We start from the raw sequence: 115343 nt of genomic DNA, 5'->3' as shown, positions 1-115343 counted from the left end.
GCGTGAAGGAGATCGGTGCCCGCCTGCCGCAGCTGCCGATCATCATCCTGTCGGCGCAGAATACGCTCACCACCGCAGTGCGTGCGAACGAGGTCGGCGCCTACGACTATCTGCCCAAACCGTTCGACCTCGATGCGCTGACGGGCGCCGTCGCCGGCGCGCTGGCGCGGGGCGTCCCCTCGCCACAGGCCGATGCCGCCGAGGACCCGGCCTTGCCACTGATCGGTCGATCCGCGGCGATGCAGGACGTCTATCGGATCATCGCCCGCGTCGTCTCGAACGATCTCACCGTCCTCATCTCGGGAGAATCCGGTACCGGCAAGGAGCTCGTCGCGCGTGCCATCCACGATCTGGGTCATCGGCGCGACGCACCTTTCGTGGCCATCAACATGGCCGCGATCCCCCGCGAACTGATCGAGGCGGAGCTTTTCGGGCACGAACGTGGCGCCTTCACCGGTGCGGGCCAGCGCAACGCCGGCCGGTTCGAACAGGCCGCGGGTGGAACCCTGTTCCTCGACGAGATCGGCGACATGCCGATCGAGGCGCAGACGCGACTGCTGCGGGTGCTCCAGTCGGGCGAGTTCACGACCGTGGGGGGCGCGCGCGCCATGCGCGCGGATGTGCGCGTCGTCGCGGCCACCAATCGAGACCTTGCGGGCCAGGTGACGTCCGGTCATTTCCGCGAGGACCTGTATTACCGGCTCAACGTCGTGCCCGTAGCATTGCCGCCGCTGCGCGAACGACGGCAGGACGTTCCGTTGCTCGCCCGCCACTTCCTCGAAACGGCAGCCGCGCAGGGCCTGCCGCGTCGACGCCTGACCGACGACGCACAGGCCGCGCTGGCCGCTTATGACTGGCCAGGCAACGTGCGCGAACTGGAGAACCTGATGCGGCGGCTTGCCGCGCTGGCGCGCGACGAGGTGATCGACGTCTTCGCGATCCGCACGATGCTCGGCGCGCCGATCGAGGCTGGCGAGCGCGCGGTTCCGGAGATCGCGGCGGCTGTGCACCATCTGATCGAACGGATCGCGCGCGAACGGCCCGACGCGCTCGATGACGGCACGCTGTACGACCGTGTCATCGGGGAGGTCGAACGCCCGTTGATCGAGTCGATGCTCGCCCGCCACCACGGCAATCAGTTGCGCGCGGCGCGCGCCCTGGGACTGAATCGCAACACATTACGCAAGCGTCTCGATACGCTGGGCATTCAGGCCAAGAACGAGGATTGACGCGATATTTTTGCGGCCGACGGCTTGGCGGCGCGTGACGAACCGAAATCCGGTCAGAAAAGATTGTGGTTTCCGTGCAACAATGTGCGTTGTACTGTGGGCAGGATGACAGCGCCTGCCCCGGCCGCCCCTACGCACGACGAACCCCGCCGTTGGTTTCGGATCACGCCGGCTCTGGAGGCCGTCGTGCTGTTCGTCGGGCTCGCGGTGGTCGGCGCGACCTATTTCGTCATCGCGGGGACGAGTGCGCCTCAGGTGCCGCTGTCTCCGCCCGTGATGGCGTTGCTGCTCGTCGCGAACCTCGTGCCCGGTATCCTCCTGCTTATGCTGGCTGGCCGCCGCATCGCCCGCCGGCGGGCGGCTCAGTCCTTGATCGGCGGCGAAGGACGGCTCCATGTCCGGCTGGTCGCAATCTTTTCCGCGGTCGCCGCGGTGCCGGCCCTTCTCGTCACGATCTTCGCCTCGCTGCTGTTTCAGTACGGCGTCGAATTCTGGTCGTCCGATCGCGCGCGTGGCATGCTCGAAAATGCGACGTCGCTGCTGCGCATCAACTACAACCAAGAACTCGATCGCGTCACGGGCCAGACTGAGGCGATGACGACCGACCTTGGTTATTATCTGACCGATCATGCCGTCGACAGCGAATATTTCGCGCAGGGCATCGCATACCAGGCGCTCAACAGAAACCTTTCGGAAGCGGCGTTCTACATTAAGGGCGAAGCGGTCCCACAGGCCTTCATCAATCCGTACCATCGCCGTCTCGACCGCGTGCTCACGCCTCAGATCGTCGCGAAACTGCGATCCGGCGCCAAGAAGGTGGTCATCGAGGCGAAGGACCGGGTCGCGGTCATCATTCCTATGAAATATGGCGAGGGGGCCTATCTGTACGCCGCCCGGGTATTCGATCCGGAGACCGCGGCACAGTGGCGGCGCGGGGAGCAGATCACCGCCGACTTCCGCGCGATGCAGGCACGATCGAGAACCCTGCAGTTGCGCTTCAATGCCGCATTGCTTGTCGTGTCGCTTCTCATCGTGGCATTCGCCGTCTGGTTCGCACTGAATGTCGCCGATCGCCTCGTGCGGCCCGTGGGCGAGCTGGTGGGAGCGGCGCGCAGGGTCACCGGTGGCGACCTGAGCGCTCGCGTACCCGATCCGCGTGGGCGGGATGAGATCGGCACGCTCGCTCATGCGTTCAATCAGATGACGGGGCGTCTGCAGGAGCAGAATACTGAATTGCTGACCGCGAACGATCAGCTGGACGCACGTCGCGCGTTGATCGAGGCGGTGATGGCCGGTGTATCCGCGGGTGTCGTTGCCACGGCTCCCGGTGGCGAAATCCGTATCGTCAATCATTCCGCCACGGAGCTTCTCGGGGCCGAAGGTCATGGGCTCGTCGGTAGGAAGCTGAGCGACGCCGCGCCGGAACTCGCCGATTTCGTCGCATCGGGCGAGCGGGAGGCAATCGTGCAGATCGCGCGTCCCGGAGAGCCGCGGACACTTGCGGTACGCATCGCGCGTACCGACTCCGGCCCCATCCTGACCTTCGATGACATCACCCAGCAACTTCTCGATCAGCGTCGTGCCGCCTGGTCCGACGTCGCGCGTCGTATCGCACACGAGATCAAGAACCCACTGACGCCGATCCAGCTTGCCGCGGAGCGATTGCAACGTCGCTACGGCAGCAAGATCGATGCCGAGGATACGACCTTCGCCAGGTTGACCGACACGATCGTCCGGCAGGTCGGCGACCTGCGCCGGATGGTCGACGAATTCTCGTCGTTCGCGCGCATGCCGAAGCCCGTCTTCCGCGAGGAATCGGCAGTCGACATCGGTCGCCAGGCGCTGTTCCTGCACGAGGTTGCGCATCCTGGCATCCGGTTCGCCTTCGATCATCCGGCGACGATGCCGACGTTGGTGTGCGACCGGCGCCAGTTGAGCCAGGCGCTGGTGAATATCGTCAAGAACGCGGTCGAGGCGATCGAAAGCAAGGGTGCACCGGGCGGGACCGTGACCATGCGGATGCGCGAGGACGGCGAGGTCCTGACGATCGAGGTGGAGGACACGGGTATCGGCCTGCCACCGGAGCGTGACCGTATCGTCGAGCCCTATGTGACGACGCGCGCGCGCGGGACCGGGCTGGGGCTGGCGATCGTCAAGAAGATCGTCGAGGAGCATCACGGCACCATGGTTTTCGCCGACCGGGAGGGCGGCGGCACCATCGTACGGATGGCCTTCGACACGGGGGCGCTGCGGCGCCTCGATCAGGGCGCCGATGCGCCCGTGCCGGCAGCGGGGGGCCGGCTTTCCGTTTTAACTCAATCCGATCGGATCTAATCCATGGCCCTCGACATCCTCGTCGTCGACGACGAATTCGACATCCGCGAGCTGGTCGCCGGCGTCCTGGAGGACGAAGGCTATGAAACGCGGGTCGCCGCCAACAGCGACGCGGCGCTGGAGGCCATCGCCATGCGCCGTCCTTCGCTGGTCCTGCTGGACGTATGGTTGCAGGGATCGCGGCTAGACGGGCTGGATTTGCTCGACGAGATCAAGCGGCGCGATCCGTCGATCCCAGTTCTGGTCATATCCGGCCACGGCAATCTCGACACGGCCGTCGCCGCGATCCGGCGCGGCGCGTCGGACTTCATCGAGAAGCCGTTCGAGGCGGAGCGATTGCTGCTGCTCGTCGCACGCGCGACCGAGACGGAGCGGCTGCGGCGCGAGGTCGCGTCGCTGCGTGCGACCGTCGGGCGCGAAACCGATCTGACCGGCAGCTCGGGCGCGATCAATGGCGTGCGCGCGACGTTGAAGCGCGTCGCCGCCACCGGCAGTCGGGTGCTGATCATGGGGCCGGCGGGGGTGGGCAAGGAGATCGCGGCGCGCCTTCTCCATGGGTGGAGCAATCGCGCCGACGCGCCCTTCGTCATCGTCAGCGCCGCCCGCATGACGCCCGAGCGGGTCGAGGAGGAATTGTTCGGCGTGGAGGAGGGGGGTGATCTCGTCCGCCCCGGGCTTCTCGAACAGGCGCACGGCGGCACTTTGTTCCTCGACGAGATCGCCGATATGCCTGTCGCGACGCAGGCACGTATTCTGCGCGTATTGACCGATCAGAGCTTCAGCCGGATCGGCGGCACCCGCATCGTCAAGGTCGATGTCCGCGTCGTCTCCGCCACGTCGCGCGACCTTACGCAGGAGATTGCCGGCGGCCGGTTTCGCGAGGATTTGTACTACCGCCTCAATGTCGTGCCGGTGAGCATCCCCGCGCTGTCGGAACGCCGCGAGGACATACCCGCGCTCGTCGAGCATTTCATCGCCCATTACGCCTCCGAGCGGCGCGTGCCGACGCCCGAGATCGCACCCGATGCCATGGTCGCGCTGCAATCCTATGATTGGCCAGGCAATGTCCGCCAGCTTCGCAACGTCGTCGAGCGCACGATCATCCTCGCGCCTGGCGACCGTATCGGCCGGATCGATCTCGACCTGCTGCCGGCGGAGGTGCTTGGCGACCAGGGCGATCTGGGCGGTGGTGGCGGCGCCATCATGGGAGCGCCGCTACGCGAGGCCCGCGAGACGTTCGAACGCGAATATCTGCGCGTCCAGATCCGTCGCTTCTCCGGCAACATCAGTCGCACGGCAAGCTTCATCGGCATGGAGCGCTCGGCATTGCACCGCAAGTTGAAGCTGTTGGGCATCACCGACCTGCGCGAGGATTGATCGCGGGTGGACGCGGGCGGTCGGCGTTCATAGATAGGGGCGTCGCCCGCGCAGGGCGGCATCCGACGCCGGGAAACGGCGCGACAGCGGGCGAACGTCCCGCCAAGAACACGAAGGGCTGACTTCATGGCCGACAAGCAAGGGTCTTTGCAGGACCTGTTTCTCAACGCACTTCGCCGCTCGAAGACCCCGGTGACCATGTTCCTGGTCAAAGGCGTCAAGCTGCAGGGTATCGTCACCTGGTTCGATAATTTTTCGGTGCTGCTGCGCCGCGACGGTCAGTCGCAGCTGATCTACAAGCACGCGATTTCGACGATCATGCCGTCGGGTCCGATGGATGTCGCCGCTATCGTCGAGTCGGTCGGCGAAGCGCAGCGCAAGCAACCGCTGCTGCAGGAAATCTTCCTCAATGCCGTACGCAAGGCGGAAGACCCCGTCACCATGTTCCTGATCAATGGCGTGATGTTGCAGGGTCAGATCGCTGGTTTCGACCTGTTTTGCATGCTGCTCCAGCGCGAAGGCATGGCACAGCTCGTGTACAAGCATGCCGTATCGACCATCCAGCCGTCGCGTCCGCTCAATCTCGCGGATGAGGGTGAAGACGGCGAGTGAGCACCGGCTTCAACCGCGACCGTGACGAATTCGCCCGCGGCGGTCGGGCACTGGTGGTCCTGCCGGATCAGGGCGACGCGCATCGTGACGCCGACGCGCGGCTGGAGGAAACCGCCGGCCTCGCCGCCGCGATCGGGCTTGTCGTGGCCGACCGGATCGCACTGCGCGTCCGTCAGCCGAAGCCGGCGACGCTGATCGGCAGCGGTCAGGTCGAGCAGCTTGCGGTGCAGGTTCAGCAGGATCAGGCGGATCTCGTCGTATTCGATGCCAGCCTGACGCCCGTCCAGCAGCGTAACCTGGAAACCGGCCTCGGAGCGAAGGTCATCGACCGGACGGGGCTGATCCTTGAGATCTTCGGCGAGCGCGCCGCTACGGCGGAAGGGCGGTTGCAGGTCGAACTCGCGCATCTCGATTACCAGGCGGGCCGACTGGTGCGGAGCTGGACCCACCTGGAACGGCAACGCGGTGGCTTCGGCTTCCTGGGCGGGCCGGGTGAAACGCAGATCGAGGCGGATCGCCGCCTGATCCGCGACCGTATGGCGCGGCTTCGTCGCGAACTCGAACAGGTAAGCCGCACGCGCGGCCTCCATCGCGAACGCCGTCAGCGCGCGCCCTGGCCGGTCATCGCCTTGGTGGGATATACGAACGCGGGCAAGTCGACGCTGTTCAATCGGCTGACCGGCGCGCACGTGATGGCCGAGAACCTGCTGTTCGCGACGCTCGATCCCACGTTGCGCCAGATCTCGCTGCCTGGAATCGACAAGGCCATCCTCTCGGACACCGTCGGTTTCGTGTCCGACCTGCCGACACAACTCGTCGCGGCGTTCAAGGCGACCCTGGAGGAAGTGGTGTCGGCCGACCTGTTGATCCACGTCCGCGACATCGCGCATCCCGACAGCGAGGCGCAACGCGCCGATGTAGAGGCGGTGCTGGCGGAGATCGGTGTCAGCGACGCGACGCCGCGGTTCGAGGCGTGGAACAAGCTCGACCTGCTCGACGAAGACGCGCGCACGGCCATGATGGGCGAGGTGGTTCGACGTGACGACGTCGTGGCGATTTCGGCGCTGACCGGGGAGGGGGTGGACACCCTCGTCACTGAAGTGGCGGCCAAGTTGACGGCGGGACATCGGCGCTACTGGATAACGCTCGATGCCGCCGACGGCGCAGGGGCGGCCTGGTTGCACGCCCATGGCGAAGTGCTTGGTCAGCATGGCGAGGGCCTCCAGACGCAATATGAGGTGCGGCTGGCCGAACGGGATTACGAGCGCTTCCTACAGCGCGGGTAGCGTCTCGGTCTTCGCCGCCTGCCACAGCGCCTCCTTCGCTTCGAGGCTCAGCGACGAGAAGCCTTCGCCGCCGGCGATCTCGATCGCCCGAAACCGTCGTTCGAACTTGGCGTTGCCGCGACGCAGCGCCGCTTCGGGATCGACTCCAAGGTGGCGCGCCCAATTGACGACCGCAAAGAGCAGGTCGCCGATCTCGTCCTCCTGCGCATCCGTGCTGTCCGCGGCCATGACCTCCTCGATCTCCTCGACGACCTTTGCACGCGAACCGTCGGCGTTCGGCCAGTCGAACCCCACTCGCGCCGCACGCTTCTGCAGCTTTTCCGCCCGAAGGAGCGCGGGGAGTCCCGCCGCGACGCCATCCATCGCGCTCGTGGCGCCCTTGGCGGCGCGCTCGGCTGCCTTGACGTCCTCCCAACGGTGGTGGCCGCCGTCGGCGGCATAGGCGAAGATATGGGGGTGGCGTCGTTCCATCTTGTCGCTGATCGCCGCGACGACATCGTTCAGATCGAACGCACCGCGCTCTTCGGCGATGCGACTGTGAAAGACGACCTGTAGCAGCAGATCGCCGAGTTCATCCCTGAGATCGCCCACATCCTCGCGCGCGATGGCGTCCGCCACCTCATAGGCTTCCTCGATCGTATAGGGCGCGATCGTCGACCACGTCTGAGCGACATCCCATTCGCAGCCGTGCTCCGGATGCCGAAGACGCGCCATGATCGCAACGAGCCTGCCGATATTCGCCTTGTCCGGTGTCACCGTGCCTCCAGCTTCCCGTTGTCGGACACGTCCTGTAGCGAGCCGGTCCGATCATTCAAAGGTCAGGAGGGGGCGCATCACCGGTACCGGACGAATGATGACCCAAGATCGATAATATGTATTATGTTAAATCCTGTGGATGGTGGGGCTCGAGGATCAGCGTCCGCCCTTCCACGCGCCAGGACTTCAGCTTCGACAGGAAGTTCATGCCGAGCACGTCGGTGTCGCCGAAAGCCGGCGACACGACGACGCCCAGGTCGCGCGCGGTGATGTCGCCCAGGCGGATTGATCGGACGGTGGCGGTCTTTGCGCTGATCTGGCCATTGGCGGTGTTGATCACCATCGGGAACATCCCGGCCTCGACCTTCAGGCCGGCAGCGTTGGCGGTCCCGACGGACAGCGCGGTCACCGTCGCGCCGCTATCGACCAGCATGCGCCGCTCGACGCCGTCGACGCGCACGCGAGCCCAGAAATGACCGTCCCCGCTCATCCGAATGCGCGTTTCCTTGCCGACCACCGTCTGGTCGTCGAGCTTGAGGACTGCCGCGATGCGCTGCAGATACGGATCGAACTTCTCACGCTCGTTCACGACCACCAGGGCCACCACGGCGATGAACGCCCAGCTCGCAAGGGAGATGACGACCCGCAGGATCGGCACACGCCGTGCGATCAGGGCGGAAATCGGCAGGATCAGAAGTAGCAGATACAGAGCGGCATGCCCGCCCAGATCCGGTGTCATAGATGGAATTCCAGCCCGTCGTAGCCCGGCTCCACGCCGGCGGGCAGCGTCGCGCGGAGCGTGGCATAGTCCATGCTCTGATCCATATGTACGAAGGCTGACCGCCCCGGGCGCAGCGCCGTGATCCAGTCGAGAACGGTCGGCACGTCGGGATGCGTGGGATGCGGCGCGTAGCGCAGAGCGTCGACCACCCAGACATCCAGGCCGGCGTAAAGCTCCTGCATTTGCGGCGTTAACTCATGAAAATCAGTAGCATAGCCGAGTGTCCTACCGCCGGCTGAAAAGAGCAGCCCTGCAGACTGGATGTTGCCGTGCGGCTGGTCGACGACGGAAATCGTCAAGCCGCCCAGCGTCATCTGGTCGGGCAGCAGAGTCCCGTCGATCGTGGGCGGATAGCCCGCGCGTCCCGCAAATGCATAGGTGAACCGATCGCGCAGCGCTTCCAGCGTCTGCTGCCGCGCAAAGCCCGGAACCGGTCGGCCGGTCGCGTGGAAGATCTGGCGGACATCGTCGATACCGTGACAATGGTCGGCGTGATCATGCGTCCAGATGATCGCATCGACCGTGGCGACTTCGGCGGCGAGAAGCTGTTCGCGAAGGTCGGGGCTGGTGTCGACGAGCACCCGCACACCCTCATGCTCGACGAGGAGAGACGCACGCGTGCGACGGTTGCGCGGTTCTGCCGGGTCGCAGGCCCCCCAGTCGTTGCCGATCCGCGGCACGCCCGACGACGTGCCGGAGCCGAGGATGCGGACTTTCACCGCACCGCCTTCGAGAACAATGCGTAGAAGTTGTCCGCGGTTCGTGCAGCAAGGTCTTCGATCCGCTCACCGCGCAGCTTCGCGAGAAAGGCCGCCGTGTCCGCGACGAAGGCCGGTTCGCCCGGCTTGCCGCGATGCGGTACCGGCGCAAGGAAGGGAGCATCGGTCTCGATGAGCAGCCGGTCGATCGGCAGCCTTGCCGCGGTGTCCTGAAGATCGCGCGCGTTCTTGAACGTCACGATACCCGAAATGGAGATGTAGAGACCAAGCGCCATCGCGGCATCGGCAAAGGCGCCGCTAGCGGTGAAGCAATGGATGACACCGGTATAGGCCCCCTGCTCCATCTCATCGCGTAGGATCGATAGCGTATCGTCTTCCGCATCGCGCGTGTGAACGATCAGCGGCAACCCCGTTTCCCGCGCGGCCGCGATATGCGCGCGAAAGCTCGCTTGCTGGCGATCGCGATCGGAATGGTCATAGAAATAATCGAGACCGCTCTCGCCGATGCCGACGATACGGGGATGCCGTGCACGCTCGACGATCTTGGCGGTGTCGACATGGGGATGCTGATCGGCTTCGTGAGGATGGATGCCGACGGAGGCCCAGACGTCGGGTTCCCGCTCGGCCGTCGCGACGATATCGTCCCACTCGCGTTCGCGCGTCGCGATGTTCAGCATCACGCCGACCCCGCGACCGCGCGCGCGCGCCAGCACCGCCTCCTGATCTTCGATCAGGCCCTTGTAGTTGAGGTGGCAGTGGCTGTCGGCGAACATCATGCCTCCGCTGCGACCGGCAATTCGAGGCGCGGGAAGACAGGCGTCGGTGGCGCGATGACGAAGCCTGCAGCAGCCTGGCGCGCATACCAGCCATCATCGTCGATCGCGGCATGATCGCGGGCCTCGGCGCCGATCTGATCGAGGACCTTGCCGGCCGAGTTCGGCACGACGGGTAGGATCGCGATGGCGAGCATCCGTATGGCACGGACCAGCGTGCGCAGCACGGCGTGCATCCGCTCCGGATCCGTCTTGCGCAACGCCCAGGGCGCCTGCGCATCGATATATTGGTTGCAGGCGAAGACGCCGCGCATCCACGCCTCGATTCCCTGGCTCATCATCAGATCGTCGAACGCGGTGCGAAGCCCGGCACAGGCGACGACGATCTCCTCGATCAGCATCGCATCCGCAGGATCGCCTCTGCCTTCCGCCGGCATCGTTCCGCCCAGATTCTTTGCAATGAACGAAAGCGTGCGTTGTGCGAGGTTTCCGAAGCTGTTGGCGAGCTCCGCGTTGACGCGCGTCACGATCGCATCGGCCGAATAGCTGCCATCCTGGCCGAAGCTGACTTCGCGCAACAGGAAATACCGCACCGCATCTACCCCGAACGCGTCTATCAGCTCGTCGGGTCCGACCACGTTGCCCAAGGACTTGGACATCTTTTCGCCACGGTGCAGCAGGAACCCGTGGGCGAAGACCTGGCGCGGAAGCGGCAGGTTGGCCGACATCAGGAACGCCGGCCAATATACCGTGTGGAACCGCGTGATGTCCTTGCCGATCAGGTGCAGGTCCGCGGGCCAGTAGCGCGCCATCATCGCCGCGTCATCGGGATAGCCCGCGCCGGTCAGATAGTTGGTCAGCGCGTCGACCCAGACGTACATGACATGGCCCGGGCTGTCCGGCACCGGCACGCCCCAGTCGAAGCTGGTACGGGACACGGACAGGTCCGAAAGTCCCCCCTCGACGAAGCGGAGTACCTCGTTTCGACGCGATTCCGGTCGGATGAAATCCGGGTTCGACGCATAGAGATCGAGCAGCGGCTGCTGATATTTCGACAGGCGGAAGAACCAGGTCTCCTCTGCCGTCCACTCCACCGGCGTACCCTGGGGGGAGAGCTTCTGCCCCCCCTCCCCGTCGACCAGTTCCTTCTCGTCGTAGAACGCCTCGTCGCGGACGGAATACCAGCCTTCGTAGCGATCGAGGTACAGGTCACCGCTTGCCTGCATCGCCCGCCAGATCGTCTGGCTCGCGGTATAATGATCCGCCTCGACCGTGCGAATGAAGCGATCGTAGCTGATGTTAAGAGCGGACGCCATGTCGCTGAAATATGACGACATCTTATCCGCGAATGCCCGCGTTTCCATGCCTTGTGCGCGTGCGGTCTGGGCCATCTTGAGACCGTGCTCGTCCGTGCCGGTCTGGAAACGCACGTCGCGCCCCGCCTGTCGCTGGAAGCGGGCGATGGCATCGGCGGCGATCATCTCATAGGCGTGGCCGATATGCGGTCGCCCGTTGGGATAGTGGATCGCGGTGGTGATGTAATAGGGATCGGCCATGTCGGCGTCCCTAGTCGATCGTCCCGGCGAGGTGAAGCCCGCCCCCGGCCGACGCCCGTCAGCGCAGCGTCGCGAGGATCCCCGCCATCTCATAGACGGTTGCCTGCGGATCGAGCGACAGGCCGATCGCGGCGCCCGCCAGCTCGCGCGCTGCGGTCTGTGCGTCGAGCGCCGTCTTGAGGCGGGCGCCGGATCGGCGGTAGGCCTCGCGCGCGATCAGCGTCGGCACGCGCTCCAAGAACAGTTCGTAACGGCGCGCATTCGCCTTGCCCGCCAAGGCCTTAGCTAGAGCGGCCCGACGAGCGTTGCCCGGATCACCGTCCCCGGCGATCGCCACGATCGCCTGATCGAGCGCCGCGACATCAAGCCCGGCATGGCGGAGCGCACGGCCAGGCGCACCCTCCCCCGTCGCGACCAGGGTCGCGATCTCGTCGCGATCCGCCTCCGGCAGAAGCCGGTCGAGCGCGCGCGCCATCGCGTCGTCGTCGAGTGGCCCGAAGCGCAGAATGCGACAGCGTGACCGGATCGTCGGCAGCAGGCGCCCGGGCGCGTGGCTGACCAGCAGGAAGATCGTGCCGACGGGAGGCTCCTCGAGGTTCTTGAGGAGCGCATTGGCGCCGCCGCGCTCCAGATCGTCGGCGGCGTCGATGATGACGACGCGGCGCGCGCCCATCGAGGGCGTAGTCGCGAACATCGGCTGCAGCGTACGCACCTGCGCGATGGTAATGCTCCGCGCGAGGTCCTGGTCCGGCTTCTCGGGATCCTTGAGCAGGCGCCGCAGGATGCGCAGGTCAGGATGCGAGCCCGCGTCCACCAGCGCCCGCGTGGGGTGGTCCTCCGGCACCCCAAGCCCCGGCGGCAGGGCGCGCGCGCCGCTCGCCTCCGCCAGCATGCGCAGCGCAGCCGCCTCGGCGAAGCTCGCCTTGCCCACACCCTCGGGCCCGACCAGAAGCCAGGCGTGATGCAGCGTCCCGCCTTGCAGCGCCGCGAGGAAGGCGGCCTGCGCATCGGCGTTGCCGATCGGCAGCGCGCCCCCGCTCAAGACGCGATCAGCCGAACAGAGAGGTGAAGCCGGCCCAGGCGCGTCCGAAGAAGCCGGCCTCGCCGACATCCGAAGCGGCGACCAGCGGCAGCCGCTGTTCGGGCATGTCGGGCGACTGGACGACGAGGTCGGCGATATGCTGCCCCTGCTTGATCGGAGCGCGGACCGGGCCTTCGTAGACGACCTTGGCGCTCAGTTTCGGGGCCGCGCCGGAGGGCAGCGTCACCGTCAGCTGCTTTGGCGCGACGAGCCCGACCGTGCTGCGGCTGCCCATCTGCACCTCGGCGGTGCTGACCTCGCGTCCCGCGGCGACAACGGGCTTGGCCTGCCAGGCGCGGAAACCCCAATCCATGAAGCGGACCGACTCTTCGGCACGCCCGGTGTAGGTCGGCAGTCCGGCCACGACCATCACCAGCCGGCGGCCGTTCTGTTCGGCAGAGCCGGTGAAGCCGTAACCCGCCTCTTCGGTATGCCCGGTCTTCAGGCCGTCCGCGCCGGCGACGCGCCCGAGCAGCGGATCGCGGTTCGCCTGGGTGATGTCCGCGCCCGCGCCCAGCGTCTTGCCCCAGGTGAAGTTCGGCAGCGAGTAGAAGCGCTTGTAGAGATCAGGGAAATCCTTGATCGTAGCGGCCGCCAGATGCGCGAGGTCGCGGGCGGTGACGTAGGTCGCGCCCCCGTCCGGCCAGCCGTTCGACGTGCCAAAATGACTGTTGGTGAGGCCCAGGCGCTTGGCCGCGTCGTTCATCCGGTCGGTGAACGTCTGCTCCGTGCCGCTGATGCCTTCCGCAAGGACGACGCATGCGTCGTTGCCGGACAGCGTGACGATGCCCTTCAGCAAATTCTCGACGCTGACATTCTCGCCCGACGACAGGAACATCGTCGATCCCGCCTGCGGACCGTGCCACTTCTGCCAGGTCTCCGGGCGCACCTGCAACGTTTGGTCGAGCTTGAGTTCCCCCTTCTTGATCAGGTCGAACGCTACATACACCGTCATCATCTTGGCCATGGACGCGGGCGGCATCCGGCGGTCGGCATCGCGCTGGTACAGCACGGCGCCCGACGACAGGTCTTCCATATAGGCGATCGGCGCGGTTCCCTGGAACTGCGGCGCGGCGGCGATCGTCGGATTGGCGAGCAGGGCGACGAGAAGCGGAGCGGCAAGCAGCTTGTTCATGGGGTGATCAGACGCTTTCGAAACGGATGGCGATACGGGCAGAAGACACTTCCATAAGCGGAGTATGCGGTGACGTCATCCCTCGACGGCATCGGCGAGCAGGCCGACCGACAGCGCGTAGAAGTTGGAACAATTGTAATCCAGGATGACGCGATAATTCCCGGTCAGCAGATAGGCGGTGCTGCCCGCCCCGTCCGGTTCGATGAGCGTCGCCAATACGCCGTCGGCGGGCCAGGCGCCGCGCTGCGGGACGATGCCGAGCGCGCGCCATTCGGCCATCGTCTTCCACCCGCTGTGACGCTCGAACACACGCGGGCATCGCGGCGAGACGAGACGATTGGTCAGCTGGGCGCGGTCCAGGCTCTGCGGAACATTGACGGCCAATCCCCACGGCTGCCCGGGACGCCAGCCGGCATTGGCGAAATAATTGCCGATCGACGCGAGCGTGTCGGCGGGACTGTTCCAGATATCGACCCGCCCGTCGCCATCGCCGTCGCGCCCCAGCCGTAGATAGACGGAGGGGAGGAATTGCGGATTACCGGTCGCGCCGGCCCAACTGCCCTTCAATTGCTCGCGCGACACGCCGCGATCGAGCATCTTCAGTCCGGCGATGAACTCGCCCGCGAAAAGATCGCGGCGGCGGCCCTCGTACGCGAGCGACGCTAGGCTGCGTAACAGATCGAAATTGCCCGTATAGGCACCGTAATTCGTCTCATGCCCCCAGATGGCGACCATGATCGATTCGGGGACTCCCGTCTGCCGCTCGACCGACGCCAATCGGTAGCGTTGCGCAAGATAGGTCGCACGACCGCGCGCTATCCGGGCTGCGTCGACGTGGCTGCGCCGATAGGGCGCGAACGGCGGCGTGGCGGTACTTCCGGAATTGCCGGGCTGCGCGCGATCCAGTTCGATCGTCCGCTCGCTCAGGCTGAGCGTCGGAAACACCGCATCGATCGTCGCCGCGGTGACACCCGCCGCGGCCGCCTGCGCCTTCAATTGCGGCAGATAGGCCTGAAACCCGGCTTCATCCTGGGCGCTCGCCGGCGAATCGCACATCAGGAGCGTCAAGCCCAGCAGGCACGACTGGAAACGGCGATGTGTTCGGAACCCCCACATGGTGATGCCGGTGCCACACCCTACCCCGCGGGTGAACCCCGAACCGTCGCGCCTCTTGCACGCAGCACCGCGTAGCTGAGCACTTGCCGTATGTTCCCAACGGACGGCGGACCGGCGAGATGACGCCAAGATGACATCTGCGTCATGTACTGTGACATTATTGCCACGCAGCGCAAGTTTGTTTCTAGGCCGAAACGGATTATGTCCGTTCTCGACCGGAATCGTGCTTTGCTGGCGTCTCCTTTCAAGGGGGACATGTCGATGCGCTTACGACTTTTGACAAGAGCAAGTACGATCGCCGCTGTGGCTTTTGCCGCGCAAAATGCGATTGCTCAAGATGCCAGTGACTTGGCCAACAAATCGGGTGCGGACGTTAGCCAGAACACCACCTCCGATACTGAGAGCAAGCCCGAACGGTCAAACGACATCATTGTCACGGGGTCACGGATCGCGCGCCCCAATCTGCAATCGACCGTTCCGATAACGAGCCTGACGGGGGAGCAGCTTTTCCAGACGGGCCAAATATCGGTGGGCGATCAGCTCAATCAGCTCCCGCAGCTCGCGCCAACGTTCAGTCAATCGAACTCGACGCGATTTCTCGGGACCGCTGGCCTCAATCTGCTCGATTTGAGAAGCCTCGGAACGCAGCGCACACTGGTCCTGGTGAACGGCCGTCGCCACGTTGCGGGTGACATCTTGAATTCGGGCGTATCCGTCGACGTCAATACGATCCCGACGGATCTGATCGAGAGAACGGATATCGTCACCGGCGGCAACTCTGCCGTATATGGCTCCGACGCGCTCGCCGGCGTGGTCAATTTCAATTTGAAGCAGAACTTCGACGGCCTGCAACTCCGTGGCCAGGCTGGCGTAAGCGACTATAAAGACGCCGGTTCCAGTTTCGTGAGCGCACTCGCCGGCAAGAACTTCGCGGATGGCCGCGGCAACATCGCCGTAAATATCGAGTTTGCCCATCAGACTCAGTATTTCGCTAGTTCCAGGCCCTATTTGTCCAGTCAGACAGCCTTTATCGCAGTGCGTCCCGCAGGCTCAGGATCGCCCGGCTCGCCTGAGAATATTCTGTTCCATGATGTCCGGAGTGCATCCTACAGCAATACCGGATTGGTACGGTTCGGCGGTACGGCCAGATTGAATTGCGGCACAGCCCTCAACGGCGGCTTCTACAATTGCCCGTACACGTTCACGTCGGATGGGAAGCTCATCCCCTTGACGGGGCAGCGCATCGGGCTGGCGCCAACGGGTAACTTTATCGGCGGTAACGGCGATAATTTCCGTGAGGGCAACGAATTCCAGCTGCAGCCGCAACTCGATCGCATCAACGTAAACCTGATCGGGCATTATACGTTCAGCGACGCGTTCGAACCCTATGTCGAAGCGACTTGGTCGCATACCACGGTCTTCGGCTCGGGATCCAGCGGCCCCGCCTTCATCAACGGCACCATCACGGGCGACCCTCGTGAGACGATCCGTATAGACAACCCATATCTGACCGACCAAGCGCGAAGCATAATCCTGGCGAACCGGCCTGGCGCAACGGCCTTCGCGGTGCGTGAGAGACTGATCGGCTTGGGCGTCCGGGCCGAGCGCTCGTTCAGAGATACCTACAGGGCCGTTGCCGGCGTGAGGGGCTCGATCTTCGGCAACTGGAACTATGATCTATCGGCCAATTATGGGGAACTGCAAGAAAAGACGACAATCCTCGGCAATCTCAACAAGCAGCGCTTCCTGCTGGCGAATGACGCCGTTCGCAATACGGCTGGGCAGATCGTGTGCCGGAGCCAGGTCAATTCGGCTGCAGCCGGATCCGATTTGGCAGGAAACCCCTCGGTGCTCGCGGCGGACGTCGCTGCATGCACGCCCATCAATGTCATGGGCGGTCAATTCACGGACGCGCAGCGTGCGTACCTGCTGCAGAATACCACTGCGATGGGCAAGATCACGCAATTCGACGTCACGGGTAGCCTGACCGGCGATCTTGGCAAGCTGTTCACCCTGCCCGGGGGCCCGATCGCGTTTTCGATCGGCGGAGAATATCGCAGGGAAACCAACTATTACAATCAGGACCCGCTGGTCGAACAGGGTTACACCTTTTACAACAGCATTCCCACCTTTACCGCGCCGGCGCTGGCGGTGAAGGAGGCATTTGGCGAGCTGCGCGTTCCGTTGCTCAAGGACTTGCCATTAGCCCAAGAAGTAAGCTTGAGCGCGGCCGCGCGCGTTTCCGATTACAACACGCGTGCCGGGACAGTTTGGTCTTATAATGTCGGTGGTGATTGGATACCCTTTTCGGACATTCATTTCCGCGCAAACTACTCCAGGGCGGTCCGTGCGCCGAATCTGGGTGAACTCTATGCACCGGCTAGTCAAAACTATACTGGGCTAGCCGATCCCTGCTCGGCGTCGAATATCAATGGCGGCATCAATCCGACCAAACGCGCCGCAAACTGCGCCGCCGCTGGCCGACCCGCAAGTTACGATTTCCAGTATTCAAATACGCTCGGATATCTGAGCGGCGGCAATCCGAATCTAAACGCGGAAAAATCCGACTCCTATACCTACGGGGTCGTTTTGCAGCCGCATTGGATTAGAGGATTTTCGTTCTCTGCCGACTATTACAACATCAAGGTAAGGAGTGTCATAGCGGCTCTGGACCCGCAGACGATCGTCGATCAATGCTACGACAGTTCCAGTCTCAATAACCCTTATTGCGGTCTTTTTCAGCGGAATATTACCTCGGGCCCCGGGCCGCACGGCGAGGAACCCTTCCAGATAATCGAAAATTCCCTGTTGGCCGCAGGCGTCAACTTCGCGCTTCTCCGCGCTCGGGGAATAGATAGTGAGCTGAATTACACGAACGAAGTAGCCGGCCTCGGACGCGTGACCATCAATCTCAACTACTCCCACGTCATCCAGCAGGATAACTATCTTGATCCGACCGATCCATCGAATAGGAGCCGCGGTCGCGGCAATCTTGGCCAGCCGATCGATCGTTTCGTGCTCGACACGGGTCTGCGTACGGGCGCTGTCGAGCTCGGCTACAAGCTGCGCTGGATCGGCCGCCAGTATGTCGGCGCCTTCGAATACTATAATCCGCTTAACGGCAACCCGCCCACCGATCCATATTACGCGGATTATCGATACTATCCGGTGGTCGCCTATCACGATGTCCGTGTGGCGGTGAACGCCACGGACAAGTTCAACTGGTATTTGGGAGTTGAGAACATCGGCGACCGCCATCCACCGCTCAATGCAACCGGCATCGGCGGCGGCAGCGCCATCTTCGACGTACACGGCCGATACATCTATACAGGTATCGCAGCGAAATTCTGACGCATGCAATTCGCCGGCGGCAAAATCTGATTTTGCCGCCGGTGTTCACATCTTCGATAGTTGGCCCTGCGCATGCGCGCGGGTCGTGGAGTTGGAGATGCGTAACCCCAACTGGCGCTGGCGCCAAAATCGGTTTGGCGGGTGGAGTGGGATTCGAACCCACGGAACGGTTCCCCGTTCGCCAGTTTTCAAGACTGGAGCCTTAAACCACTCGGCCATCCACCCAGGTGCCGGCGCGTGTCGCATCGTCGCGGATGAGACCGCGCCTGCCGGCCCGAGCCCGATGCCGGAGAACCGTCGGCCGTTCAAGAGCCGTCGCGCCTTGCCGCGCCAGCCTGGAACCCCGATGTTGGGATCGTCGCGGCCGCCGCGCGCTTTGAGTGTGGGTTTATGAAGAAGATCGGTTTCCTGTCCTTCGGCCATTGGTCGCCGTCGCAACAATCGGCGACGCGGTCGGCGCAAGACGTGCTGCTGCAGTCGATCGATCTGGCGATTGCGGCGGAGGAACTCGGCGCGGACGGCGCCTACTTCCGCGTGCACCATTTCGCGCGGCAACTCGCCTCGCCCTTTCCGCTTCTCGCGGCCGTCGGTGCACGGACGCGGCGGATCGAGATCGGCACGGGCGTCATCGACATGCGCTACGAAAATCCGTTCTACATGGCCGAGGACGCAGGTGCCGCTGATCTGATCGCCGGTTCCCGCCTGCAGCTCGGCATCAGCCGTGGGTCGCCCGAGCAGGTGATCGATGGCTGGCGCTATTTCGGCTATGCGCCCGCGCCGGGAGAGACCGATGCGGATATGGGACGCCGACATGCCGAGGTTTTTCTTCAGATCCTCGGCGGCAAGGGTTTCGCGCAACCGAATCCGCGACCGATGTTCGCCAATCCACCGGGGCTGTTGCGTATCGAGCCCCATTCGGAGGGATTGCGCGACCGCATCTGGTGGGGGTCGGCGTCGGACGCGACCGCCGTATGGGCGGCCCGCCAGGGGATGAATTTGCAAAGCTCGACGCTCAAGGCCGACGAAACGGGCGAGCCGTTCCATGTCCAGCAGGCACGGCAGATCCGCGCCTATCGGGAAGCCTGGCAGGCGGCAGGGCATAAGCGCGCGCCGCGCGTGTCGGTCTCCCGATCCATCTTCCCGCTCGTGACGGATCAGGATCGCCAGTATTTCGGTGCCGACGGAACGCGCGATCAGATCGGCGTCATCGACGACATGCGCGCTATCTTCGGCCGCTCCTACGCGGACGAGCCCGACCGCCTCGTCGACCAGCTCCGTGGTGACGAGGCCATCGCCGAAGCCGACACGCTGTTGCTGACCGTGCCGAACCAGCTGGGCGTCACATACAACGCCCATGTGATCGAGGCCATCCTGACCCACGTCGCGCCATCGCTCGGCTGGCGCTAGGACGGGAATCGGACGGTGAGAATGCCGCATAAACAACAAAGGGGGCGCGAAGCCCCCTTTGCGTAACCGTCAGGTCGCCGACGCGCGTCTTGGGAACCCCGCCGCGCGACCTTCGACGATCTCAGTTGCTGTCGCTGCTGTCGGCAACGATGATGATGCCCGCAACCACGGCCGCCGCGGCGATGACCGCCACGATGATGCCGCCGCCGGCGAGATCGTTCTTCTTGGCCGAGGTCGAGCCGGTGCGGACCGACTTGGCAACCGAGAGGCTGGCAGCCGGGTTGGCGGGCGCCGCAGCGGCCGGGGCAACCGCGAGCGTAGCCGCCGCAAGCGCCATCAGAGTCTTGGAAACCATAATACTCCCCTTCGATGGTGAGATCGCTCCATCGCAGATTCGAAACCAATTTCAAGGCCCGATGGCGAACAGAACCTATATAATCCGACAAGACGTGCCAGTCTTGAGAGCAAAGCGGTGCAAAAGTAAAACTCGAACGGTTGCAGATAAAGACGAGATCACGTCCTACGGTGCGTTTCGTCAACCGGCGACAGCGACAATTTCGTCGAGCGTCACGGACGTTACACCAAGCCGCGCAAGGTGGCTCAACATATCGTCCCACCATCGCCAGAACCGGCGCAAGTCCGCCGTATCCCGCACATAAGGGGTATGGCCAGGGACGAGCGAGGGCGAGTGAAAGGAGAAGGCCAGCAGCGGGATACCGGAATCGAGCGCGATCGAGACAGCATCACGCGCCGCGCGAATCGGCATGTCTTCAGGGGTCAGGGCGATTCGTTCGAGCAGCCGCACGCGCGCAAGCATGGCCGGAAGCAATGGCAGCCCGCCCGCGGCGACGTGCAGCCACGGCCCCCAGCGCCGCAATCCCCCGGTGAAGACGGTTGTCAGCGGCAGCTCGATCATGCCGTCGCGACGAAAGGCGTCGTTCCCCAGCGCGCTGAAATTCGGGCCGCCCAAGGAAGAATAGTCGTAGCGGGCGCGCACCGACGTATCGATGCGATATCCCCGTTCCGCGAGCAAGGAGAGCGTGTTGGGTCCGATCCCATAGCGTCCGGCGCGATAGGCGATCGGCCGTCGCGCCAGCCCGTCGTACAAAAGGGTGGTGATGGCGTCGATCTTCGCGGCCTCCACGTGCCGGGGAAGCGTTCCGGCGAAACTGTCGCCAACCGTCGGCGCCACAAAGGGTGGCGTGACCCAGGGATGGAGCTGCGCGCCGAGCGAACAGGCGGGATCCGCAAGGATCCGACGCAGCAGTTCGACCGCCTCGGGATCGGCGGCGACCGGGTGATCGACCATGCATGCCAGACCGGCGCCAGCCTCCGCGAAACGACGATGCGCTGCCGGCAGCGCCTTCATCGCGCTAACCGAGCGCGCGGTGCGATCCAGCGGACGCGACCAGTCGAACTCCTCTTCGACATCGACGAACAGGACGAACCGTCGACCAAAGTCATCCGGCCACCGCACCAGAGCATCAGCGACAGGCGGAGGAACCCGGTACGACGAGCGCGGCGTCGTGGTCACGATCAGGGGGTCGCCTGCTCCATGCGCGCATGAACGACGGCCGGCAGCCGCAAAGTCAAGAGGTGTTCCCCGAAAGTCAGCGAACCGCCCATTTCCCGCGCGAGGTTTCGTGCGAGCCGGAGGCCGAACCCGACGCCCAGCAGCGCACCGGCGGCGTCGCCGCCATCACCTTCCTCGTCGAGGGTCAGCAGCGCATCTTCCACCTTGCCCGTTCCGAGCGCGATCGGACGGGCGAAGCACAGAGCCACCTCCCCGTCCGGCGCAGGCGCTTCCGCGATGTCGATCCGCTCGCCCGGGCTCGCCGACGCGGCGAGTGAAGCCAGCAGTCGGGACAGCAGCCGTTCCGCCGCCCGCTCGTCGATCGCGGCGATCTGATCCGCCGCCACGGGATGGATGTCGAACCCCGTCCGTCGCGACGAGGCAAGCGCCGCCAGATCATCGACGACGCGATCGATCAACGCCCCCAGGTCGACGGGTTCCGACCGCAGATCCAGCGATCGCCCCTCGATGCGCGCGGCGGTATCGAGGTCCTCGATCGCTGCGATCAGGCGCATCGCCTCTTCCTGGATCGTCGAGGCATGCCCCCGATAGACCTCGCTGACCGGACCCAGCAATTGTGCCTCGATAAGCTCCGCGAAGCCCGCGATCGCATTGGCGGGGGTGCGCAGCTCATGGACGAGCTGTCGGAGGGACTCGGAAACCGCCCGGCGGGCTTGCGGCGTCGCATCCTCGTGGCTGCGCGGCCGACGGCCAATGCCGACATACCCCGTGAAGCGTCCCGTCGCCGCATCGAATTGCGGCGCGGCCGCGACCCGCCAGGCCCCCGCCGCGTCGGACAGGCCAAATATATCAAGCCGGGCGGCGTTGAAGCGCTGGCGTTGACGGAACGCGCCGGCGATCACTGCGTCGACGGCAACCAGTCCCTGCGGCACCGCCCGCGCGAGGGACACGCCGAGCAGCGGTCCGCGCGCGACACCATCCACTGCCCTGATCACGCCGCTGGCGTCCGTTTCGAAGCGAAAGCTCGATGCGATGACGGGCGTAGGGGCGGCGGGTTCCGCCTCGTCCCGCTGCCGCTGGAAGGCGTCGATCCGCGCCACCACATCGGCGATATGGAATCCGCCATCGGGTGCGGGGGTGAGATCGATGGCGGGCTGTTCCTCGTCTTGCGCTGACGGTGGTTCGGCGACCGGCGGCGCCGATGCCGGCCGGAAGGCCGCGATCGGGACGACCGAGGCGACCTTCTCGATCTCGCGCGCGGGCGGCGCCCCGTCCGCATCCGATGCGATCGCAACTGATGCGGTGGCATCGGACGCGGTGGCATCCGGCAGGACGAAATCGACCGGCGCGTATGCTTCCAGTCCACGGACCACGTCGCCTGGCAGGTCGCGTCGATGGCGCAGGATCGCCCGCGCTTCGGGCCGGAGCATGGACAGTATCGGCAGCCACGCCTCCGCCGGCAGCTGCGCCGTCCGCAGGACGGGCGCAGACACCGAAAGATCGTCGAGCGCGAACAGGCGGACCAGCGCCGCGGGGGGCTGGGCGAACGCCAGGGCACGACCGCTGGCCGCCCGCACTTCGATGGGCACGGCGGTGCGCAATGCCGTCAACCGTGCGATCGCCGCGGGATCGGGGGCGACGCGCCCGCGACCGATCAGGTCGACGAGCTGCCGCCACGCCGACTGCGCGCCGAAGCCGCTTTCCATATCGCCGGAAAGCACGGTCTTGAGGCTGTCATCGAAACGCAAGCGGCGGCTACTCCTGCGTACCACGGCCGATGGTGACGCGCCCTCGTCCTACCCCCATGGATTCGCTGTGGGAACTGCCAATTACGCGCCGTCGCATAGTGGGACAATTGCGTTGCGCCGTAATATTATTATGTTTACAGGCGGCGCCAGCCGATCCTCGGCGCGAAATGGGAGAGTTCAACGCAATGTCCTTCGATCGGATCGATCGGCAGATCCTGGCGCATCTCCAGGCCGACGGCAGGATGACCAATGTCGAACTCGCCGAGCGCGTCGGGCTCACGGCGCCGCCCTGCCTCCGCCGCGTGCGCGCGCTCGAGGAAGCGGGGGTCATCCGCGGCTATCACGCGGACCTGGACCCCGCCAGCCTGGGATTTCCGATCACCGTCTTCGCGATGGTCTCGCTGCGCAGCCAGGCCGAGCATGATCTCGCCGCGTTCGAGGCGCATGTCGCGGGCATCCCCGAAGTCCGCGAATGCCACATGCTGAACGGCGAGATCGATTTCATCCTCAAGATCGTCGCCGCCGACCTCAAGAGCTTCCAGGAAATCCTGACCACGCACCTGACGCCCGCACCGAATGTCGCGAGCGTCAAGACGTCGTTGACCATCCGTACGGCGAAGGCGGTGTCGGGTATTCCGGTCTCCGCCGACTGAGCCGTCCCGCCTTGGGTCGCGGCATCAGGGCGCGCGATCGGCCGGTGGCGTGACATGGCCCCCGCATGCCGCAGGGGCCCATGCCGCGACAAAGGCGCCCGAAGGGCCCCCTCGCCCTACTTTCTGTACGTGACCTTCTTCACCGCGGCGACGACCTTGTCGGCGTTGATCAGCGCCTTCTTCTCCAGGTTCGCGGCATAGGGCAGCGGCACGTCCTCGTCGGTCACGCGCAGCACCGGCGCGTCGAGGTCGTCGAAGCCCTCCTCCATGACGAACGCGGCGATCTCGGACGCGATCGAACAGGTGGGCCAGCCTTCCTCGACCACCACGATGCGGTTGGTCTTGGCGAGGCTCTTGAGCACCGTCTGCTTGTCGAGCGGGCGGAGCGTGCGCAGGTCGATGACCTCCGCGTCGATCCCCTCGCCGGCCAGCGTCTCGGCCGCCTCGAGCGCGATGCCCACGCCGATCGAGTAGCTGACGAGCGTGACGTCCTTGCCCGGCTTCATGATGCGCGCCTTGCCGATCGGGAGGACGTAATCGTCCATCTTCGGCACCTCGAACGAACGGCCGTACATCAGCTCGTTCTCGAGGAAGACGACCGGGTCTTCGGAGCGGATCGCCGCCTTGAGCAACCCCTTGGCGTCCGCCGCGTCATAGGGCGCGATGACGATCAGGCCGGGCACGCTGGCGTACCAGGGGCCATAATTCTGCGAATGCTGCGCACCGACGCGGCTCGCCGCGCCGTTGGGGCCGCGGAACACGATCGGGCAGCGCATCTGGCCACCGGACATGTAGTTGGTCTTGGCGGCCGAGTTGATGATGTGGTCGATCGCCTGCATCGCGAAGTTGAACGTCATGAACTCGACGATCGGGCGCAGACCGCCCATCGCCGCGCCCGTGCCGACGCCCGCGAAGCCATATTCGGTGATCGGCGTATCGATGACGCGGCGATCGCCGAACTCGTCCAGCAGCCCCTGCGTGACCTTGTACGCGCCCTGATATTGCGCGACTTCCTCACCCATCACGAAGACGCGATCGTCGGCGCGCATCTCCTCGGCCATGGCGTCGCGCAGCGCCTCGCGAACGGTGAGCTTCACCATCTCCGTCCCTTCCGGGATCGCCGGATCGGTGCGGCCCTCGTGCGCGGCGGCCTCGAACAGCTGGCGCGCGCCAGTGTCGACCTTCTCCTGCGCGGGATGCGCCGAATCTTCGACCGTATCGACCGTCTTGCCGCTTTCGTCCGCCGTCGCGTCGCCCTTCGGGCGGTCGTCCTTGGTCGCGGCGTGCGCGGCGGCCGCATCGGCGGCGCTCTCGCCGTCCTCGAGCAGGGTCGCGATCACCGTGCCGACCTTCACATTGTCGGTACCTTCCGCGACGACGAGCTTGCCGATCGTGCCTTCGTCGACCGCCTCGAATTCCATCGTCGCCTTGTCGGTCTCGATCTCGGCCATGATGTCGCCCGACTTGACGACGTCACCTTCCTTGACGAGCCACTTGGCCAGCGTGCCTTCCTCCATGGTCGGCGACAGCGCGGGCATCTTGATCTCGATCGCCATCTCAGTAGCTCTCCACCAGCACGTCGGTATACAATTCACCCGCTTCGGGCTCGGGCGTGCTTTCGGCGAAATCGGCGGCTTCGTTCACGACCTTGCGGATCTCCTGTTCGATGGACTTGAGGTCGGCCTCGCCGACGCCATGGCCCTCGAGCAGCTTCTTGACGTGCTCGATGGGGTCGGACTTGTCGCGCACCGCCTGCACTTCCTCGCGGCTGCGATATTTGGCGGGGTCGGACATGGAATGGCCGCGATAGCGATAGGTCTTCATCTCGAGGATGACCGGCCCCTTGCCCGCGCGCACCCAGGCGAGCGCCTCCTCGGCGGCACCGCGGCAGGCGAGCACGTCCATGCCATCGACCTGGATGCCCGGGATGCGGAAACTCTCGCCGCGGCGATACAGCTGGTCCTCGCTGCTGGCGCGGTTGACCGACGTGCCCATGGCATATTGGTTGTTCTCGATCACGAAGATGATCGGGAGCTTCCAAAGCTCCGCCATGTTGAAGCTCTCGTACACCTGGCCCTGATTGGCCGCGCCGTCGCCGAAATAGGCGAGGCAGACGCCGCCGTCGGCGCTGTACTTGTGCTTGAACGCAAGGCCGGTGCCGAGGCTGACCTGCGCGCCGACGATGCCGTGGCCGCCGTAGAACTTATGCTCGGTCGAGAACATGTGCATCGACCCGCCCTTGCCCTTCGAGATGCCCGCGGCGCGACCGGTGAGCTCGGCCATGATGATCTTCGGATCGATGCCATAGGCCAGCATGTGACCGTGGTCGCGATAGCCGGTGATCACCGAATCCGTATCGCCGTTCAGCGCGGACTGCAGCCCGACCGCGACGGCCTCCTGGCCGATGTACAGGTGGCAGAAGCCGCCGATGAAGCCGAGTCCGTAGAGCTGTCCCGCCTTTTCCTCGAAACGGCGGATCAGCAGCATCTGCTTGTAGAAGTCGAGCAGCTGGTCCTTGTTCGCCTCGAACGGCTTGGGTTCGGCGGGCCGCTCGCGATTGCTCAGCGGCGGTTCGGCGGGACGAGCGGCAGGCGATTTGGCCACGTAATACCTCGACGGTCCTGGGGAAGAATGTGCGAGCGCCTATAGGCCGGGTTTCGTCGGAACATCAATTCCCTGCCGCAACATGGCCGCGACGTAGCGTCGGGCGCACGTCGCAACCACGGCTCCCGCCACAATTTACCCGCTTTTGCGCAATCTTGTTACGCGAAACGCGCACAGTTTACGTCCGGCCCGCCTCACCGATCATGGCGCCCCCGTCTTGCACGAGCTGATCGAGAGACCCCTCGCACCGCTGGGGGCGCAGGAACGCCACAACGACATCCACCAGGGACCGGCCCGCTGTCGCGGTCGATAGCGCAAGTTTGTTGCCCTTTGCCCCCGCGCGCGCCAAACCGCAGCAAAGATGAGCACATCCGTCCACCCGTTCCGCATCGGCAACTTCCGCGCCTATTGGCTTTCCCGCCTGTCGGGCACGATCGCGCAGACCGCGCTGGCCATCGTGATCGGCTGGCAGGTCTATGGTCTCGCCCGCGAGACGATGGACATCCGGCAGGCCGCGTTCCTGCTGGGCATGATCGGCGCCGCGCAGTTCGTGCCCCTGTTCCTGCTGACCCCCGTCACCGGGCTGGTCGCCGACAGCGTCGATCGGCGCTGGATTGTGCGCGCGACGACCGCGCTGATCGCCGCGACCGCGGGCGCGCTCGGCGTGCTGACCTGGGCGGGCGCGCTGACGCTTCCGGCGCTGTTCGTCGCCGCGGTCCTGATCGGAATCGTGCGCGCCTTCACCGGCCCCGCCTATTCGGCGCTCGCCCCGAACCTCGTCCCGCGCGACAGCCTGCCGACCGCGATCGCCATCTCGTCGATCGCCTGGCAGGTCGGCTCGATCGCTGGACCAAGCGTCGGCGGCCTGCTCTATGCCATCCATCCCGATGTCGCCTATGCGACGATCACCGGGCTGTTCGTGCTCGCGCTGGTGACGATGCTGCTGATCGGCAAGGTGCCGCAGCCCCCCGCGCAGAAGGACCGTCGCCCGATCCATCGCATTCTGGACGGCTTCCAATATGTGCGTAACAACCGGCTGGTGCTGGCGACGATCACGCTCGATCTGTTCGTGGTGCTGCTTGCGGGCGCGACCGCGTTGCTGCCGATCTATGCGCGCGACATCCTGCACGTTGGATCGCAGGGGCTGGGACTGCTCGCCGCGGGAATGGGCATCGGCGCGGCGGCGACCGCCGTCTGGTTCTCCGTCCGACCGATGTCGTCCAACGTCGGCGTCAAGATGCTGGCGGCGGTGATCGTCTTCGCGCTGGCGGTGCTGACCTTCGGGCTGTCGACTTGGTTCCCGCTCAGCCTCGGCGCGCTGATCGTCGCGGGCGGCGCGGACATGGTATCGGTCTATGTCCGCCAGTCGCTGATCCAGCTGCACACGCCGGACGCAATGCGGGGACGGGTGAGCGCGGTGTCGCAATTGACCATCTCCGCCTCGAACGAATTGGGTGAGGCGGAGAGCGGGCTGATGGCGTCGCTGCTCGGCCCGGTCGGCGCGGTCGTGTTCGGCGGATGCGCCGCGATCGTCGTCACGCTCGCCTGGTCGCGCCTTTTTCCCGAACTGAAGCAGGCGCGGACCTTCGATCCGCCGGATATGTTACAGGTCGAACCCCAACACGGAGAAGCCAAGCCATGAAGGCCAACACGATCCTGGAGACGATCGGCAACACGCCGCACATCCGCATCCAGCGGCTGTTTCCCAGTTCCGAAGTGTGGATCAAATCGGAGAGGTCGAACCCGGGCGGGTCGATCAAGGACCGTATCGCTCTCGCGATGGTCGAGGCCGCGGAGCGGGACGGCCGGCTGAAACCCGGCGGCACGATTGTCGAGCCGACCAGCGGCAATACCGGGGTCGGCCTGGCGATGGTCGCGGCGGTGAAGGGGTACAAGCTCGTCCTCGTCATGCCCGAGTCGATGTCGCTGGAGCGTCGACGGCTGATGCTCGCCTATGGCGCGACGTTCGACCTCACCCCCCGCGAGAAGGGCATGAAGGGCGCGATCGAACGTGCGCTCGAGATCGTCGATCAGACGCCGGGCGCCTGGATGCCGCAGCAGTTCGAGAACCCCGCCAACATCGACGTCCATGTCCGCACGACGGCGCAGGAGATCCTCAACGATTTCCGCGATTCGCCGATCGACGTGATCATCACCGGCGTCGGCACCGGCGGCCATATCACCGGCGTCGCCGAGACCCTGAAGAAGGAATGGCCCGACCTGAAGGTGTTCGCAGTCGAGCCTGCCGCGTCACCGGTCATCGCCGGGGGCCAGCCCGGCCCGCATCCGATCCAGGGGATCGGCGCAGGCTTCATTCCGGCGAATCTGCACACGCAGGCGATCGACGGGGTGATCGAGGTCGATGCGGCGGTCGCCAAGGACATGGCGCGCCGCGCCGCGCGTGAAGAGGGTCTGCTGGTCGGTATCTCCTCGGGGGCGACGCTGGCGGCGATCCTGCAGAAGCTTCCCGACCTGCCGGACGGCACGCGGGTCCTCGGCTTCAACTACGATACGGGCGAACGCTATCTGTCGGTGCCGGACTTCCTGCCCGAACAGTGACCATGCCCACGAACGATGACGGCGTCCTCGCCGCGGCGGGGACGTCGAAAGGTGCGTCGTCGTCCGGCGATGGCGCCCGCGCCCGCCGGGTCGCCCTTCCCGCTATTCTCGCGGCGACCTCGGCGCTCGCGCTGGCGATCCCCGCCTGGGTGGTGACGCATCCGCCGGCGATCCGCGTCGCGCCGCGGCTTCATGTGAAGCTGCCGCCGCGGCGGATCGTGCCGCCGGCCGAGTTGCCGCCGGTCGAGCCGGTGCGACTGATCGATCTGTCGCCCGACGATGCCCGAGCGTTCAACGCGGACGTTCCCTTCTCGACGGCGCCCAATCCGCCGGCCCGACCGTTCCATTTCGCCGGTGGACCGGACGATCTGGCGCGCGCGACCGACTGTCTGGCGGCCGGGGTATTGTACGAAGCGGGGGACGACGCGCAGGGGGAGCGCGCGGTTGCGCAGGTGGTGCTGAACCGGCTGCGTCATCCAGCCTTTCCGAAGACCGTATGCGGCGTCGTCTTCGAGGGGCAGGACCGCAGCACGGGGTGTCAGTTTACCTTCAGCTGCGACGGTGCCCTGACGCGCTGGAAGCCGGGCGAGGCAGCGTGGAAACGTGCCCGCGGGGTGGCGGCGATGGCGCTGTCCGGATCGGTGTACAAGCCGGTGGGCTATGCGACACATTACCATACCGATTGGGTGGTACCCTATTGGCAGGCGAGCCTCGACAAGATCGCGGCGGTGCACAGCCACCTGTTCTTCCGCTGGAGCGGCTGGTGGGGCACGCCGCCCGCGTTCAATCGCCGCTGGACGGGCGGCGAACCGGTGATCGCGCAGCTGGCGCCCGTTTCGGATGCGCACAAGACCGGGGCGGCACTCGCCGAGGCCAAGGCGGCGCTTGCCGAGGCCGCGGTCGCTTCACCATCGGGCGGCGCCCTCGTTCCGGTGACGGGCACGGGGGACAGTTTCCTCGTCGCCCTTCCCCGCACGATGCTGGCGGAGGATTTCCCGCAGGTCGCCGCGAAAGCGTGCGGCGATCGACCGGTCTGCAAGTTCTCGGGATGGGCCGACGCGGCAAACGTGCCCGCCGCACTGCCGCTCGGCACGGCGCAGGTGGCCAGCATGTCCTTCAGCTATCTGCGCGATCGCGCGGCCGGTATCGAGAAGAGCCTGTGGAACTGCCAGCAGTTCGCGCGGGCCGAAAAATCCCAGTGCATGAAGCAGCAGGTGCTGATGACCGCCGTACCCGCGTCGGTCGCCAGCCCTCCCGCACCGGCCGATGATCATGCTGTCGCCGAGTTGAGCGGCGTGCGACGAAAGGGCGATCCCGCTCCTGCCGCATCCCCCACGGCCCGGCCCCCGGCCAAACCATGAGGTGGCCGGCGCGGGTGCCGCCGTCGCTGACGGCACCCGCGCCTGCGTTTTGGACCGCCGCTCCGCCGATGGGGCGGCGGCGATGGATCACGCCGCCCGGAACATCTCCGGCGGCAGCGCCATCACCGTGTCCGCACCGCCCTCGATCTTGCGGCGGAGCGCGCCGGCGTCGGGCATGATGCGTTCCGCGAAGAAGCGCGCGGTGACGAGCTTCGCGTCGAGGAAGGCGCTGTCGCCCTCGCCGCTCGCCTTGAGCGCGGTCGCGGCCTTCGCCATGCGCAGCCACATCAGGCCGACCGCGACCAGGCCGGTCAGGTGCATGTAAGGCACCGCGCCAGCACCCACGTTTTCCGGGTTCTTCATGCCGTTGGCCATGAACCACATGGTCGCGGCCTGCATCTGGCCGAGCGCCTTCTCCAGCGCTTCCGCGATCGCTAACGTCGCCGGATCGGCCTTTCCTGCCGCCGCTTCCTCGCCGACGATCTTGAAGAAGGCCTGGACGGCGCGGCCGCCCTTCTGCGCGAGCTTGCGGCCGACGAGGTCCATCGCCTGGACGCCGTTGGTCCCTTCGTAGATCATCGCGATCCGCGCATCGCGGACATATTGCTCCATCCCCCATTCCTGGATGTAGCCGTGGCCGCCATAGACCTGCTGCGCGTTGGTCGCGACCTCATAGGCCTTGTCGGTGCCGACGCCCTTGATGACCGGGGTAAGCAGGCCGACGAGATCGCCTGCCATCTCGCGGTCCTCGTCCGTCGAGGCATGGTGCTCGAGGTCGACCTGGAGCGCACCCCACAGGCAGAGCGCGCGAAGGCCCTCCGTCCACGCCTTGGCCTCCATCAGCATCCGCCGGACGTCCGGATGGACGAACAGGGTGTCCGCCTTCTCGTTCGGCTCCTGCGGGCCGGTCAACGCGCGGCCCTGGCGCCGGTCGCCGGCATATTGGACGGCGTTCTGATAGGCGACCTCGGCGATGCCGAGGCCCTGCAGGCCGACGCCGAGGCGGGCGGCGTTCATCATGATGAACATCGCGGCGAGGCCCTTCATCTCCTCGCCGACGAGCCAGCCCTTGGCGCCGTCATAGTTCATGACGCACGTCGAATTGGCATGGATGCCCATCTTGTGCTCGATCGAGCCGCAGGTCACCGCGTTGCGCTCGCCGAGCGATCCGTCGTCATTGACCAGCACCTTCGGCACCACGAACAGGCTGATGCCCTTCGAGCTGTCCGGCGCGCCCGGCGTCTTGGCGAGGACGAGGTGGATGATGTTGCCGGTCAGGTCGTGCTCGCCCGCCGAGATGAAGATCTTCGTGCCGGTGATCGCATAGCTGCCGTCGGCCTGCGGCTCCGCCTTGGTGCGGATCAGCCCGAGGTCCGTGCCGCACTGCGGCTCGGTCAGGTTCATCGTGCCGCCCCATTCGCCCGACACCATCTTGGGGACGTACATCTGCTTCTGCGCCTCGGACCCCTGCGCCAGCAGCGCGGCGATCGCGCCATGGGTCAGGCCCGGATACATGGCGAAGGCCATGTTGGACGAAATCATATATTCCTGGAACGCGGTCGACACGACGTGAGGCATCCCCTGCCCGCCATATTCGGGCAAATTGCCCAACGTTGCCCACCCGCTTTCGACATAGCGCTTGTACGCCTCCTTGAACCCAGCCGGCGTCGTGACGCTGCCATCCTCGTGCCGAGTGCAGCCTTCCTGGTCCCCGGACTGGTTTAGCGGGAACAACACCTCGGCGACGAAGCGGCCGCCCTCTTCGAGCACCGCGTCGACGACATCCGGCGTCGCTGCATCGAAGCCAGGCAGGTTGGAAAAGTTCTGGAGGCCGACGACATGCTCCAGAACGAAGCGGGTATCGCGGACGGGGGGCGTGTACTGGGGCATCGAAAAGGCTTCCTCTCAGGCGTCCCGGGCGTGAACGGCTTCGACGACGTTCACGAATTCGGTCAGTTCGGCGATGGCGGCATCGATGTCGTGCTTCTGCCGTTCGAGCAGCGCGATCCTGCCGCGACAGCGGTCGATCGTCGCCTGGCGCTGTGCGCGTCGGTTGTCCCCGACGTCGTACAGGTCGATCATCTCGCGAATCTCGCCCAGCGAGAAGCCGACACGCTTGCCGCGCAGGATCCACGCCAGGCGGGCCCGGTCGCGATGCGAATAGATACGCTGTGTACCCCGCCGCTCCGGCGCGATCAGCCCTTCGTCCTCGTAGAAGCGGAGCGCACGGGCAGTCACGCCGAACTCGTCCGACAGGTCGGAGATCGTATAGCTGTCGCGGTCATCCCGCGGCGCGATAGGCGCATAGGCAGGCGTCAGATCCATGCCCGTCAATTAGCTTACCTTTACGTCAACGTCAACTGCCGCAAAGAGGCCGGCCCGCCGGCGAACGCAGTTGCGCCGCTTCCGAAGCAGAAGCGCTGACGCGATCGACGGCAAGCGCTGATAGCGAAGCACGCCCGGTACAAAGCGATTCGCAGGCCGACGGAAGCGCCGCCGGAAAGACGATGCGATCGCCATCGATCGCGGCATTGAACCGACACGACCCGAAGGCGAGGCGGGCTGAGTCGCCACGCTGGCGAAGCGTGCCGGCCGCCGCGCATCCCTGCCCTTCTCCATAGTCGATGAGGACACCGACGCGCAGCGTACCGGCATGCCCCGGCACGACACACAGGCGATCGGTTTCCCGCGACCAGGCGCCGATGAGCGTCACGCGCCGAGGATCGACCACCATGCCCGCTGCCACCGCAGCGTTCTCCAACCGGGCACCGGCAGATGGTGCTTGCGAATGCGGCTGCCGCCGGCACGCGGGCAGCAGTGCGAACGTCGCGAGCAGCGCCGTCGTACACAGCCTCATACGATGCGAACGAGCCGATCGCCCTCGATCCGGCGATAGAAGCACGTATCTGCCCCCGTGTGGCATGCCGGACCGGCGGGATCCGCGATGATCCAAATCGCATCCTGATCACAGTCGACGCGCATCTCGACCACCGACAGGATATTTCCTGAGGTTTCGCCTTTCTTCCAAAGCCGATTGCGACTGCGCGACCAGAACGTCGCGTGACCGCTGTTCCGGGTTTCGGCGAGCGCGTCCGCATTCATGTGGGCGACCATGAGCAACGCGCCTTCGCGGTTCGTCACGACGGCGGTGATCAGGCCGGCGCCGTCGTATTTGGGGTCTAGGACGAGCTCGGTTTCGCGCGGTTCGGACATGTCGGTCGTTTAGACGCGCGGGGAGATGGCGTCACGCCGGTTGTGCGTCGTCTCTCACCCTATCGGTTGGAGCGAATCGCCTTCGCGAGCTCGGCCTTGTCCATCTTCGACCGGCCGGCGATGCCGATTTCGCGCGCTTCCTTCAGCAGGTCCGCCTTGCTGCGATCCTCCAGGCGCGTCGACTTGTGGTCCAGCGTGCCGGCCGCCTTCGCATTGGCGATCCGGGCGGCCTTCTCCTTCGAATTGCCCTGTTTGCGCAACTCTTCGTAGAGCGCATCGTCCTTGATCTGGGCGCCGTGGTCCTTCGCCATCGCGGATCTCCTTCCGCCGTCGAACGAGCGGAAAGCACCAACGCTCCCGCATCCGCATGACAAACAGGCGACAAACCTGTTTCGCGTGCCTATATGCGCGCTCGCACGACATCAGGCCGGGCCATGCTGACCACACATCCCTTCGACGACGACACGCTGCACGAAGAGTGCGGCATCTTCGGTGTTTCCGGCAGCGACAGCGCGGCCGCGCTCGTTGCGCTCGGCCTGCACGCGCTGCAGCATCGTGGGCAGGAGGCCGCCGGGATCACGAGTTTCGACGGCCACCTGTTCCACAGCCATCGCGCGATGGGCCATGTCGCCGGCAATTTCGACCGCGACGACGTGATCCGCGCGCTGCCGGGCAACGTTGCAACCGGCCATGTCCGCTACTCGACAACCGGCGAGACCGCGCTGCGCAACGTCCAGCCGCTCTACGCCGACCTCTCGACCGGCGGCTTCGCGATCGCCCACAACGGCAATATCTCGAACGCGATGAAGCTGCGCCGCGAGCTCGTCCGGCGCGGGTCGATCTTCCAGTCGACCAGCGACACCGAGACGATCATTCACCTCGTCGCGACGTCCAGCTATCGCACGCTGCTCGACCGCTTCATCGATGCGCTCAAGCAGATCGAGGGCGCCTATTCGCTCATCGTCACCACGCCGGAGGGCATGATCGCGTGCCGCGACCCGCTCGGCATCCGGCCGCTCGTGATGGGTCGCCTGGACGATGCGATCATCTTCGCCTCCGAGACCGTGGCGCTCGACGTGTGCGGCGCGACGTTCGAGCGACAGGTCGAACCCGGCGAGCTGGTTATCGTCCAGGGCAGCGAGGTCCGTTCGATCAAGCCGTTCGCGCCGATGGCGCCGCGCCCCTGCATCTTCGAATGGGTTTATTTCAGCCGCCCCGATTCGATCGCGGGTGATCAGTCTGTCTATTCGGTCCGCAAGGAGATCGGTGCGCAGCTGGCGATCGAGGCGCCGGTCGAGGCGGACCTCGTGATCCCGGTGCCCGATTCGGGCGTGCCGGCGGCGATCGGCTACGCGCAGCAGTCCGGGATCCCGTTCGAGCTCGGCATCATCCGTTCCCACTATGTGGGCCGCACCTTCATCCAGCCCGGCGACAAGGTCCGTCACCTGGGCGTCAAGCTGAAGCACAACGCCAATCGCGCGCTGATCCAGGGCAAGCGTATCGTCCTGATCGACGATTCGATCGTGCGTGGGACGACCAGTCTAAAGATCGTGCAGATGATGCGCGATGCGGGCGCGGCGGAAATTCACATGCGGATCGCCAGCCCGCCCACGCGACACAGCTGCTTCTACGGCGTCGACACGCCCGAGCGCGCCAAGCTGCTCGCCGCCAAGCTCGACGTCGGTGGCATGACCGATTTCATCCACGCCGACAGCCTCGCCTTCGTCTCGATCGACGGCCTGTACAAGGCGCTGGGAGAGGCCAAGCGTGCGGACATCCGGCCCAAATACTGCGATGCTTGCTTTACCGGCGATTATCCGACGACGCTGACCGACCATGACGATGCGGCCCCTGTCGACCAATTCGCGATGCTTGCGGAACGGGTAAATTGAGCGAGATGAGCAAGGCTCTGGACGGGAAACTGGCGCTAGTCACCGGCGCCAGCCGGGGCATCGGCGCCGCGACCGCGATCGCGCTTGCCAAGGCCGGTGCGCACGTCGTGCTGACCGCCCGCACCGCCAAGGATCTGGAAAGCGTAGAGGATACGATCTTCCAGGCAGGCGGATCGGCGACGATCGCGCCGCTCGATCTTGCGCAAAGCGACTCGATCGCACGGCTGGCGACGGCGGTGGGCGAGCGCTGGCAGGCGCTGGACATCCTGGTGCTCAACGCAGGCACACTTGGCAGCCTGGCGGCGGTGCCGGCGATCCAGCCAAAGGAGTTCGCAGAGGTGCTGACGCTCAACGTCAGTTCGCAGGCGGCGATGCTCGCCGCATTCGACGCCATGCTGCGCCGGTCGAGGGGCGCGCGCGTGATCGGCGTCACCTCGAGCGTCGCGCGCAAGCCGCGCGCCTATTGGGGTGCCTATGGTGCGTCCAAGGCGGCCTTCGAAACGCTGATCGGCGCCTATGGCGACGAGACCGCCGAGATCAGTGCGATCCGTACCGCGATCCTCGATCCCGGCGCGACGCGGACCAAGATGCGCGCCCGCGCCTATCCGGGCGAGGATCCGCAGTCGGTGAAGGCGCCGGAGGTGGTGGCGGAACGGATCGTGGCGCTGGCGACCGACGGGTTCGCCCCGGGGCATTTCGAACGGGTCGGCTGATCCGGCCTAGGCCTTGATCAGCGTCACCTGCGCGACGTCGATGCCGCCACCCCGGAAGCCGCCCTCGCAATACATCAGATAATAGCGCCACAGGTCGCGGAACCGCGCGTCCAGCCGGGACGGCAGGCGGGCCGCCCGGTCGGCATTCTCGAATCGCTCGCGCCAGTGCCGCAGGGTCTGCGCATAATCGAGGCCGAAGCCCTGCCGGTCGGTCCAGGCGAGGCCCCGCGCCTCGCAGAGCGCGCGGAAGCGGCTCTCGGACAGCAGCATGCCGCCGGGGAAGATGTAGCGCTGGATAAAATCGACATTGCCTGCATAGGCGGGAAAGATGTCGTCGGCGATGCTGATATACTGGATCGCGGCGCGGCCGCCCGGCTTCAGCACGCGGACGAGCGTGTCGACATAGGCCGGCCAGTAATCCTGGCCGACCGCTTCGACCATCTCGATGCTCGCCACTGCGTCATAGGTACCGGCGACGTCGCGATAATCGGTCAGCGCCACGGTGACACCGGGAAGGCCGCGGGAGTCCACGGCCGCCTTCTGCTCGGTCGACAGCGTCAGGGCGTGGACGCAGCGCCCCGCCGCCGCGGCAGTCGCCGCGAACGACCCCCAGCCGCAGCCGATCTCGAGAATCGTGTCGCCCGGGCGGGTCGCGGTGCGCTCGAGGATCGCGGCGAGCTTGCGCGCCTGCGCCCGGGCCAGATCGTCGCCCGGCCCGTAGATGGCGCTCGAATAGGTGAGGCTTTCGTCGAGCCATTCGCGGTAGAAATCGTTGCCCAGGTCGTAATGCTCGGCGATGTTCCGGCGCGCGCCCTTGCGGTCGTTGCGGCGGACCCGATGCCAGGCGCGTAGCGCCGCCTTCGGCAGCCCCCCGGCCCGCGCCGTGCCGCCGAGCGTGGAACGATTGCGCATGAACAGGTCGAACAGCGGCACAGGATCGGGACTGGACCATTCGCCGGCCTCCCACGCCCGATACCAGCCGACCGACCCCTCGGTCGCGAGCCGAATCAGCGCGCGCCACGACATGATCGTGACGATCGGCACGGGCCCCGGTTTACGGCCCCCGAGCAGCCGGCGTGTCCCGTCGGGAAGGCGCGCCTCGATCCCGCCGCTTGTCAGCCCTGCATCAATGCGGTCGAGCAGGCGGTGGAACGGGATCGCGATCAGGCGGGAGAAACGTGCGGCCATGCGCGCGCCCATGCCCGAGGATCCGGACGAACGAAAGACGCTCAGGCCGACGCGGGGGAGAATGCCTCGCCCAAGGTAAGGATCGCCGCGACGTGACGGCGAGCAATTTCAAGCGCATCGTCGCCATAGCCGCCCCCGACCGTACTCGCGAGCGGCGCGTCGATGGAGCGGGCGAGCCCGGCGATCACATGCTCGCGACGGGCAAGCCCGGCGAGGCTGAGCGACAGGCGGCCGAGCCGGTCCCCTTCGAACGGGTCGACGCCCGCCTGGTACAGGATCAGCTGTGGCCGATGCTCCGCGAGGAAGGGTGCCAGCGTCTCCTTCAGCTTGGCCAGATAGCCCTCGTCGCCCAGGCCGTCCGCCAGCGAAACATCCAGCGTCGATCGCGCCTTGCGGGCAGGAAAGTTCTTTTCCGCATGGATCGAATAGGTGACGATACCGGGCCGGCCGGCCAGCAGCGCGGCTGTTCCATCGCCCTGATGCACGTCACAATCGACGACGGCGAGGCGGTCGACCGTCCCCTCCTCGATCAGCCGGACCGCGGCGACCGCGAGGTCGTTGAACACGCAATAGCCGGCTCCCGTATCGGCAAGCGCATGATGGCTGCCACCGGCGCTGTTCGCGGCAAAGCCGTGGCGAAGCGCGAGATGCGCCGCGAGCCACGTCCCCCCCGGTACCGCCTGCGCACGTGCGGCGACGGCAGGCGTGACGGGAAAGCCGATCCGCCGCGTCTTGGCGGGCGGAACGCGTGCCTCCAGCACCTCGGCGACATAATCCGGATCATGCACGGCCTCCAGCCACCGCACGTCCATCAGCTCGGGCTGGTGCCAGGTCAGCCGCTCGCCTTCGGCTAGCAGCAGGTCACGGATCAAGCCGTTCTTGTTCCAGCGATAGGTCGAACGGGCGGGCGCAGGCGCGACATAGGCGGGGTGATGGACGATCGGGATCACGCGTCCTAGGTAGGGCGCCAGCCGCCGCCGCCCAAGAGAGACGCATGACAGATACGTCCGACACCCCGCCCTTCGTCCGCCCGGACGTCCGCATGTTCCTCAATTATCTCAATGCGGTTCCCGGTCCGCGGACGCACCAGATGACGCCCGCCGACGCGCGGCAGGTGTATATCGCGATGAAGGACGTCGCGGACCTGCCGGTGGGCCAGCTCGCGACGAGCCGCGACCTGTCGATACCCGGCCCCGCCGGCACGATTGCCGCGCGACTGTTCGACGCCCGTGAAACGCGCGCGCCGGGACCAGCCGTGGTCTTCTTCCACGGGGGTGGCTTCGTCATCGGCACGATCGACACGCATGCGAGCTTCTGCGCCGAGATGGCGCGCGTGCTCGACCTGCCCGTCGTATCCGTCGAGTATCGCCTGGCGCCGGAGCACCGCTGGCCCGCGGCGCCCGACGATTGCGAGGCGGCGGCGCGCTGGGTCGCGGAGAGCCCCGCCGACCTCGGGCGAAGCGTCACCTCGCTGGTTCTCGCCGGCGACAGCGCGGGTGGGACGCTGACGATCGTCACGGCCATGGACCTGCGCGACGCCCCCGCCGCCGTTCCGGTGATCGTCCAGGCACCGATCTATCCGGCGGCCGATTCGTCGCGCATGTACCCCTCCTTCGACGCATTCGCCGACGGTTACCTGCTGACGCGCGATACGATGCTGTGGTTCGTCGACGCCTATCAGGCGGATGTCGCGCATCCGCGGGGATCTCCCCTGCTCGGCAATGTCGCGGGCCTGCCGCCGGCGGTAATCGTCACCGCCAGCCTCGACCCGATTCGCGACCAGGGGCGCGCCTATGCCGCCGCGCTGGTCCAGGCGGGCGTGCCCGTCGTATTCCGGGAGGCGATGGGCACAGTCCACGGCTTCGTGACCCTGCGAAAGGCGATTCCGTCCGCCCAGGGAGACGTGGCGGGCTATCTCTCGGCGCTGAAGGACGTCATCCTCGAGGCCGAGGCAGCCCGAGTCCAGACGCAGGCTGCGGGAGCCGGCGCATGAGCAAGGCCGATCTTCCCTATCGCCCCTGCGCCGGCGTGATGCTGGTCAATCGCGATGGCCGCGTCTTCGTCGGGCAGCGAGTCGACTCGACGCTGGAAGCCTGGCAGATGCCGCAGGGCGGGATCGATCCCGGCGAGGACGCCCTGACGGCCGCGATCCGCGAGCTTGGCGAGGAGACAGGCGTCGCGCCCGACAAGGTCACGCTGGTCGCCGAGGCGCCTGACGAATTCTACTACGACCTGCCGGACGATCTGGTCGGCAAGGTCTGGCAGGGCAAGTGGCGCGGCCAGCGCCAGCGCTGGTTCCTGTTCCGGTTCCTGGGCGAGGACAGCGACGTCGACATCGACACGGCGCACAAGGAATTCCGCGCCTGGCGCTGGGCGGATCCGTCAGACCTGCCGACGATGATCGTGCCGTTCAAGAAGGCGCTGTACGAAGCGGTGCTCACCGCATTCCAGCCCCATCTCGCCGCAAGCGAAACAAGGTAGGTTTGCCTGTCGCACCCCAGTCCCTAGGCCCACTCTCCATGCGCCGCTTGCCGATCCTGCTGCTCGCCACCCTGCTGCTCGCGAACGCGGAGGGCAATCCGGCACCCGATCAGAATGCGGTGCCGATCCCGGGACCGATCAAGGCGATGCTGGACGCCGCGATCGAGAGCGGCAACGACGGGGATGTCTCGGTCGTCGTCAAATACGCGCGCCTCGCCGACCCGGCGAGTGCGGACCAGGTGCTCGCGATCGCCCAGAAGTGGCGCAGCGAGCGCGCGGCGGCGCGGAGCGAGACGATACGCCAGGCGAACATCTTCGATCTATGGTCGGGTCGGGCGGAGCTCGGCGGCTACATCACCACGGGCAACACCAATTCCAAAGGCGGCACGGCGGTTCTCGACCTGACGCGCGAGGGGCTCCAGTGGCGCCACAAGTTCCATGCGCAGGCCGACTATCAGGAAAACGCGGGGATCACCACGCGCGAACATTATCTGGCCAGCTACGAGCCCAACTACAAATTCGATGATCGCGCCTACATCTATGGCGCCGCGCAATTCGAAAGCGATCGCTTCCTCGGCTATTTCGATCGCTATTCGGCATCGGCGGGGATCGGCTACAGCGCGGTCAAGACGCCCCGCGTCCGGCTGGACGTCGAACTGGGGCCCGCCTTTCGGCGGACCAGCTTCACCAACGACCTGATCGAGGGAAGCCTCGCGGCGCGCGGCACGATGGCGTTCAGCTGGCGGCTGCTGCCGGGCCTGTCGGTGACGCAGAACGCCGCCGCCTATGTCGAACGGTTCAATTCGACGGTGAGCGGCACGACGGCGCTGAACGCGAAGCTGCTCGGCCCGCTGTCGGCAGCTCTGTCATACAATGTCCAGTACGAAAGCCAGCCGCCGGTCGGCTCCGTATCGACGGACACGACCAGTCGCGCGTCGCTGGTCTACAGCTTTTGACGCGACGGCGGCGCTGCCGCCTGTGCCGCTGCGACACGGGAAAGGCCGGCGCCGGATTTCCCTTCCGACGCCGCCTCGGCTAGCAGGCGGCGATGGAGAGAATGACGGACGAGGCGCGGGCTGTGATCGCGGCCCTCGACGGCCCGGCTATGTTGGCCAGGACGTGCGAATGGGCGGCCATCAATAGCGGGACGCGCAACCTTGCCGGGCTGGCCCGGATGGCCGCCGTGCTGGCGGATGCCTTCGCGGTGCTCCCGGGCGAGACGAGGCTGATGGAGCCGGCGCCGGTCGACACGGTGGGCACGGATGGCAAGGTCGCGGCGCTTTCGCACGGCCGCCACCTGTATCTCGCCGTGCGCCCCGACGCGCCCGTGCAGATGCTGTTCACGGGCCACATGGATACCGTCTATCCGGCCGATCACCCGTTCCAGGCGGTGACCCATCGTAGCGACGGCACCGTCAACGGGCCTGGCGTTGCGGATATGAAGGGCGGGCTCTGCGTCCTGCTCGCGGCGCTCGCGGCCATCGAGCGCGATCCCGACGCGGCAAGGCTCGGCTATGCCGTGGTGATCAATTCCGACGAGGAAACCGGATCGCTTTCGTCATCGGCGCTGCTCGCCGAGGCGGCGCGCGGAAAGGTCGCGGCGCTGACGTACGAGCCGGCGCTGCCGGACGGGACGCTGGCAGGCGCGCGGGGCGGGACCGGCAATTTCTCGATCGTCGTGCGTGGCCGCGCGGCGCATGCCGGCCGCAATCCCGAGGAGGGGCGAAACGCGATCGTCGCCGCGGCGGCGATCGCCGTGCGGCTGGCGGAGGCGCGCGGCGATGGCCTGAGCGTCAATCCCGCCCGGATCGACGGCGGCGGTCCCAACAACGTGGTACCGGATCTGGCGGTGCTGCGCGTCAACTTCCGCCCGCGTGACCCGTCCGCCATCGCGCGCGCGGAGGAGACCGTCCGCGATACCATCGTGTCGATAGGATCGGAGCATGACGTGCACATCGCCCTCCACGGCAGCTTCAATCGTCCGCCAAAGCCGATGGACGCCGGCAGCGAGCGTCTCTTCGCCACCGTCGCGGAAGCGGGCGGCACGCTCGGCCTGCCGATCGCCTGGCGGGCCACCGGCGGCGTGTGCGACGGCAACAATATCGCCGCGGCGGGCGTGCCCGTCGTCGACACGATGGGCGTACGCGGCGGCGCGATCCATTCCGCCGAGGAATTCCTGATCGCGGACAGTCTCGTCGAGCGCGCCGCGCTGTCGATCCTGACGATCCGCCGAATCATCGCAAGGGGCCACGCATGACCTTCCGTATCCGCGCCGCGAACGGTCGCGACCTGCCGCACCTCTATGAGATGGCCAAGCTCACTGGCGGCGGATTCACCAACCTGCCCCCGGATCGCAAGGCCTTGCGCGCCAAGCTCGAGCGGAGCGAAGCGGCGATTTCCAACGACGGCGGACCCGTCGCCGACGAACTTTTCGTGCTGATCCTCGAAAATGCCGCGACGGGCGAGGTGCGCGGGACCAGCCAGATCTTCACCCAGGTCGGCCAGCAGCATCCATTCTACAGCTATCGCATCGGCACGCTGACGCAGCACAGCCGCGAACTCGGCCGGACCTTCCGCGCCGAGATGCTAACGCTCACCACGGATCTCGAGGGCTCGTGCGAGGTGGGCGGTCTGTTCCTGCACCCCGGCGAGCGCGCCGGCGGACTCGGCCTTCTGCTCGCGCGGAGCCGCTATCTCTTCATCCGCGCGCACCGCGATCGATTCGCGGACCGTATCCTAGCGGAGCTGCGCGGCGTGATCGACGAAGCGGGCGGATCCCCCTTCTGGGACGGTCTCGCCGGCCGCTTCTTCGGCATGACCTTCCAGGATGCCGACCAGTTCAACGCGATAAACGGCCATCAATTCATCGCCGACCTGATGCCCAAGCACCCCATCTATACCGCCATGCTGTCGGAGGCAGCGCGCGGCGCCATCGGCCTGCCGCATCCGAGCGGACGTGCGGCGATGCGGATGCTGGAGAACGAGGGCTTCCACTTCGAGAATTACGTCGACATCTTCGACGGTGGACCGACGATGACCGCACGCACCGACCGCGTCCGGTCGATCGCAGGGGCGATGGCCAGCCGCGTCGTCGCGGTCGACGGCGACCAGGGCGGCGTGGAATCGCTGGTCGCGATCGGCCGGCTGCGGGATTTCCGCTGCGCGTTCGGCTGCGTGCGCGAGGTGGGCGAGGATATCGTCCTGTCCGCCGATTGCGCCGCGCTGCTCGGCGTGCGGGAGGATGACGTCGTGCTGCACGTGCCGCGGTGGTGAGAGACATGCAGACCGAGATCAATTTCGACGGGATCGTCGGACCGAGCCACAATTATGCCGGCCTGTCGGCGGGCAACCTGGCAGCGACGCACAATGCCGGTCGCATTTCCCATCCACGCGCCGCCGCGCTGGAGGGGCTGGCCAAGATGCGCGCGAACCTGGCGCTCGGGCTGACGCAGGGCATCTTGCTGCCGCATCGGCGACCCGACCACCGGTGGCTGGCAAGCCTCGCCACGGATCATGCACGGGCGACGCCGCTGCTGCGGGCGCAGGCCATGTCCGCCTCCGCGATGTGGGCCGCCAACGCGGCGACCGTGTCCCCCGCGCCGGACGCCGCCGACGGCCGTTGTCACCTGACGGTCGCCAATCTGCTGACGATGCCGCATCGCAGCCACGAGTGGCCGGAGACGCTGGCGCAGCTGCGACTCGCCTTCGCCGACCCGGCCTTCGCCGTCCACGCGCCGGTGCCTCCCCCCTTCGGCGACGAGGGCGCGGCCAATCATATGCGCCTATGCGCGTCACATGACGCCCCTGGCGTCGAGGTGTTCGTCTACACGATCGCCGGCGGCCCCTTCCCCGCCCGCCAGCATCCGGAGGCCAGCGCCGCCGTCGCGCGACGCCACGCGCTCGATCCGGCAAAGACGCTCTTCGTCGAACAGTCGCCAGCGGCGATCGCGGCGGGCGCCTTCCACAACGACGTCGTCGCGGTGGCGAACGAGCGGGTGCTGTTCGCGCATGAGCAGGCCTTCGCGGAGCGCGAAACCTTCTACGCCGATCTGCGTCGGCTGATGCCGGCGGTGGAGATCGTCGAGGTCCCGGCGGCGGAGGTCAGCCTGGCCGATGCGATCGCCTCCTATCTCTTCAACGCCCAGCTCGTGACGACGCGCGACGGGCCGACGTTGATCGTGCCGGCAGAGGCGCGCGCCAATGCGGCCGTGTGGCGCTGGCTGGAGCGGCATCGCGCCGGCAACGGGCCGATCCGACAGGTCGAGGTGGTCGACGTCAAGCAATCCATGGCGAATGGCGGCGGCCCAGCCTGCCTGCGCCTGCGCGTCGTCGCGGACCCCGCGCGCGTCGATCCGCGCTTCCTCGTGGACGTCGAGAAGATCGCTCTGATCGAAGACGTCGTTCGGCGCTGCTGGCCGGAAACCATCGACCCCGCCGAGCTTGCAGATCCGGCGCTCGTCGCGGCGATCGAGGCCGCGCACAGGGCGCTGCTGGACGCGCTGGACCTGTCGGATTGCTTTACGATTAACCACGTCGCTTAAGGCGGAAACGGCGGAATTGCGGCATTGGCATCGCGCTTGCTTAACGATTTGCCATGTGGCTCCGATTGAAGCGTCTGTTCACGATCACGACGAAGTTCGAGGCGTTCCTCGTCATCTATGCGCTCGCCACCGGCGCGGTCGCGCGCGGAGTGCACTATCTGGACCTCTACCCCGGTTTCGGCGGCTGGCTGCTCTTTGCGGTTTGTCCGCTGTCGGTGTTCATGGTCGGCGGCATTTTGATCGACACGGTCGAGCAGCGCCGCCACGAATGACGTGGCATCACCTTTTGCGGGCAACAGGATAACTTGGTCGCGCCCGCCCGCGCGGGCACTATCTCGGCACGCATGAGCGGGCTCACGCATCTCGATCGGCTCGAGGCCGAAAGCATCTACATCCTGCGCGAAGTCGTCGCCGAGGCCCAATCCCCGGTGATGCTCTATTCGGTCGGCAAGGATTCGGCGGTGATGCTGCATCTCGCCAGGAAAGCCTTCTACCCCGCGACACCGCCATTTCCCCTGCTTCACGTCGACACGACGTGGAAATTCCGCGCGATGTACGATCTGCGCGACAAGGCGGCGGCGGCGGCCGGCATGGAGCTGATCGTCCACCGCAATCCCGAGGCGCTGGCCGCCGGCATCAATCCGTTCGACCACGGCAGCCGCCATACCGACCTATGGAAGACCGAGGGCCTCAAGCAGGCGCTGAAGGCCGGCGGATTCGACGCCGCCTTCGGCGGGGCGCGGCGCGACGAGGAGAAGGCCCGCGCGAAGGAGCGCATCTTCTCGTTCCGCTCCGCGAGCCAGGGCTGGGACCCCAAGGCGCAGCGCCCGGAATTGTGGAACCTCTACAATGCGCGGATCAGGCGGGGCGAGAGCATCCGCGTGTTTCCCCTGTCCAATTGGACCGAGCTCGACATCTGGCAATATATCCTGCGTGAAGGGATCGAGATCGTCCCCCTCTATTTTGCCGCGCCGCGCCCGACCGTGGAGCGCGACGGCCTGATCCTGATGGTGGACGACGATCGCTTCCCGCTCGCGCCCGGCGAAATGCCGGTGGAGCGCTCGATCCGATTCCGGACGCTCGGCTGCTATCCGCTGACCGGCGCGGTGGAGAGCGCGGCGGACACGTTGCCGGCGGTGATCCAGGAGATGCTGCTGACGACGACGTCCGAACGCCAGGGCCGCGCGATCGACCACGACCAGACGGCGAGCATGGAGAAGAAGAAGCGCGAGGGCTATTTCTGATGACGGTCTACACCCCCGACGCGCTCATCGCCGCCGATATCCATGCCTATCTCGACACGCATCAGTCCAAGTCGATGCTGCGCTTCATCACCTGCGGCAGCGTCGACGACGGCAAGTCGACGCTGATCGGCCGGCTGCTCTACGATTCCAAGACGATCTTCGAGGACCAACTGCGTCAGCTCGAGGCCGACAGCCGCCGCGTCGGGACGCAGGGCACGAACATCGACTTCGCGCTGCTCGTCGACGGACTGGCCGCCGAGCGCGAACAGGGCATCACCATCGACGTCGCCTATCGCTTCTTCGCGACCGAGAAACGCAAGTTCATCGTCGCGGACACGCCGGGGCACGAGCAATATACCCGGAACATGATCACCGGGGCTTCCACCGTCGACGCGGCGGTAATCCTGGTCGACGCGCGCAAGGGCATCCTGACCCAGACGCGGCGCCATTCCTTCCTCGCCCATCTGATCGGCATCCGGCATCTGATCCTTGCGGTCAACAAGATGGATCTCGTCGGACATGACCAGGCGGTGTTCGACGACATCGTCGCGGACTATGCAAAGTTCGCCGCCGGCATCGGCATCGCCGGCTTCACCGCCATTCCCCTGTCGGGCCTGACCGGCGCGAACATCACCGCGCGATCCGACGCCATGCCATGGTACCGCGGCCCGGCGCTGCTGCCGCATCTGGAGGCGATACCGGTCGATACCGATCGGGCGGCGATGACGCCGTTCCGCATGCCGGTGCAATGGGTCAATCGGCCGGACCTCGACTTCCGGGGATTCGCCGGAACGATCGCCGGCGGATCGGTGCGGGTCGGCGACCGGGTTCGCATCGTGCCGTCCGGCCGCACCACGTCGATCGCGCGCATCGTCACCTTCGACGGAGATCGCGGCAGCGCCGTCGCGGGCGAGGCGGTGACGCTGGTGCTCGCGGACGAGGTCGATTGTTCCCGCGGCGACGTCATCGCGGCGGCGGATTCCCCGCCCGAAGCCGCGACCCAATTCGAAGCGACCCTCGTTTGGCTGAACGATGCGCCGCTCGTCCCCGGTCGCGGCTATTGGCTCAAGATGGGTACGCAGACGGTGGGCGCGACGGTGCAGCCGCCGGCCTATGTCGTCGACGTCAACACCCAGGCGCATCTGTCGGCGGAGACGCTCGCGCTCAACGACATCGGCGTCGCAGAGGTCTTTACCGAGGCCGCCCTCGTCTTTGCGCCCTATGCGCAGAGCCACGTTCTGGGCGGCTTCATCCTGATCGATCGCGAGACGAACGCCACGGTCGCCGCCGGCATGATCCATCACGCGCTCCGCCGTGCGCAGAACGTGCACTGGCAGTCGACGCATATCAGTCGCGAGGCGCATGCCCGTCAGAAGGGACAGTCGCCGCGCCTTCTGTGGTTCACCGGCCTGTCCGGATCCGGCAAGTCGACGATCGCGAACCTGGTGGAGAAGAAGCTGCACGCGCTCGGCCGGCACAGCTTCCTGCTGGATGGCGACAATATCCGTCATGGCCTGAACCGGGACCTGGGCTTTGCCGATGCCGACCGGATCGAGAACATCCGCCGCGTCGGCGAGGTGGCGAAGCTGATGTGCGACGCCGGCCTGATCGTGCTGACCGCCTTTATCTCGCCGTTTCGCGCGGAACGCGAGATGGTACGCGGCCTGCTGCCGGCGGGTGAGTTCGTCGAGATCTTCATCGACACGCCGCTCGCCGATGCGGAAGCGCGGGACGTCAAAGGCCTGTACGCCAAGGCGCGGGCGGGTGAGATCAAGCATTTCACCGGCATCTCCAGCCCCTATGAGGCGCCGGAGCACCCCGATATCAGGATCGACACGCGCACCGAAAGCGCCGAAGCTGCCGCCGAACGGATCGTCGAGCATGTGCTGGGCGTGTGGAGTTTAGAGCTTTGACGGATGTCGATCTCGCCGCTGCGATCGCCGAGGAAGCGGGCGAGCTGCTGCTGGCGATCCGGGCGCGCGGCGATGCGCGCGGCAAGGCGCTCGGCGATGCGGGCGATGCGCGCGCCAACGCGCTGATCATCGAACGCCTGCGCGCGGCGCGCCCGGACGACTTCATCCTTTCCGAGGAGTCGCTGGACAATAGCGAGCGGTGTGGCGCGCGGCGGGTATGGATCGTCGATCCGCTGGACGGAACGCGCGATTATGCCGAGGGGCTCGACGATTGGGCGGTGCACGTCGGACTGGCGATCGACGGACGTCCCGCGATCGGCGCGGTCGCGGTTCCCACGCAGCGACGGGTCTATACCACGGCGCAGGCGCAGCGTGCGGCGACCACATGCGGCGCGCCCCCGCGGATGGTGGTGAGCCGCACGCGCGCCTCCGACCTCGTCCACCAGGTCGGCACGGCGCTGGCCGCGACGCAGAACGGCATGGGGTCGGCCGGGGTGAAGGCGATGGCGGTCGTCGATGGCCGCGCCGATATCTATCTCCACGACGGCGGCCAGTATGAGTGGGACAATTGCGCCCCAGCTGCGGTGGCGCTCGCCGCGGGCTTGCATGCGTCGCGGATCGACGGCAGCCCGCTCGTCTACAATAGCGCCGACCCGCTGCTGCCCGACCTTCTGATCTGCCGGCCCGAACTGGCGGCGTCGGTGCTGGCGGCGATCGCGGCTATTCGCTGATCGCGGCATAGCGCCGGGCGATGACGGCGCAGGCGATCAGCTGGATCTGGTGGAACAGCATCACCGGCAACAGCACCACGCCGACCTGGGCCGGCGCGAACAATACGCCGGCCATCGGCACGCCCGACGCCAGGCTCTTCTTCGATCCGCAGAACAGCAGCACGATCGCATCCTCGCGGCTGAACCCGAGCCCGCGTCCCATGAACCAGGTGATCGCCAGGACGAGCGCGAGCAGCGCGACGCACAGTTCCCCGATCAGCGCGAGGTCCCCGGCGGATACCTTGTGCCACAGCCCCTCGACCACCGCCGCGCCGAACGCCGAGTAGACGACGAGCAGGATCGATCCCCGGTCGACGATGCCGACCAGCCCCTTCCACCGCGTGACGAGACCGCCGATCCACGGGCGTAGGAGATGTCCCGCCACGAAGGGAACGAGCAGCTGGAAGACGATCGCCTCCACCGCAGATAGCGAGACACCGGTTCCCTGTCCGCCGATCCCGCCGATGAGCAGCGCGACGAGCGCGGGCGTCACCACGATCCCGATCAGGTTCGAGAAGGACGCGCTGCATACCGCCGCCGCCACGTTGCCGCGCGCGATTGCGGTGAAGGCGATCGAGGACTGCACCGTCGAGGGCAGCAGCGTCAGGAACAACAGGCCCGTGGCGACGAGCGGCGCGATGCCGGGCACATGGCGCAGCCCGACGCCGAGCAGCGGGAACAGCGCAAAGGTCGTCAGAAACACCGCGAGATGCAGCCGCCAGTTGCGGGCGCCCTGCCAGATCGCCTCGCGCGACAGCTTGGCGCCATGCAGGAAGAAGAGGAGGACGATGCCGACCTCTGCCGCCGTCGCCACGACCCCCGCCATGGCACCGCGCGGCGGCACGATCGAGGCGAGCAGCACGGTAGCAAGCAGAAGCAGGATGAACGGCTCGAAGAGCGACAGCAGACGGCGAAGCATCGGGTCGCTTTACCCGCTTCGCCGGACGATGCGAGTGCGGCGCGCGCCACGGCGACTGCATGCGACACATTCGATGCGCCGTGTCTGCGACTGTCGACCAGCCATGAAGACCCGCGCGCTACCGGTGCGGCGGGCCGTAGACGCAAAAACCCCGCCGGGTCGATGACCTGGCGGGGTATTTTGGCGCGCCCGGAACGATTCGAACGTCCGACCCTCAGATTCGTAGTCTGATGCTCTATCCAGCTGAGCTACGGGCGCCAACCGGAGGCGCGCTGATAGCAGACGGTTCCGAACGCGCAAGTACATTGCGCACTTTTTCTTCGCCCAATAGGACGGCTCCGATGAAAGCCCCTGCCCTGCTCACCCTCGCCGCTCTGACGCTCGCCGGTTGCGCGCGGGACACGCGCGCCTACCCCTCCCTCGCCCCCCGCGCGGTCGAGGAAAAGGGATTCGCCGAACCCAAGGTGCAGGTCGCGGTCGCCAAGCCGGACCCGGCGCTGGATGCGCGGATCGGCGCGTTACGCGGGACGCTGTCTTCGCTGGCGCGCGGCTTCGCCGAGGATGCCGCAAAGGCGGATAGCGCAGCGGATCGTGCCCGCGGCGCGGCCGCCGGCAGCGATTCCTGGCTCGACGCGCAGACCGCGCTGGCGCAGCTGGACGACTGGCGGGCGCAGACCTCCTCGCTTCTCACCGATGTCGACCTGCTAGCCGCCGAGCGCTGCGCGCAACTGTCACCACCCTATCCGGCGCTCGGGTCGCTCCGCGACGCCATCGCGGCGGAGGCCGACCAGCAGGCGCAGACGATCGCCCGCATCCAGGCGCGGCTGGCGCGTGCCTAGCGGTACCATTTGAGCACCGGCAGGATGGACGAGAAATCGTCGGTCCATGCCGGTACGCCGGGGCGTGGGGCCAGTGGGCGCCAACCTGGAGCCGCATGCGTGATCACCGCCATGATCCGCGGGTCGCGCGACAGCGCAATCCACTGGCTGGGTGACGCTTCGGCATCCAGCGGGGACGGTCGATAATAGAATTCCGCGGCGTGCCAGCCGTTTGCCCGCGCGGCCGCGGCAACGACCGGTTCCAGGTCAAGGAAGCGGTTGGATATATGCACCAACAGCAATCCGTGCGGCGCCAGCACGCGGGCATAGGTCGCAAAGGCTTCCCGCGTCATCAGGTGCATCGGAATGGCGTCGGAGGCGAAGGCGTCGAGCGCCAGCACGTCCAGGCTGGCCTGGGGCGACCCGGTCAGGCTGACGCGCGCATCGCCCATGACGATCGGGACACCGGGCAGGCAGCGGGAAAGGTAGGTGAACCGGCCCGAATCGCGTGCGATCGTCACCACGGCGGGGTCGATCTCGAAAAAGCGCCAGCGCTGACCTGGCCGCGCATAGCAGGCGAGCGTTCCCGTCCCCAGCCCGACGATGCCGATCCGCGCCGCCGGGCCGTAGAGTTGCGGAGCGAGCCCCAATGCCTGACCGATACCGGAGCCGGGCACGTAATAGGTCGTCGCCATTCGTTCCCGCAGCGGGCTGCCGGTCAGCTGGATGCCATGCACCGTGGTGCCATGGTCGAGCTCGCGCCGCCCTTCGCCGTCGCGGATGGTGTAGACGCCGAAATAGCTGCGCGTGCGCGCGCCCTTCTCCAGCGTCAGCTCGACGGCGCGCCAGCCGCCGAACAGGATCAGCGACGAGACAAGCACCAGCGCATAGGCCCGCCGCGTTCCGATCGCGGCAAGACCGACCGCGGCGACGAGGACGAAGGCGATGCCCTGATGCCGCTCGGCAAACCGCCCTTCGGGATCGAGCAGCGCGGCGGCGGCGAGCAAGGCGCACGCGGTGATCACGACCGCCCAGGCGAGCAACCGCCGCGGCCCCCACCACAGATCGCGGAGCCAGCCGGTCAGATAGACCTGCGGCACCAACAGACCCGCCGCGAGGATCAGCAGCGGATATTCATAGGTCCAGTCGAACACCACCGGCGCGACGAGACCCGCGAAGACCCCGCCAAGGGCCCCGCCCAGCGCCATCGCCAGATAGAATCCCGTCAGGCGATCCGCGGCCGGGCGCAGCCGGTACATCTGCGTGTGCAGCGCGACCGATGCCATGAACAGGAGCACCAGCGCGATCCCGAGATTCGCCAGCGGCTGCGTATTGAACCCGCCGATGATGATGCCGCCGAAGAGCAGGATCGTGATCGGCGCGACCCGCGTCAGGAAATCGGCGATGTCGCGCCGCGCGGCGAACGCGATCGTGAAGCTCAGCAGGTAGAGCCCCAGCGGCAGGACCCATAGCAGCGGCATCGCGACGATATCGGTGGTGATGTAGGTCGACGTGGCGAGCATCAGCCCGGACGGCACGAGCGACAGGACGATCCAGTGCGCGACACGCGCGCGGGGCGCCGGCCGGCTGGTCGGCGGGGCGGGGGCATCACGCTCCGCACGCGGCAGGCGGCTGGCGCACAGGATGACGAGCAGGGCCAGCACCACATAGCCGCGGCTCCACCAGGCGCTCTGGTGCTGGAGCGACAGAAGCGGCTCGGCGAGCAGCGGATAGGCGAGCAGCCCGACGAAGCTGCCGAGGTTGGACGCCGCGTAGAGCGCGTAGGGATCGGCGCCGCCGGCAAGGCCGAACCAGCGCTGCACGAGCGGCGCCTGCGCCGAGACCGCGAAGAACAGTGGGCCGATCGATGCCGCGAGCAGGATCGGCACGCCGATCACCGGATCCGCGCCGCCCGGCTCGCCCGTCGTGCTCAGCCCGATCGGCAGCCACAGCGCTCCGGCGGCGAGCACCGCGAGGTGGACCGCCGCCTGCAGCCACGGGCGCACCCGGGCCAGTGCATGCGCATAGGCGTATCCGCCGAGCAGCAGCAATTGATAGACGAGCATCGCCGAATTCCACACCGCCGGCGCGCCGCCGAGACGCGGCAAGGCCATTCGCGCGACCATCGGCTGGACGAGGAAAAGCAGGAACGAGCCGAGCAGGATGGTCGCGACGAACAGCGACCGCCCCGCCCGGCCCAGTATGGCCGTGCTAACGTCCCCGCGGGACTTCACTCAGGCGCCGAGCAGGCGGGCGGCATGCGCGGCGTGATAGGTGAGCACGCCCGAGCAGCCGGCCCGCTTGAACGCCATCAGCGTCTCGATGACCAGCGCGTCGCGATCGCCCGCGCCGGCGGCCACGGACGCCTCGAGCATCGCATATTCGCCCGACACCTGATAGGCGAAGACCGGCACCTCGAACCGCTGTTTCACGCGCACGATGATGTCGAGATAGGGCAGGCCCGGCTTGACCATCACGCTGTCCGCGCCCTCCGCCAGGTCGAGCGCGACTTCGCGCAGCGCCTCCTCGGCATTGGCGTGGTCCATCTGATACGTCTTCTTGTCACCCTTGAGCAGACCGCGGCTGCCGACCGCGTCGCGGAACGGGCCGTAGAAGCCGCTGGCATATTTGGCGGCATAGCTCATGATCTGGACGTTGTGCGCGCCCTCGCCTTCCAGCGCGCCGCGGATCATGCCGATCCGGCCGTCCATCATGTCCGATGGCGCGACGATGTCCGCCCCCGCCCGTGCCTGGTTCAGTGCCTGGCCGATCAGCACGTCCGCCGTCGCATCGTTGAGCACATAGCCCGCCGCATCGACCAGTCCGTCGTGGCCGTGCGTGGTATAGGGATCGAGCGCGACATCGGTCAGCACGCCGAGGTCCGGCACCGCATGCTTGATCGCCCGGGTCGCGCGACACATCAGATTGTCGGGGTTGAGCGCCTCTCGCCCGTCCTCGGTCTTGAGATGCGCGGGCGTATAGGGGAACAGCGCGACGCAGGGGATGCCGAGCGCGCGGGCCTCGCGGGCGCGTGCGACGATACCGTCGATCGACCAGCGCGAGACGCCGGGCAGGCTCGCGATCGGCTGCTCGACGCCCTCCCCCTCGACGATGAACAGGGGCCAGATCAGGTCGGCAGGCGTCAATACGGTTTCGGCATGGAGCCGGCGGCTCCAGCTGGAGGCGCGCGTACGGCGCAGGCGAAGCGCGGGATAGGCAGCGTTCATGACCGATTGGCCATGCGGGATCGCAAGCCGCTTGCCAAGCGTTGCGCACACGAAACCTTTGGCGAAACCGTTGGAAGATCCCATGCCCGAATTCGCCTCCGCCGCCCTGATCGTCAATGCGAGGTCACGGCGCGGCCGCAAGCTGTTCAAACGCGCCTGCGCCGCCATGTCGGGGCTGCCCTTCCCCGTCGACGCGCATGCGGTGAAGAATCCGAAGGAGCTCGAGGCGACGCTCAAGCGCGCGCTCGACAAGCGTCCCGATCTCGTCGTGCTGGGCGGGGGTGACGGCACGATCAGCGGCCTGGTCGATCATCTGGTCGGCCGCGGCGTCGTGCTCGGCGTCCTGCCGCTCGGCACGGCGAACAGCTTTTCGCGCACGCTCGGCATCCCGATCGACGTCGAGGGCGCGGTCGACGTGATCCGCCACGGGCGACGCCGGCGCATCGATCTCGGCATGATCGACGGCGACTATTTCGCCAATTGCGCCGCGATGGGCATCAGCCCGCAGATTGCGGAGACCGTGCCGCACGGCCTGAAAAAGGTGCTCGGGCGCGTCGGCTATCTCGGCTGGGCTGCCTATCAGTTCGTGCACTTCGAGCCGTTCACGCTGATCATCGACGACGGCAGCGGCGAGAAGCGCATGCGCGTGACGGAGGTGCGTATCTCGAACGGCCCCTATCACGGCGGGACCTGGCTGGTCGACGACGCCAGGGTCGATTCGGGCGAGATCGTCGTCCAGGCCGTGGTCGGCAACTACAAGCTGCGCCTCGTCCGCAACTGGGCGGCGAGCGTCATCGGCTCCGATGTGCGCCACCACGATACCGTCACGTTTCGCGGCAAGTCGGTGCGGATCGCCACCGAACCGCCGTTGCCGATCTCGATCGACGGCGAGCTTCTGGCGCACACCCCCGTCACCGCGCATATCGCGGCGGGGATCATCGACGTGATGGTGCCCGCCTGACCCTTTCAGCCGGTTGGCATCGGCTTCCCGGCCGGCTGGCTGTCGGCCAACGCCTGCGCCTCGCCGCGTTGCGGCGGGATCAGCCGTCCCTTGCGCCAGCCGCCGGCGCGGTAATAGGCGATCGTCATCAGCATCGACGCCGCGGAGCCGGCGGGGAAGCTCCACCAGATCGCATCCGCACCCCAGGCTGGTCGCATCGTCCAGGCCAGCCCCAGCCGGATCGGAAACAATGCGATTGCCAGGATCACCAATGGCCCGACGACGGCGCCATTGGCCCGCACGGTGGCCGAGAGCACCATCGAGACGCCGAACAACAGGAAGCTCGCCGATCCGATGACATTGATGTGCGCGGCGAGGTCGATCGAGTCCGAATCGCTTCCCAGGAACAGGCCGAGCACCGCGCGATCGAGCACGGTGACGACCAATATCAGCGTCAGCGTCATGCCGAGGTTGATCAGCACGCCCGATCGCGTGATCCGCGCGACGCGGTCCCAGCGGTCCGCGCCGATATTCTGCGCGACCATCGCGCTGACCGCCGCGCCGACGGCCATCGCCGGCATCTGGATGTACGTCCACAATTGGTTGGCGGCGCCATAAGCGGCCGTCGCACCGGTGCCATAGCCGTTGACCAATCCGATCATCGCCAGCGCCGATGCCGTGACGACCAGCATCTGCAACCCCATCGGGACGCCCTTGGTCACGATGGGCCGGAGCAGCGCCGGATCGGGAATGAGATAGCGCAGCTCCGCGCCACGCAGCCGCAAGACCAGATCGCGGCGGTAGACGAAGGCGAGCAGCGCGACGAACGATACGGTATTGGCGATGAAAGTGGCGATCGCCGACCCGGATATGCCGAAGGCGGGCACCGGTCCCCAACCGCGAATGAACAGCGGATTGAGCGCGACATCGATCGCCGAGCCGAGCGCCATGAACTTGAGCGGCGTCATCGAATCGCCCGTGCCGCGCAGTCCCATCGTCACCAGCACCGAAAGGAAGCCGGTCGGCATCGCCACGAAGATGACGCGCAGATAGGCGAGCGCGAGCGGATAGGCATCCGCGGGCGTGCGCAGCGCGGTCAGGATCGCGGGCGCCAGCAGCCAGCCGGCGACCACGACCAGCAGGGACAGGATGGAAAACAGGCCAAGCGCGCTGCCGAACACGCGGCGCACGGCGTCGATATCGCGACGTCCCATCGCCTGGCCGATCAGGATCGTCGCGGCCATGCCGAAGCCGAACACCGCCGAGACGAGCAGGAACATGACGAGACCCGCGTTGGTGGTCGCCGCCAGGGCCCGCTCGCCCAGCAGCTGCCCGATCCAGATCGCGTTGATCGATCCGTTGATCGACTGGAGGACGCTGGAGCCGAGCGTCGGCAGCGCGAACAGGAACAGCGTGCGTCCGATCGGCCCGCTCGTCAGGTCGCGTTGCGGTTTCGCCATCTGGGTCGCCTCTGGTTGGTGGGTAGCGCAGACGTGTTCGAGGCGTGCGGAAAAGGCAAGCGCCGGGGCTTATGCCGTCGTCATCCCCGCGGACGCGGGGATCGATTTCGGCTGGCCTCTCGGTTCCCATCAATACCAGCGTGACAATCAATTCCCGCCTTCGCGGGATGACGGCGGGTTTTGGGTGAACCCAAGCCCCGACTGCTTTGGCCCGCATGAGGCTAATCAAGCAACCAAACCGCGCCCGATGTGCCCGTGGATCGATGGTCCCCGGATCAGGTCCGGGGTGACGAGCCCCGCCCTCCCGTTTACCCCAGCCGGGCCAGTGCCGCCGACAGGCGCTCCGCTTCCGCCGCCTTTTCCGCGTGGTCGGCGCGGGCCTTCTCCACCGCCTCGGGCTTGGCGCGTTCGACGAAGCTCGGGTTGCCGAGACGTCCCGCAAGCGCGTCGCGTTCCTTTTCGGCTGCAGCGATCCCCTTGGTCAGGCGCGCCCGCTCGGCATCGATGTCGATCACGCCGTCCAGTGGAATGATGTAGGTCGCCTCGTCCACGACGATCTGGATCGCCGCCCCCGCCGGCGCGGGCTCGATCGACACCTCCTCGAGGCGCGCGAGTTTGCGCAGCGTGGTATAGGCACCATTGATCCTGTTCGCCGTCTCGACGCTGGCGTCGCGGACATAGGCGCGCAGCATGGTGCCGGGCGCGATGCCCAGCTCGTTCTTGGCGGCGCGCACCTCTCCGATCAGGCGGATGCGCCATTGGATGTCGGCGATCGCCTGTTGGTCGATCGAACGGGCATCGACCTCTGGCCATGGCGAGACGATCAGGTCCGCGTCGCGCGTGCCCATCGCATGCCACAGTTCCTCGGTGATGAAGGGCATGAACGGGTGGAGCATCACCAGGATCTGGTCGAGCACCCAGCCGGCGACCCGGCGCGTCTCCTCGGCATGCTGCGGCTGGGTAGTGGCATCCTCGTTCAGCGTCGGCTTGATCAGTTCGAGGTACCAGTCGCAGAACCGGCTCCAGGCGAACTGATAGACCGCGTTCGCGGCGCCATCGAAGCGATAGTCGGCGAGCGCGAGGTCGACCGCCTGCACCGCCTGGATCGTCTCGCCGATGATCCAGGTGTTCACCGGCAGCGTCGCGGCTGGGACGGCGGGGCTTTGCGCGCCGACGATGCCGTTGGCCTGGCAGAAGCGCGCGGCGTTCCACAGCTTGGTCGCGAAGTTGCGATAGCCTTCGACCCGCTTCTCATCCATCTTGATGTCGCGGCCCTGGCTTTCCATCGCCGCCATGAAGAAGCGCAGCGCGTCGGCACCATATCGGTCGATCAGGCCGAGCGGATCGACGGTATTCCCCTTCGACTTCGACATCTTGGCGCCATCGGCGGCGCGGACCAGCCCGTGCAGGTAGAGCGTGCGGAACGGCACGTCCTTCATGAAGTGAAGGCCCTGCATCATCATCCGCGCATCCCAGAAGAACAGGATGTCGAAGCCGGAGATGAGCACGTCGTTGGGATAGCGATTACCGAGCGTCGGATCGCTCTGATCCGGCCACCCCATTGTCGCGAACGGCCACAGCGCCGAGGAGAACCAGGTATCGAGCACGTCGGGATCGCGGATCAGCGCGACGCCGTCCCCCGCCTCCGCCTGCGCGTCCTCTTCCGTCTCCGCCACGAAGACGCGACCGTCGTCGGCATACCAGGCCGGAATGCGGTGACCCCACCACAATTGCCGGCTGACGCACCACGGCTGGATGTTCTCCATCCAGTTGAAGAAGGTCTTCTCCCAGGTCTTGGGGACGATCCTGATGGTTTCGCTTCGCACCGCTTCGATCGCCGGCTTGGCGAGCGTGGCGGCGTCGACATACCATTGGTCGGTCAGCCACGGCTCGATCACCACGCCCGACCGGTCGCCGAAGGGCGTCTGGATCGTCCGGGGCTCGGCGTCATGCTCGTTGCCGTCCTTGTCGACGTGCAGGATGAGGACATTCTCGTCCTTCAGCCGCGCGACCACCGCCTTGCGCGCATCCGCCGTCGACAGGCCGAGGAAATCGCCCGGGATCAGGCCATCGGCGGTCTGGACGACCTGAGCCTTGGCATCGAGCATGTTGAGCATGTCGCGCGCGGCGATGCCGGCGCGCAGGCCGACCTCGAAATCGTTGAAGTCGTGGCCCGGCGTGATCTTGACCGCGCCCGAACCGAGTTCGGGATCGGCATGCTCGTCCGCGACGATCGGGATCAGACGGCCGGTGATCGGCAGGCGCACCTGCTTGCCGATCAGCGCGGTGTAGCGCGCGTCGTCAGGATGCACCGCCACCGCCATGTCGGCCAGCATCGTCTCCGGCCGCGTCGTCGCGACCTCGATATGGCCGCTGCCGTCGGCCAGCGGATAGCGCAACCGCCAGAACTTTCCGGCGATCTCGCGCGTCTCGACCTCCAGGTCGCTGATCGCGGTGCCGAGGCCGGGATCCCAGTTGACCAGTCGCTTGTCGCGATAGAGCAGGCCCTGGCGGTGCAGCTCGACGAAGACCTTGAGCACGGCTTTCGAAAAGCCCTCATCCATCGTGAACCGCTCGTTCGCCCAGTCCATCGAGCAGCCGAGCCGGCGCAGCTGGCGCGTGATCGCGCCGCCGCTCTCCGCCTTCCAGTCCCAAACCTTGGCGACGAAGTCCTCGCGGCTATAGTCGGTGCGCTTCTCGCCCTTCGCCGCCATCTGGCGCTCGACGACCATCTGCGTCGCAATCCCGGCGTGATCGGTGCCGACCACCCACAGCGCATCCTTGCCCTTCAGGCGGGCGTGACGCGTCAGGATGTCCTGCAACGTGTTGTCGAGCGCATGCCCGATGTGCAGCGACCCCGTGACGTTCGGCGGCGGGTTGACGATCGTCCAGGGCTCGGCGCCCGGACGATCGGGACGGAACAGCCCGTTGCGCTCCCAATGGTCGTACCAGCGGGTCTCGATCGCGGCGGGGTCGAAGGTCTTGGGAAGCTCGCTCATAGTGAGCGGGCTTTAGCCAGCGCCGCCGCCCCCGTCACCCCCGACCGATCATGCGCCGCGGTCGTGCCCGACCCACGTCACCGGGCGGGCGCGTCCTTCGTCCACCGATCCATCCAGCCGAGCACCTCGCGATACCATTGGCGGGAGTTCCTCGGCTTCAGCACCCAGTGGTTCTCGTTGGGATTGACGACGAGCCGCGACGGCACGTCGCGCAGCTGCAACGCGGTGAAAGCCGCCAGGCCCTGCGTATAGGGGATGCGGAAGTCCTTTTCGCCGGTGATGACCAGCATCGGCGTCTTCCACGCGGTGACGTAGTTGACCGGATTCCACTTCTCATAGGCGGCCGGATCCTGGAAATAGGTCTTGCCGCCATGTTCCCAGGTGTCGAACCACAGCTCCTCGGTCTCATAGGCCATGGCGCGCGCATCGAAGACGCCGTCGTGCTGGACGATGCACTTGAACCGGTCGGGCCAGCGACCCTCGAACCAGTTCATCATGTAGCCGCCGTAGGACGCGCCGAGCGCGCAGGCCTTGTCGCCGTCGAGCCAGCCGAACTTCGCGGTCGCGGCGGCGATCCCCTTCTGCAGGTCCTCCAGCGGCCATCCGCCCCAATTGTTGCGGATCGCGTCGGTGAAGGCCTGGCCGTAACCGGTGGACCCGTGAAAATCGACCGCGACGAGGCCGTAGCCCGCCCCGGCGAACACCGCCGGATTCCAGCGATAGGACCAGCTGTTGTCGCTCGATCCCTGCGGGCCGCCGTGCACCATATAGGCGACGGGGACCTTGCCGGTCGCGCCAGCGGGCTTCACCACATAGCCCCAGACGGTATCGGCGTTCGCCCCGGTGAAGCTGAACCGCGTCACCGTCGGCATGTCGATACCCGCCAGACGGTCGGCGTTGACGCTGGTCAGGCGCCGCGGCTTGCCGCGACCGGCGATCGCGTAGAAGTCATCCGGCGCGGTGAGGCTGTTGAGCGCGACGACCGCGCCCGCCGGCGTTGCCGCGACGGCGGAGACATGGCCCTGCTGCGTCAGACGCTCGACCTTGCCCGACTTCGGATCCACCGCCCAGAGCGGCATTTCCTGCGTATCCTGCGCGGTGACGTAGATGCGCTTCGAATCGGGCGACCAGGTGATCGAGCCGACAGAACGGTCCCAGCCCTCCGTCAGCGCGCGAACCTGACCACTGGCGACATCGCGCAGCATCAGCACCTGTCGGTCCGCCTCATAGCCTGGCCGCCGCATCGCGACCCAGGCGAGCGACTTGCCGTCCGGCGACACCGTCGGCAACGTGTCGGTGGCCTTGTTCGCCTCGGTCAGGTTGACGGGTGCCGATGAGCCGTCGGCCGGCACCGACCAGATGTCGAGATTGGTCGACAAGGGTTCGGTGGTGCCCGCGACGCGCAGCGCAAAATACAGCGTGCGACCGTCCGCGCTCCACGATACTTCCTCCCCGCCGCCGAAGGGTCGGGACGGCGTGTCGCCGTCGAGCCCGTGCTCGACCGCGACGCCATTGCCCGGCGCGCCGTCCGGACCGAGCGGCAGCACGAACAGCTGCGAATGCGTGCCGTCGGCCCAGCTGTCCCAGTGGCGAACGAACATCTTGTCGTAGACGCGTGCCGCGCCGGCGTCGGCGGCTTTCTTCTCGACCGCGGGCTCGAGGCTGGGCGCGTTGGGCTTGCGATCCGCCCAGACGGCGATGCGGTCGCCCGTCGGCGCGACCTTGAACCCGCCGAAGCCGCCGCGGAAATCCGTCAGCTTGCGCGGCGTCCCGCCAGCGACCGGCACGGCCCAGATCGCGTCCTCGCCACCCTTGTTGGCGGTATAATAGACGGTGTCGCCGACGACCTGCGGCGAGTTCTCGTCGACATCAGGTTCGCCGACCAGCTTTTCCGGCGCCGTGCCCTTTCGCCGCAGATCCAGCCGCCACAGATCGTACCGCCCGCGGTCCGCGGCGATATCGGTCTCGCGCTGCGCCCATACCAGCCAGCGACCGTCCTGCGATACGGTCGGCGCGCCGATGCGGCGCAGCATCGTGACATCGTCGATCGTCAGTTGGCGGGCATCCGCGGGGGACGGTGCGAGGACGGCGGGGGCGAGAGCGAGCAGGCTCGCGGAAAGCAGCATCTTCATGCCGCACGATTAAGCAGAAGGCGCGCTTCGGGGCAACGCGTCAGCCGAGCCGTTCCTGACGATCGCGCGCCTAGCGCTGCATCGCCAGGAGGCGATCGAAAACGTCCATCTCGAGTGGTTTGTGGAACTGGCAACCCGCGACGAAATCATCCGCCCACATGACGTCGGCCGCCACCGACCCGCCTTCGGGCAGCGTCAGCCAGATGGTGGAACCCTTCTTGAGGGCGGAATAGGTCTGCAGCCGGGCGCCGTGGATCGAGATATCGACAACCTTGCACAGCGTCCGCGCCGCCTTGCCGATATGCGCATCCAACGAAACCGGCGCACGCGGGGCGCGGCGCCGGCCGTTGAACTCGGCATCTTCATATTCCGCGGCAAACATGACCCGACCTTAGGTCCGGAGCGGTTAATGCCGCGTTGACGATGACGGTGACGCTCAGCCCTTGCGCAGGGTGAGACCGCCGCCGAAGCGCTTGTTGAACCGCGCGACCTGACCACCCGCGTCGAGCATGGTCCCGCGACCGCCGGTCCAGGCCGGATGCGCCAGCGGATCGATGTCGAGCTGCATCGTGTCGCCTTCCTTGCCCCAGGTGGAGCGGGTCTCGAACACGGTGCCGTCGGTCATCTGCACCTTGATCATATGGTAGTCGGGGTGGGTATCGGCCTTCATGTCATTCGTCCTCGAAGCGGCTGGTTCCGACCAGCCTGTGGGGAAGGCGGCGCCACTAAACGGCACACAGCCTTTTGTCAAAGGTCGTACAAAGTCGGGTGTCAGCCCTTTGCGGGCGGATCGGCGATCATAGCGGTGAAATTGGCTTCCGCGACGACCTGCCCGTCGATCTTCGCGACGCCGGCGAACTTGCAGACGCTCGCGCGCTTCTGGACAAACGTCACCTCGAGGCGGAGCAGCACGCCGGGCTCGACCGGCTTGCGGAACTTCGCCCCGTCGATCGCCATGAAATAGACGAGCTTGCCCGAGCCCGCGAGGCCCAGGCTCTCGACCGCGAGCACGCCCGCCGCCTGCGCCAACGCCTCGACGATCAGCACGCCCGGCATGATCGGCCGACCGGGGAAATGCCCCTGGAAGAAGCCCTCGTTGATCGTCACCGCCTTGATCGCGGCGATCGACTGGTCGGGCACCAGTTCCTCGACCCGGTCGACGAGCAGCATCGGATAACGGTGCGGCAGGGCCGCCATGACCTTCGTCACGTCGTACGAGGTCATGGCGCCCTTGGCCGCGCCGGTGGTCGTATCGCTATCGCTCACCGGTGCGACGCTCAGCGACCCGTCGGCGCCTTGCCCGCCGGAGCCGGCGCGGCGGGGGTGCCTCCGGCCGGAGCGGCCTGCGCACGACGCTGCGCATTGGCGGCGACGATCTGACGATACTGCTGGAGCAGCTGCACCGTCTCCTGCGTCGGCTGCCAGTTGGCGGGCGGCGTGACCGGCACGGTCGGGGTCGAGCGGTCGATCTCCGCGATGACATCGCGCGTCACGTCGGTCGACGCCGGGGCGTACTGGATCGCGCCGGGCGTCAGGACGATGTTGATCTTCTTCGCGGTGACGACGGCGCGCAGCGCGGCGTCATACTTCTGCGAGATCTGCTCGATCGCATAGGCCTGGGCCAGCGTCGCGGGACGCTGCAGCGATTCGATCTGCGGCTCCGCCTTTTCCTGCGCGGCGCGGACCTGGTTGCCGATGGCGCTGTTCGGCGTCTGCGCCGCCTGCAGCTCCGCCTGGCTGACCTGGCCGTCCTTGTTGGTGTCGAGCAGCGTGCGCAGCTGCGTGTTCAGCGCGGTCTGCTGCTGCGAGGCCTGATCCAGCTGCGACTTGTAGGTGGTCGAGATCTGCTGGTTCGCCGCGTCGAACGCCTTCGCGCTCAGGATCACCGCATCGGGCTGGACGGTGGCGATGCCTGCCGTCTGCGCCATGGCGCCGCCCGCGACCAGCGCGGCGGCGGCACCGGCGAGCGCCGCGAGCGAGGTCTTGGTCATGGTCTTCATTAGAACTGAGTCCCTACGTTGAAGGTGATGAGCTTGGGGTCGTCACCCGGCTGCTTGACGATCGCCTTGGCAAGATCGATGCGCAGCGGGCCGAACGGCGAATTCCAGTTGACGCCGATACCGACGGACACGCGCGGCAGGGCCGTCGAGCCGTAATAGGTTTCCTTGAATGGAGCAATCGGCGTCTGGTAGGCGAGGCTATTGGTCGAGGAACCGACGCACGGCGCGCCGACGGTAGCGGCGTAACCGATCGCGCAGGTCGTCGCGAGACCCGCGTTCGACGTGGCCGTCGACGGCACGATGTAGATCTGGTTGCCGGATCCGTCGACCAACAGTCGCTGGATCGGCAGCACCGTGACGTTGCCGTTCGCGTCGGTGACCGTCGGGAAGCTGGCGGTCGGCAGCGGCCGCGTCAGACCCCACAGGCTGCCCGCCTGGATGTAGATCGACGGGCGCAGGCCAAGCTCGCGCGCGCCGGCGCCGAGCGGCAGCTCGAGCTCCGCACGGGCGAGATAATAGGCCGTGCCGCCCAGCGCGTCGTCGACCAGCTGGTTGCGGTCGGTGACCAGCACCTGCTTGCCGTTCGCATCCGTCGTATAGGCCTGGCGCGTCACGCGCGGGCCGACGCCGCGGATGTCGAAACCGCGGAACTGCGGTTCGCCGAGGTACCAGCGATCGGTGATGCGCACCGGATCGATGCCGGGCCCGCGGCTGCCCTCGAGCGACTTGATGTATCCGCCCTCGGCCAGCGTCGAGAAGACGAAGCCCTTGCCCAGGCCCCAGAATTTCGAGCCTTCGGCGCGGGTGCGGATATACTTCACGTCGCCACCCAGGCCGGCGAAGTCCTGGCTAAAGGTGAAGCGCTGCCCCGCGGTCGGACGCAGGCGGCTGTTGAGGCTGTCGTAGATCAGCGAATAGCCGATCGACGACGTCCAGCGATTGCCGATCGCCTCGCAGAGGTAACGGCCGGCCTTGAGCGGATCGCAGACGCCGTTGGTGAAATAGGTCGCCTGGTCGAGACCGACCTGATCGTACGACAGGCCGTATCGTCCCGCAAGCTGCCAATACTCGGTGAGCGGCACGCCCGCACGGACCTGGAAGCCGGTCGACACCTGCGAATAGGTCGTCTGCCGCTGCGTACCGATGTAGTTGAACGAATTATAGTCGCGCCGGAAGACGTCGACGGCGACGGCGACGTTCTTGTCGAACAGATAGGGCTCGGTGAAGCCCAGCTCGATCGACTTGGAATAGACCGAATAGTTGACGCCGGCGCGCAGCTCCTGCCCCTTGCCGCGGAAGTTGCGCTGCGTGATGTTCGCCTGGACGATGAAGCGCTCGAGGCTGGAATAGCCGAGGGACAGCTGAAGCTCGCCGGTCGACTTTTCCTCGAGATTGGTTTCCAGCACGACGCGATCGGGCGACGAACCGGGGTTCTGCTTGATCTCCATCTTGTCCTGGAAGAAGCCCAGCGAGTTGATGCGATCCTGCGAGCGCTTCACCTGGAAGCTGTTGAACGCGTCGCCCTCCGCCAGGCGGATTTCGCGGCGGACGACCTTGTCCTGCGTCTGCGTATTGCCGTTGATCTCGATCCGCTCGACATAGGTTCGCTGCGCCTGCCCGATGTGGAAGTTCAGCCCCATCGTCAGCGTTTCGGGGTCGCGGTTGTATTCCGGATCGACCTGCGTGAAGGCATAGCCGAACAGGCCGGCGGCCTCGCTCAGCTGATCGATCGAATCCTCCACCAGCTTGGCGTTGTACCAGTCGCCCTTCTTGACCGGCAGCGAGGAGGCGAGCTTCTTGTTGTCGAAGTCGCGGATTTCGCTGTCGACGGTCACGTCGCCGAACTTGTAGCGCTTACCCTCCTCGACCACGTAGGTGATGATGAAGTCGCGCTTGTCGGGCGTCAGCTCGGCGACCGCGCTGGTCACGCGGAAATCGGCATAGCCCTGCGTCAGGTAGAACTGGCGCAGCTTCTGCTGGTCGTAGTTCAGGCGGTCCTGGTCATAGCTCGTGTTCGACGACAGCAGCCGGAACCAGCGCGACTGCTTGGTCGCCATCTCACCGCGCAGCTTGTCGTCGCTGAACACCTCGTTGCCGATGATGTTGATCTGGCGGACCTTGGACTTCGGCCCCTCGGTGATCTCGAACACGACGTCGACGCGATTCTGGTCGAGGTTGACCATCTTCGGGCTGACGACCGCGGCGAATCGGCCCTGGCGGCGGTACAGTTCGATGATGCGCGCGACGTCCTGGCGCACCGCGGTACGCGTGAAGATCTGACGCGGCGCGAGCTTGATCTCCTTGGTGATCTTGTCGCTCTTGAGCGCCTTGTTCCCCTCGAGGATCACGCGGTTGATGATCGGATTCTCGCGCACGCGGACGACGATGTCGCCGCTCTCCACGCCGGAGATCGTATAGTCGACGAACAGGTCGGAGGCCTGCAGGTCCTTCAAGGCCTGGTCGAGCGTTTCCGCGGTGTACGGGATGCCGACGCGCAGCTTGGTATAGGAAAGCACCGTTTCCGGCTCGATGCGCTGCGATCCCTCGACGCGCAGCGTCTTGATGATCCGCTGTGCCTGCGGGGCGGCCGTGGTCGCGGGCGCCTTGCCCTGCGCACCAGCCGCGGGCGTCGCCTGCGGCGTGGGCGCGGCGGCAGGAGCGGTCTGGGCCATCGCGGGTACGCCCGACAGGACGGTGCCGGCCAGCAGCAGCGCACCCGTCTGCGCGAACTTGGAACTCTTCATCGCGGTCACTCAACCCACCCCAAATACATCAGGCGACAAGGCCCGGGCGCAAGCCCTGCCCCAAGCGGTTCAGCCGATCAACCCGGCCAGCCGTTGCCAGAGGCCAACGGCAATCAAATCATTGAAGGTCACGACCAGCATCAGCGCCAGCACCATCGCCAGCCCGCCGCGAAAAGCCCATTCCTGAACGCGGGGTTCGAGGGGACGACGACGCACCGCTTCGATCGCGTAGAAGAACAGATGACCGCCATCGAGCATCGGCACTGGCAGCAGGTTGATGAACCCCAGATTGATCGACAGCATGGCGACGAGCCACACGAACGCCGGAAGGCCGAGCGCCATCTGCTCACCCGAGATCTTGGCGATCCGGATCGGGCCGCCGAGTTCGTCGATCGAGCGGCGCCCGCTGATGATCTGGCCCAGCGTCTCCAGCGTACCGCCGATGATGTCCACGGTCATGTGTGCGCCGGCAAAGGGCGCTTCGACGAGGCTGACCGGCGCGAGGACCGGCGCCCCGCTGGCGATGCCGATGCGCCCGATGCGATATTCGTTGCCGAAACGGTCCCGCTGATGAACCGTGCCGATCGTCAGCGGCGTTTCGATCTGTCGGCCGCCGCGATCGATCGTCATCGTCACCGTCTGCGCGGGCCGGATCAGCGCGAAGCGCGCGAGGTCGGAAAAGGTGTCGACGCCGCGGCCGTCCACCGCGACGATCCGGTCGCCCTCCGCCAGCCCCGCCTTGGCCGCAGGTCCTCCCGCAACGACGCTGCCGACGACGGGCGGCGTCTTGTCCACGCCATAGCCGTAGGCGAAGCCCGCCAGGATCAGCACCGCGAGGATCAGGTTCACTGCGGGCCCTGCACCGACGATGATCGCCCGCTGCCACAAGGGCTTGGCCTGGAAGGTGCGCATCCGCTCCGCCGCGGGGAGCGACAGCCAGGCCGCATCGGGCTGGCTGGCGGGGTTCATGTCCCCCGCGAAGCGGACATAGCCGCCGAGCGGCAGCCAACCGAATTTCCACCGCGTGCCGCGGCGATCGGTGAAACCCGCCACCTCGCGGCCGAAGCCGATCGAGAAGGCTTCCGCCTGCACGCCGCACCACCGGCCGGCAAGATAATGTCCCATCTCGTGGATGAACACGAGCGGCCCGATCGCACAGAGAAAGGCGACGACGGCCAACAGGATGCCGGGAGACTGGATCAAACTACGCAATCCTCAACGCGCGAACCGGACCCCTGTATCAGGTCTTCCGCCAATCGTCTCGCTTCGGCATCGACGTCGAGGACATCCTCGAGCGTACCAGGCGGCGGCGGATCGAACCGGTCGAGGGTATCGGCGACGATTGCGGCAATTTCGAGGAAGCCGATCCGGTTCGCGAGGAATGCCGCGACCGCGATCTCATTGGCCGCGTTGAGGATCGCGGGACGTGCGCCGCCCGCATCCAATGCTTCGCGCGCCAGCCGCAGCGCGGGAAAGCGAACGGGGTCCGCCTCCTCGAAGTCGAGCCTTCCGATGCGCACGAGATCGAGCGGCTCCATCGGCGTCGTCATGCGGTCCGGCCATGCCAGCGTGTGGGCGATCGGCACGCGCATGTCGCTGGGCCCGAGCTGGGCGAGCATCGACCCGTCGACATAGTCGACCATCGAATGGATCACCGACTGGCGATGCAGGACGATCTCGATGCGGTCGGCGGGGACGGGAAAGAGGCGCGCGGCCTCGATCAGCTCGAGCCCCTTGTTCATCATCGTCGCGCTGTCGACGCTGATCTTCGCCCCCATCGACCAATTGGGATGCGCGACCGCCTGCGCCGGGGTCACCGCGCGCATCGCCTCGGTCGACCAGTCACGGAACGGGCCGCCGCTGGCGGTGAGGATGATGCGCCGGACCCGCTCTGGATGCGCCTTCTCCAGGCATTGGAAGATGGCGTTATGCTCGCTGTCGGCGGGCAGCAGCGTCGCGCCCGAGCGCGCGGCCGCGGCGAGGATCACCTCGCCCGCCGAGACGAGCGGTTCCTTGTTGGCGAGGACGACGGTACCGCCGTCCTCGATCGCGGCCATGACCGGTCCCAGGCCCGCGCAGCCGACGATCGCCCCCATCGTCCAGTCGGCACCGCGCGCGGCCTCGCACACCGCCTGTCGCCCGCCCGCGGCTCGCGTGCCCGTCCCGGCGAGCGCGTCGCGCAGCGCCGGCAGACACGTCGCATCCGCGACGACGGCAAGCTCTGCGCCGGTCCGGATCGCCGCGGCGGCAAGCCGGTCGACGTCGCAATTGGCCGTGAGCGCGCGCACGCGGAACCGGTCCGGCTCGCGCTCGACCAGATCGAGCGTGGAGGTGCCGACGGAGCCGGTCGCACCCAGGATGTTGATCGTCTTCATGCGGCAAGCAGCATCGGCAGCACGACCAGCAGCGCCGCGACGGGAGCGACGGGCACGAGGCCGTCCAGACGGTCCAGCACACCGCCATGGCCAGGGATGATGCTGCCCGAATCCTTGACGCCGGCCCGTCGCTTGAGATGGCTTTCGTACAGGTCGCCCGCCTGCGCGAGCACCGCCAGAACGGGGGTCGCCAGCACGAGCCGCACGGGCAATCCATAAGCGGCGTGGATCGCCACCGCGAGCAGCGTCGCGGCGACGAGACCGCCGACGAGCCCGGCCCAGGTCTTGTTGGGGCTGATCGATGGCGCGAGCTTGGGCCCCCCGATCGCGCGGCCGGCGAAATAGGCGCCGATATCGGTGGCCCAGACCAAGGCAAGCGCCCAGAGGGTATAGACGATGCCGTCGGGCTTCTGCTCACGGATGAGAAGCACGGCGAAGATCGGCAGGCCGACATAGAGGGCGCCGGCGCCAAGCTGCGGGCGGCGGGTGACGATGGTGATGAAGAAGAACACGCCCGCGAGCAATCCGAGCGCGAAGAAGTCCGGCCCCGCGGCGAGCGGGCTCATGATCGCCAGCGCCGCGAAAAGCGCGAACTGGCCGAGCCGCTTGTCGCGCGGCGTGGCGGCATGCAGATCGCTCCACTCCGCCATCATGAACACACCGGCGACCGCCGTCAGCAGCCAGAGCGGAAAGCCGCCCAACGTCAGGCAGATCATGGCAAGCGCGATCAGTCCGAGGCCCGTCAGCGTGCGCACCATCAACTCGGACGGCCGCCGCCCCCGTGGCGGCTGGTCGGAGGCGCTCACAGGCCGCCGTAACGCCGCTGGCGCCGACCGAATGCCGCCACCGCCTCTGCAAGGCTTTCAGCGTCGAAATCCGGCCAGAGCGTGTCGACGAACAGCAATTCGGCATAGGCCGCCTGCCACAGCAGGAAATTGGACAGCCGCTGCTCCCCCGACGATCGGATGACGAGGTCGAGCGGCGGCAGGTCCGCGGTGTCCAGCTCCGCCTCGATATCCGCCGGGCCGATCGCGGCGGGATCGATCTCGCCGGCCGCCGCGCGCGCCGCCAGGCGTCGCGTCGCGGCGACGAGTTCCGCCTGCGACCCGTAGTTGAGCGCGATCGCCAGGACGGGGCCGGTGTTGGCGGCGGTACGCGCGACCGCGTCGTCGACCATGGCGACCAGGTCGGGCGCGAAGCGGCGATAGTCGCCGATGATCCGCAGCCGGACGTTTTCCGCGACCAGTTCCGCCAGATCGGAGCGGATGAACAGGCGCAGCAATCCCATCAGCGCGCCGACCTCCTCTTCCGGGCGGCGCCAGTTTTCGGACGAGAAGGCGTAGAGCGTCAGCGCCTCGATCCCCATCGCGCGCGCGGCGCGGGTGACGCGGCGCACCGCCTCCACGCCGGCCTTGTGCCCGGCGACGCGCGGCAGATGCCGCGCTTTCGCCCACCGTCCGTTGCCGTCCATGATGATCGCGACATGGCGCGGGACGGGACCGGTCTCGGGCACGGCGGACAGAAGGGGCGCGCTGCTCATGCCGACGCTCCGCAGGGAGCGAGACGCAGCGCACGCCCCCGGCATGCGCCCGACAGCAAGTGCCGTTCGCGCGTCACTTGCCCAGGATTTCCTTTTCCTTGGCCGCCGCCGCCGCGTCGACATCGGCGATGGTCGCGTCGGTCAGCTTCTGCACCTCCGCCTCGTGGCGCTTGCGCTCGTCCTCGCTGAACACGCCCTTCTTCTCGTCGGTCTTCAGGCTGTCCATGCCGTCGCGGCGGACGTTGCGCACCGCGATGCGCGCCCCTTCCGCATATTTGCCCGCCAGCTTCGCCAGCTCCTTGCGACGCTCCTCGGTCAGATCGGGAATCGGCAGGCGCAGCGTCTGGCCGTCGTTGATCGGGTTGAGGCCGAGGCCCGCGGAGCGGATCGCCTTCTCGACCGGGCCGACGTTGGACTTGTCCCACACCTGCACCGACAGCATCCGCGGCTCCGGCGCAGAGACGGTCGCGACCTGATTGAGCGGCATGTGGCTGCCGTACACCTCGACCGTCACCGGATCGAGCAGCGCGGTAGATGCGCGCCCGGTGCGAAGGCCGTTCAGGTCATGCTTGAGCGATTCGACCGCGCCGGCCATGCGGCGCTCGAGATCGGACTTGTCGTAGGCGGCCATGGGTTACTCCGTTTCCTTCTGGACGACCGTCGACACGCCCTCGCCGTGCAGCACGGCGGCGAAATTGCCATGCTCTCGGATGTTGAAGACGACGATCGGAATGTTCGAATCGCGACACAGGGCCACGGCGCTCGCGTCCATGACCTTGAGGTTGTGGGCCAGCACCGTGTCGTAGCTGACGGTGGCGTAGCGCTTGGCGTTCGGGTCCTTCTTCGGATCGGCGTCATAGACGCCGTCGACGCTCGTCCCCTTGAACAGCGCGTCGCAGTTCATCTCGGCGGCGCGCAGCGCGGCGCCCGAATCCGTGGTGAAGAAGGGGGAACCGACGCCGGCGGCGAAGATCACCACGCGCCCCTTTTCCAGATGGCGCATCGCACGGCGTCGGATGAAGGGCTCGCACACCGACGACATGGGGATCGCGGACTGGACGCGCGTCTCGACGCCGATCTGCTCGAGCGCATTCTGCACCGCGAGCGCATTCATCACGGTCGCGAGCATGCCCATGTAATCGCCCGTCGCGCGCTCCATGCCGCGCGCCGCACCGGAGATGCCGCGGAAGATGTTGCCGCCGCCGACGACGATGCAGAGTTCGAACCCCTGCGCCTTCACGTCGGCGATCTCCGCGGCGACGCGCGCGGTGACGGCGGGATCGATCGCGAGACCGCCGCCGTCGCCCATCAGCACTTCGCCGGACAATTTCAACAAGATGCGTTTGAAGCGCGGCGCGGGGCTCATGAGGTCCTTGGGGTTATGGGGAAAGCGGCGCGGACCTTAGGCGGACAGCGGCGCGGGAGCAACCTCGACGCGCCGCCGTCCTGTGAGCTTTCGGTGCAGAAGCCCCTCCCGCTGCCGGGAGGGGCGATGCGCGGTCAGAAGCCCGTGCGCAGCGTCACGAAGAACTGCCGCGGCGCGCCGGCGAGCAAGGTCTGATTGTCGCCGCTCGCCGTGTAGCCGTTCGAACCGATCGTCGAGACATACTTCTTGTCGGTGAGATTGGTCACGCTACCCTCGATCGCGAAGCCGCGCAGGACGCCGCCGCCCGCGCCGAACCGGTAGCCGATGCTCGCATCCACCAGGACCCGCCCGCCGACCGACTGGTCGTTGAGATAGGTGAAGTAGCGTTTCGACATGTAATCGGCGCCCGCGCGCGCGAAGACAGCGCCGTCGTCATAGACAATCTCGCCCTTCGCCATATGCTCCGGCGTATCCACTACGGTCTTGCCCGCAGTGGCGGTGAGCACAGTTCCCGCCGCGTTGCGCACATCGTCCTCGTAGGTCGCCTTGTTGTACGAATAGCTGGCGAACAGGCTGAGCGGCCGGACGATCCGGTAATAGGCGGACAGCTCCGCGCCATAGCTGTGCACGCTGCCGGCGTTGTTGAGCGTCGGCGGGTTGCCGATGATGCCCGCCCCGTTCGAGAAGGACAGCAGCCGGTTCGAGAAGTCGATGTAATAGCCGGCCACCGATAGCTGCAGGCCGCCGCTTCGAAGGCGCGCGCCGCCCTCGATCGTCTTGGATGTCTCGGGCTTCAGCGTATTAGAGATGGCATTGAAGCCGGCCTGCGTCGTGGCGAACGGCCCGGTCGTCGCCGATGACACGAAGGCACGCATATTCTCGGTATAGCTGGCGAAAATCTCCGCGCCGTTGCCCAGCCCGAACACTGCGCCGACCTGTGGCAGGAACCAGTCCTCGGCCTTGATTCTGCCGTTGACCAGCGTCCCCGTCAGCAGGTTCGCCTGATTCTTGACCCGCATGCCCTTCCAACCGCCGTTCAGCGTCAGCGTGCCCAGCCTGAGCGTATCGGCAACGAAATATTGCAGCGTCTCGGTGTCGTATTTTCCGTTCCATTGGGTGAAATACGGATTGGACTGGAAGTCGCGCGCGTTGCGATCGGGGGCCGTGTTGGACATGCCGTAGAAGCGGCGCGCCTGCGTGAAGCTGTTGCTCTCGTACCAGCCGCCGACCTGCAGCTGGTTGGCACCCGTATCCAGCGTCAGGCGGGTCAGGTTGCCGCCGCGATCGATACTATATTCCGTCGTACGGAAACCGAGCGGGGAGGCATAACCATATGCGGCGCTGGAGGCGAGTGGAAGCGGCTGTCCGGCACCGCCAATCGCACCCGCCGGCGTCGGCGAATAAGGCGTGATCCACGACCCCTGCCCCTTGTTATGGTGGTAATAGGTCGTCGAGACGATGGAGAGCGCATCGGTCAGCTTGCCGTCGAAGGTGACGCCGCCCAGCCAGTCGCGGCGAAGACCCGCCGCATCGTAATAGGCATCGTCGACCGTCCCGAAGCCCGTCGGCAGGGCGAAGCCCGCCCCCGTCCAGGGAGCGACGAAGCCGGCGGCAGAGCCCTTGTTCGCCGCCTGATAGGCCGCCAGCGCGACCTGATTCTGGTAGACCCGCGCGATCTGCAGCGCGAGCGCGTAATTATCCGTGATGTTGTCGTCGCGCAGGCCGCGCCGGCTGATGATGTCGTAGCTCAGATCCTGATAGTCGTTCTCGCGCCGGTCGGAATAGTTGACGAAGGCGGTAATGCTGCCGCGTTCCCCCAGGTCCTCCTCGAGCTTGGCATTGACCTGGTGCTGGCGCTGCACGCCGAAGCCCTTCCATTTGTCGGTGCTGAGATAACCGTAGCTGACGTAGCCCTTCAGGCCGCCGCCGAGGTCGCCCGTGTCCAGCCGGGCGAACCCGCGCCAGGTGTTGTCGCTGCCATATGTGCCAGAAGCAGCGAGACCGATCGCGTCGGAGGGCCGGCGGCTGGCGAACTGGATCGTGCCGCCGAGATTGCTGGTCGAAGCGGTGCCGAGCGCGCCCGCACCCTGAGCCACCGTCGTGCTCGCGAGATTCTCCGAGATGATCGCGCGGCTGATGTGCAGACCGTTCACGTTGCCATAGGACATATCGCCCAGCGGCACGCCGTCGAGCGTGAAGCCGAGCTGGTTCTGATTGAAGCCACGCAGGCTGATGCGGGTGGACCATTCATAGGCGCCAAAGGCATCGGCGGACTGGAAATTGACGCCGGGCAGCTTGGCGATGGCCTTGAGCGGGGACGTGCCGGGCGTGAGCCGCTCCATGTCGATCGCCGAAACCGTCTGCACCTGGCGGCTTTCGCCAAAGCCGAGGACGACGATATCACTATTGTCCTGTCCGCCCGTCTGGTCGACGGCAGCCTGAGCGGCCACCACCGGCCCGCCGGGCGCGGCCTCCTGAGCGGTGGCGGGCGCGGACAGGCACAAGGCCGCAACACCGGCGAGCAGCGCGAACTTCGTCAACACGTTCATTTCCCCCTCAAAAGGTCCGTCGCGGCGGTAAGGGGGCAGCGGGACAGCGCGGTGACCGTTCCGTTACGGCTGTATTGCACCCGTTGTTCGCGTCGGAGCGGCCTCGCCATTCCAAGCATCGAGCGAATGGCGACGAGGGACGGCACAGCCACGACAAGCGCGTGCACCGCTTCCGGGAGGAACGCCGAGCGTCTCCGCCTGGCGGTGCCGAAACGCATCGTCTGCATGGCGGGATCGGCCAATGCTGGCATCTCGCCGATCCGGACGCTGGCCCGCCTTTGCCTGCGGCGGGTATCGGCACGAAAAAGGGGCGCCGTCCTCGCGGACGACGCCCCTTCGAAACGGCCTTATCGGCTTACTGCTTCTGCGGCACGCCCGAGGCTGCGGCGACTTCGGCGGCGAAGTCCGACGCTTCCTTCTCGATGCCCTCGCCCAGCTGGAACCGGACGTAATCGACCAGCTTGATCTCCGCGCCGGCGTCCTTGCCGGCCTTGGCGACGACGTCGCTGATCTTGGTCTTACCGTCCATCACGAACAGCTGGCTCACGAGCGCGTGCTCCTTGCGGTACTTGGCGATCGAGCCTTCCACCATCTTGGCGATGATGTCTGCCGGCTTGCCGCTCTCGCCGGCCTTTTCGGTGGCGATCGCGCGCTCGCGCTCGATTTCGGCCTCGTCGAGGTCGTCCTCGTTCAGCGCCTTCGGGAACGCTGCGGCGATGTGCATCGCCAGCTGCTTGCCGAGTGCCTGCAGCGCCTCGTCGTTCGCTTCCGACTCGAGGGCGACCAGAACGCCGATCTTGCCGAGGCCCGGCGCCTGCTGATTGTGCACGTAGCTCACGATCGCGCCCTTCGACACTTCGAGGCGCTTCGCGCGGCGCAGCGTCTGGTGCTCGCCGATAGTCGCGACATTGTTGGTCAGCACGTCGGCGACGGTACCGCCCGACGGCATCGCCTCGCCCTTCAGCGCCTCGATGTCGCCGCCGTTCGGGCTGGCGAGCGCGATCTGCACGACGTCGCGGACGAACTGCTGGAACTGGTCGTTCTTCGCGACGAAGTCGGTCTCCGAGTTCACCTCGACGACCGCGCCCTTGGTGCCGGCAACGGCGACGCCGACCAGACCCTCGGCAGCAGTACGGCTCGACTTCTTCTGCGCGGCGGCGAGGCCCTTGGTGCGCAGCCAGTCGAGTGCGGCGTCCATGTCGCCGCCGGTCTCGTTCAGCGCCTTCTTGCAGTCCATCATGCCCGCGCCGCTCTTGTCGCGCAGGTCCTTGACCATCGCTGCGGTGATATCGGCCATTATACTATCCTCTACGTTCGAATGTGGTTGCGGGCGGGGCGGAGCGCCACCCGCCCTGCCCCGCCCGCATGAAAGTTCGATGACGCTTGCGCGGGCTCAGGCGTCGATCTGACGCTCGGCCTCCGCCTCGGCGCTGGCCGACTCGGACGCAGGCTCGACCGACACCACTTCCTCGACCGGCGCCTCTTCCATCGCGCCCAGATCAACGCCGCGACGCTGCTGCTGCTCGACGTTGCCACGCGTGGCGGCGATGGCGATCGCCTCACAATACAGGCGGATGGCACGGCTTGCGTCGTCGTTCGCCGGCACCGGGAAGGCGATGCCGTCCGGCGACACATTCGAGTCGAGGATGGCGACCACCGGGATACCCAGCGTGTTCGCTTCCTTGATCGCCAGCTCTTCCTTGTTGGCGTCGATCACGAACATGACGTCGGGAACGCCGCCCATGTCGCGGATGCCGCCCAGCGACAGCTCGAGCTTGTCGCGCTCGCGGGTCAGCTGCAGCACTTCCTTCTTGGTCAGGCCGTGCGTGTCGCCCGACAGCTGCTCTTCCAGTGCCTTCAGACGCTTGATCGAGTTGCTGATCGTCTTCCAGTTGGTGAGCATGCCGCCCAGCCAGCGGTGGTTGACGAAATGCTGGCCCGAACGGCGCGCCGCATCGGCGACGGCTTCCTGCGCCTGGCGCTTGGTGCCGACGAACAACACCTTACCGCCGGCCGCGACGGTGGACGAAACGAACTCGAGCGCGCGCGCGAAGAGCGGCACGGTCTGCGAGAGGTCGATGATGTGGACGCCGTTGCGATCGCCGAACAGATACGGCTTCATCTTCGGGTTCCAGCGGTGCGTCTGGTGGCCGAAGTGCGCGCCGGTTTCGATCAGCTGCTGCATGGTGACGACGGGTGCCGCCATAGGGATAACTCCTTCCGGTTGAGCCTCTGGGAAGCGGATGACGTGCGACCTGACGGCCGACGCACCGGGCTATGTTGCTTCCCATGCGGGGTTGAGAGGGGCGCTCTTAGACGACAGGCGCGAATAATGCAACGCTTGACAGCAGGAACGTAAATGGAACATAAAGGGTTCGTACAGTGACCAAGAACCGGAACAGAACGTGATTTTCAGCAAAATTGCTGAGAAATCATGGTTTTCCGGTCTGGTGGGCGGAACCGAAGGGTTAATGAACGGTTAAGCGGACTTATCCACAGAAAAGTTCGCGCCAGGGAGGCGGACATGGTTGCAATGGTGAGCATTCTGATTTTTGCAGGCGCGTTGGCGCTCTCCATCGGCGTGATCGTCGCGACCGTGGCACCGCAATGGCGCCGCATCGTCCGTATGATGGACGGCCATGTCGAACCCGCATTCACGCCGCTGGCGCATATCGCTTCCGTCGAGCGGCGGATCGCGGTCAGGCGCTGGGCGTCGGGCTCGACTCCGTCGCCTGCGCAGCCGTCGCGCGCAGCCGCTTGATCCGCGCATAGCTGGCGATGCTGAACGGGATGGTCGCCAGATAGCCGAGGCACAAGACGCACAATGTGTGCCACGGCATCGACACCAGTGCCGCCCCCAGCAGGACGACGCCGGCCAGAGCCTCGAAACGGACGGTGCGACGGAGGCGGAACGAGCTCCACGAGAAGGTGGCGACGCTCGACACCATCAGCAATGCGATGAACGCGACCCAGGGGCCGACGAGCTTGGGAGACGCGAAGATCGGCTCGTCGGTCCAGAACCAGAAATAGAGCGGCACCATCGCCAGCGCGGCACCGGCCGGCGCGGGGATACCGGTCAGGAAGCCAGCCGACTTGTGCGGTTGCTCGTCGAGGTCGATCCTGGCGTTGAAGCGCGCAAGACGCAGCGCGCAGAAGACGGCGAAGACCAATGCGCAGATCCAGCCGAGACGCGGGACAGCGGCCAAGGACCACAGATAGAGGATCAGCGCGGGCGCGACGCCGAAGGAGATGGCATCCGACAGGGAGTCCAGTTCGGCGCCGAAGCGGCTTTCGCCGCGCAGCAATCGGGCGATCCGGCCGTCGATCCCGTCCAGCACGCCGGCGATCATGATCATCGTCACCGCGCTCTGCCATTCGCCGCCGATCGCGAAGCGGACACCGCTGAGACCGGAGCAAAGTGCCAGGGCGGTCACGGCGTTCGGCGCGACCGCGCGGAGCGGCAGCCCGCCGGCGGGTGCGCGCAGCCGTCGTACCGGCCGGCGCCGGATCCCCTGACCGTCCCGATCGATCACTGGCTGATCCCGGTCACGGCCGTTCCGCCGACGCGGCCGATCACCGTCTCGCCGGCGATCGAACGCTGACCCAGCGTCACCTGCGGGATGATATCGTCAGGCAGGAATACGTCTACCCGACTGCCGAAGCGGATCAGGCCGATCCGCTGCCCGGTCGCGACCATGTCGCCCGGCTTGACGAACGGCACGATACGGCGCGCGACCAGACCGGCGATCTGCGTGAACCCGATGCGGCGGCCGTCCCGCCCCTCGACGACGATGTGCTGCCGCTCATTCTCATCCGACGCCTTGTCCAGGTCGGCGTTGAGGAACTTGCCGCTGATATACACGACCTGGCGGATCGTGCCGGCGATCGGCGTGCGATTGATGTGGACGTCGAAGACCGACATGAAGATCGAGACGCGGGTCATTGGCGCCTCGCCCAGCTCGGCCACGAGCTCGCGTGGCACCGGCACCTTCTGGATCATCGTCACCAGGCCGTCGGCCGGCGCGATGATCAGTCCGTCGCCCGTCGGCGTCGTGCGGACCGGATCGCGGAAGAAGGTCAACACCCAGATGACGACGCCGAGCAGCGGCCAGAACAGGACCTTGGTCACGATCGTCGCCAGCAGCGTGATGCCGAAGGCGATGGCGGCATATTTGTGCCCCTCCGGGTGGACCGAGGGGAAGCGCCATTTGACGGTCGTGGTCGGCAGCGGCGTATGGGGAGGCTTTTCGAGCGATGGCATAACCCGCGGGTGTAACCGTGTCGTTCCTGCAACACAACGGCGGTCGATGGTTCGGCGGTGGCGCGACGCCGGCGATGGTGGCGGCGCGCGCACCCACCGGTCGTCCATGGGCGCGGCGCGCGTGCCTCCGCAGGGAGGCATGCCACGGTTGATCCCCTGCCCGCTTGTGCCTAGACGGACGCCAAACTCCCCATCCATAGGATTGCACAGCATGGCGAAGATCAAGGTGAACACGCCCGTCGTGGAGATCGACGGCGACGAGATGACGCGGATCATCTGGGAATGGATCCGCGAGCGCCTGATCAAGCCGTACCTCGACATCGAACTCGACTATTACGACCTCGGCATCGAGCATCGCGACGCGACCGAGGACAAGGTCACCGTCGACGCCGCCAAGGCGACGCAGAAATATGGCGTCGCGGTCAAGTGCGCGACGATCACGCCCGACGAGGCGCGCGTCGAGGAATTCGGCCTGAAGAAGATGTGGAAGTCGCCCAACGGCACGATCCGCAACATCCTGGGCGGCGTGGTCTTCCGCGAGCCGATCGTCATCAAGAACGTGCCCCGCCTGATTCCGGGCTGGACCCATCCGATCGTCGTCGGGCGCCATGCGTTCGGCGATCAGTACAAGGCGACCGACTTCCGCGTGCCCGGTCCGGGCAAGCTGACAATGAAGTGGCAGGGCGAGGACGGCCAGGTCATCGAGGAGGAGGTCTTCCAGTTCCCCTCGTCCGGCGTCGCGATGGGCATGTACAATCTCGACGATTCGATCCGCGACTTCGCCCGCGCGTCGATGCACTATGGCCTCAACCTCAAGTGGCCGGTCTATCTGTCGACCAAGAACACGATCCTCAAGGCGTATGACGGCCGGTTCAAGGACCTGTTCGCCGAGGTGTTCGAGGCCGAGTTCAAGGACAAGTTCAAGGAAGCGGGCATCGTCTACGAGCACCGCCTGATCGACGACATGGTCGCGTCCGCGCTGAAGTGGAATGGCGAGTTCGTCTGGGCCTGCAAGAATTACGACGGCGACGTACAGTCGGACCAGGTGGCGCAGGGCTTCGGTTCGCTGGGCCTGATGACCTCGGTTCTGCTGACGCCGGATGGCAAGACCGTCGAGGCGGAGGCGGCGCACGGTACCGTCACGCGCCACTATCGCCAGCACCAGCAGGGCAAGGCGACGTCGACCAACCCGATCGCGTCGATCTTCGCTTGGACCGGGGGTCTCAAGTATCGCGGCAAGTTCGACAACACGCCGGACGTGGTGCGCTTTGCCGAGACGCTGGAGCGGGTTTGCATCGAGTGCGTGGAGAACGGCCAGATGACCAAGGATCTCGCGATCCTGATCGGCCCGGATCAGCCCTGGATGACCACCGAGCAGTTCTTCGAAGCGGTCCGTTCGAACCTGGAATCGAAGATGGCCAGCTGGGCCTGACGCTTCTCGAACGCAATTCCGAAGGGGCGCGGCAGCGATGCCACGCCCCTTTTTTATGGCGCAAGCCGATGCCCCGTCGCGCGTCGGTCTTCTCTATAGCGCGACTTCAGATCCATTCCGGACACGATCACGCTGGCGCTCCGGACCGTTTGGCATGAGGATGGTCCATCGGCATCAGGGACGATGCCGGCACGTGGAGATGCGACCATGCCCATCGACCCGGCCCGCTATTCCTGGCTCGATCACATCGGCCAGCTGCCGCGCATGATCAGCGAGGCACGCGCGCTGATCGGCACCCATGAGCTCGCCGGCCCAGGCGACAATCCCGCCATCCTTGCCTGGGCGTCTGAGGTCGGCGGCGACGTCGCCTCGCATTACTCGCACGATTCCGTCCCCTGGTGCGGCCTGTTCATGGCGGTGGTGGCAAAGCGCGCCGGCAAGACGCCACCGGCCGATCCGCTTTGGGCGCTCAATTGGTCGACGTTCGGCCAGCCGGCGGGCCAGCCGATGCTGGGCGACGTGCTGACCTTCCTGCGGCGCACCGACGACGGTACCGCCGGCCACGTCGGCCTCTATGTTGCGGAGGATGCGTCCGCCTTCCACGTGCTGGGCGGCAATCAGTCGGATCAGGTCTGCTTCACGCGCATCGGCAAGGACCGGCTCCACGCCGCGCGCCGCCCCATCTATGTGAACCGGCCCGCGACCGTCCGCCCGTTCCTGGTCGCGGCGATCGGGGAACTTGCGGGCAATCACACCCTAGCGTGACTTTCGCCTGACAAAGCGTGGCCGGACGGGCTAGGGTCCCGGGATGGCGATTGGACTGGAAAACGAAGGCTTCTCCGACACGCTGGTGATCCTGGGCGCCGCTGGCCTGGTCATTCCAGCCTTCGCGCGCTTCAAGGTCAGCCCTGTCATCGGTTTTATCCTCGTCGGCATGCTCGTCGGCCCGGCCGGCCTCGGCAGCCTCGTGCCGAAACTGCCGTGGCTCTACTATCTGACCATCTCCAACCCCCATTCGATCGAGCCGTTCGCCGAATTCGGCATCGTCATGCTGCTCTTCTCGATCGGCCTGGAACTGTCCTTTCGTCGCCTCTGGGGGCTGCGCCGTCAGGTGTTCGGCACCGGGCCGGCCGAGTTGCTGGGATCCGCGGCGCTGATCGGGATCGCGCTGCACCTGCTCGGTCAGCCCTGGGCGGGCGCCGCCGGCCTCGGGCTGGCGCTGGCCCTGTCTTCAACCGCCCTCGTCCTCCCGCTGGTGGGCACGACCAGCCCGGTCGGACGCGGCGCCTTTGCGATGCTATTGTTCGAGGATCTGGCACTCGTCCCGATCATCTTCGCGCTGGGTGCCATGGCACCGACCGCGAGCGAAGAGGGCTGGGTCGGCATCGCAGGCGTGGCCGCGCGCGGGCTCGCCACGGTGGCCGCCATCTACATCGGCGGCCGCGTCTTCCTGCCCCGTCTGTTCGCGCAGGCGGCGCGGACGAAAAGCCCCGAGCTGTTCCTTGCCGCTGCCCTACTCGTCGTCATCGTCGCCAGCGTCGCCACCACGGCGGCAGGCCTGTCACCGATCGTCGGCGCGTTGCTGGCCGGCCTGCTGATCGCCGAAACGGAATATCATACCGAGGTCGAGGTCATCACGGCGCCCTTCAAGGGACTGGCGCTGGGCGTGTTCCTGATCACGGTCGGCATGAGCCTCGATCTGCGCCTCATCCTCGCCAACTGGCCGGGGCTGCTGCTCGCCGTCGTCGGCGTCGTCCTGGTCAAGTCGGTCGTCACCTATCTGCTGTTGCGCGTGGCACAGGCACGCCGCGGCCTCGCGGTCGAGACAGGCCTGCTAATGGGTAGCCCGTCCGAGACGACGCTGATCGTGCTGGCGACCGCCACCCAGGCCCAGTTGATCACCGGCCAGACCGCCGCGTTCTGGCAGACGGTGACGGCGATCGGGTTGACGATCACGCCGCTGCTCGCGCGCGCGGGCCAGATCGTCGCGCGGCGCATCGACATCCGTGCCGAGCCCGCGGCGCCCCAGCCCGAGGCGGACGGCGCCGTCGTCATCGGCTTCGGCCGCGTCGGGCGAATGGTCGCCGACCTGCTGACGGTGCATGGCCAGACGTACGTCGCGGTCGAAGCGGACATCGACGCCGTCGCGGAGGCGCGTGCGGCAGGCTATCCGATCGTCTTCGGCGACATCGCCCGTGCCGAACTCGTCGAGCGACTGGCGATCGCGCGGGCCCGCGCGTTGATCCTGACGATGGACGATCCTGTGTTGACCGTCCGCCTGACCCGGCGAATGCGCGCGATCGCGCCGGACCTGCCGATCATCGCCCGTGCGCGCGATCCCGAACATGCCGCGGAACTCTATCGTGCCGGGGTGACGGACGCCGTGCCGGAGACCTTGGAAAGCTCGCTGCAACTGTCCGAGGCGGTGCTCGTCGATCTGGGAATCGCCATGGGCCCCGTCATCGCCTCGATCCACGAGAAGCGCGACGAACTCCGCCAGACGATCCGTGCAGCCGCCGCGATCGACCGCGAGCCACGCATCCGCCGCGTGCGGCGGATGGGTGATGCCGCGCAAGGTCAGACATAGAGGTCGACGACCGTCGCCGATCGCGCCACGGCGGCGAGCAGCAGCGTGCGGTGGCAATGGCCGGGTTCCCGTTCGTAGCACAGCAGCGCACTGGGGACCTCTGCGGCGAGATCGAGCATCGCAGCCGACGCGACTTCCGCTTCCGGCAGGCCCAGCTGCGCGTCATAGACCTCGCGCAGAGTCGCGATATCGCCCTTCTTCGCCGCATCGCGACCGCGCTTCGGCGTACCCAGCGCCTTCAGATGCACATAATCGATCCCCGCCTCTTTGAGACTGGCGGCGAGCGGCGTCTTCGAAAAGCCCGGGCGACGCGACGCCGGCAGCGCACGGACGTCGATCACGCGTTTCACCCCGGCGGCCGTCAGCGCATGGAGGAAATCGGCCATGGTCGCGCCTTCGTAGCCGATGGTGTATATCTTGGTCATGGCGGCGATATAGGCATTGCGTCGCAAGCCCGCTAAGGGCCGCGATTTACCATCAGCCTGGCAAAGCGATTTCATGAGCGACCATCACATCCACATCGTCGGCGGCGGCCTTGCCGGCTCGGAAGCCGCGTGGCAGCTCGCCGAGGCGGGTTTCCGGGTGAAGCTGTCGGAGATGCGCGGTGGCGGCGACGCCACGCCCGCGCACCACACCGACGGGCTGGCTGAACTCGTCTGCTCGAACAGCTTTCGCTCCGACGATGCGGAAAGCAACGCCGTCGGCCTGTTGCACCAGGAAATGCGACGCCTGGGTTCGCTGATCCTGCGCGAGGGCGACGCGCATCGCGTGCCGGCAGGCTCCGCCCTGGCGGTGGATCGCGACGGCTTTTCGGCGGGCGTGACCGCCGCACTGTCCGCGCACCCCAACATCACGATCGTTCGCGAGCGCGTCGATATCTTGCCCGACGGCCCGGCGATCCTCGCCACCGGTCCGCTGACCGCCCCGGCGCTTGCAGAAGCGATCGGCGGCGCCACCGGCACGGACGCCCTCGCCTTCTTCGACGCCATCGCGCCCATCGTTCATCGCGACAGTATCGACATGGACATCGCCTGGTTCCAGAGCCGCTGGAACAAGGGAGACGGGAAGGATTACATCAACTGCCCGCTCGACAAGGACGCATATCTCGCCTTCCATGCCGCGCTGCTCGCCGGGGAGAAGACCGAGTTTCGCGACTGGGAAAAGGACACCCCCTATTTCGAAGGCTGCATGCCGATCGAGGTGATGGCCGAGCGTGGCGTCGACACACTGCGTTATGGTCCCATGAAGCCCGTCGGCCTCGACGACCCGCGGACCGGGCGCTGGCCCTATGCGGTCGTTCAGCTACGCCAGGACAATGCCCAGGGCACCTTGTGGAACATCGTCGGCTTCCAGACCAAGCTGAAGCATGCCGAGCAGGTCCGGCTGTTCCGCACGATCCCCGGGTTGCAGAATGCGGAATTCGCCCGGCTCGGCGGCCTGCACCGCAATACCTTCATCCGTTCGCCCGAACTGCTCGACCCGACGCTCCGGCTCAGAAACCGGCCGAACATCCGCTTCGCCGGCCAGATCACCGGGTGCGAGGGCTATATAGAGAGTGCCGCCATCGGCCTGATCGCGGGCCGTTTCGCGGCTGCGGAGCTGTCTGGCGCCACCCTGCCGCCGCCGCCGGTCGAGACGTCGCTTGGCGCCTTGCTGGGGCACATCACCGGCGGCGCGGAGGCTGAAAGCTACCAGCCCATGAACGTCAATTTCGGTTTGATGCCGCCGATCGAGGGGCGGACCAAGAAGGCCGACCGCAAGAAGATGTACACGGCGCGCGCACGCGCGGCGCTCGACCAGTGGCTCAGCTGTCTTCCGCAGCCGGCGCCGGCTCGGACGGCGGACATTTCGCGCGAGGCCGCGACGTTCGCTTGACCGCCGTCGTGGCGAATTCGGCGCGGTCCATCGCGCCGGACCGGTCACGATCGGCAGCGGCGAATTTGCTCTCCGCCTTGACGGCCCACTCGTCGAACGAGAGCCGGCCATCGCCGTTCGCGTCGAGCTTGGCGAAAGCCTTGCGCCGGGCGGCGAGATATTCCTCGCGGCTGACCTTACCGTCTCGGTCCTTGTCGTAGCGGTCGAACCGCTTCTGCTCCCGCGTAGCCGGAAGCGCCTCCGGCACCTTCGCCGCGTCATCGCGCTCAGGAGGGTCAGCAGAGGCCACCGGCACAGGCCGCGGGCTGGGAAGGATCGGCGGTGGCGAGGCATGCCCCCGAAGCAAGGATATACCGGCGCCACCCAACGCCACGATCGCCGCGCCGCCGATCAAATACCGCCACATGCTGCCTGCTCCCCGTCGAAACGCAGGGTAGCAAGACCGACCGGGCGAGCAACGGGAAATATATCCGTTATCGACCAATCAGGCGAAACCGTGCTATTGCCATGGACTTGGCCAGCGCGTTGCCTGGCTCGCCCCCCGCAATCGCAAGTTTGGCAAGGATACCCAGCGGTCGTATGGGCGCCGGCCACCGGTGCGCGAAGGCCTGGCAGGACAGTCCCGCGACCGCCCCCCTCGCGGCCTGGACCACCCGGCCGTCCGCCGACCCGTTTGCGAGGTCCGCCAACGCCCAGGCCTGTCCAGCCGCGGCGACATAGGGCTCCGCCGTCGACCGGAGCAGGCGCGTGCCGAGGTCGAACAGCAGTCCGCCGCGGCCACGCGCATAGACGCCGAGCGGCTCCTGCTCCGTGACCTCGTCGAGCAGGACTTCCCAGCCCTCGACCAGACCGGCGAGCATGGCACCGGGGATGCCACCGGCGACGACATGCGTCGCCAAATCCCGCAACAGGGGTTCGGCCGGCGCGGGCGCCGAATCCAGTCGTCCCAGCGCCTCATGCCACCAGGTGAGCCGCATCTGCCCTATCATCGGATCGCGCGCGGCCCGGACGATATCACCCAGGCGTTGATCGAGCCCCAGCAAGGCGGCGAAAGCATGCCGCGCGCCTTGCGGTGCGCTGGCGACAGCGATCCGGCGGTCGGGGGTGAGCGAAGCCTCAGCCATGCATGCGCCTCCTTGTAGCGACCAAAGGAAAGGGGCGGCCCGCACGCGGACCGCCCCTGTCGTCAGCCGAAAAGGTCCGGCTCAGGCGGCCGGCGTCGCAGCCGCACTGGTGCCGGCCTGGAGCCAGGTCGTCCAGAGGCTGGCGATGCCCGCACGCGGCTCGGTCGTGACAGCGGCAAACGCGGTCTGCGCACCCGCCTTGTCGCCCGAGCGCGCGAGCGCGATGCCGAGATGCGTATTCACCTCGTCCTTGTCGACGCCGCCCTTGCTCAGCGCCTGACGATACAATTCGACCGCCTTGGCGTAATTGCCCTGGCCGAGATAGGCGTCAGCGGTCTGCGCCGACAGCTTGCCGTCCTTGGACGCTGCCGCCTGCTTCTCGCTGGTCGCGAGCGAACCCTCGTTCTTGATCGCGGTGTTCGCGTCGCCAAGCAGGCGCTTCGAGAAGGTGCTGGTCGCCGGAATTTTGCCCGACGCCATGCCTTCCTTCAGCACCGCCGCCGACTCATAGGGATTGCCGCGATCGTAGACCGCCTGGGCATATTCCTCATAGGCCGCCTGGTCGACCAGCGAATTGCTGGCGCGCATCAGGCGGAACAGGTCGATCTGCTGCAGCTTGTCGGCCTTGACCGGCGCATTCTGGGCGAAGGCGTATTGCAGGATGACGTCGCGCCAGACCTTCGGCGTCGGATAGGCGACGAGGTACTTCTTCATCCAGTCGACGGTCTGGGCGCGCATGCCCTTGGCGTTCGCCGTCGCGATCGCATAGCGGTAATAGGCTTCCGGGGGCGTCTGGCCGGCGGCCTTCTGTGCGTCGATGACCGAGGACAGGTCCGTGAGGCCGCCGGCCACGTCGCCCGACTGCACCTTGAGCTTGGCGAGCTGCAGATCGAGGTCCGGGCTGGTGTAACCCGCCGCCTTGGCCTGCGTGAAATACTGCACGGCGACCTGAGCCTGGCCACCGTTTGCCGCCAGCGCGCCGCGGCGGAACAGATACTTGCCGCGATCGGCGGCAGGCGTGCTCTTCGCGGCGATCAGCGCGTCGAGCGGCTTGGCGAGGACCGTCTCGTCGAGCGGCGCATTGGGGTTCGCCTGCTGCGCGACGACGAGCTTGGTATTCTCCAGGTCGTACCGGAGCGCGGCGGCGATATACTTGTCGTCGTCGGTCGTCGCGGCGGCCTCGATCTGCGCGACCAGCGGCTCGGCGGCGGCGACGTTACGCTGCTGGATCGCGGTCTGCGCCTGGCCGGCGACGGCGAGCACCGGCTTGCTGAGCTTGAACTGCGGCCCTTGCGCGGCCTGCTCCTTCTTGTCCTTGGCCGCGGCGGGCGCGGTCAGGGCGATCCCGCTCACGCCGGTGGCCAGCACGGCGGCCAGCGCGAGCTTCGAAAGGGTCTTCATGCAAACTCTCTCCATTTGGGGGCATTGCCACCGGGGAACGTGTGGGGCGGCTGTAAAGGTCCGGGCGACGGCGTTCAAGCCGAGCGGCCGCCTGTGCCAGCATCACTTTCGTCAATCGCCGCAAGCGGGTGAACCACGATTGAACGACTCTTCGGCGGCGGCTAACCGGGCGCCATGATCGCGCTCCTGTCGCCGGCGAAGACGCTGGATTACGAAAGCCCCCTGCCCGACCTCGCGGCGACTCAGCCGCGCTTCGCCGACGAGGCGGCAACCCTTGCCAGGGCGGCATCGCACCTGACGCAGAAGAAACTGCAGGAGCTGATGCACATCTCTCCCGCCCTGGCAAAGCTCAACGCCGACCGGTTCCGCGACTTTCCCGAAGCGCCGGAAAGGCCGGCGCTCTTCGCCTTCGCGGGCGACGTCTACACCGGTCTCGAAGCGAAGACGCTGCCGCCGGAGTCGCTTCCCTTTGCGCAGGATCACCTGCGACTGCTGTCCGGTCTCTATGGCCTGCTGCGCCCGCTGGACCGCATGCGTCCCTATCGGTTGGAAATGGGCACGCGCTGGGCGCCCCGCAGGACGAAACTGACGGACTGGTGGGGGGATCGCATCGCCAAGGGGCTGGTCGACGATCTCGCAGCGGGGGGCGACGACACGATCCTCAACCTGGCGAGCCAGGAATATTTCGCCGCGGTTGCGGGTCGGCTTCCGCCGACGGTCAGGGTCATCGGGGTCGATTTCCGCGAAGGCGAGCGCTTCATCAGCTTCCACGCCAAGAAGGCGCGCGGGATGATGGCCCGCTGGATGATCGAGCATCGCGTCACGGATATCGACGCCATGAAAGGCTTCGACAGCGACGGCTATGCCTTCGATGCCGACACCAGCGACGGCGCCTCATGGACGTTCCGCCGGTGAGCGCGGCGATCGTCATCGGCGCCTCCGGGGGCATCGGCGCGGCCCTGGTCGAGGCTCTGCGCGACGAAGCCACATACGACGTCGTGCGCACGCTGTCCCGCAGCGCTGTCGGTGACGACCATATCGACCTCGAGGACGAGGCAAGCATCGCCGCGGTCGCTGCGACGATCGCCGCCGGCCCCGCGCCCGATCTCGTCATCGTCGCAAGCGGCCTGCTCCACGACGGCGATGAAGGCCCCGAGAAGACCTACCGCGATCTGGACGGCGCGTGGCTCGCGCGGACGATCGCCGTCAACGCGATCGGCCCGGCGCTCGTCGCCAAGCACCTGTTGCCGCTGATGCCCAGGACGGGGCGGACCGTCTTCGCGATCCTGTCCGCGCGGGTCGGCAGCATCTCGGACAACCGCCTCGGCGGATGGTACGGCTATCGCATGGCGAAAGCGGCGGTGAACCAGCTGGTCCGGACGCTGTCGATCGAAGAGCGACGGCGCAACGACCGATCGATCGTCGTCGGCCTTCATCCGGGAACGGTCGACACCGCCCTCTCCAAGCCCTTCCAGGGCAATGTCCGGCCCGGCACGTTGTTCACGCCCGATCGCGCCGCATCGCAGCTGCTCGACGTCATCGACGGGCTGAAGACCCCCGACACGGGCAAGGTCTTCGACCATGAGGGCAAGGAGATCCTTCCGTAGTCAGAGGGTTGCGCCGGTATGATGACAAACATGTCACCATCCTGCCATGGACGCGACAGCGTATTGGGCGCATCCATGCGGCCACGACGTCCGCAACGCCGGACGATCGGTGCATGAGAAGGAGAGAATCATGACCAAGTCGCTGCCCGTACTGTTCCTGTCGGCCGCCGCGCTGCTCGGCGCCGCCACGGTTGCCGATGCGCAGGGGATGAGCCCGGCCGGTTCCGCCAAGGCGAAGACGACGGTCACGTCGAAGTCCACGACGACGACAAAGCCCGCGGGCGCCGCGTCCGCAAAGGCAACGACGAACACGACGGTGACGAAGAAGGCTGCCGCCAACGGGCGCATGGTCACCGCCAAGACCTCCACCGGCAAGACCGTCACCTATAATTGCAGCAAGGCCGGCAACGCCAACAAGAAGGCTTGCAAGTAATCGTCCGACCGGCGGCAGGCCGCATTCGCGCCTGCTGCCGATCGGACCGCAAGCACCGGTGGCGGCACCGTCGCCGCCGGTCGCGCGCGACAGGCTCCCTCGCGTGCGTGCGTGCGCGTGACATTCGTGCGACTCGTGCCTAGATAGGGGTTCGTTTCACCCCCATCTTCGAAAGCTTGATCCTTGGCCGACGAGACCGTCCTCGCCGAACCCCCCGCCCATCCCGAGGGCATTTCGACGATCTCCATCGTCGACGAGATGAAGTCGAGCTATCTCGACTATGCGATGAGCGTGATCGTCGCCCGTGCGCTGCCCGACGTGCGCGACGGGCTGAAGCCGGTGCATCGCCGCATCCTCTTCTCGGCGCAGGAGAGCGGCTTCTTTTTCAATCGGCCCTATCGCAAGTCGGCGCGCATCGTCGGTGACGTGATCGGTAAATATCACCCGCACGGCGATACCGCGATCTACGACGCGTTGGCGCGGATGACGCAGGACTGGTCGATGCGGCTGCCGCTGATCGACGGTCAGGGCAACTTCGGCTCGATGGATCCGGATCCGCCCGCCGCGATGCGCTATACCGAGGCACGCCTGGCGCGCTCGGCCAATTACCTGATGGAGGATCTCGACAAAGATACCGTCGATTTCCAGCCCAACTACGACGGCAGCGAGCGCGAACCGCAGGTCCTGCCGGCAAGGTTCCCCAACCTGCTGGTCAACGGCGCCGGCGGCATCGCGGTCGGCATGGCGACCAACATACCGCCGCACAATCTGGGCGAGGTCGTCGATGCCTGCCTCGCCTACATCGACAACGGTGCGATCACCGTCGAGGAGTTGATGGAGATCGTGCCCGGGCCGGATTTCCCGACCGGCGCCATCATCCTCGGGCGCGCGGGGGCACGGTCCGCCTACAACACGGGCCGCGGCTCGATCATCGTGCGCTCCCGTCACGTCATCGAGGAAGGACGCGGCGATCGTCGCTCGATCGTCCTCACCGAGATCCCGTTCCAGCAGGGCAAGAACGCGCTGGTCGAGAAGATCGCCGAGGCGGCGAAGGACAAGCGGATCGAAGGCGTCAGCGACATTCGCGACGAGTCGAACCGCGAAGGCGTTCGCATCGTCATCGACCTGAAGCGCGATGCGACGCCCGACGTCGTGCTCAACCAGCTGTGGCGGCATACGCCGGCGCAGGGGTCCTTCCCGGCCAACATGCTCGCGATCCGCGGTGGACGTCCCGAGACGCTGAACCTCAAGGACATCATCCAGTCCTTCGTCCAGTTTCGCGAACAGGTCATCACTCGGCGATCCAAGTTCGAGCTCGCCAAGGCGCGCGACCGCGCCCATATCCTGCTCGGACTCGTGATCGCGGTCACCAACCTGGACGAAGTGGTGCGGATCATCCGCGGCTCCGCCAGCCCCGCCGAAGCGCGCGCCGCGCTGCTCGCGCGCGAGTGGCCGGTGGCGGAGATCGCGCCCTACCTGCGCCTGGTCGAGGCGGTCGACTCGCAGGCCACCGGCGAGAGCTATCGCCTGACCGACGTGCAGGTGCGCGCGATCCTCGACCTTCGTCTGCACCGCCTCACCGCACTCGGCCGCGACGAGATCGGCGAAGAGCTCAAGACGCTCGCCGACTCGATCACCGAGCTGCTCGCCATTCTCGCGGATCGCGTCCGCCTCTATGAGGTGATGCGCGAGGAACTGGTCGACGTCCGCGCCGCCTTCGCGACGCCTCGCCGGACCGAGATCGCCGCGGCCGCGGACGGCATCGACGACGAGGACCTCATCGAGCGAGAGGACATGGTCGTCACCGTGACGGTGCAGGGCTATATCAAGCGCACGCCCCTCGACGCATTCCGGGCGCAGAAGCGTGGCGGCAAGGGCCGCGCGGGCATGGCGACCAAGGACGAGGACGCGATCACCAGCCTGTTCGTGACGAGCACGCACACGCCGGTCCTCTTCTTCTCGAACCATGGCAAGGTGTACCGCAAGAAGGTGTGGCGCCTCCCGGAAGGCGGACCGGCCACGCGCGGTCGCCCGATGATCAACCTGCTGCCGCTGGCGCCGGGCGAGACGATCTCGACCGTCCTGCCGCTGCCTGAGGACGAGGCGCGGTGGGGCGACCTGCACGTCATGTTCGCCACCGCCAACGGGACGGTTCGTCGCAATGCCATGGATGCCTTCGCCAACATCCCGTCGAACGGCAAGCTGGCCATGCGCTTCGACGAGGGCAGCGACGATCGCCTGATCGGCGTGGCGCTGCTGACGGAGGAGGACGACGTGCTGCTCGCCACCCGGCAGGGCAAGGCGATCCGCTTCGCGGCGACCGACGTTCGCGAGTTCCAGTCGCGGACCTCGACGGGCGTGCGCGGCATCAGCCTGAGTGACGGCGACGAGGTGATCAGCCTGTCGATCCTGGGCGGCTTCGCCGCGTCCACCGAGGAGCGCGACGCCTATCTGAAGGCCGCTCCGTGGAAGGAGGGCGATCGCGAGATGACGCTCTCGCCGGAACGCATGGCAGCCTTCGAGGCGGCGGAGGAGTTCATCCTCACCGTCACCGCCAACGGCTATGGCAAGCGTACCTCCGCGTTTGAATATCGGCGCACCGGTCGTGGCGGCCAGGGCATCACCAACATCGTCTCCGCCGGACGCAACGGCCCCGTGGTCGCGAGCTTCCCTGCCCACAACGGCGAGCAGCTGATGCTGGTCACCGATCAGGCGAAGCTGATCCGCATGTCGGTCGGCGACGTGCGGGTGACCGGTCGCAACACGCAGGGCGTCACGCTGTTCAACGTCGCCAAGGACGAACATGTCGTCTCGGCCGCGCGTATCGACGAGGAGGAGGATCCGGAGAACGCCGCCGAGGCATTGGTCGCGCAGGAACTGGCGGAAACACCGGCCCCGGATGACTCGGAGGCGATCCATCTCGACGACGGCACCGGGCCGCAGACGATGGGCGAACGCGTCGACGAGAGCGACGAGGGTGAAGAGGACGAAGCATGAGTGACCGGCCGCTGATCGCGTACAAGGTGCTGACCGCCGACCAGATGGCGGCGCTGGAACGCGACGGCCGGTTCACCGGCGCGCCGGTCGACCTGGCGGATGGATATATCCACCTGTCGACCGCCGCGCAGCTGACGGAGACGGTGGACAAGCACTTCGCCGGGCAGCACGACCTCCACGTCGCGGCGGTGGACCTCGCGGCGCAGGACGATCCGGTGAAATGGGAGGAATCGCGTGGCGGACAGCTTTTCCCGCATCTCTATGGCGTGTTGCTGCTCGATACCGTGGTCGCCTATTCGCCGCTGGAGCGCGATGAACAGGGCCGGGTTAAGCTTCCGGTGACCGGCTGATCGCGCCCACCGCTCCGTTAGCCGCATCCGACGAGCGGAACTCGCACGCACACCCCATCGTTTCCGTGTCACAACGACACTGCAACAATGGAGACATGTCGATGCGTACCCTAGCCCTGACGATCGGCGCCGCGATGCTGGTGCCCGCCGCGGCTCAGGCCCAGCAGGCTGCCCCCGCCGCCCCCGCGGCGCAGGCCACCGCCGCCACGCCCACGGTGGGCGCGACGATCTACGATTCCGCCGGTGTTTCGCTCGGCACGGTCGCCCAGGTGACGCCGCAGGCGATCATCCTGAACACCGGCACCGCCCAGGTTCCCGTTCCCCCTTCGTCGATCGGCAAGACCGACAAGGGCTTTGCGATGGCGATGACCAAGGCCGACCTCGACGCGGCGGTCGCTTCGTCGCAGGCGCAGGCGCAGGCCGCTTTGAAGGCGAAGCTGGTGCCAGGTACGGCCGTAGCCGGCCTGAACGGCACGCCCGTCGGCACCGTCAAGGCGGCGGACGCGCAATTCGTCACCGTCACGACCGCCAAGGGCGACGTGAAGCTGCCGATCAACGGCTTCAGCGCCAATGCGCAGGGTCAGGTGATCGTCGGCCTCACCGCGGAGCAGATCGCGGCGGCGACCGCCGGCGCGGCAGGCACGACCAGCGGCAAGTAATCCGCTTTGGGCTTATCGAGGGGCCTCGGCGCGAGCCGGGGCCCCTTTTCGTATCGGCGGAGCGACGAGTCGGTCAGCCGGTGAGCACCGTCCTGACGGCTGCCACGGCGTCCGCCGCCTTGCTACCGTCGGGGCCGCCGCCCTGCGCCATATCGGGACGGCCGCCGCCACCCTGCCCACCCAGCACGGCGACGGCCGTGCGCAACAGTTCGACCGCATTGTACCGGCCCACGAGGTCGTCGGTGACGCCGACCGCGAGCGACGCACGGCCGTCGTTGACCGCGACCATCACAGCGACGCCGGAGCCGAGGCGCTGCTTCGCCTCGTCCACCGCGCCGCGGAGCCCCTTGGCCTCGAAGCCCTCCAGCACCTGCCCGATGAAGGCGACATCGCCGATCTGCTCAGGACCAGCCGCCTGGCCACCACCCGCGCCCATCGCCAGCGCCTTCTTGGCATCGGCGAGTTCACGTTCCAGCCGGCGACGGTCCTCGACCAGCGCGGCGACGCGCGCCGGCACCTCGTCCGGCGTGGTCTTCAGCGTCGCGGCCGCCTCGCGCAGCTTGTCGTCGCGACCGTTGAGATAGGCACGCGCCGCCTCGCCCGTCAGCGCCTCGACCCGTCGGACACCCGACGATACGGCCCCCTCGCCCACCACCTTGAACAGGCCGATGTCGCCGAGCGCCGCAACGTGCGTACCGCCGCATAATTCGAGCGAATAGGTCTTGCCGCCGTCTTCCGTGCCCATCGAGACGACACGCACTTCGTCGCCGTACTTCTCCCCGAACAGCGCCATCGCGCCCTCGGCGATCGCCTCGTCCGGCGTCATCAAACGCGTCGTCACGCTGCCATTGCCACGGATCTGCGCATTCACGGCCGCCTCCGCGTCCGCCAGCTCCGCGGGGGTCATCGCCACGGGGTGGGAAACGTCGAAACGCAGCCGCTCCGGCGCGACGAGCGATCCCTTCTGCGCGACGTGGCCGCCCAGCCGCTGGCGCAGTGCCTCGTGCAACAGATGCGTTGCCGAGTGATTGGCGCGGATCTGCGCGCGGCGCGCGGTATCGATCTGCAGCTTTACAGCTTCGCCCACCTTGATCGAACCGCTCTGCACCTCGGCATGATGGACGAAGAGCCGGCCAAGCTGCTTCGACGTGTCGGTGACGATCGCCCGGAGCCCGGCATCGGTGCTGATCGTACCGGTGTCGCCGACCTGGCCGCCGCTCTCCGCATAGAAGGGCGTCTGGTTGACGATGATCGCAACCGTGTCGCCGGCGGCCGCGTGATCGACCCGCGCACCGTCCTTGACCAATGCCAGCACCGCGCCCTCGCCCGTATCGGCGCTGTAGCCGGTGAACTCCGTCGAGCCGGTTTCCTCGGCAATGTCGAACCAGAGGTCGTCCGACGCCTTGGCGCCTGAGCCCTTCCACGCAGCGCGGGCGGCGCGTTTCTGTTCGGCCATGGCCGCGTCGAAACCGGCACGGTCGACGTGCAGCCCCTGCGTCCGAAGTGCGTCCTCGGTCAGGTCGTACGGGAAGCCATAGGTGTCGTAGAGCTTGAACGCGGTCTCGCCCGCAAGGGTCGCGCCCTCCGTCATGCCGACGGTCGCCTCGTCGAGCAGCTTGAGCCCCTTGTCGAGCGTCTTGCGGAACTGCGTTTCTTCCTGCCGCAACGTCGCCTCGATCAGCGGCTGCGCGCGGACCAGCTCCGGATAGGCGGCGCCCATCTCCGCGACGAGCGCCGGCACCAGGCGGTGCATCAGCGGCTCCTTCGCGCCCAGCAGATGCGCATGGCGCATCGCACGACGCATGATCCGGCGCAGCACGTAGCCGCGGCCCTCGTTCGCGGGCAACACGCCATCCGCGACCAGGAAGCCCGACGAGCGAAGGTGATCGGCAATGACCCGGTGCGAGGCCATCTGCGCGCCCTGCGCATGCGTCGCGGTCAGCGACTCCGATGCGGCGATCAGCGCCCTGAAGGTGTCCGTGTCGTAATTGTCGTGGACGCCCTGCAGGACCGCCGCGACACGCTCGAGCCCCATGCCGGTGTCGATCGACTTCTTGGGCAGCTCGCCGACGATCTCGTTCGCCTCCTGCTCATATTGCATGAACACGAGGTTCCAGATCTCGACGAACCGATCGCCGTCTTCCTCCGGACTTCCCGGCGGCCCGCCGTAGATGTGCTCGCCGTGATCGTAGAAGATTTCCGAACAGGGACCGCAGGGTCCGCTGTCGCCCATCGCCCAGAAATTGTCCTTGGTGGGGATGCGGATGATGCGATGGTCGGGCAGCCCGGCGATCTTCTTCCACAGCGCGAACGCCTCGTCGTCGGTGTGATAGACGGTGGCGGTCAGCTTGTCGGCGGCGATGCCCCAGTCGCGCGTCAGCAGCGTCCAGGCGTTGAGGATCGCCTGTTCCTTGAAATAGTCGCCGAACGAAAAATTGCCCAGCATCTCGAAGAACGTGTGGTGCCGGGCGGTATAGCCGACATTGTCGAGGTCGTTGTGCTTGCCGCCGGCGCGCACGCACTTCTGCGACGAGGTCGCGGTGCTGTACGGACGGCTCTCCAGGCCGGTGAAGACGTTCTTGAACGGCACCATGCCCGCGTTGACGAACATCAGCGTCGGATCGTTCTGCGGCACGAGCGGGGCGGAGGGCACGATCTGGTGCCCCGCCTTGCCGAAGAAGTCGAGAAAGCCGCGGCGGATGTCGTTGGTCGAGGTCATAGGATTGGCGACTTAGGCGAGAGCGCGCCCCGCCTCAAGGCGGCTCGTCATCCCATCGGTTCGTCGATCGAGCGCGGCGGCGTCGAGAACCAGCGCGGACCCGCGGCGGTCATGTGGAAACAGTCTTCCAACCGCACGCCGAACCGCCCGGGAAGATAGAGGCCAGGCTCGTTGGAGAAACACATGCCCGCCGCCAGGGGCGTCGCCTCGCCGTGGACGAGATTGACCGGCTCGTGCCCGTCCATGCCGATGCCATGGCCGGTCCGGTGCGACAGGCCCGGCAGGCGATAGCCCGGGCCGTAGCCGGCGCGTTCGTACAAGGCGCGCACCGCATCGTCGACGCTGCCCGCCGGCGCGCCGATACGCGCGGCGGCGAGCGCGGTCTGCTGGCCCCGCGCGACGAGAGTCCAGACGTCGCGTTGCGCCCGGCTGGCATTGCCCCGCGGCACCCAGGTGCGCGAGACGTCGGACTGATAGCCCTGCACCGTGCAGCCGCAGTCCATCAGCAGGATCTCGCCGGGGGTCACGCTGTGCACCTCGCGGCTGCCATGCGGCAGCGCCGCGGCGGGTCCGATCAGCGCGAGGGCGAATTCGGGGCTGCCGCCCAATTTGCGCGTCGCGGCGTTCATCAGCGCGCCGATCTCCGCGCCGGTCATGCCGGGCTCGACACGCGGATGCAGCCAGCGATAGGCGGCGATCGTCACGTCGGTGGCGCACTGCATCAGCGCGATCTCCGCCGGTGTCTTGATCATCCGGCAACCGCGCACCACGGGATCGGCGGACACCAGCCGCGCATGGCCAAGCGCCCGCGCCAGCCCGTCCGAGGCGAAGAAGCGGACCGTCTCCTCGATGCCGACCGTGTGCCGATCAAGCTTTCGGTCGCGGAGGAACCCGGCGACCACGGCGAGCGGGTTCTCGTCCTCCTGCCAGACCCGCACCTCGGCGGGCACCGCCAGCGATTCGCGGACCGAAGGCTCTTCGAAGAACGGGGTGACGATGCAGGGCTCACCCTCGACCGGGATGATCCCGGCGGTCAGCCGCTCGCTTCGCCCCCAGCGGACACCAGTGAAATAGATCAGGCTGGAGCCCGGCTCGATCACGATCGCGCCGATGCCGGCCGCCTTCATCAGCGCCTGCGCCCGCGCCAGCCGCCCGGCCCGCTCCGCCGCGCCGATCGGCACGGCCTTGCCGGTGATGTCGGCAAGCGCCGACAGGTCCGGCTCGGCGGCACGCAGGACGGCGGCGGATGCGAGCGGAACCGCCGCGCAGGCGGCGAGGAGCGAGCGGCGGGAAGGCGTAAAGGTCATCGAGGCCAACGGATAGGGCGCTTGACCCGGACGTCGCAATCCCCTCTCTAGCCCGCGATTGGGGAGAGCGTATCGATGGCCAAGCGGCTGACCTTCTACATTCTGATCGGGCTGCTGCTCGGCATCGTGCTCGGGCTGGTGCTCAACGGCTGGCTGGATGACGGCACGCCCGCGGCGGCGGCGCGGCTGAAGGCGATCGCCGGCTATTTCTCGATCGGAACCACCGTCTTCCTGCGCCTGATCAAGATGATCATTGCGCCGCTGGTGTTCGCGACCCTCGTCTCCGGCATCGCGCAGATGGGCGACACGTCGGCGCTGGGCCGCGTCGGCGCGCGCGCGATCGGCTGGTTCCTGGGTGCGAGCCTGCTGTCGCTCGGCCTGGGCCTCGTTCTGGTCAACCTGCTGCGCCCCGGCGTCGGCATCAACCTGCCGCTGCCGCCGGTCACCGCCGATGCCGGCGTCGCCACCGCCGGCTTCAGCCTGGACAAGTTCATCACGCACATCGTGCCCGCCTCGATGGTCGACGCGATGGCGACCAACGAGATCCTGCAGATCGTCGTCTTCTCCGTCTTCGTCGGCGTCGCGATCACCGCGGTCGGCGAGAAGGCGCAGCCGCTCGTGCGTGGCATCGACGGCCTCGTCGCGGTGATGCTGCGCATCACCGACTATGTCATGCGCTTCGCACCGATAGCGGTCTTCTGCGCGGTCACCGCGACCCTTGCCGAGCGCGGCGCCGGCGTCATCGGGCAGCTGGCCTTCTTCATGGGCAGTTTCTACCTCGCGCTCGTCATCCTCTGGGCAATCCTGCTCGGCATCGGCTTCCTCTTCATCGGCGGCCGTATCCGGGCGCTCGTGCGCTACATCCGCGAGCCGCTGCTCGTCGCGTTCACCACCGCCTCGTCGGAAGCGGCCTATCCCCGGATGCTGGAGGCGCTGGACCGGTTCGGCGTGCCGCCGCGCATCGCCAGCTTCGTCCTGCCGCTCGGCTATTCGTTCAACCTCGACGGGTCGATGATCTACATGACGTTCGCGTCGCTGTTCATCGCCCAGGCCTATGGCATCGCCATCCCGCTGGGCACGCAGATCGCGATGCTGCTGTTCCTGATGATCTCGTCCAAGGGCATCGCCGGCGTGCCGCGCGCCAGCCTGGTGGTGATCGCCGCCGTGCTGCCCGTGTTCAAGATCCCCGAATCGGGCCTGCTGCTGATCCTGGCCATCGACCATTTCCTCGACATGGGCCGCACCGCCACCAACGTCGTCGGCAATGCGGTGGCGAGTGCGGTGATCGCCAAATGGGAGGGCGGCCTCGACCCCGCCGAACCCGCCGAGATCGCGGTCGCCGCCGTTCCCGCGCCGCCGCATGGCGCGCCCGACAGCTTCCGCGACATCGGCGGCTGACGGCGCCTCAGGCGTAGGCGTAGGGCCCGCCCTTCTCCAGCGCGGTCTGATAGGCAGGGCGGGCATGGACCTTGTCCAGCCAGGCCGTCGTGGCGGGACGCGACGCATCGAGGCCCGCCCGGCTGCGCGCCGCCTCGAGCGGGAAGCTCATCATCACGTCGGCGGCGGTAAAGGCATCGCCCGCGAACCAGGGCCGCTGCGCCAGCTCCGCCTCGACGTAATCGAGATGGACGTCGATCATTGGCTGGATGCGCTTCTGCCCCGCCTTGCCGAAGATCGGCACGCGGCTGAGCACCAGCTTGGCGAAGAGCGGCGGCATTAGCGACCCTTCGGCATAATGCAGCCAGAATCGGTAGCGCAGCGCCGACTCGCGATGCGCGGGCGGCCCGAGCATGCCGTCCGCCTTTTCGACCAGATATTCGACGATCGCGCCCGTCTCCGCGACGACGCGGCCACCACCGGCATCGAGGTCCTCGATGACCGGCGACTTGCCGAGCGGATGAACGCGCTTCAATTCCGGCGGCGCGAGCATCGTCTGCCGGTTCCGATCGTAGCGCTTGACCCGATACGGCAGCCCCAGTTCCTCGAGCAGCCACAGCACGCGCTGCGAGCGCGAATTCTCCAGATGGTGGACGACGATCATGACAGCTCCCCTCTTGCCCGCGCGGTCCATAGCCACGCCACGGCAGGAAAATCGATGGTGGACGCGTTTCGTTGCGCCGCCAAGCGATCCGCAAGGCGCGCGACCAGCGCGGGCCGATCCGCGGGCGGGGCATCATGCAGCAGTCGAGCCGCTGGCCCGATCCGGGTAAGGAAAGCCGTCGCGTCGGCGACCGGGTCTTCCCCCGCGCCGACGCGATAGGCAAAGGCGACGCGAGCCGGCGCGGCTGCCTCCCAGCCGGCCTGGCGAAGCATCGCGCCGACCCGATCCGGATCCCCGAACGAGAAGGGGCCGGGCACATAGGCGGCGGCAGGCGGCGCGGCGGGCGCAAGCAGGACGGCCCATGGATTTTCCGCAGCGGGCGCGAAGCAGCTGAAGACCAGCGCGCCGCCAGGCGTCATCGTGCGACGCAGCCGGCCGAAGGCGAGGACGGGATCGGCGAAGAACATGACGCCATGCCGCGAGACGACGAGGTCGAGCGGTGCCTGACCCTCGGCGATGGCGATCGCATCCCCCTGTTCAAAGCCCAGGTTCGGCACGTCGGCGAACCGGTCCCGCGCGATGGCGATCAGCGCGTCGGACAGGTCGGCACCCAGCACCCGCGCATCTGGTCGGGCACGGGCAAGCGCGGCGCTGGTTACCCCCGCGCCGCAGCCGAGGTCGAGCGCCGCGATCGCGCCTGCCGGTGCCGCAGCGAGGATCGCCGCGTCGAGATGCCTGGCGAGATCGGCGAAGGCACGGTCTGTCCGACGCCACTCCTCCGCCCATACGTCGCCGACGCGACCGGTCCAGTCGAAATGGCTCGTCATAGTGTCACCTCGTCATCGCACCGCCCGGGTGCACGCGCCGTCGAAGCACGCATGCGGCCGCCCGGATCGTAGCCGTCGCAGGCCTGTTTTCGATAGGCCTCCGCCGCCGCGTCTCGGGCCGGAGCACGCCGTCCATGCAGGGTCCGACGATGCCGGGACGCCCATAAGATGCGCGTGACGCACGAGGCACATGGCGCGGCGAAGGCTGCGTGCGACCGCGATCGACGGACGCACGCCTTTGGTACGTCGATTGTTTCCAGATTGTTTCCGGAAGGTCACAAAAGTCACGGTGTTTCGGCCATGCGCATGCGTCCTGTCAGAACGGAAAGAGGCCCGCCGTCACCGGCGAGCCTCCCCTCGTATTCGTCATGCGCGCCGCGGCGATCAAAGATCGTCGTCCGCGTCCGGGCCGGTCATCATCTCCTCCGCGACCTTTTCCGTCCGCTGGCGGATCGCCCGTTCGAGGCGATCGGCCATGTCGGGGTTCTCGCGCAGGAAGTTCTTGGCATTCTCACGACCCTGGCCGATGCGCGTGCTATCGTAGCTGAACCACGCGCCCGACTTTTCGACCAGTCCCGCCTTGACGCCGAGGTCGAGGATCTCGCCGATCTTCGAGATGCCCTCGCCGTACATGATGTCGAACTCGACCTGCTTGAACGGCGGCGCGACCTTGTTCTTCACCACCTTGACGCGGGTGGCATTGCCCGTGACCTCGTCGCGGTCCTTGATCGCACCCGTACGACGGATGTCGAGACGGACGGAGGCGTAGAACTTGAGGGCGTTGCCACCCGTCGTCGTCTCCGGATTGCCGTACATCACGCCGATCTTCATGCGCAGCTGGTTGATGAAGATGACGAGGCAGCGCGAGCGGCTGATCGAGCCGGTCAGCTTGCGCAGGCTCTGCGACATCAGGCGTGCCTGCAGGCCGACGTGGCTATCGCCCATCTCCCCCTCGATCTCGGCACGCGGCACCAGCGCCGCGACCGAGTCCACCACCAGCACGTCGATCGCGTTCGAGCGCACGAGCGTGTCGGTAATCTCCAGCGCCTGTTCGCCCGTGTCGGGCTGCGACACGATCAGTTCGTCGATATTGACGCCCAGCTTCTTGGCATAGACGGGGTCGAGCGCATGTTCGGCGTCGACGAAGGCGGCGGTGCCGCCCATCTTCTGCGCCTCGGCGATGACATGCAGCGCGAGCGTCGTCTTGCCCGAGCTTTCCGGACCATAGACCTCGACCACCCGGCCGCGCGGCAGACCGCCCACGCCGAGCGCGATGTCCAGACCGAGCGAGCCGGTCGAGATCGCCTCGACCTGCATCGCCTCCTTCTGGCCCAGCTTCATCGCCGAGCCCTTGCCGAATGCGCGGTCGATCTGCGCGAGGGCGGCGTCGAGCGCCTTCTGACGGTCTGCGTTTGCGGTTGCCATGCCGGTGTCGATCACTTTCAGATTGGCGGCCATTGGGAATCTCCCTCGCTTAAGCCATGCGTTGGCCCAGGGCAACGCGGTTGCCACGCCATGTACTACGTTTGTTCCCATGGAACAAGGGGCGAACGTTGGTAAATTACGTGCGGGACCAAAATGGCGCTTGTCGTCGCAGAAGGCGCCTGCAATGGATTGCAAAAGCGCGTTGCAGGAGGGGTAGTCGTGCACGATCAGGCACTTCGTTCGATCGTCATCGTCGGCGGCGGCACCGCCGGCTGGATGACCGCGGCCGCTCTCGCACATGCGATGCCGCGCGGCTGCGCGATCACGCTGATCGAATCCGACGAGATCGGCACGGTCGGGGTCGGGGAGGCGACGATCCCGCCGATCCGCCTTTTCAACGAGACGCTCGGCATCGCCGAGGCGGATTTCCTGAAGAACACGAAGGGCAGCTTCAAGCTGGGCATCGAGTTCGTCGGCTGGGGCGGCCCTGACCGCCGGTATTTCCACCCCTTCGGCACCCACGGCAAGCCGTTCGACCTGATCGCGGTGCACCAGCACTGGCTGGCCGCGCGCGATTCGTCGCCGGACGGCGCCTTGCCGCCGCTCGACGCGCTGTCGATGGCCTGGGGCGCCGCGAAGCACGGCCGCTTCGCCGCGCCGGTCGCTGATCCGCGCAGCGTCGCCTCGACCTTCGATTACGCCTATCATTTCGACGCGGGGCTCTATGCCGCATTCCTGCGGCGCTATGCCGAAGCGCGGGGCGTCGCCAGGATCGAGGGCAAGGTGCTCACGGCGGAGCGCGATCCTTTGGGCGGCGACATCGCCACCGTGCGGCTGGCGGACGGACGGGCGCTCGCCGGCGACTTCTTCGTCGACTGCTCGGGTTTCCGCGGCCTGCTGATCGAGGGCGCGCTGGCGACGGGCTATGAGGACTGGACGCATTGGCTGCCCTGCGACCGCGCGGTGGCGATGCCCTGTGTCACCGGCGGCGACGGCATGACGCCCTATACGCGGTCGACCGCGCGCGCCGCCGGGTGGCAATGGCGCATCCCCCTGCAGCATCGCACCGGCAACGGCTATGTCTATGCCAGCGCGCATGTTTCGGACGACGAGGCGGCGGCGACGCTGGCGGCGAACCTGGACGGCCCGGCGCTGGGCGAGCCGCGCTTCCTGCGGTTCGTCACCGGGCGGCGGCGCAAGTTCTGGAACCGCAACGTCGTCGCGATCGGGCTGGCTGGCGGGTTCATGGAGCCGCTCGAGTCGACGTCGATCCACCTGATCCAGGCGGGGATCGCCAAGCTCCTCGCCTATCTGCCCACCCGGCAGCCGGATCCGCTGGCGATCGACGAGTATAATCGCGTCGCCATTGCCGAATTCGAGCGGATCCGCGACTTCCTGATCCTGCATTACAAGCTCAATGCGGACCGGCCCGAGCCGATGTGGCGCGCGGCGGCGGCGATGTCCGTGCCCGACACGCTCGCGGCGAAGATCGAGCATTTCCGCGCCCGCGGCCGCCTGGTCCAGCGCGAGAACGACCTGTTCGGCGCCGCCAGCTGGCTGGCGGTGCACATCGGCCAGGGCAATTTGCCGCAGGACCTCGACCCGCTGCTCGCCTACCGCGCCGATCCCGCGGCCAGCGGCGCGTTCGTCACCAGGCTGGCGGCGGCGATCGAATCGATGGCGCTATCCATGCCGACGCATGCCGACTGGATCAAACGGATCGGCGCACGCGCCTGACGGCACGACGGGTGCGCCGCCCGAGCCACCCCTGATCTATGTTGCAAGTTGGCCACATGCCAAGCCTTTGATGCAATCCTTTGCAGTTTTCGTTGCAATCGATTGCTGACGCCATTACCCCAAACTCAAACGCGACCTCGACTCGGGGCGCGAAGCAGGAGAGGGATGATGCGGGGATCCATTTTCAATGCGTGCGCTTCCATGGGCGCCTTGGCCGCCGGGCTGATCGCGCTGCCGGCAATCGCACAGGTGGCGCCGCCGGCCACGGCGCAGGGCGACGCCGCCGCCACGCAGCCGCCGCAGTCGACCGACGACATCGTCGTCACCGCCACGGCCGGCGACCGCTCGCGCTTCCGCAGCTCCATCTCGGTCAGCCAGATCAGCCAGGAGGCGATCCAGAACTTCACGCCGCGCTCGGAGGCGGAGGTTCTGCGCAACATCCCCGGCATCCAGCCGGGCGACACCGCCGGCCCGGGCGGTAACGCCAACATCGGCGTTCGCGGCATCCCCGTGTCGACGGGCGGATCCGAATATGTCGCGCTACAGGAAGATGGGCTGCCGACCGTGCTGTTCGGCGACATCAACTTCGGCAACAACGACTATTGGTTGCGCTTCGACCAGAACGTGCAGCGCGTCGAGGCGGTGCGCGGCGGTTCCGCCTCCACCTTCGCGAGCCAGGCGCCGGGCGCGGTCATCAACTATATCAGCAAGACCGGCGACGTCGCGGGCGGCCAGATCGCCTATTCGAACGGCCTCGGCTATCGAGAGCACCGGCTCGACTTCGATTACGGTGCGCCGATCGACGACGCGACGCGCTTCCACATCGGCGGCTATGCGCGCGAGGGCGGCGGCCTGACCAACGAGCGGTTCAACATCCTGCGCGGCTACCAGATCAAGGCGAACCTGACGCGCGACTTCGCCGACGGCAAGGGCTTCATCCGCCTGTATTTCAAGCGTCTCGACGAACATGCGCCGACCAACACGACGACCCCGTCGCTGGCGACGCTGGACGGCAACAGGGTGACCGGCTTCGCGCCGCTGCCGACCTTCGACGGCCGCAACGGCTCGTCCTATTCGATCTACAACCGGTCCTTCCAGTATCTGGACTTCGATGGGCAGGTGCGCAGCGCCGAGATCGAGGGCATCCACCCGCGCGTCACGAGCCTTGGCGCACAGCTGCACGTCGACGCCAACGACTGGCTGACGATCGACGACACGATCCGCTACCAGTGGATCAGCGGCAATTTCACCACGCAATTCGTCAACGTGCAGCCGCTGACCGGCAGCGGTGGCCTGATCGGATCGACGGTCAACGGCCAGGTCGTCGGCGCCGTGCGCTACGCGACCGGGCCCAACCAGGGACAGGCCTACACCGGCAGCTACGTCAACAATAACCCGAACATCAACACGTTGATGAAGAACATGGACAATTTCGCCAACAACCTGACGGCGACGGGCAAGTTCGACGTCGGGTCGGGGCGGGCGCGGGTCACCGCGGGGCTGTTCGTGATGAAGCAGAACATCCGCCAGGACTGGCACGTCAACCGCCAGTACAGCACGTTGAGCGGCGAGAATGCCGTGCCCCTCGACCTGTTCTCCACGACGGGGACGCAGCTGACGGCGGCGGGCCAGGCAGGCTTCAACGACAATTGGGGCAGCTGCTGCGCGCGGCGGGTCGATCTGACCTATACCGATACCGCGCCCTTCCTCCAGGTCGGCTACGAGCTTGGCGGCCTCAACCTCGACGGCTCGGTGCGCTATGACAGCGTGCACGGCGAAGGAACCGCGCAGGGCGGCGTCGCGGGTCCGAACACCCGGGTCAGCGATGCGCTGGGAAGCGCCACCCTGCCCTCGCTGGTGCTCAGCCCGACGGCGGAAAAGATCAACTACACCGACCATTACGTCAGCTGGTCGTTCGGCGCGCTGTACGCGTTCAGCCGCGACACCAGCATCTTCGGCCGCGTCAGCCGGGGCGGCCGGTTCAACGCGGACCGGCGCGTGCTGTCGGGCAATTTCAATGCGGACGGCTCGCTCAATGCGCAGGGTCAGGCGACGTCGGTCAATTTCCTCAACCAGCAGGAAATCGGCCTGAAGCAGCGCGGCGCGATCGCAGGTGGCTCCTATTCCGTCGAGATCACCGGCTTCCACTCCACGCTGACCGAGAACAACTACGACTTCACGCGCATCAACAATCCGGCGCCAAACAACAACCCCAACATCTCGAACGGCTATCGCTCGATCGGCGTCGAGTTCACAGGCCGCTTCAACACCGGCAATTTCCACCTCGCCGCGGACGCCACCTACGCCTCCTCGAAAATCACCAAGAGTGCGACCGCCAATCTGGTCGACAAATGGCCGGGCGGCTTGCCGCGGTTCCAGTTCGTCGTCTCGCCGTCCTATGACGCGGGCCCCGTGGCCTTCGGCGTCAGCGTCAACGGTCAGTCGAGCACCAAGTCCGACGACTTCAACCTCTACACGATCAAGGGCACGACCACGGTCAACGGGTTCGTGACCGTCCGCCCGGTCGAGCGGCTGGAGTTCAGCGTCAACGCCAACAACCTGTTCAACACGCTCGGCTTCCGCAACGGCAACGCCAACCTGGGACCCATCCTGTCGTCGACCAGCGCGGTGTTCAGCAATACCGCGCTCTACGGCAGGACGGTCACCGGCTCGGTCCGTTACCGGTTCTAGGGTCTGATCGACGGGCCTGGAGCCGGTGCCTGCCGGCGTGAACAGGTCCCAAAATCGCAAGGCGGGCGGCACCCGCCCGCGCGAACGCGTCCCCACCTGGCCGGAACCGCGCCCTTCCTCGCGGTTCCGCCTTTTGTCTGAGCGATAAGCGGCCTATGTCACCTGCATGACCGTCACGGCCGAGCGGCCCATCCGCACCCTCAAGGACATCGCCCGCCTTGCCGGCGTCAACGCCGGCACCGTATCCCGCGCGCTCGCGGGCAGTTCGCTCGTCAACGAGCAGACGCGCCAGCGTATCATCGACATCGCGGCGGAACACGGCTTCCGCCCCAATTTGATGGCCCGCCGCCTGCGGACGCAGCGCACGGGCGTGATCGGCATCGCGGTGCCGCTGGGTCACGAACGCCGGCAGCACCTCTCCGACCCCTTCTTCATGGCGCTGCTGGGTCACCTCGCCGACGGAATCACCGAGCGGGGCTATGACGTCATGCTGTCACGCGTCGAACCCGACAGCGATGACTGGCTGGACGATATCGTGCTGTCGGGCATGCTCGACGGCGTGCTGCTGATCGGCCAGTCCGACCAGCTCGACGTGATCGAGGCGGTCGCACGCCGCTATCGTCCGCTCGTCGTCTGGGGGAGCGCCCTCCCCGGCCAGGTGCATTGTGCGATCGGCGTCGACAATTTCCTGGGGGGCCGGCGCGCGGGCGAGCGTCTGATCGCGCGCGGCTGCCGCCGGCTCGCCTTCATGGGCGAGGTCCGCACGCTGGAGCTCATCGAACGGCACCGCGGTCTGTGCGCGGCGGCAGAGGCCGCCGGGCTGGCGCCGCCGCTGCAGCTCGATACGCACCTGGCGTCCGACATCATGGCGGCGGAGATCGCCGCCAATCTCGATCGCGTGGCGGGTCAGGTCGACGGTATCGCTGCCGCCTCCGACGTGATCGCGATGGCGACGATCGACGCGCTCGAGACGCGCGGCATGCGCGTGCCGGACGACATTCCCGTCACCGGCTTCGACGACTTGCCGATCGCGGCGCAGGCCCGCGTGCGACTGACCACGGTGCGCCAGGACCTCGCCGCCGGCGCGGCCGCGATGCTGGATGCGCTGTTCGCCCGCATCGCGGGCGAGGATCGGCCGTCCGTGGCAATGGAGCCCGAACTGGTCCTGCGCGACAGCGCCTGACCCTCCGCCGCCGCGCGCCGCGGCACGCGATCGGACGTGGTCGATGCCGACCGGTTCAGTCGACCGCGTCGAAGACGAAGGCGGCGCCGACGAAATCGCCCTTCAGCGGCGCGCACAGCCCGATGTTCATCCAGAAGGCACCGCTGGCCTGCCGGGGCATCCCCTCCGGTAGCGCACCGTCGCCGAGCATGCGGACGCGGTACAGTCGCGCCGGGTCGAGACCCTGCGGATGGAGCGCGGAGGGATTGTCGCGCCACATCGACGAGTGCAGCATCTGGAACAACACGCCCTGCCGGCCATCCGTCGCGACGTACATCGTCGCCGACGTGCCGTCGTCGCGCGACGGCGGTGCGATACGATACAGGCGGCCACGCTGCACCGTCGCCCGGATCGTCTTGTAAGCCGCCACCCATTTGGCGGCGGTGGCGAAATCGGCATCCTGCCAGTGCTTGAGATTGGCGCCGATGCCGAGCCCGCCCTGCATGGCGGACAGGAACCGATAGTCGAGACTGGTGACGCGCGTGTTCGCCCAGTTCGGGCTGTCGGTCACCCAGGCCATCATCACCGCGGGCGCATAGGCCTGCGTGAAGCCGTCCTGGATCATGAGCCGGTCGGCGGGATCGGTATTGTCCGATGTCCACACCTGGTCCGAATAGGCGAGGATGCCGAGGTCGATGCGGCCGCCGCCGCCCGAACAGGCCTCTATCTCCAGCGACGGGTGACGCCGGCGCAGTTCGGCGAGGATGTGATAGAGGTTGCGGACGTATTCGACATGGACGCGCTGCTGATCCGCGAGCGGCATCTCCGGCCAGCCCGCCTCGGTCCAGTTGCGATTATAGTCCCATTTGAGGAAGGCGATGTCGTTGTCGCGCACCAGCCGGTCGAGCACGTTCAGCACATGGTCGCGGACGTCGCTACGGGCGAGGTTGAGGACGAGTTGATTGCGTCCCTCCGTCCGCGGCCGGCCGGGAAAGTTGAGCACCCAATCGGGATGCGCGCGATAGAGGTCGCTGTCGACATTGACCATCTCCGGCTCGACCCACAGGCCGAACTCCATCCCGAGCGACTTCACCTTGTCGATCAGCGGTTTGAGACCGTCGGGAAACTTGGTCCGGTTCACCGTCCAGTCGCCCAGCCCGGCCCGGTCGGAGTCGCGCGCGCCGAACCAGCCATCGTCGACGACGAAGCGCTCGACGCCGATCCTGGCGGCTTTTTCCGCCAGCGCCTCCTGCCCCCGCTCGGTGACGTCGAATGCGGTCGCTTCCCAGCTGTTGTAGAGGACGGGCCTCAGCTTCGCCCGGTCGCCGTGCGGGATGACATGGGCCATCTGGAACCGGTGAAAGGCCCGTGACGCCGCCCCCATGCCACCGTCGGTATAGCCGGCATAGAATGTCGGCGTGTCCAGCGTCTCGCCCGGCTTCAGCGACCAGGAGAAGTCGTAGGGGTTGAAGCCGCCGGCGATGCGGACGCGGCCAAGATTGTCCTGGCCGACGCTGATCCGGAACGATCCCGACCAGGCGAGCGCCCCGTACCAGACGGGCCCGTGATCCTCGTCCGTCGCACCCTCACGTCCGATGGCGAACCAGGGATTGTTGCCATGCCCCGTCGATCCGCGCCGGCTTTCCAGCAATGTCAGCGCGGGCGTGACCGCGACCCGCTTCTTCTGCCATTCGGCGGCATGGCGACCGGTGAGATAATGGAGGGCATAATCGTCCCCCGCCGGCAGGGTGAAGACCGCGGCGGCGATCTGGTCGATCCGCACCGGGCTGTCGCCGCCGTTGCGCACGGTGGCGGAGCGCGCGAGCACCCCCGTCTCCGGATCGATCGCATAGCGCAGCACGACCGTCAGCGGCCGACGGATATCGGCCAGTTCGACGAGCAAGGTCTCGCCCTCTACGCGGTGCGACCGATATTTGAGGACGAGATCGCGATTGCCGTCGGCGAACACGGCCTTGACGCCGGGCTCGCTGACCAGCCCCTCGCCCTGGCCGGGATATTCCTGCGGCGTCACCGATCCTGCGGGATCAAACCCCGACAGCTCGCCAGGCGCCTTGAGCAAGACGGGCTCGCCGGAACGCGCCGGATCGATCGTCCCGAGCGGATCCTTGGTCCCGAGCGGCGGCCCCCAGTACAAAGGCTGGAGATACCCCTTGTCGTCGACGCCCAGCGCATAGGTCACGCCCGCGCCATCGAGCCGGAACACCGTCGCGCCCGCCGGCGCCGTCACCTTCGCATCCACGCTTACGCTCCCCATCACGGCGACGATCGTTGCGAGCCACGTCGACCCGCGGCGCGTCATCGTGCGATCCGCACCCGGTCGCCGTCGAATGCGAGATGGAAGGTCGGCGCGGCGGTGCCGCCGAAGCGGTCGCGGCGACGGGCGATGTCATCGCCGACGGCATTGCCGCCAAGCCCCCAATAATCGACGAAGCTGATCACCTCGCCTTCGCCCGTCACCCACCAGCAATAGGCCTGCGTGGGCTCCGCATCCGGGTTGGCCGCGACCAGTCCGCTGCCGTTGATCGGGCGCCACGGGCCGGCGAACCGGTCGGCGACCATGCCATAGAGTCCGGTCGGCGCGTCGAGACCGGGCGCGAAGCGCTTCGCCTGCGTCGACCAGAACAGATAGTAAAGCCCATCGCGGACGAGGACATGCGGTCGCTCGAGCTCGCTGTTGACGCCGATCGCGGCCAGCAGCGGCGGCTTCAGCGCCCATTGGTCGTCCACCCGCGTGGCGAGGCCGATGATCCCGTCGTGCACCTCGCCCGGCGTACCGGCGGAGCCGGTGAAGAGCAGATGCTCCTCCCCCGTCGCCGGATCGCGGACATAACCGGGATCGCGAAAGCCCTTGATCCTGTCGTCAAGCGGCGCGTCCTGATCGGTGCGGGCATAGTCGATGCCGTCCGCCTGCACGGTTTCGGCGGGCGCGCTCCACCCGCTCAACCGCCCGCCGTCGAAGCGACCCGTCGTCTCGAACAGGCGCTGCGAAAAGCGTGCCGGATCGCCGGTGGCGGTGAAATACATTGTCAGCCTGGTATCGTCGTCGTCGATCACCGCGCTGCCCGACCATTCGCGCGTGCCGGGCGCGAAACCGTCCGGAAAGGCGGGACCATGTGCGTGCCAGCCGTCTGGGCCGCGGCTGTACAGATGGATGCGCGCCGCATCGTGCCGCGCCTCCGGATCGGGCGCGTGCGGGACGGCGAGGAAGAACCACCAGTCGCGACCGCCGATCATCGCCGTGCGGCCGTCGCGGCGGGCGATCGGCCACATGTCCCAGACGTCGTGCGCCGGATCGATCGGCACGACGTCGCGCGCGATGATCACCGGCAGCCGCGCGCCTTCGTCGAAGCGCGCGCGGGCGGCGGCGGCGCGGGTCCAGACGCTGGCGCTCATGCCGCGGCGCCCTGGACGCGGCCGGCGCGGCTGCGCACGCGATAGACCGCCACCGCCGCGCAGAGCATCAGCAGGCCGCACAGCGTCAATACGTTGCGCGGGTCGCCACCCAGCAGCGGCCGGTAGACGAGCGGCAGCGTCAGCGAGAAGAGCAGCATCGGGATCACGATCATCATGTTGAAGATGCCCATGTAGACACCCGTCCGCTCCGCCGGGATCGCGCCCGCGAGGATGACATAGGGGTTGCCCATGATGCTGGCCCAGCCGATGCCGACGCCGATCGCCGGCACGAAGAGCATCCACGGCTGGGTGACGTGCGGCAGCGCGACCATGCCCAGTCCGGCAAGGAGGAGGCAGGCGGCATGCAGCTTCGCCGCGCCGACGCGCCGCGCCAGCGGCACCATCGCGAAGGCCGCGACGAAGGCGACGCCATTGTACCAGGCGGCCATCACGCCGTTCGTCAGCACCGCGGAGTGGAAGCCGGTCGAGTTCGGATCGGCGGTGCCGTAGACCGACCGGCCGATCGCATAGATGACATAGGCCCAATAGGCCGCCATCGCATACCATTGGAACAGGCTCATCACCGCCAGCTTGCGCATCGCCGGCGGCATGTCCGCGATCGCCGCGCCGATCTCGCGCACCGCCGCGGCCAGCCCGCGCGGCTGCGCCGCGATCCGCGCCCGCTCGGTCGTGGTCAGCGGCAGCTCCGGGACGCGCAGGATCGAATAGACGATGGTCGATAGCGACAGGAAGGCGCCGACCATGAACGCGATCCGCGCGGTGTAGGGGATGTTGTGTGCGTCGACCCAGTCTTGGTTCATCCCGGCCCAGACGAGCAGCGACGGCGTCAGGAAGGCCAGCATCTGCGCCAGCCCGGTGAAGGCGGATTGCGTCAGAAAGCCCATCTCGTGCTGGCTTTCGTCCAGGCGGTCGGAGACATAGGCGCGATAGGGCTCCATGGTGATGTTGTTGCCGGCGTCCAGCAGCCAGAGCAGCGACACCGCCATCAGGATCGAATGGCTCAGCGGCATGAAGAACAGCCCCGCCGCGCACAGCACGGCACCGAACAGGAAATAGGGCGTCCGCCGGCCCCAGCGCGAATCGGTCCTGTCGCTGAGCGCGCCGATGAGCGGCTGGACGAGCAGGCCCGTCATCGGGCCGGCCAGCTGCAGCAGCGGCAGCGAGGCCTCGGAGGCGCCCAGATAGCTGTAGATCGGCGCCATGTTGCCCTGCTGCAGCCCGAAACTGAATTGCAGGCCCAGGAAGCCGAGGTTCATCTCGAGAATGCGCGGCAGCGACAATCTTGGCTTGGAGTCCGGGTATCGCATCGGCGCCTCTCGCATGGGTCCGCCCGTCTATGCGGGATCGCACCTGCATAGAGGGTCGACATGCTTCAGGCAACAATCGATTGCAGCATTCCTAGTCGATCAGGAAGACGACGCCGGGCAATCGCAAGGCGCCCGCCGCCGTGCCGAGCGTGCCGTCCGGCCGCAGCGGCAGGCGCGCGATCGCGCCCGACCGTTCGTTGGCGACCAGCATCTCGCCGCGCGTCTCCACCAGGCGGAAGAAGCGTGGCCAGTGCCCGCCACTGGATACGTGCTGCAGCGGGGTCAGCGCCCCGACAGGGTCGATCGCGAAGACGGCGACGCTGTCGTGGCCACGGTTGGAGACATAGAGCCGCCTTCCCGACGCATCGATCGCGATATGCGCGGCGAACGACTCGCCCCGGAAGCCGGGAGGCAAGGTCGAATGGACCGCATGTTCGACAAGACGCCCGCCAGGTAGCGAGCGCAGCACCGTGACGGTATTGGCGAGTTCGGCGACCAGATAGGCGACCGGCATGTGTGGATGACGCGCCAGGTGCCGGGGGCCGGACCCAGGCGCGGCCTGATAGGCGATGGCGGTATCCGCGATCCGGCCGCCCGCGCGATTGATGCGATGCGCGAAGACGCGGTCCGCGCCGAGATCGACCGAATGCAGTACGGCGCCGTCGGCGGTGAAGCCGACCCAATGGGCGTGGGGGCCGGCCTGGCGCGCGGTGTTCGGGCCATGTCCCTCGTGCCGCACCACCATGGCCTCGCCGCGCGGCAGGCCGGTGGCCCGGTCCAGCCGCCACGTCGCCACGCTGCCGCTCGAATAATTGGCCGCGGCGAGCATCCCGCCGTCAGGCGAAAGCGCGACGTGGCAAGGGTCGGCGCCCAGCGTAGACACGGACGCCCGCTGCCGCCACGCCGCATCGTAGATGCGCAGGCTACCCGCGGTCTGCTCGTCTACCAGATAGCGCAGCGTGCGTGCCCGACTGCGCACGCCAAAGGACGCGTTACGGATCGCGGCCCGCGCCACGCCGGGCGTCCAGCCGCTGGAGGTGGCCGAGAGCGGTACAAGCCCCGCGCCGCCCTCGGCCGCGTAGGTTCCGGCGAACAAGGTCTCCGGCGCCGCCGCGAGCGCGCGCGTGGGCAGCACGGCCGCGGCCGCCGCCGCGCCGATCACGCCGCGGCGGCTCCACAGGGCGGAGGGATCATCGATCATGACGGCAACCTTGCGCTTCGTGTCGAAAAGGCGGTGGGCGCCGTTTCCAGGGGAGGTGTCGGACCCTATCGAGCCACCACGACGCGGACAAGCGCGCCCCGCTCCCGCGCCCGACGGGTCGTCAGAACAGTCCCGCGGCCGAGGACAAGGCCCAGATCATCGCGCCGAACCCGGCGAGGAAGATCGCAAGTGCGAGAAAGCCGCGCATGTCGGGTGCTTTGCGGGGACGGGTCATGCGTCCCCTATGCGTTGGTGCGTTACCGCACGCCAGACCGCGCCATCGCGACACCGTACGATTATATTAACCTGCGTCATGCACCGCGGCGGAAATGGAGCTCATCCACCAGCCATCGGGATCTACCGCGTGCCTCCAGGCCGAGGCCGATCGCTTCTTGCACGAAGCCGTCGACCTGATCACGCGCGCCCGATCCTGCGTCGTACGCGATCAGCGCAGCGCCGCCCGGCTGCTGCATGCCGACCGCGCGCGGGTCCATGCCCTGCTGGGACGCTATCAGCGGTTCAAGCATGCGTCGATCTTCGATCCGGTGATCAAGGAAGGCGACACGGCGCGATCCGCGACGGCACGCGCCCTCAAGTGCGAATGTCTCCTCATGGGCGAAACGTTCGGCGCCTATTTCGATCGGTGGCAGCACGTCGACGTGTCGGGCGACTGGCAGACCTATCGCGACGAGATGATCGCGATGAGCCAGACGCTGATGCGGCATCTTGAGGTCGAGCATGCGCATATCGGCACGCTGCTGGCGGCGACGGCCGGCGCGGCGGCCGCGAACGAGGATCATCCAACCGCCTGACGCACGACCGCGGCGGTCTGAAGGACGCGCTACGTTCGCCGCGAACTCGGCCTCGGCACGAGCTGGTCGAGCGCATCGGCATTGTCGCGTCCCCACGCGTAAAGCAATTCGACGGGCTCGACGAACCGCCGGCCGAGTACGGTCAGCCGATATTCGACCATCGGCGGAATGGTGCTGCGGACATGGCGGCTCAGCAGTCCGCTCGCTTCCATTTCCCGCACCGTCTGGGTCAGCATCTTCTTGGATATGCCAGGCAGGCTGCGCTGGAGAACGCCTGTGCGCGCGACGCCCGCATGGCGGGCATGGAGCGTGTGCAGCACCATGCTGGTCCATTTGGTCGCGAACAGTTCGAGGACGCGGCGCGGCGCGCAATCCTCCCGCCATTCGTCGTCATGCGTCCCTGGCGACATGCGGTTACCTCCTGGTGCCTGGGCCCCCAAATGGTGCCGTCTAGAAGCGCCGCACTCCGATGCCTAGGTCCGCCGCGACAAGGAGATGCTCATGACGAAGACGGCTTTGGTGGTTGGCGCGAGCGGGATCGTCGGTGGCGCGACGGCCGCGCTGCTGGCGGATCGCGGCTGGACGGTGCTGGGACTGGCTCGCCGTCCCCGAACCCAGCCCGGCGTGCGGCCCATCGCCGGCGACCTGCAGGATCGGGCGGCGACCGCGACCGCGCTCCGCGACGTGGATGCGGACGCGGTCTTCATCACCACCTGGCTGCGGCAGGACAGCGAGGCCGAAAACATCCGCGTCAATGCCGCGATGGTCCGCAACCTGCTCGACGCCCTGCCCCCGCGCACGCGACCGCGCCACGTCGCGCTGGTCACCGGCCTGAAGCATTACCTCGGGCCGTTCGAGGCCTATGGCAAAGGCAGTCTGCCGCAGACGCCGTTCCGCGAGGAACAGGCGCGGCTCAACGTGGAGAATTTCTATTATGCGCAGGAAGATGCGCTGTTCGCCGCGGCACGGCGCGACGGCTTTACCTGGTCCGTCCATCGGCCGCACACCGTGATCGGCCTCGCGGTCGGCAACGCCATGAACATGGGCACGACGCTCGCCACCTATGCGACCCTCTGCCGCGAGACGGGGCGCCCCTTCATCTTCCCCGGTTCGGCCGTGCAATGGGCGGGACTGACCGACATGACGGACGCCGGCCTGCTCGCGCGCCACCTGCTATGGGCGACGGAGACGCCCGCAGCGCATGACGAGGCGTTCAACGTCGTCAACGGCGATGTCTTCCGCTGGCAATGGATGTGGGGTCGTATCGCGCACTGGTTCGGGCTGGAGCCGGCGCCGTTCGACGGCGTCGTTCGACCGCTGGAGCGGCAGATGGCGGACGATGCCGGTACGTGGCGGGAGATCGCCGTGCGGGAGGGGCTTGCCGAACCCGAGCTCGCACGCCTCGCCTCGCCCTGGCATACCGACGCGGACCTGGGCCGGCCGATCGAGGTGGTCACGGACATGTCGAAGAGCCGTCGCCTCGGCTTTACGGATTATCAGCCCACCGATGACGCCTTTTTCGCGCTGTTCGAGCGATTGCGCGCCGGCCGTCTGATCCCGTGACGGGCGGGCGGGATCGGCCGCCAGACGGCAGGGTCCGATCCGCTTGCGTGGAAGCGCTGCCGGCCCCCGCCGCCACCCTCCAGGGGTGCCGGATCAAACCCTAACGGACGACGATCCCGCCGTTCTTCATGACGAACCGTACGGTCCGGACCGCGGCGATGTCGCGGATCGGATCGCCGGCGACGGCGACCAGATCGGCTATCATGCCGGGCTTCACGGCGCCGAGCCGGTCGCCGACGCGCAGCCAGCGGGCGTTACCTGACGTTGCCGCGATCAGCACATCGGCCGCGGGCATGCCGGCCGCGGCCATCAGCACCATCTCGCGCGCGTTCGTGCCATGCGCATAGACGCCGACGTCCCCGCCCATGCAGATCGGCACGCCGGCGGCGCGTGCGAGCCGAAAGCTGTCCCGCGCGGCGCGCACCGCCGCGGGGGCTGGCTCCGATCCGGTCCAGCCGCGATAGCGCGCGCTCGCATCGGCCGCCGCGAGGGTCGGACACAGCGCGATGCCCTTTGCCGCCATGGACGCGAACACGGCGGGCGTGCCTCCATAGCCATGCTCGATCGTATCGACCCCCGCCGCGATCGCGCGGCGCATGCCTTCGGCGGTCGCGGCATGGACGGCGACCGGTCGCCCCGCATCGTGCGCCGCAGCCACCGCAGCGCGGATTTCGTCGAGGCTCAGCGTCGCACGCGAGTCCTCGCCCGCTCGCCAGCGATAGTCGGCATAGAGCTTCACCCAATCCGCGCCGGCCGCGATCTGACGACGCACCGCCGCGACCATCTGTTCCGTGCCGGACACCTCCTCCGCGCCCTGGGGGATGGCCACGCCGGGTTCGAAGCCCTTGGGCCCATAAGCGCCCAGCGCCACGATCGCGCGGGTCGCGACATGTAGCCGCGGACCTTCGACGATCCCCTGGTCGATCGCGGCCTTCAGCCCGACGTCGGCATAGCCCGCGCCTTCGGTGCCGAGATCGCGCTCGCTGGTGAAGCCGGCGCGCAACGTCGCGCGTGCGCTGGCGACCGCACGCGCGGTGCGCAGCGCGAGCGGTTCGTGAAGGACCTGATCGTCCCAGCTCGCCTCGTCATAGGGGTGGAGGAAGAGATGCGCATGGCCTTCGATCATGCCGGGCATGAGGGTATCGCCGGCAAGATCGACGATCTGTGCGCCCGCCGGAACGGCAAGGGCGGCCCCGACCGCGACGATCCTGTCACCCCGCACCAGCACCTGCCAGCCGGCATGCACCTGGCCATCCACGCCGTCGAACACGCCCGCCGGCCGCAGCAGGAAGGTCGCGGGCACGGGCTCCTCGGCGGGCAGCGTCGCACCCCCCAGCAGCAACGCCGCCACGACCGTCAGCCAGCGCTTGGTCATCGTCCGCTCCCCGTTATAG

At 67.0% G+C, this 115343-nt stretch carries 98 protein-coding genes and 2 tRNA genes (1 of these 100 running past the window's edge); 41 read left to right on the top strand and 59 right to left on the bottom strand.

What is annotated here, in order from left to right; genetic code table 11:
* The 5 genes from ntrC to hflX all read left to right on the top strand — a co-directional run.
* Positions 1 to 1229 carry the 3' portion of a nitrogen regulation protein NR(I) gene (gene ntrC, locus IQ292_RS08810; RefSeq protein WP_203309945.1) on the top strand. 199 nt of this gene lie to the left of the window's left edge, so only the last 1229 of its 1428 coding nucleotides appear in the window; the start codon falls outside the window, past its left edge; it ends in the stop codon at positions 1227 to 1229.
* Positions 1230 to 1334: 105 nt separating this feature from the next.
* Positions 1335 to 3563 carry a sensor histidine kinase gene (locus tag IQ292_RS08805; protein WP_203309944.1) on the top strand — a complete coding sequence of 743 codons (2229 nt, stop codon included), beginning with the start codon at positions 1335 to 1337 and terminating at the stop codon, positions 3561 to 3563.
* Positions 3564 to 3566: 3 nt separating this feature from the next.
* Entirely contained in the window at positions 3567 to 4940 is a 1374-nt protein-coding gene (gene ntrX, locus IQ292_RS08800; protein ID WP_203309943.1) for a nitrogen assimilation response regulator NtrX, read from the top strand.
* Positions 4941 to 5000: 60 nt separating this feature from the next.
* Positions 5001 to 5552 carry an RNA chaperone Hfq gene (hfq, locus tag IQ292_RS08795; protein ID WP_287978577.1) on the top strand — a complete coding sequence of 184 codons (552 nt, stop codon included), beginning with the start codon at positions 5001 to 5003 and terminating at the stop codon, positions 5550 to 5552.
* Positions 5549 to 6838, top strand: a complete 1290-nt coding sequence (hflX, locus tag IQ292_RS08790; RefSeq protein ID WP_203309941.1) for a GTPase HflX — start codon at positions 5549 to 5551, stop codon at positions 6836 to 6838. The genes hfq and hflX overlap by 4 nt, the downstream gene beginning before the upstream one ends.
* Here the strand turns inward: hflX and mazG are convergent.
* The 8 genes from mazG to IQ292_RS08750 form a co-directional block, all read right to left on the bottom strand.
* Positions 6824 to 7552, bottom strand: coding sequence for a nucleoside triphosphate pyrophosphohydrolase (gene mazG / locus IQ292_RS08785; protein WP_238940935.1), 729 nt, complete (start codon positions 7550 to 7552; stop codon positions 6824 to 6826). The genes hflX and mazG overlap by 15 nt on opposite strands.
* A gap of 163 nt (positions 7553 to 7715) precedes the next feature.
* Entirely contained in the window at positions 7716 to 8333 is a 618-nt protein-coding gene (locus IQ292_RS08780; RefSeq protein ID WP_203309940.1) for a retropepsin-like aspartic protease family protein, read from the bottom strand.
* Positions 8330 to 9094, bottom strand: coding sequence for an MBL fold metallo-hydrolase (locus IQ292_RS08775; protein ID WP_203309939.1), 765 nt, complete (start codon positions 9092 to 9094; stop codon positions 8330 to 8332). Before IQ292_RS08775 ends, IQ292_RS08780 begins: the two co-directional genes overlap by 4 nt.
* A complete protein-coding gene (locus IQ292_RS08770; protein WP_203310087.1) occupies positions 9091 to 9867 on the bottom strand; it encodes a TatD family hydrolase in 777 nt (258 codons plus the stop codon). Before IQ292_RS08770 ends, IQ292_RS08775 begins: the two co-directional genes overlap by 4 nt.
* Positions 9867 to 11423 carry a methionine--tRNA ligase gene (gene metG, locus IQ292_RS08765; RefSeq protein WP_203309938.1) on the bottom strand — a complete coding sequence of 519 codons (1557 nt, stop codon included), beginning with the start codon at positions 11421 to 11423 and terminating at the stop codon, positions 9867 to 9869. The genes IQ292_RS08770 and metG overlap by 1 nt, the downstream gene beginning before the upstream one ends.
* Before the next feature lie 58 nt (positions 11424 to 11481).
* Positions 11482 to 12465 (bottom strand): AAA family ATPase, encoded by a 984-nt coding sequence (locus IQ292_RS08760; protein ID WP_238940934.1) that lies wholly within the window; start codon positions 12463 to 12465, stop codon positions 11482 to 11484.
* 7 nt (positions 12466 to 12472) lie between these two features.
* Positions 12473 to 13639, bottom strand: coding sequence for a D-alanyl-D-alanine carboxypeptidase family protein (locus tag IQ292_RS08755; protein WP_203309936.1), 1167 nt, complete (start codon positions 13637 to 13639; stop codon positions 12473 to 12475).
* 75 nt (positions 13640 to 13714) lie between these two features.
* The gene (locus IQ292_RS08750; RefSeq protein ID WP_238940933.1) at positions 13715 to 14695 is read right to left on the bottom strand and encodes a lytic murein transglycosylase; all 981 of its coding nucleotides are present in this window, start codon (positions 14693 to 14695) and stop codon (positions 13715 to 13717) included.
* A gap of 261 nt (positions 14696 to 14956) precedes the next feature.
* On the opposite strand from IQ292_RS08750, the gene IQ292_RS08745 reads away from it, so the two are divergent.
* Positions 14957 to 18106 carry a TonB-dependent receptor domain-containing protein gene (locus tag IQ292_RS08745; protein WP_238940932.1) on the top strand — a complete coding sequence of 1050 codons (3150 nt, stop codon included), beginning with the start codon at positions 14957 to 14959 and terminating at the stop codon, positions 18104 to 18106.
* A gap of 135 nt (positions 18107 to 18241) precedes the next feature.
* On the opposite strand, the gene IQ292_RS08740 is transcribed toward IQ292_RS08745, so the two are convergent.
* Positions 18242 to 18331 (bottom strand) — tRNA-Ser (locus tag IQ292_RS08740).
* A gap of 165 nt (positions 18332 to 18496) precedes the next feature.
* Here IQ292_RS08740 and IQ292_RS08735 point away from each other — a divergent pair.
* Entirely contained in the window at positions 18497 to 19513 is a 1017-nt protein-coding gene (locus IQ292_RS08735) for an LLM class flavin-dependent oxidoreductase (RefSeq protein WP_203309934.1), read from the top strand.
* 121 nt (positions 19514 to 19634) lie between these two features.
* Here IQ292_RS08735 and IQ292_RS08730 read toward each other — a convergent pair whose 3' ends face one another.
* The 3 genes from IQ292_RS08730 to IQ292_RS08720 form a co-directional block, all read right to left on the bottom strand.
* Positions 19635 to 19868: a hypothetical protein gene (locus IQ292_RS08730; protein WP_203309933.1), complete on the bottom strand. Its 234-nt coding sequence runs from the start codon at positions 19866 to 19868 to the stop codon at positions 19635 to 19637.
* A 180-nt stretch (positions 19869 to 20048) separates the two neighbouring features.
* Positions 20049 to 21047, bottom strand: coding sequence for a polysaccharide deacetylase family protein (locus IQ292_RS08725; RefSeq protein ID WP_338057610.1), 999 nt, complete (start codon positions 21045 to 21047; stop codon positions 20049 to 20051).
* A 2-nt stretch (positions 21048 to 21049) separates the two neighbouring features.
* Positions 21050 to 22795, bottom strand: coding sequence for a sensor histidine kinase (locus tag IQ292_RS08720; RefSeq protein ID WP_238940931.1), 1746 nt, complete (start codon positions 22793 to 22795; stop codon positions 21050 to 21052).
* A 185-nt stretch (positions 22796 to 22980) separates the two neighbouring features.
* On the opposite strand from IQ292_RS08720, the gene IQ292_RS08715 reads away from it, so the two are divergent.
* Positions 22981 to 23448, top strand: coding sequence for an Lrp/AsnC family transcriptional regulator (locus IQ292_RS08715; RefSeq protein WP_203309932.1), 468 nt, complete (start codon positions 22981 to 22983; stop codon positions 23446 to 23448).
* A gap of 116 nt (positions 23449 to 23564) precedes the next feature.
* Here IQ292_RS08715 and IQ292_RS08710 read toward each other — a convergent pair whose 3' ends face one another.
* Together IQ292_RS08710 and pdhA are read right to left on the bottom strand one after the other, a co-directional pair.
* Positions 23565 to 25004, bottom strand: a complete 1440-nt coding sequence (locus tag IQ292_RS08710; protein ID WP_203309931.1) for a pyruvate dehydrogenase complex E1 component subunit beta — start codon at positions 25002 to 25004, stop codon at positions 23565 to 23567.
* A gap of 1 nt (position 25005) precedes the next feature.
* Complete coding sequence (pdhA, locus tag IQ292_RS08705) at positions 25006 to 26052, bottom strand: pyruvate dehydrogenase (acetyl-transferring) E1 component subunit alpha (RefSeq protein ID WP_203309930.1); 1047 nt, start codon at positions 26050 to 26052, stop codon at positions 25006 to 25008.
* A 361-nt stretch (positions 26053 to 26413) separates the two neighbouring features.
* On the opposite strand from pdhA, the gene IQ292_RS08700 reads away from it, so the two are divergent.
* The 3 genes from IQ292_RS08700 to IQ292_RS08690 are packed head-to-tail and all read left to right on the top strand — an operon-like array spanning position 26414 to position 29972.
* Complete coding sequence (locus IQ292_RS08700; RefSeq protein WP_203309929.1) at positions 26414 to 27694, top strand: MFS transporter; 1281 nt, start codon at positions 26414 to 26416, stop codon at positions 27692 to 27694.
* Positions 27691 to 28611 carry a cysteine synthase A gene (gene cysK, locus IQ292_RS08695; RefSeq protein WP_203309928.1) on the top strand — a complete coding sequence of 307 codons (921 nt, stop codon included), beginning with the start codon at positions 27691 to 27693 and terminating at the stop codon, positions 28609 to 28611. Before IQ292_RS08700 ends, cysK begins: the two co-directional genes overlap by 4 nt.
* A 2-nt stretch (positions 28612 to 28613) precedes the next feature.
* Complete coding sequence (locus tag IQ292_RS08690) at positions 28614 to 29972, top strand: cell wall hydrolase (protein ID WP_203309927.1); 1359 nt, start codon at positions 28614 to 28616, stop codon at positions 29970 to 29972.
* Positions 29973 to 30059: 87 nt separating this feature from the next.
* Here IQ292_RS08690 and IQ292_RS08685 read toward each other — a convergent pair whose 3' ends face one another.
* From IQ292_RS08685 to IQ292_RS08665, 5 genes are all read right to left on the bottom strand, one after another.
* Entirely contained in the window at positions 30060 to 31862 is a 1803-nt protein-coding gene (locus IQ292_RS08685) for an acyl-CoA dehydrogenase C-terminal domain-containing protein (protein ID WP_203309926.1), read from the bottom strand.
* Positions 31863 to 31877: 15 nt separating this feature from the next.
* Positions 31878 to 32297 carry a MerR family transcriptional regulator gene (locus tag IQ292_RS08680; protein ID WP_203309925.1) on the bottom strand — a complete coding sequence of 140 codons (420 nt, stop codon included), beginning with the start codon at positions 32295 to 32297 and terminating at the stop codon, positions 31878 to 31880.
* A 31-nt stretch (positions 32298 to 32328) separates the two neighbouring features.
* Positions 32329 to 32706, bottom strand: a complete 378-nt coding sequence (locus tag IQ292_RS08675) for a hypothetical protein (protein WP_238940930.1) — start codon at positions 32704 to 32706, stop codon at positions 32329 to 32331.
* A 119-nt stretch (positions 32707 to 32825) separates the two neighbouring features.
* The gene (gene hisI, locus IQ292_RS08670) at positions 32826 to 33185 is read right to left on the bottom strand and encodes a phosphoribosyl-AMP cyclohydrolase (protein ID WP_203309923.1); all 360 of its coding nucleotides are present in this window, start codon (positions 33183 to 33185) and stop codon (positions 32826 to 32828) included.
* Positions 33186 to 33244: 59 nt separating this feature from the next.
* Entirely contained in the window at positions 33245 to 33496 is a 252-nt protein-coding gene (locus IQ292_RS08665) for a DUF7218 family protein (RefSeq protein ID WP_203309922.1), read from the bottom strand.
* Positions 33497 to 33619: 123 nt separating this feature from the next.
* On the opposite strand from IQ292_RS08665, the gene purF reads away from it, so the two are divergent.
* Complete coding sequence (gene purF, locus IQ292_RS08660) at positions 33620 to 35077, top strand: amidophosphoribosyltransferase (protein WP_203309921.1); 1458 nt, start codon at positions 33620 to 33622, stop codon at positions 35075 to 35077.
* 5 nt (positions 35078 to 35082) lie between these two features.
* Positions 35083 to 35790: an SDR family NAD(P)-dependent oxidoreductase gene (locus IQ292_RS08655; protein WP_203309920.1), complete on the top strand. Its 708-nt coding sequence runs from the start codon at positions 35083 to 35085 to the stop codon at positions 35788 to 35790.
* Between the two features lie 6 nt (positions 35791 to 35796).
* Here IQ292_RS08655 and IQ292_RS08650 read toward each other — a convergent pair whose 3' ends face one another.
* Positions 35797 to 36978, bottom strand: coding sequence for an SAM-dependent methyltransferase (locus IQ292_RS08650; RefSeq protein ID WP_238940929.1), 1182 nt, complete (start codon positions 36976 to 36978; stop codon positions 35797 to 35799).
* 41 nt (positions 36979 to 37019) lie between these two features.
* Complete coding sequence (locus tag IQ292_RS08645) at positions 37020 to 37928, bottom strand: histone deacetylase family protein (protein WP_203309918.1); 909 nt, start codon at positions 37926 to 37928, stop codon at positions 37020 to 37022.
* A 44-nt stretch (positions 37929 to 37972) separates the two neighbouring features.
* On the opposite strand from IQ292_RS08645, the gene IQ292_RS08640 reads away from it, so the two are divergent.
* From IQ292_RS08640 to IQ292_RS08595, 10 genes are all read left to right on the top strand, one after another.
* A complete protein-coding gene (locus IQ292_RS08640; protein ID WP_203309917.1) occupies positions 37973 to 38971 on the top strand; it encodes an alpha/beta hydrolase in 999 nt (332 codons plus the stop codon).
* Positions 38968 to 39459 carry an RNA pyrophosphohydrolase gene (locus IQ292_RS08635; protein ID WP_203309916.1) on the top strand — a complete coding sequence of 164 codons (492 nt, stop codon included), beginning with the start codon at positions 38968 to 38970 and terminating at the stop codon, positions 39457 to 39459. Before IQ292_RS08640 ends, IQ292_RS08635 begins: the two co-directional genes overlap by 4 nt.
* 38 nt (positions 39460 to 39497) lie before the next feature.
* The gene (locus IQ292_RS08630) at positions 39498 to 40415 is read left to right on the top strand and encodes a DUF481 domain-containing protein (RefSeq protein WP_203309915.1); all 918 of its coding nucleotides are present in this window, start codon (positions 39498 to 39500) and stop codon (positions 40413 to 40415) included.
* Between the two features lie 92 nt (positions 40416 to 40507).
* The gene (locus IQ292_RS08625) at positions 40508 to 41716 is read left to right on the top strand and encodes a hydrolase (RefSeq protein ID WP_420853665.1); all 1209 of its coding nucleotides are present in this window, start codon (positions 40508 to 40510) and stop codon (positions 41714 to 41716) included.
* A complete protein-coding gene (locus IQ292_RS08620) occupies positions 41713 to 42732 on the top strand; it encodes an arginine N-succinyltransferase (protein WP_203309914.1) in 1020 nt (339 codons plus the stop codon). The genes IQ292_RS08625 and IQ292_RS08620 overlap by 4 nt, the downstream gene beginning before the upstream one ends.
* A 5-nt stretch (positions 42733 to 42737) precedes the next feature.
* The gene (locus IQ292_RS08615) at positions 42738 to 44000 is read left to right on the top strand and encodes an N-succinylarginine dihydrolase (protein ID WP_203309913.1); all 1263 of its coding nucleotides are present in this window, start codon (positions 42738 to 42740) and stop codon (positions 43998 to 44000) included.
* 53 nt (positions 44001 to 44053) lie between these two features.
* On the top strand, positions 44054 to 44272 hold the full coding sequence (locus tag IQ292_RS08610; RefSeq protein ID WP_203309912.1) for a hypothetical protein: 219 nt from the start codon (positions 44054 to 44056) through the stop codon (positions 44270 to 44272).
* Between the two features lie 60 nt (positions 44273 to 44332).
* Entirely contained in the window at positions 44333 to 45244 is a 912-nt protein-coding gene (cysD, locus tag IQ292_RS08605) for a sulfate adenylyltransferase subunit CysD (protein ID WP_338057613.1), read from the top strand.
* Positions 45244 to 47157: a sulfate adenylyltransferase subunit CysN gene (gene cysN / locus IQ292_RS08600; RefSeq protein ID WP_203309910.1), complete on the top strand. Its 1914-nt coding sequence runs from the start codon at positions 45244 to 45246 to the stop codon at positions 47155 to 47157. The genes cysD and cysN overlap by 1 nt, the downstream gene beginning before the upstream one ends.
* Complete coding sequence (locus tag IQ292_RS08595; RefSeq protein WP_238940928.1) at positions 47154 to 47888, top strand: 3'(2'),5'-bisphosphate nucleotidase CysQ; 735 nt, start codon at positions 47154 to 47156, stop codon at positions 47886 to 47888. The genes cysN and IQ292_RS08595 overlap by 4 nt, the downstream gene beginning before the upstream one ends.
* Here the strand turns inward: IQ292_RS08595 and IQ292_RS08590 are convergent.
* Together IQ292_RS08590 and IQ292_RS08585 are read right to left on the bottom strand one after the other, a co-directional pair.
* Entirely contained in the window at positions 47878 to 48846 is a 969-nt protein-coding gene (locus tag IQ292_RS08590; protein ID WP_203309908.1) for a bile acid:sodium symporter family protein, read from the bottom strand. The two genes, IQ292_RS08595 and IQ292_RS08590, sit on opposite strands and share 11 nt — an antisense overlap.
* Before the next feature lie 181 nt (positions 48847 to 49027).
* Positions 49028 to 49104, bottom strand: a tRNA-Arg gene (locus tag IQ292_RS08585).
* An 83-nt stretch (positions 49105 to 49187) separates the two neighbouring features.
* On the opposite strand from IQ292_RS08585, the gene IQ292_RS08580 reads away from it, so the two are divergent.
* Positions 49188 to 49685, top strand: coding sequence for a hypothetical protein (locus tag IQ292_RS08580; protein WP_203309907.1), 498 nt, complete (start codon positions 49188 to 49190; stop codon positions 49683 to 49685).
* Here the strand turns inward: IQ292_RS08580 and IQ292_RS08575 are convergent.
* Positions 49682 to 51898 carry a fused MFS/spermidine synthase gene (locus IQ292_RS08575; RefSeq protein WP_287978291.1) on the bottom strand — a complete coding sequence of 739 codons (2217 nt, stop codon included), beginning with the start codon at positions 51896 to 51898 and terminating at the stop codon, positions 49682 to 49684. The two genes, IQ292_RS08580 and IQ292_RS08575, sit on opposite strands and share 4 nt — an antisense overlap.
* Entirely contained in the window at positions 51899 to 52891 is a 993-nt protein-coding gene (gene hemB, locus IQ292_RS08570) for a porphobilinogen synthase (RefSeq protein ID WP_203309906.1), read from the bottom strand.
* Positions 52892 to 52973: 82 nt separating this feature from the next.
* Between hemB and IQ292_RS08565 the strand changes: the two genes are divergently transcribed.
* On the top strand, positions 52974 to 53852 hold the full coding sequence (locus IQ292_RS08565) for a diacylglycerol/lipid kinase family protein (protein ID WP_203309905.1): 879 nt from the start codon (positions 52974 to 52976) through the stop codon (positions 53850 to 53852).
* Between the two features lie 5 nt (positions 53853 to 53857).
* On the opposite strand, the gene IQ292_RS08560 is transcribed toward IQ292_RS08565, so the two are convergent.
* The 19 genes from IQ292_RS08560 to IQ292_RS08470 form a co-directional block, all read right to left on the bottom strand.
* Positions 53858 to 55291, bottom strand: a complete 1434-nt coding sequence (locus IQ292_RS08560) for an MATE family efflux transporter (protein WP_203309904.1) — start codon at positions 55289 to 55291, stop codon at positions 53858 to 53860.
* A gap of 308 nt (positions 55292 to 55599) precedes the next feature.
* Positions 55600 to 58290 (bottom strand): valine--tRNA ligase, encoded by a 2691-nt coding sequence (locus IQ292_RS08555; protein ID WP_203309903.1) that lies wholly within the window; start codon positions 58288 to 58290, stop codon positions 55600 to 55602.
* 77 nt (positions 58291 to 58367) lie between these two features.
* Complete coding sequence (locus IQ292_RS08550) at positions 58368 to 60422, bottom strand: S9 family peptidase (protein ID WP_203309902.1); 2055 nt, start codon at positions 60420 to 60422, stop codon at positions 58368 to 58370.
* Positions 60423 to 60492: 70 nt separating this feature from the next.
* Complete coding sequence (locus tag IQ292_RS08545) at positions 60493 to 60804, bottom strand: PilZ domain-containing protein (RefSeq protein ID WP_203309901.1); 312 nt, start codon at positions 60802 to 60804, stop codon at positions 60493 to 60495.
* 54 nt (positions 60805 to 60858) lie between these two features.
* Positions 60859 to 61092 carry a 50S ribosomal protein L31 gene (rpmE, locus tag IQ292_RS08540; protein ID WP_115379900.1) on the bottom strand — a complete coding sequence of 78 codons (234 nt, stop codon included), beginning with the start codon at positions 61090 to 61092 and terminating at the stop codon, positions 60859 to 60861.
* A gap of 101 nt (positions 61093 to 61193) precedes the next feature.
* Positions 61194 to 61646: a 3-hydroxyacyl-ACP dehydratase FabZ gene (fabZ, locus tag IQ292_RS08535; protein ID WP_203310081.1), complete on the bottom strand. Its 453-nt coding sequence runs from the start codon at positions 61644 to 61646 to the stop codon at positions 61194 to 61196.
* A gap of 53 nt (positions 61647 to 61699) precedes the next feature.
* Positions 61700 to 62413: an OmpH family outer membrane protein gene (locus IQ292_RS08530; protein ID WP_238940927.1), complete on the bottom strand. Its 714-nt coding sequence runs from the start codon at positions 62411 to 62413 to the stop codon at positions 61700 to 61702.
* Between the two features lie 8 nt (positions 62414 to 62421).
* Positions 62422 to 65166 carry an outer membrane protein assembly factor BamA gene (gene bamA / locus IQ292_RS08525; RefSeq protein WP_203309899.1) on the bottom strand — a complete coding sequence of 915 codons (2745 nt, stop codon included), beginning with the start codon at positions 65164 to 65166 and terminating at the stop codon, positions 62422 to 62424.
* Between the two features lie 69 nt (positions 65167 to 65235).
* Positions 65236 to 66369, bottom strand: a complete 1134-nt coding sequence (gene rseP, locus IQ292_RS08520) for an RIP metalloprotease RseP (RefSeq protein WP_203309898.1) — start codon at positions 66367 to 66369, stop codon at positions 65236 to 65238.
* Complete coding sequence (locus tag IQ292_RS08515; protein ID WP_203309897.1) at positions 66366 to 67541, bottom strand: 1-deoxy-D-xylulose-5-phosphate reductoisomerase; 1176 nt, start codon at positions 67539 to 67541, stop codon at positions 66366 to 66368. Before IQ292_RS08515 ends, rseP begins: the two co-directional genes overlap by 4 nt.
* Complete coding sequence (locus IQ292_RS08510; RefSeq protein WP_203310080.1) at positions 67538 to 68299, bottom strand: phosphatidate cytidylyltransferase; 762 nt, start codon at positions 68297 to 68299, stop codon at positions 67538 to 67540. The genes IQ292_RS08515 and IQ292_RS08510 overlap by 4 nt, the downstream gene beginning before the upstream one ends.
* Before the next feature lie 44 nt (positions 68300 to 68343).
* Positions 68344 to 69081, bottom strand: coding sequence for an isoprenyl transferase (locus IQ292_RS08505; RefSeq protein WP_203309896.1), 738 nt, complete (start codon positions 69079 to 69081; stop codon positions 68344 to 68346).
* 73 nt (positions 69082 to 69154) lie between these two features.
* Positions 69155 to 69712, bottom strand: a complete 558-nt coding sequence (gene frr, locus IQ292_RS08500) for a ribosome recycling factor (protein ID WP_203309895.1) — start codon at positions 69710 to 69712, stop codon at positions 69155 to 69157.
* Between the two features lie 3 nt (positions 69713 to 69715).
* Positions 69716 to 70447, bottom strand: a complete 732-nt coding sequence (gene pyrH / locus IQ292_RS08495; protein ID WP_203309894.1) for a UMP kinase — start codon at positions 70445 to 70447, stop codon at positions 69716 to 69718.
* 134 nt (positions 70448 to 70581) lie between these two features.
* A complete protein-coding gene (locus IQ292_RS08490; RefSeq protein ID WP_203309893.1) occupies positions 70582 to 72996 on the bottom strand; it encodes a TonB-dependent receptor in 2415 nt (804 codons plus the stop codon).
* 355 nt (positions 72997 to 73351) lie between these two features.
* Positions 73352 to 74293: a translation elongation factor Ts gene (gene tsf / locus IQ292_RS08485; protein WP_203309892.1), complete on the bottom strand. Its 942-nt coding sequence runs from the start codon at positions 74291 to 74293 to the stop codon at positions 73352 to 73354.
* A 96-nt stretch (positions 74294 to 74389) separates the two neighbouring features.
* On the bottom strand, positions 74390 to 75202 hold the full coding sequence (gene rpsB, locus IQ292_RS08480; RefSeq protein WP_203309891.1) for a 30S ribosomal protein S2: 813 nt from the start codon (positions 75200 to 75202) through the stop codon (positions 74390 to 74392).
* A 493-nt stretch (positions 75203 to 75695) separates the two neighbouring features.
* The gene (locus IQ292_RS08475; protein WP_420853664.1) at positions 75696 to 76529 is read right to left on the bottom strand and encodes a CDP-alcohol phosphatidyltransferase family protein; all 834 of its coding nucleotides are present in this window, start codon (positions 76527 to 76529) and stop codon (positions 75696 to 75698) included.
* On the bottom strand, positions 76526 to 77257 hold the full coding sequence (locus IQ292_RS08470; RefSeq protein ID WP_203309890.1) for a phosphatidylserine decarboxylase: 732 nt from the start codon (positions 77255 to 77257) through the stop codon (positions 76526 to 76528). The genes IQ292_RS08475 and IQ292_RS08470 overlap by 4 nt, the downstream gene beginning before the upstream one ends.
* Before the next feature lie 211 nt (positions 77258 to 77468).
* On the opposite strand from IQ292_RS08470, the gene IQ292_RS08465 reads away from it, so the two are divergent.
* The 3 genes from IQ292_RS08465 (at position 77469) to IQ292_RS08455 (ending at position 81276) form a co-directional block, all read left to right on the top strand.
* On the top strand, positions 77469 to 78689 hold the full coding sequence (locus tag IQ292_RS08465; protein WP_203309889.1) for an NADP-dependent isocitrate dehydrogenase: 1221 nt from the start codon (positions 77469 to 77471) through the stop codon (positions 78687 to 78689).
* Between the two features lie 207 nt (positions 78690 to 78896).
* Positions 78897 to 79454, top strand: a complete 558-nt coding sequence (locus IQ292_RS08460) for a TIGR02594 family protein (RefSeq protein WP_203309888.1) — start codon at positions 78897 to 78899, stop codon at positions 79452 to 79454.
* Positions 79455 to 79497: 43 nt separating this feature from the next.
* Complete coding sequence (locus tag IQ292_RS08455) at positions 79498 to 81276, top strand: cation:proton antiporter domain-containing protein (RefSeq protein ID WP_203309887.1); 1779 nt, start codon at positions 79498 to 79500, stop codon at positions 81274 to 81276.
* Here the strand turns inward: IQ292_RS08455 and IQ292_RS08450 are convergent.
* Positions 81267 to 81701, bottom strand: a complete 435-nt coding sequence (locus IQ292_RS08450) for a DUF488 domain-containing protein (RefSeq protein ID WP_203309886.1) — start codon at positions 81699 to 81701, stop codon at positions 81267 to 81269. The two genes, IQ292_RS08455 and IQ292_RS08450, sit on opposite strands and share 10 nt — an antisense overlap.
* A 73-nt stretch (positions 81702 to 81774) precedes the next feature.
* On the opposite strand from IQ292_RS08450, the gene trmFO reads away from it, so the two are divergent.
* Positions 81775 to 83151, top strand: coding sequence for a methylenetetrahydrofolate--tRNA-(uracil(54)-C(5))-methyltransferase (FADH(2)-oxidizing) TrmFO (trmFO, locus tag IQ292_RS08445; RefSeq protein ID WP_203309885.1), 1377 nt, complete (start codon positions 81775 to 81777; stop codon positions 83149 to 83151).
* On the opposite strand, the gene IQ292_RS08440 is transcribed toward trmFO, so the two are convergent.
* From IQ292_RS08440 to IQ292_RS08430, 3 genes are all read right to left on the bottom strand, one after another.
* On the bottom strand, positions 83081 to 83557 hold the full coding sequence (locus tag IQ292_RS08440; RefSeq protein WP_203309884.1) for an EF-hand domain-containing protein: 477 nt from the start codon (positions 83555 to 83557) through the stop codon (positions 83081 to 83083). The genes trmFO and IQ292_RS08440 overlap by 71 nt on opposite strands.
* Positions 83558 to 83624: 67 nt before the next feature.
* A complete protein-coding gene (locus IQ292_RS08435; protein ID WP_203309883.1) occupies positions 83625 to 84275 on the bottom strand; it encodes a squalene/phytoene synthase family protein in 651 nt (216 codons plus the stop codon).
* A gap of 81 nt (positions 84276 to 84356) precedes the next feature.
* Positions 84357 to 85676, bottom strand: a complete 1320-nt coding sequence (locus IQ292_RS08430) for a hypothetical protein (protein ID WP_203309882.1) — start codon at positions 85674 to 85676, stop codon at positions 84357 to 84359.
* Between the two features lie 174 nt (positions 85677 to 85850).
* Here IQ292_RS08430 and yaaA point away from each other — a divergent pair, with 174 nt between their 5' ends.
* The 6 genes from yaaA (at position 85851) to IQ292_RS08400 (ending at position 91722) form a co-directional block, all read left to right on the top strand.
* On the top strand, positions 85851 to 86591 hold the full coding sequence (gene yaaA, locus IQ292_RS08425) for a peroxide stress protein YaaA (protein WP_203309881.1): 741 nt from the start codon (positions 85851 to 85853) through the stop codon (positions 86589 to 86591).
* Positions 86573 to 87283, top strand: a complete 711-nt coding sequence (locus tag IQ292_RS08420; RefSeq protein ID WP_203309880.1) for an SDR family oxidoreductase — start codon at positions 86573 to 86575, stop codon at positions 87281 to 87283. Before yaaA ends, IQ292_RS08420 begins: the two co-directional genes overlap by 19 nt.
* Positions 87284 to 87413: 130 nt before the next feature.
* On the top strand, positions 87414 to 87716 hold the full coding sequence (locus tag IQ292_RS08415) for a hypothetical protein (protein WP_203309879.1): 303 nt from the start codon (positions 87414 to 87416) through the stop codon (positions 87714 to 87716).
* Positions 87717 to 87899: 183 nt separating this feature from the next.
* Complete coding sequence (gyrA, locus tag IQ292_RS08410; protein WP_203309878.1) at positions 87900 to 90713, top strand: DNA gyrase subunit A; 2814 nt, start codon at positions 87900 to 87902, stop codon at positions 90711 to 90713.
* Positions 90710 to 91063, top strand: coding sequence for a DUF952 domain-containing protein (locus tag IQ292_RS08405; protein WP_203309877.1), 354 nt, complete (start codon positions 90710 to 90712; stop codon positions 91061 to 91063). Before gyrA ends, IQ292_RS08405 begins: the two co-directional genes overlap by 4 nt.
* Positions 91064 to 91164: 101 nt before the next feature.
* A complete protein-coding gene (locus tag IQ292_RS08400) occupies positions 91165 to 91722 on the top strand; it encodes a hypothetical protein (protein ID WP_203309876.1) in 558 nt (185 codons plus the stop codon).
* 73 nt (positions 91723 to 91795) lie between these two features.
* Here the strand turns inward: IQ292_RS08400 and alaS are convergent, their stop codons facing one another.
* Positions 91796 to 94441, bottom strand: a complete 2646-nt coding sequence (alaS, locus tag IQ292_RS08395) for an alanine--tRNA ligase (protein ID WP_203309875.1) — start codon at positions 94439 to 94441, stop codon at positions 91796 to 91798.
* Between the two features lie 47 nt (positions 94442 to 94488).
* Positions 94489 to 95748 carry a M24 family metallopeptidase gene (locus IQ292_RS08390; RefSeq protein ID WP_203309874.1) on the bottom strand — a complete coding sequence of 420 codons (1260 nt, stop codon included), beginning with the start codon at positions 95746 to 95748 and terminating at the stop codon, positions 94489 to 94491.
* A 75-nt stretch (positions 95749 to 95823) separates the two neighbouring features.
* On the opposite strand from IQ292_RS08390, the gene IQ292_RS08385 reads away from it, so the two are divergent.
* Entirely contained in the window at positions 95824 to 97146 is a 1323-nt protein-coding gene (locus tag IQ292_RS08385) for a dicarboxylate/amino acid:cation symporter (protein WP_203309873.1), read from the top strand.
* 7 nt (positions 97147 to 97153) lie between these two features.
* On the opposite strand, the gene IQ292_RS08380 is transcribed toward IQ292_RS08385, so the two are convergent.
* From IQ292_RS08380 to recA, 3 genes are all read right to left on the bottom strand, one after another.
* Positions 97154 to 97789, bottom strand: coding sequence for a glutathione S-transferase family protein (locus IQ292_RS08380; RefSeq protein WP_203309872.1), 636 nt, complete (start codon positions 97787 to 97789; stop codon positions 97154 to 97156).
* A complete protein-coding gene (locus IQ292_RS08375; protein WP_203309871.1) occupies positions 97786 to 98616 on the bottom strand; it encodes a class I SAM-dependent methyltransferase in 831 nt (276 codons plus the stop codon). Before IQ292_RS08375 ends, IQ292_RS08380 begins: the two co-directional genes overlap by 4 nt.
* 384 nt (positions 98617 to 99000) lie before the next feature.
* On the bottom strand, positions 99001 to 100074 hold the full coding sequence (recA, locus tag IQ292_RS08370) for a recombinase RecA (RefSeq protein WP_203309870.1): 1074 nt from the start codon (positions 100072 to 100074) through the stop codon (positions 99001 to 99003).
* Between the two features lie 186 nt (positions 100075 to 100260).
* Here recA and IQ292_RS08365 point away from each other — a divergent pair, with 186 nt between their 5' ends.
* The 3 genes from IQ292_RS08365 to IQ292_RS08355 all read left to right on the top strand — a co-directional run bounded on the left by IQ292_RS08365 (position 100261) and on the right by IQ292_RS08355 (position 105652).
* Positions 100261 to 101778, top strand: coding sequence for a tryptophan halogenase family protein (locus IQ292_RS08365; protein WP_288934003.1), 1518 nt, complete (start codon positions 100261 to 100263; stop codon positions 101776 to 101778).
* A 201-nt stretch (positions 101779 to 101979) separates the two neighbouring features.
* Positions 101980 to 104469: a TonB-dependent receptor domain-containing protein gene (locus IQ292_RS08360; RefSeq protein WP_238940926.1), complete on the top strand. Its 2490-nt coding sequence runs from the start codon at positions 101980 to 101982 to the stop codon at positions 104467 to 104469.
* A gap of 166 nt (positions 104470 to 104635) precedes the next feature.
* Entirely contained in the window at positions 104636 to 105652 is a 1017-nt protein-coding gene (locus IQ292_RS08355) for a LacI family DNA-binding transcriptional regulator (protein WP_203309867.1), read from the top strand.
* Between the two features lie 55 nt (positions 105653 to 105707).
* Here IQ292_RS08355 and IQ292_RS08350 read toward each other — a convergent pair whose 3' ends face one another.
* The 4 genes from IQ292_RS08350 to IQ292_RS08335 all read right to left on the bottom strand — a co-directional run bounded on the left by IQ292_RS08350 (position 105708) and on the right by IQ292_RS08335 (position 111574).
* Positions 105708 to 107951, bottom strand: a complete 2244-nt coding sequence (locus tag IQ292_RS08350) for an alpha-galactosidase (RefSeq protein ID WP_238940925.1) — start codon at positions 107949 to 107951, stop codon at positions 105708 to 105710.
* Positions 107948 to 109045, bottom strand: a complete 1098-nt coding sequence (locus IQ292_RS08345) for a glycoside hydrolase family 68 protein (RefSeq protein ID WP_203309866.1) — start codon at positions 109043 to 109045, stop codon at positions 107948 to 107950. The genes IQ292_RS08350 and IQ292_RS08345 overlap by 4 nt, the downstream gene beginning before the upstream one ends.
* Positions 109042 to 110373, bottom strand: coding sequence for an MFS transporter (locus tag IQ292_RS08340; protein WP_203309865.1), 1332 nt, complete (start codon positions 110371 to 110373; stop codon positions 109042 to 109044). The genes IQ292_RS08345 and IQ292_RS08340 overlap by 4 nt, the downstream gene beginning before the upstream one ends.
* Before the next feature lie 91 nt (positions 110374 to 110464).
* Positions 110465 to 111574 carry a lactonase family protein gene (locus IQ292_RS08335; RefSeq protein WP_203309864.1) on the bottom strand — a complete coding sequence of 370 codons (1110 nt, stop codon included), beginning with the start codon at positions 111572 to 111574 and terminating at the stop codon, positions 110465 to 110467.
* A gap of 392 nt (positions 111575 to 111966) precedes the next feature.
* Here IQ292_RS08335 and IQ292_RS08330 point away from each other — a divergent pair, with 392 nt between their 5' ends.
* Entirely contained in the window at positions 111967 to 112386 is a 420-nt protein-coding gene (locus IQ292_RS08330) for a hypothetical protein (RefSeq protein WP_203309863.1), read from the top strand.
* Between the two features lie 29 nt (positions 112387 to 112415).
* Here the strand turns inward: IQ292_RS08330 and IQ292_RS08325 are convergent, their stop codons facing one another.
* Positions 112416 to 112796: a winged helix-turn-helix transcriptional regulator gene (locus IQ292_RS08325; protein ID WP_203309862.1), complete on the bottom strand. Its 381-nt coding sequence runs from the start codon at positions 112794 to 112796 to the stop codon at positions 112416 to 112418.
* Between the two features lie 91 nt (positions 112797 to 112887).
* Between IQ292_RS08325 and IQ292_RS08320 the strand changes: the two genes are divergently transcribed.
* Positions 112888 to 113949, top strand: coding sequence for an SDR family oxidoreductase (locus tag IQ292_RS08320; protein WP_203309861.1), 1062 nt, complete (start codon positions 112888 to 112890; stop codon positions 113947 to 113949).
* A gap of 100 nt (positions 113950 to 114049) precedes the next feature.
* On the opposite strand, the gene IQ292_RS08315 is transcribed toward IQ292_RS08320, so the two are convergent.
* On the bottom strand, positions 114050 to 115324 hold the full coding sequence (locus IQ292_RS08315; RefSeq protein ID WP_203310077.1) for a metal-dependent hydrolase family protein: 1275 nt from the start codon (positions 115322 to 115324) through the stop codon (positions 114050 to 114052).
* Positions 115325 to 115343 lie beyond the last annotated feature (19 nt).

The organism is Sphingomonas beigongshangi, from assembly GCF_016820445.1.
GTDB lineage: Bacteria > Pseudomonadota > Alphaproteobacteria > Sphingomonadales > Sphingomonadaceae > Sphingomonas > Sphingomonas beigongshangi.
The sequence above is the reverse complement of the archived record's forward strand: the minus strand, read 5'-3'. Positions and strand labels throughout refer to the sequence as shown.

Bases quoted from the DNA above. Each gene is read 5' to 3' on its own strand.
- IQ292_RS08805 (WP_203309944.1), top strand. From the start codon at position 1,335: ATGACAGCGCCTGCCCCGGCCGCCCCTACGCACGACGAACCCCGCCGT.
- ntrX (WP_203309943.1), top strand. From the start codon at position 3,567: ATGGCCCTCGACATCCTCGTCGTCGACGACGAATTCGACATCCGCGAG.
- mazG (WP_238940935.1), bottom strand. From the start codon at position 7,552: ATGGCGCGTCTTCGGCATCCGGAGCACGGCTGCGAATGGGATGTCGCT.
- IQ292_RS08780 (WP_203309940.1), bottom strand. From the start codon at position 8,333: ATGACACCGGATCTGGGCGGGCATGCCGCTCTGTATCTGCTACTTCTG.
- IQ292_RS08770 (WP_203310087.1), bottom strand. From the start codon at position 9,867: ATGTTCGCCGACAGCCACTGCCACCTCAACTACAAGGGCCTGATCGAA.
- metG (WP_203309938.1), bottom strand. From the start codon at position 11,423: ATGGCCGATCCCTATTACATCACCACCGCGATCCACTATCCCAACGGG.
- IQ292_RS08755 (WP_203309936.1), bottom strand. From the start codon at position 13,639: ATGAACAAGCTGCTTGCCGCTCCGCTTCTCGTCGCCCTGCTCGCCAAT.
- IQ292_RS08750 (WP_238940933.1), bottom strand. From the start codon at position 14,695: ATGTGCGATTCGCCGGCGAGCGCCCAGGATGAAGCCGGGTTTCAGGCC.
- IQ292_RS08745 (WP_238940932.1), top strand. From the start codon at position 14,957: ATGTCCGTTCTCGACCGGAATCGTGCTTTGCTGGCGTCTCCTTTCAAG.
- IQ292_RS08735 (WP_203309934.1), top strand. From the start codon at position 18,497: ATGAAGAAGATCGGTTTCCTGTCCTTCGGCCATTGGTCGCCGTCGCAA.
- IQ292_RS08730 (WP_203309933.1), bottom strand. From the start codon at position 19,868: ATGGTTTCCAAGACTCTGATGGCGCTTGCGGCGGCTACGCTCGCGGTT.
- IQ292_RS08715 (WP_203309932.1), top strand. From the start codon at position 22,981: ATGTCCTTCGATCGGATCGATCGGCAGATCCTGGCGCATCTCCAGGCC.
- IQ292_RS08710 (WP_203309931.1), bottom strand. From the start codon at position 25,004: ATGGCGATCGAGATCAAGATGCCCGCGCTGTCGCCGACCATGGAGGAA.
- IQ292_RS08700 (WP_203309929.1), top strand. From the start codon at position 26,414: ATGAGCACATCCGTCCACCCGTTCCGCATCGGCAACTTCCGCGCCTAT.
- cysK (WP_203309928.1), top strand. From the start codon at position 27,691: ATGAAGGCCAACACGATCCTGGAGACGATCGGCAACACGCCGCACATC.
- IQ292_RS08690 (WP_203309927.1), top strand. From the start codon at position 28,614: ATGCCCACGAACGATGACGGCGTCCTCGCCGCGGCGGGGACGTCGAAA.
- IQ292_RS08685 (WP_203309926.1), bottom strand. From the start codon at position 31,862: ATGCCCCAGTACACGCCCCCCGTCCGCGATACCCGCTTCGTTCTGGAG.
- IQ292_RS08680 (WP_203309925.1), bottom strand. From the start codon at position 32,297: ATGGATCTGACGCCTGCCTATGCGCCTATCGCGCCGCGGGATGACCGC.
- IQ292_RS08675 (WP_238940930.1), bottom strand. From the start codon at position 32,706: ATGGTGGTCGATCCTCGGCGCGTGACGCTCATCGGCGCCTGGTCGCGG.
- hisI (WP_203309923.1), bottom strand. From the start codon at position 33,185: ATGTCCGAACCGCGCGAAACCGAGCTCGTCCTAGACCCCAAATACGAC.
- IQ292_RS08665 (WP_203309922.1), bottom strand. From the start codon at position 33,496: ATGGCGAAGGACCACGGCGCCCAGATCAAGGACGATGCGCTCTACGAA.
- purF (WP_203309921.1), top strand. From the start codon at position 33,620: ATGCTGACCACACATCCCTTCGACGACGACACGCTGCACGAAGAGTGC.
- IQ292_RS08655 (WP_203309920.1), top strand. From the start codon at position 35,083: ATGAGCAAGGCTCTGGACGGGAAACTGGCGCTAGTCACCGGCGCCAGC.
- IQ292_RS08650 (WP_238940929.1), bottom strand. From the start codon at position 36,978: ATGGCCGCACGTTTCTCCCGCCTGATCGCGATCCCGTTCCACCGCCTG.
- IQ292_RS08640 (WP_203309917.1), top strand. From the start codon at position 37,973: ATGACAGATACGTCCGACACCCCGCCCTTCGTCCGCCCGGACGTCCGC.
- IQ292_RS08635 (WP_203309916.1), top strand. From the start codon at position 38,968: ATGAGCAAGGCCGATCTTCCCTATCGCCCCTGCGCCGGCGTGATGCTG.
- IQ292_RS08630 (WP_203309915.1), top strand. From the start codon at position 39,498: ATGCGCCGCTTGCCGATCCTGCTGCTCGCCACCCTGCTGCTCGCGAAC.
- IQ292_RS08625 (WP_420853665.1), top strand. From the start codon at position 40,508: ATGGAGAGAATGACGGACGAGGCGCGGGCTGTGATCGCGGCCCTCGAC.
- IQ292_RS08620 (WP_203309914.1), top strand. From the start codon at position 41,713: ATGACCTTCCGTATCCGCGCCGCGAACGGTCGCGACCTGCCGCACCTC.
- IQ292_RS08615 (WP_203309913.1), top strand. From the start codon at position 42,738: ATGCAGACCGAGATCAATTTCGACGGGATCGTCGGACCGAGCCACAAT.
- IQ292_RS08610 (WP_203309912.1), top strand. From the start codon at position 44,054: ATGTGGCTCCGATTGAAGCGTCTGTTCACGATCACGACGAAGTTCGAG.
- cysN (WP_203309910.1), top strand. From the start codon at position 45,244: ATGACGGTCTACACCCCCGACGCGCTCATCGCCGCCGATATCCATGCC.
- IQ292_RS08590 (WP_203309908.1), bottom strand. From the start codon at position 48,846: ATGCTTCGCCGTCTGCTGTCGCTCTTCGAGCCGTTCATCCTGCTTCTG.
- IQ292_RS08580 (WP_203309907.1), top strand. From the start codon at position 49,188: ATGAAAGCCCCTGCCCTGCTCACCCTCGCCGCTCTGACGCTCGCCGGT.
- hemB (WP_203309906.1), bottom strand. From the start codon at position 52,891: ATGAACGCTGCCTATCCCGCGCTTCGCCTGCGCCGTACGCGCGCCTCC.
- IQ292_RS08565 (WP_203309905.1), top strand. From the start codon at position 52,974: ATGCCCGAATTCGCCTCCGCCGCCCTGATCGTCAATGCGAGGTCACGG.
- IQ292_RS08560 (WP_203309904.1), bottom strand. From the start codon at position 55,291: ATGGCGAAACCGCAACGCGACCTGACGAGCGGGCCGATCGGACGCACG.
- IQ292_RS08555 (WP_203309903.1), bottom strand. From the start codon at position 58,290: ATGAGCGAGCTTCCCAAGACCTTCGACCCCGCCGCGATCGAGACCCGC.
- IQ292_RS08550 (WP_203309902.1), bottom strand. From the start codon at position 60,422: ATGAAGATGCTGCTTTCCGCGAGCCTGCTCGCTCTCGCCCCCGCCGTC.
- IQ292_RS08545 (WP_203309901.1), bottom strand. From the start codon at position 60,804: ATGTTTGCCGCGGAATATGAAGATGCCGAGTTCAACGGCCGGCGCCGC.
- rpmE (WP_115379900.1), bottom strand. From the start codon at position 61,092: ATGAAGGCCGATACCCACCCCGACTACCATATGATCAAGGTGCAGATG.
- fabZ (WP_203310081.1), bottom strand. From the start codon at position 61,646: ATGACCTCGTACGACGTGACGAAGGTCATGGCGGCCCTGCCGCACCGT.
- IQ292_RS08530 (WP_238940927.1), bottom strand. From the start codon at position 62,413: ATGACCAAGACCTCGCTCGCGGCGCTCGCCGGTGCCGCCGCCGCGCTG.
- bamA (WP_203309899.1), bottom strand. From the start codon at position 65,166: ATGAAGAGTTCCAAGTTCGCGCAGACGGGTGCGCTGCTGCTGGCCGGC.
- IQ292_RS08515 (WP_203309897.1), bottom strand. From the start codon at position 67,541: ATGAAGACGATCAACATCCTGGGTGCGACCGGCTCCGTCGGCACCTCC.
- IQ292_RS08510 (WP_203310080.1), bottom strand. From the start codon at position 68,299: ATGGTGCGCACGCTGACGGGCCTCGGACTGATCGCGCTTGCCATGATC.
- IQ292_RS08505 (WP_203309896.1), bottom strand. From the start codon at position 69,081: ATGAGCAGCGCGCCCCTTCTGTCCGCCGTGCCCGAGACCGGTCCCGTC.
- frr (WP_203309895.1), bottom strand. From the start codon at position 69,712: ATGGCCGCCTACGACAAGTCCGATCTCGAGCGCCGCATGGCCGGCGCG.
- pyrH (WP_203309894.1), bottom strand. From the start codon at position 70,447: ATGAGCCCCGCGCCGCGCTTCAAACGCATCTTGTTGAAATTGTCCGGC.
- IQ292_RS08490 (WP_203309893.1), bottom strand. From the start codon at position 72,996: ATGAACGTGTTGACGAAGTTCGCGCTGCTCGCCGGTGTTGCGGCCTTG.
- tsf (WP_203309892.1), bottom strand. From the start codon at position 74,293: ATGGCCGATATCACCGCAGCGATGGTCAAGGACCTGCGCGACAAGAGC.
- rpsB (WP_203309891.1), bottom strand. From the start codon at position 75,202: ATGGCGGCACCCGTCGTCACCATGCAGCAGCTGATCGAAACCGGCGCG.
- IQ292_RS08470 (WP_203309890.1), bottom strand. From the start codon at position 77,257: ATGCCATCGCTCGAAAAGCCTCCCCATACGCCGCTGCCGACCACGACC.
- IQ292_RS08465 (WP_203309889.1), top strand. From the start codon at position 77,469: ATGGCGAAGATCAAGGTGAACACGCCCGTCGTGGAGATCGACGGCGAC.
- IQ292_RS08460 (WP_203309888.1), top strand. From the start codon at position 78,897: ATGCCCATCGACCCGGCCCGCTATTCCTGGCTCGATCACATCGGCCAG.
- IQ292_RS08455 (WP_203309887.1), top strand. From the start codon at position 79,498: ATGGCGATTGGACTGGAAAACGAAGGCTTCTCCGACACGCTGGTGATC.
- IQ292_RS08450 (WP_203309886.1), bottom strand. From the start codon at position 81,701: ATGACCAAGATATACACCATCGGCTACGAAGGCGCGACCATGGCCGAT.
- trmFO (WP_203309885.1), top strand. From the start codon at position 81,775: ATGAGCGACCATCACATCCACATCGTCGGCGGCGGCCTTGCCGGCTCG.
- IQ292_RS08440 (WP_203309884.1), bottom strand. From the start codon at position 83,557: ATGTGGCGGTATTTGATCGGCGGCGCGGCGATCGTGGCGTTGGGTGGC.
- IQ292_RS08435 (WP_203309883.1), bottom strand. From the start codon at position 84,275: ATGGCTGAGGCTTCGCTCACCCCCGACCGCCGGATCGCTGTCGCCAGC.
- IQ292_RS08430 (WP_203309882.1), bottom strand. From the start codon at position 85,676: ATGAAGACCCTTTCGAAGCTCGCGCTGGCCGCCGTGCTGGCCACCGGC.
- yaaA (WP_203309881.1), top strand. From the start codon at position 85,851: ATGATCGCGCTCCTGTCGCCGGCGAAGACGCTGGATTACGAAAGCCCC.
- IQ292_RS08420 (WP_203309880.1), top strand. From the start codon at position 86,573: ATGGACGTTCCGCCGGTGAGCGCGGCGATCGTCATCGGCGCCTCCGGG.
- IQ292_RS08415 (WP_203309879.1), top strand. From the start codon at position 87,414: ATGACCAAGTCGCTGCCCGTACTGTTCCTGTCGGCCGCCGCGCTGCTC.
- IQ292_RS08405 (WP_203309877.1), top strand. From the start codon at position 90,710: ATGAGTGACCGGCCGCTGATCGCGTACAAGGTGCTGACCGCCGACCAG.
- IQ292_RS08400 (WP_203309876.1), top strand. From the start codon at position 91,165: ATGCGTACCCTAGCCCTGACGATCGGCGCCGCGATGCTGGTGCCCGCC.
- alaS (WP_203309875.1), bottom strand. From the start codon at position 94,441: ATGACCTCGACCAACGACATCCGCCGCGGCTTTCTCGACTTCTTCGGC.
- IQ292_RS08390 (WP_203309874.1), bottom strand. From the start codon at position 95,748: ATGACCTTTACGCCTTCCCGCCGCTCGCTCCTCGCCGCCTGCGCGGCG.
- IQ292_RS08385 (WP_203309873.1), top strand. From the start codon at position 95,824: ATGGCCAAGCGGCTGACCTTCTACATTCTGATCGGGCTGCTGCTCGGC.
- IQ292_RS08380 (WP_203309872.1), bottom strand. From the start codon at position 97,789: ATGATCGTCGTCCACCATCTGGAGAATTCGCGCTCGCAGCGCGTGCTG.
- IQ292_RS08375 (WP_203309871.1), bottom strand. From the start codon at position 98,616: ATGACGAGCCATTTCGACTGGACCGGTCGCGTCGGCGACGTATGGGCG.
- recA (WP_203309870.1), bottom strand. From the start codon at position 100,074: ATGGCCGCCAATCTGAAAGTGATCGACACCGGCATGGCAACCGCAAAC.
- IQ292_RS08360 (WP_238940926.1), top strand. From the start codon at position 101,980: ATGGGCGCCTTGGCCGCCGGGCTGATCGCGCTGCCGGCAATCGCACAG.
- IQ292_RS08355 (WP_203309867.1), top strand. From the start codon at position 104,636: ATGACCGTCACGGCCGAGCGGCCCATCCGCACCCTCAAGGACATCGCC.
- IQ292_RS08350 (WP_238940925.1), bottom strand. From the start codon at position 107,951: ATGACGCGCCGCGGGTCGACGTGGCTCGCAACGATCGTCGCCGTGATG.
- IQ292_RS08345 (WP_203309866.1), bottom strand. From the start codon at position 109,045: ATGAGCGCCAGCGTCTGGACCCGCGCCGCCGCCGCCCGCGCGCGCTTC.
- IQ292_RS08340 (WP_203309865.1), bottom strand. From the start codon at position 110,373: ATGCGATACCCGGACTCCAAGCCAAGATTGTCGCTGCCGCGCATTCTC.
- IQ292_RS08335 (WP_203309864.1), bottom strand. From the start codon at position 111,574: ATGATCGATGATCCCTCCGCCCTGTGGAGCCGCCGCGGCGTGATCGGC.
- IQ292_RS08325 (WP_203309862.1), bottom strand. From the start codon at position 112,796: ATGTCGCCAGGGACGCATGACGACGAATGGCGGGAGGATTGCGCGCCG.
- IQ292_RS08320 (WP_203309861.1), top strand. From the start codon at position 112,888: ATGACGAAGACGGCTTTGGTGGTTGGCGCGAGCGGGATCGTCGGTGGC.
- IQ292_RS08315 (WP_203310077.1), bottom strand. From the start codon at position 115,324: ATGACCAAGCGCTGGCTGACGGTCGTGGCGGCGTTGCTGCTGGGGGGT.